Annotated in this window: 90 protein-coding genes and 1 tRNA gene; 53 read left to right on the top strand and 38 right to left on the bottom strand. The window is 71.8% G+C overall.

Annotation, left to right across the window (positions count from 1 at the left end):
• Positions 1-163: 163 nt before the first annotated feature.
• Entirely contained in the window at positions 164-820 is a 657-nt protein-coding gene (locus ACFYZS_RS37965) for a TetR/AcrR family transcriptional regulator (protein ID WP_389023362.1), read from the bottom strand.
• An 89-nt stretch (positions 821-909) separates the two neighbouring features.
• Here ACFYZS_RS37965 and ACFYZS_RS37960 point away from each other — a divergent pair, with 89 nt between their 5' ends.
• From ACFYZS_RS37960 to ACFYZS_RS37950, 3 genes are all read left to right on the top strand, one after another.
• Positions 910-2061, top strand: coding sequence for an acyl-CoA dehydrogenase family protein (locus ACFYZS_RS37960; RefSeq protein ID WP_389023359.1), 1152 nt, complete (start codon positions 910-912; stop codon positions 2059-2061).
• 93 nt (positions 2062-2154) lie between these two features.
• Positions 2155-2445 (top strand): YiaA/YiaB family inner membrane protein, encoded by a 291-nt coding sequence (locus ACFYZS_RS37955; RefSeq protein WP_030860375.1) that lies wholly within the window; start codon positions 2155-2157, stop codon positions 2443-2445.
• A gap of 91 nt (positions 2446-2536) precedes the next feature.
• Positions 2537-3184, top strand: a complete 648-nt coding sequence (locus ACFYZS_RS37950; RefSeq protein ID WP_389023356.1) for a TetR/AcrR family transcriptional regulator — start codon at positions 2537-2539, stop codon at positions 3182-3184.
• A gap of 1 nt (position 3185) precedes the next feature.
• Here ACFYZS_RS37950 and ACFYZS_RS37945 read toward each other — a convergent pair whose 3' ends face one another.
• Positions 3186-3647, bottom strand: coding sequence for a MaoC family dehydratase (locus tag ACFYZS_RS37945; RefSeq protein WP_389023353.1), 462 nt, complete (start codon positions 3645-3647; stop codon positions 3186-3188).
• Positions 3648-3781: 134 nt separating this feature from the next.
• On the opposite strand from ACFYZS_RS37945, the gene soxR reads away from it, so the two are divergent.
• Positions 3782-4225 (top strand): redox-sensitive transcriptional activator SoxR, encoded by a 444-nt coding sequence (gene soxR / locus ACFYZS_RS37940; RefSeq protein WP_389023350.1) that lies wholly within the window; start codon positions 3782-3784, stop codon positions 4223-4225.
• On the opposite strand, the gene ACFYZS_RS37935 is transcribed toward soxR, so the two are convergent.
• From ACFYZS_RS37935 to ACFYZS_RS37920, 4 genes are all read right to left on the bottom strand, one after another.
• Complete coding sequence (locus tag ACFYZS_RS37935) at positions 4206-4970, bottom strand: 3-keto-5-aminohexanoate cleavage protein (RefSeq protein ID WP_389023347.1); 765 nt, start codon at positions 4968-4970, stop codon at positions 4206-4208. The two genes, soxR and ACFYZS_RS37935, sit on opposite strands and share 20 nt — an antisense overlap.
• Before the next feature lie 70 nt (positions 4971-5040).
• Positions 5041-5667 carry a hypothetical protein gene (locus tag ACFYZS_RS37930; protein ID WP_389023344.1) on the bottom strand — a complete coding sequence of 209 codons (627 nt, stop codon included), beginning with the start codon at positions 5665-5667 and terminating at the stop codon, positions 5041-5043.
• 151 nt (positions 5668-5818) lie between these two features.
• Positions 5819-7210: a serine-threonine protein kinase gene (locus tag ACFYZS_RS37925; RefSeq protein ID WP_389023341.1), complete on the bottom strand. Its 1392-nt coding sequence runs from the start codon at positions 7208-7210 to the stop codon at positions 5819-5821.
• A 185-nt stretch (positions 7211-7395) separates the two neighbouring features.
• A complete protein-coding gene (locus tag ACFYZS_RS37920; protein WP_389023338.1) occupies positions 7396-8664 on the bottom strand; it encodes an exo-beta-N-acetylmuramidase NamZ domain-containing protein in 1269 nt (422 codons plus the stop codon).
• A 115-nt stretch (positions 8665-8779) separates the two neighbouring features.
• On the opposite strand from ACFYZS_RS37920, the gene ACFYZS_RS37915 reads away from it, so the two are divergent.
• From ACFYZS_RS37915 to ACFYZS_RS37905, 3 genes are all read left to right on the top strand, one after another.
• A complete protein-coding gene (locus ACFYZS_RS37915) occupies positions 8780-9559 on the top strand; it encodes an SDR family oxidoreductase (protein ID WP_389023371.1) in 780 nt (259 codons plus the stop codon).
• A complete protein-coding gene (locus tag ACFYZS_RS37910; RefSeq protein ID WP_389023335.1) occupies positions 9544-11283 on the top strand; it encodes a class I adenylate-forming enzyme family protein in 1740 nt (579 codons plus the stop codon). Before ACFYZS_RS37915 ends, ACFYZS_RS37910 begins: the two co-directional genes overlap by 16 nt.
• 77 nt (positions 11284-11360) lie before the next feature.
• A complete protein-coding gene (locus ACFYZS_RS37905; protein ID WP_389023332.1) occupies positions 11361-11966 on the top strand; it encodes a TetR/AcrR family transcriptional regulator in 606 nt (201 codons plus the stop codon).
• Between the two features lie 4 nt (positions 11967-11970).
• Here ACFYZS_RS37905 and ACFYZS_RS37900 read toward each other — a convergent pair whose 3' ends face one another.
• The 8 genes from ACFYZS_RS37900 to ACFYZS_RS37865 form a co-directional block, all read right to left on the bottom strand.
• Positions 11971-13170 carry a S8 family serine peptidase gene (locus ACFYZS_RS37900; protein WP_389023329.1) on the bottom strand — a complete coding sequence of 400 codons (1200 nt, stop codon included), beginning with the start codon at positions 13168-13170 and terminating at the stop codon, positions 11971-11973.
• 189 nt (positions 13171-13359) lie between these two features.
• Complete coding sequence (locus ACFYZS_RS37895) at positions 13360-14598, bottom strand: acyl-CoA dehydrogenase family protein (RefSeq protein WP_389023326.1); 1239 nt, start codon at positions 14596-14598, stop codon at positions 13360-13362.
• A 9-nt stretch (positions 14599-14607) separates the two neighbouring features.
• On the bottom strand, positions 14608-15678 hold the full coding sequence (locus ACFYZS_RS37890; protein ID WP_389023323.1) for a phosphotransferase family protein: 1071 nt from the start codon (positions 15676-15678) through the stop codon (positions 14608-14610).
• Between the two features lie 136 nt (positions 15679-15814).
• Positions 15815-16726: an MBL fold metallo-hydrolase gene (locus ACFYZS_RS37885; RefSeq protein ID WP_389023320.1), complete on the bottom strand. Its 912-nt coding sequence runs from the start codon at positions 16724-16726 to the stop codon at positions 15815-15817.
• 116 nt (positions 16727-16842) lie between these two features.
• Positions 16843-17139, bottom strand: a complete 297-nt coding sequence (locus tag ACFYZS_RS37880) for a hypothetical protein (RefSeq protein ID WP_389023318.1) — start codon at positions 17137-17139, stop codon at positions 16843-16845.
• An 83-nt stretch (positions 17140-17222) separates the two neighbouring features.
• Positions 17223-17543 (bottom strand): DUF202 domain-containing protein, encoded by a 321-nt coding sequence (locus ACFYZS_RS37875; protein ID WP_389023315.1) that lies wholly within the window; start codon positions 17541-17543, stop codon positions 17223-17225.
• Entirely contained in the window at positions 17540-17938 is a 399-nt protein-coding gene (locus tag ACFYZS_RS37870; RefSeq protein ID WP_389023312.1) for a YidH family protein, read from the bottom strand. Before ACFYZS_RS37870 ends, ACFYZS_RS37875 begins: the two co-directional genes overlap by 4 nt.
• A gap of 9 nt (positions 17939-17947) precedes the next feature.
• Positions 17948-18469, bottom strand: coding sequence for an NUDIX domain-containing protein (locus ACFYZS_RS37865; RefSeq protein ID WP_389023309.1), 522 nt, complete (start codon positions 18467-18469; stop codon positions 17948-17950).
• 85 nt (positions 18470-18554) lie between these two features.
• Between ACFYZS_RS37865 and ACFYZS_RS37860 the strand changes: the two genes are divergently transcribed.
• Positions 18555-20210, top strand: coding sequence for an FAD-binding dehydrogenase (locus ACFYZS_RS37860; protein WP_389023306.1), 1656 nt, complete (start codon positions 18555-18557; stop codon positions 20208-20210).
• Between the two features lie 179 nt (positions 20211-20389).
• On the opposite strand, the gene ACFYZS_RS37855 is transcribed toward ACFYZS_RS37860, so the two are convergent.
• A complete protein-coding gene (locus ACFYZS_RS37855; protein ID WP_389023303.1) occupies positions 20390-20824 on the bottom strand; it encodes an ASCH domain-containing protein in 435 nt (144 codons plus the stop codon).
• Between the two features lie 195 nt (positions 20825-21019).
• Here ACFYZS_RS37855 and ACFYZS_RS37850 point away from each other — a divergent pair, with 195 nt between their 5' ends.
• From ACFYZS_RS37850 to ACFYZS_RS37840, 3 genes are all read left to right on the top strand, one after another.
• The gene (locus tag ACFYZS_RS37850; protein WP_389023300.1) at positions 21020-21970 is read left to right on the top strand and encodes a hypothetical protein; all 951 of its coding nucleotides are present in this window, start codon (positions 21020-21022) and stop codon (positions 21968-21970) included.
• Between the two features lie 99 nt (positions 21971-22069).
• Positions 22070-23614, top strand: coding sequence for an APC family permease (locus tag ACFYZS_RS37845; protein WP_389023297.1), 1545 nt, complete (start codon positions 22070-22072; stop codon positions 23612-23614).
• A gap of 219 nt (positions 23615-23833) precedes the next feature.
• Positions 23834-25270, top strand: coding sequence for an amino acid permease (locus ACFYZS_RS37840; protein ID WP_389023294.1), 1437 nt, complete (start codon positions 23834-23836; stop codon positions 25268-25270).
• 78 nt (positions 25271-25348) lie between these two features.
• Here ACFYZS_RS37840 and ACFYZS_RS37835 read toward each other — a convergent pair whose 3' ends face one another.
• Together ACFYZS_RS37835 and ACFYZS_RS37830 are read right to left on the bottom strand one after the other, a co-directional pair.
• Positions 25349-25708 carry a zinc ribbon domain-containing protein YjdM gene (locus ACFYZS_RS37835; RefSeq protein WP_389023291.1) on the bottom strand — a complete coding sequence of 120 codons (360 nt, stop codon included), beginning with the start codon at positions 25706-25708 and terminating at the stop codon, positions 25349-25351.
• Between the two features lie 73 nt (positions 25709-25781).
• Positions 25782-25866 (bottom strand) — tRNA-Leu (locus ACFYZS_RS37830).
• A gap of 169 nt (positions 25867-26035) precedes the next feature.
• Between ACFYZS_RS37830 and ACFYZS_RS37825 the strand changes: the two genes are divergently transcribed.
• The 3 genes from ACFYZS_RS37825 (at position 26036) to ACFYZS_RS37815 (ending at position 28608) form a co-directional block, all read left to right on the top strand.
• Positions 26036-27361 (top strand): M20/M25/M40 family metallo-hydrolase, encoded by a 1326-nt coding sequence (locus tag ACFYZS_RS37825; protein WP_389023289.1) that lies wholly within the window; start codon positions 26036-26038, stop codon positions 27359-27361.
• Between the two features lie 129 nt (positions 27362-27490).
• Positions 27491-27724: a chaplin ChpH gene (gene chpH / locus ACFYZS_RS37820; protein ID WP_389023286.1), complete on the top strand. Its 234-nt coding sequence runs from the start codon at positions 27491-27493 to the stop codon at positions 27722-27724.
• A gap of 98 nt (positions 27725-27822) precedes the next feature.
• Positions 27823-28608, top strand: coding sequence for a chaplin family protein (locus tag ACFYZS_RS37815; protein WP_389023283.1), 786 nt, complete (start codon positions 27823-27825; stop codon positions 28606-28608).
• Positions 28609-28665: 57 nt separating this feature from the next.
• On the opposite strand, the gene ACFYZS_RS37810 is transcribed toward ACFYZS_RS37815, so the two are convergent.
• Complete coding sequence (locus ACFYZS_RS37810) at positions 28666-28854, bottom strand: DUF5703 family protein (protein ID WP_030860319.1); 189 nt, start codon at positions 28852-28854, stop codon at positions 28666-28668.
• 47 nt (positions 28855-28901) lie between these two features.
• Between ACFYZS_RS37810 and ACFYZS_RS37805 the strand changes: the two genes are divergently transcribed.
• The gene (locus ACFYZS_RS37805; RefSeq protein WP_389023280.1) at positions 28902-29573 is read left to right on the top strand and encodes a hypothetical protein; all 672 of its coding nucleotides are present in this window, start codon (positions 28902-28904) and stop codon (positions 29571-29573) included.
• 85 nt (positions 29574-29658) lie between these two features.
• Here ACFYZS_RS37805 and ACFYZS_RS37800 read toward each other — a convergent pair whose 3' ends face one another.
• Together ACFYZS_RS37800 and ACFYZS_RS37795 are read right to left on the bottom strand one after the other, a co-directional pair.
• On the bottom strand, positions 29659-31920 hold the full coding sequence (locus tag ACFYZS_RS37800; RefSeq protein ID WP_389023277.1) for an ATP-dependent RecD-like DNA helicase: 2262 nt from the start codon (positions 31918-31920) through the stop codon (positions 29659-29661).
• Positions 31917-32912 carry an aldo/keto reductase gene (locus tag ACFYZS_RS37795; RefSeq protein WP_389023274.1) on the bottom strand — a complete coding sequence of 332 codons (996 nt, stop codon included), beginning with the start codon at positions 32910-32912 and terminating at the stop codon, positions 31917-31919. The genes ACFYZS_RS37800 and ACFYZS_RS37795 overlap by 4 nt, the downstream gene beginning before the upstream one ends.
• Before the next feature lie 109 nt (positions 32913-33021).
• Between ACFYZS_RS37795 and ACFYZS_RS37790 the strand changes: the two genes are divergently transcribed.
• Complete coding sequence (locus tag ACFYZS_RS37790; RefSeq protein WP_389023271.1) at positions 33022-34071, top strand: LLM class F420-dependent oxidoreductase; 1050 nt, start codon at positions 33022-33024, stop codon at positions 34069-34071.
• Between the two features lie 185 nt (positions 34072-34256).
• Positions 34257-35045 (top strand): ferritin-like domain-containing protein, encoded by a 789-nt coding sequence (locus tag ACFYZS_RS37785; protein ID WP_389023268.1) that lies wholly within the window; start codon positions 34257-34259, stop codon positions 35043-35045.
• A 30-nt stretch (positions 35046-35075) separates the two neighbouring features.
• Here ACFYZS_RS37785 and ACFYZS_RS37780 read toward each other — a convergent pair whose 3' ends face one another.
• Positions 35076-36068, bottom strand: a complete 993-nt coding sequence (locus tag ACFYZS_RS37780) for a magnesium and cobalt transport protein CorA (protein WP_389023265.1) — start codon at positions 36066-36068, stop codon at positions 35076-35078.
• Positions 36069-36167: 99 nt separating this feature from the next.
• Here ACFYZS_RS37780 and ACFYZS_RS37775 point away from each other — a divergent pair, with 99 nt between their 5' ends.
• From ACFYZS_RS37775 to mshC, 4 genes are all read left to right on the top strand, one after another.
• A complete protein-coding gene (locus tag ACFYZS_RS37775; protein ID WP_389023262.1) occupies positions 36168-36914 on the top strand; it encodes a histidine phosphatase family protein in 747 nt (248 codons plus the stop codon).
• Between the two features lie 86 nt (positions 36915-37000).
• Positions 37001-37591 carry a DUF3090 domain-containing protein gene (locus ACFYZS_RS37770; protein WP_030157160.1) on the top strand — a complete coding sequence of 197 codons (591 nt, stop codon included), beginning with the start codon at positions 37001-37003 and terminating at the stop codon, positions 37589-37591.
• Entirely contained in the window at positions 37555-38469 is a 915-nt protein-coding gene (locus ACFYZS_RS37765) for an SCO1664 family protein (RefSeq protein WP_389023259.1), read from the top strand. The genes ACFYZS_RS37770 and ACFYZS_RS37765 overlap by 37 nt, the downstream gene beginning before the upstream one ends.
• Positions 38470-38590: 121 nt before the next feature.
• Positions 38591-39820, top strand: a complete 1230-nt coding sequence (gene mshC, locus ACFYZS_RS37760) for a cysteine--1-D-myo-inosityl 2-amino-2-deoxy-alpha-D-glucopyranoside ligase (protein ID WP_389023256.1) — start codon at positions 38591-38593, stop codon at positions 39818-39820.
• Positions 39821-39882: 62 nt separating this feature from the next.
• On the opposite strand, the gene ACFYZS_RS37755 is transcribed toward mshC, so the two are convergent.
• The 5 genes from ACFYZS_RS37755 to ACFYZS_RS37735 form a co-directional block, all read right to left on the bottom strand.
• Complete coding sequence (locus ACFYZS_RS37755; protein WP_389023253.1) at positions 39883-40863, bottom strand: PAC2 family protein; 981 nt, start codon at positions 40861-40863, stop codon at positions 39883-39885.
• A 127-nt stretch (positions 40864-40990) separates the two neighbouring features.
• Complete coding sequence (locus tag ACFYZS_RS37750) at positions 40991-42598, bottom strand: FAD-dependent oxidoreductase (RefSeq protein WP_389023250.1); 1608 nt, start codon at positions 42596-42598, stop codon at positions 40991-40993.
• Positions 42599-42635: 37 nt separating this feature from the next.
• Entirely contained in the window at positions 42636-44162 is a 1527-nt protein-coding gene (glpK, locus tag ACFYZS_RS37745) for a glycerol kinase GlpK (protein ID WP_389023246.1), read from the bottom strand.
• Positions 44163-44236: 74 nt separating this feature from the next.
• On the bottom strand, positions 44237-45019 hold the full coding sequence (locus ACFYZS_RS37740) for an MIP/aquaporin family protein (RefSeq protein WP_389023243.1): 783 nt from the start codon (positions 45017-45019) through the stop codon (positions 44237-44239).
• A 312-nt stretch (positions 45020-45331) separates the two neighbouring features.
• Positions 45332-46099: an IclR family transcriptional regulator gene (locus ACFYZS_RS37735; RefSeq protein WP_389023240.1), complete on the bottom strand. Its 768-nt coding sequence runs from the start codon at positions 46097-46099 to the stop codon at positions 45332-45334.
• Positions 46100-46351: 252 nt separating this feature from the next.
• Between ACFYZS_RS37735 and metH the strand changes: the two genes are divergently transcribed.
• From metH to ACFYZS_RS37715, 4 genes are all read left to right on the top strand, one after another.
• Positions 46352-49864: a methionine synthase gene (gene metH / locus ACFYZS_RS37730; protein ID WP_389023238.1), complete on the top strand. Its 3513-nt coding sequence runs from the start codon at positions 46352-46354 to the stop codon at positions 49862-49864.
• Positions 49865-49979: 115 nt separating this feature from the next.
• On the top strand, positions 49980-50681 hold the full coding sequence (locus tag ACFYZS_RS37725; RefSeq protein WP_389023235.1) for an HAD family hydrolase: 702 nt from the start codon (positions 49980-49982) through the stop codon (positions 50679-50681).
• 480 nt (positions 50682-51161) lie between these two features.
• Complete coding sequence (locus ACFYZS_RS37720; protein ID WP_389023233.1) at positions 51162-52766, top strand: ABC transporter substrate-binding protein; 1605 nt, start codon at positions 51162-51164, stop codon at positions 52764-52766.
• A gap of 86 nt (positions 52767-52852) precedes the next feature.
• Positions 52853-54439, top strand: coding sequence for an ABC transporter substrate-binding protein (locus ACFYZS_RS37715; RefSeq protein ID WP_389023231.1), 1587 nt, complete (start codon positions 52853-52855; stop codon positions 54437-54439).
• Between the two features lie 73 nt (positions 54440-54512).
• Here the strand turns inward: ACFYZS_RS37715 and ACFYZS_RS37710 are convergent, their stop codons facing one another.
• Together ACFYZS_RS37710 and ACFYZS_RS37705 are read right to left on the bottom strand one after the other, a co-directional pair.
• Complete coding sequence (locus ACFYZS_RS37710; RefSeq protein ID WP_030860282.1) at positions 54513-55187, bottom strand: response regulator transcription factor; 675 nt, start codon at positions 55185-55187, stop codon at positions 54513-54515.
• 65 nt (positions 55188-55252) lie between these two features.
• Positions 55253-56170 carry a RecB family exonuclease gene (locus ACFYZS_RS37705; protein WP_389023228.1) on the bottom strand — a complete coding sequence of 306 codons (918 nt, stop codon included), beginning with the start codon at positions 56168-56170 and terminating at the stop codon, positions 55253-55255.
• On the opposite strand from ACFYZS_RS37705, the gene ACFYZS_RS37700 reads away from it, so the two are divergent.
• The 3 genes from ACFYZS_RS37700 to ACFYZS_RS37690 all read left to right on the top strand — a co-directional run bounded on the left by ACFYZS_RS37700 (position 56067) and on the right by ACFYZS_RS37690 (position 59292).
• Positions 56067-57563: a site-2 protease family protein gene (locus tag ACFYZS_RS37700; RefSeq protein WP_389023225.1), complete on the top strand. Its 1497-nt coding sequence runs from the start codon at positions 56067-56069 to the stop codon at positions 57561-57563. The two genes, ACFYZS_RS37705 and ACFYZS_RS37700, sit on opposite strands and share 104 nt — an antisense overlap.
• An 18-nt stretch (positions 57564-57581) precedes the next feature.
• Entirely contained in the window at positions 57582-58478 is an 897-nt protein-coding gene (locus ACFYZS_RS37695; RefSeq protein WP_030860276.1) for a tRNA (adenine-N1)-methyltransferase, read from the top strand.
• 304 nt (positions 58479-58782) lie between these two features.
• Entirely contained in the window at positions 58783-59292 is a 510-nt protein-coding gene (locus ACFYZS_RS37690) for a hypothetical protein (protein WP_389023368.1), read from the top strand.
• Positions 59293-59296: 4 nt separating this feature from the next.
• On the opposite strand, the gene ACFYZS_RS37685 is transcribed toward ACFYZS_RS37690, so the two are convergent.
• A complete protein-coding gene (locus ACFYZS_RS37685; RefSeq protein WP_030860269.1) occupies positions 59297-59617 on the bottom strand; it encodes a ferredoxin in 321 nt (106 codons plus the stop codon).
• A 264-nt stretch (positions 59618-59881) separates the two neighbouring features.
• On the opposite strand from ACFYZS_RS37685, the gene arc reads away from it, so the two are divergent.
• The 6 genes from arc (at position 59882) to prcA (ending at position 65680) form a co-directional block, all read left to right on the top strand.
• Positions 59882-61648, top strand: a complete 1767-nt coding sequence (gene arc / locus ACFYZS_RS37680; RefSeq protein ID WP_099893640.1) for a proteasome ATPase — start codon at positions 59882-59884, stop codon at positions 61646-61648.
• Positions 61649-61896: 248 nt separating this feature from the next.
• Entirely contained in the window at positions 61897-63408 is a 1512-nt protein-coding gene (gene dop / locus ACFYZS_RS37675; protein ID WP_327131425.1) for a depupylase/deamidase Dop, read from the top strand.
• Between the two features lie 170 nt (positions 63409-63578).
• Positions 63579-63791, top strand: a complete 213-nt coding sequence (locus ACFYZS_RS37670) for a ubiquitin-like protein Pup (RefSeq protein ID WP_030016348.1) — start codon at positions 63579-63581, stop codon at positions 63789-63791.
• Positions 63792-63871: 80 nt separating this feature from the next.
• On the top strand, positions 63872-64054 hold the full coding sequence (locus ACFYZS_RS37665) for an endonuclease domain-containing protein (protein WP_389023220.1): 183 nt from the start codon (positions 63872-63874) through the stop codon (positions 64052-64054).
• Complete coding sequence (gene prcB, locus ACFYZS_RS37660) at positions 64035-64874, top strand: proteasome subunit beta (protein WP_030157189.1); 840 nt, start codon at positions 64035-64037, stop codon at positions 64872-64874. Before ACFYZS_RS37665 ends, prcB begins: the two co-directional genes overlap by 20 nt.
• A gap of 41 nt (positions 64875-64915) precedes the next feature.
• A complete protein-coding gene (prcA, locus tag ACFYZS_RS37655) occupies positions 64916-65680 on the top strand; it encodes a proteasome subunit alpha (RefSeq protein WP_030157191.1) in 765 nt (254 codons plus the stop codon).
• Between the two features lie 74 nt (positions 65681-65754).
• Here prcA and ACFYZS_RS37650 read toward each other — a convergent pair whose 3' ends face one another.
• Positions 65755-66750 carry a LacI family DNA-binding transcriptional regulator gene (locus tag ACFYZS_RS37650; protein WP_389023216.1) on the bottom strand — a complete coding sequence of 332 codons (996 nt, stop codon included), beginning with the start codon at positions 66748-66750 and terminating at the stop codon, positions 65755-65757.
• 147 nt (positions 66751-66897) lie between these two features.
• On the opposite strand from ACFYZS_RS37650, the gene ACFYZS_RS37645 reads away from it, so the two are divergent.
• From ACFYZS_RS37645 to ACFYZS_RS37590, 12 genes are all read left to right on the top strand, one after another.
• A complete protein-coding gene (locus ACFYZS_RS37645) occupies positions 66898-68184 on the top strand; it encodes an MFS transporter (protein WP_389023213.1) in 1287 nt (428 codons plus the stop codon).
• Positions 68185-68242: 58 nt separating this feature from the next.
• Entirely contained in the window at positions 68243-69604 is a 1362-nt protein-coding gene (pafA, locus tag ACFYZS_RS37640) for a Pup--protein ligase (protein ID WP_030157196.1), read from the top strand.
• A gap of 104 nt (positions 69605-69708) precedes the next feature.
• Positions 69709-70647: an FKBP-type peptidyl-prolyl cis-trans isomerase gene (locus ACFYZS_RS37635; protein ID WP_389023210.1), complete on the top strand. Its 939-nt coding sequence runs from the start codon at positions 69709-69711 to the stop codon at positions 70645-70647.
• Between the two features lie 42 nt (positions 70648-70689).
• Entirely contained in the window at positions 70690-71067 is a 378-nt protein-coding gene (locus tag ACFYZS_RS37630) for an FKBP-type peptidyl-prolyl cis-trans isomerase (protein ID WP_389023208.1), read from the top strand.
• Between the two features lie 182 nt (positions 71068-71249).
• A complete protein-coding gene (locus tag ACFYZS_RS37625; protein ID WP_389023205.1) occupies positions 71250-72206 on the top strand; it encodes a helix-turn-helix transcriptional regulator in 957 nt (318 codons plus the stop codon).
• A 127-nt stretch (positions 72207-72333) separates the two neighbouring features.
• The gene (locus ACFYZS_RS37620) at positions 72334-73302 is read left to right on the top strand and encodes a helix-turn-helix transcriptional regulator (RefSeq protein ID WP_389023202.1); all 969 of its coding nucleotides are present in this window, start codon (positions 72334-72336) and stop codon (positions 73300-73302) included.
• A 124-nt stretch (positions 73303-73426) separates the two neighbouring features.
• Positions 73427-73675, top strand: coding sequence for a hypothetical protein (locus tag ACFYZS_RS37615; protein WP_134074760.1), 249 nt, complete (start codon positions 73427-73429; stop codon positions 73673-73675).
• Positions 73676-73702: 27 nt separating this feature from the next.
• Entirely contained in the window at positions 73703-73903 is a 201-nt protein-coding gene (locus ACFYZS_RS37610; protein ID WP_389023199.1) for a hypothetical protein, read from the top strand.
• Between the two features lie 215 nt (positions 73904-74118).
• Positions 74119-74415, top strand: coding sequence for a Sec-independent protein translocase subunit TatA (gene tatA, locus ACFYZS_RS37605; protein WP_030860241.1), 297 nt, complete (start codon positions 74119-74121; stop codon positions 74413-74415).
• Between the two features lie 73 nt (positions 74416-74488).
• Positions 74489-75454 carry a twin-arginine translocase subunit TatC gene (gene tatC, locus ACFYZS_RS37600; RefSeq protein ID WP_389023196.1) on the top strand — a complete coding sequence of 322 codons (966 nt, stop codon included), beginning with the start codon at positions 74489-74491 and terminating at the stop codon, positions 75452-75454.
• Between the two features lie 16 nt (positions 75455-75470).
• Positions 75471-76385, top strand: a complete 915-nt coding sequence (locus ACFYZS_RS37595; RefSeq protein ID WP_389023193.1) for a diacylglycerol kinase — start codon at positions 75471-75473, stop codon at positions 76383-76385.
• Positions 76386-76465: 80 nt separating this feature from the next.
• A complete protein-coding gene (locus ACFYZS_RS37590; protein WP_389023190.1) occupies positions 76466-79306 on the top strand; it encodes a DEAD/DEAH box helicase in 2841 nt (946 codons plus the stop codon).
• On the opposite strand, the gene ACFYZS_RS37585 is transcribed toward ACFYZS_RS37590, so the two are convergent.
• The 4 genes from ACFYZS_RS37585 to ACFYZS_RS37570 form a co-directional block, all read right to left on the bottom strand.
• The gene (locus ACFYZS_RS37585; protein ID WP_389023186.1) at positions 79303-80268 is read right to left on the bottom strand and encodes a pseudouridine synthase; all 966 of its coding nucleotides are present in this window, start codon (positions 80266-80268) and stop codon (positions 79303-79305) included. The genes ACFYZS_RS37590 and ACFYZS_RS37585 overlap by 4 nt on opposite strands.
• Positions 80269-80286: 18 nt before the next feature.
• On the bottom strand, positions 80287-81831 hold the full coding sequence (locus ACFYZS_RS37580; RefSeq protein WP_389023183.1) for a serine hydrolase: 1545 nt from the start codon (positions 81829-81831) through the stop codon (positions 80287-80289).
• 99 nt (positions 81832-81930) lie between these two features.
• A complete protein-coding gene (locus ACFYZS_RS37575) occupies positions 81931-82764 on the bottom strand; it encodes a siderophore-interacting protein (RefSeq protein WP_389023180.1) in 834 nt (277 codons plus the stop codon).
• A gap of 49 nt (positions 82765-82813) precedes the next feature.
• Positions 82814-83719: a 5'-3' exonuclease H3TH domain-containing protein gene (locus ACFYZS_RS37570; RefSeq protein ID WP_389023365.1), complete on the bottom strand. Its 906-nt coding sequence runs from the start codon at positions 83717-83719 to the stop codon at positions 82814-82816.
• Between the two features lie 251 nt (positions 83720-83970).
• Here ACFYZS_RS37570 and ACFYZS_RS37565 point away from each other — a divergent pair, with 251 nt between their 5' ends.
• Positions 83971-84582 carry a helix-turn-helix domain-containing protein gene (locus ACFYZS_RS37565; protein ID WP_389023177.1) on the top strand — a complete coding sequence of 204 codons (612 nt, stop codon included), beginning with the start codon at positions 83971-83973 and terminating at the stop codon, positions 84580-84582.
• Positions 84579-85316, top strand: coding sequence for a helical backbone metal receptor (locus tag ACFYZS_RS37560; RefSeq protein ID WP_389023175.1), 738 nt, complete (start codon positions 84579-84581; stop codon positions 85314-85316). The genes ACFYZS_RS37565 and ACFYZS_RS37560 overlap by 4 nt, the downstream gene beginning before the upstream one ends.
• On the opposite strand, the gene ACFYZS_RS37555 is transcribed toward ACFYZS_RS37560, so the two are convergent.
• Complete coding sequence (locus ACFYZS_RS37555; protein WP_389023172.1) at positions 85313-86434, bottom strand: TDT family transporter; 1122 nt, start codon at positions 86432-86434, stop codon at positions 85313-85315. The two genes, ACFYZS_RS37560 and ACFYZS_RS37555, sit on opposite strands and share 4 nt — an antisense overlap.
• Positions 86435-86504: 70 nt before the next feature.
• Here ACFYZS_RS37555 and ACFYZS_RS37550 point away from each other — a divergent pair, with 70 nt between their 5' ends.
• Positions 86505-87428, top strand: coding sequence for a LysR family transcriptional regulator (locus ACFYZS_RS37550; protein WP_389023169.1), 924 nt, complete (start codon positions 86505-86507; stop codon positions 87426-87428).
• Positions 87429-87449: 21 nt separating this feature from the next.
• On the opposite strand, the gene ACFYZS_RS37545 is transcribed toward ACFYZS_RS37550, so the two are convergent.
• From ACFYZS_RS37545 to ACFYZS_RS37535, 3 genes are all read right to left on the bottom strand, one after another.
• Positions 87450-88154, bottom strand: coding sequence for a gamma-glutamyl-gamma-aminobutyrate hydrolase family protein (locus ACFYZS_RS37545; RefSeq protein ID WP_389023167.1), 705 nt, complete (start codon positions 88152-88154; stop codon positions 87450-87452).
• A 32-nt stretch (positions 88155-88186) separates the two neighbouring features.
• Positions 88187-89656 carry an ethanolamine permease gene (gene eat, locus ACFYZS_RS37540; protein WP_389023164.1) on the bottom strand — a complete coding sequence of 490 codons (1470 nt, stop codon included), beginning with the start codon at positions 89654-89656 and terminating at the stop codon, positions 88187-88189.
• Positions 89657-89792: 136 nt separating this feature from the next.
• A complete protein-coding gene (locus ACFYZS_RS37535) occupies positions 89793-90539 on the bottom strand; it encodes a FadR/GntR family transcriptional regulator (RefSeq protein WP_389023161.1) in 747 nt (248 codons plus the stop codon).
• Between the two features lie 77 nt (positions 90540-90616).
• Here ACFYZS_RS37535 and ACFYZS_RS37530 point away from each other — a divergent pair, with 77 nt between their 5' ends.
• The 4 genes from ACFYZS_RS37530 to ACFYZS_RS37515 all read left to right on the top strand — a co-directional run bounded on the left by ACFYZS_RS37530 (position 90617) and on the right by ACFYZS_RS37515 (position 95653).
• The gene (locus tag ACFYZS_RS37530; protein ID WP_389023158.1) at positions 90617-91981 is read left to right on the top strand and encodes a glutamine synthetase family protein; all 1365 of its coding nucleotides are present in this window, start codon (positions 90617-90619) and stop codon (positions 91979-91981) included.
• Between the two features lie 44 nt (positions 91982-92025).
• On the top strand, positions 92026-93405 hold the full coding sequence (locus ACFYZS_RS37525) for an aldehyde dehydrogenase family protein (protein WP_389023156.1): 1380 nt from the start codon (positions 92026-92028) through the stop codon (positions 93403-93405).
• Between the two features lie 7 nt (positions 93406-93412).
• Entirely contained in the window at positions 93413-94204 is a 792-nt protein-coding gene (locus ACFYZS_RS37520; protein WP_389023154.1) for a 3-oxoacyl-ACP reductase, read from the top strand.
• A 144-nt stretch (positions 94205-94348) separates the two neighbouring features.
• On the top strand, positions 94349-95653 hold the full coding sequence (locus ACFYZS_RS37515; RefSeq protein WP_389023151.1) for a haloacid dehalogenase-like hydrolase: 1305 nt from the start codon (positions 94349-94351) through the stop codon (positions 95651-95653).
• Positions 95654-95763 lie beyond the last annotated feature (110 nt).

The raw sequence follows: 95763 nt of genomic DNA, 5'->3' as shown, positions 1-95763 counted from the left end.
TCCTCCACACCTACAACCACCACCGCTGCCACACCGCACTCGGCGGACACCCACCCATCAGCCGAATCAACAACCCTGCGGGTCAATACACCTAGGGGGTGTCCGCGAAGTAGCGCCGTGCGCCCGGGGGGCAGGCGGGACTTTGCGGACACCCCCTAGCCCGCTAACCGCCCGTCGCCCGACCCGTCAACGCCTCGTGCTGGAGGGCCAGTCCGTCCAGCAGAGCGGCCAGGCCCGTCTCGAACGCGCCCTCGTCCACCTCGCGCCGGCGCTCCGCCAGCAGGTGGGCCTGGCCCAGGTGGGGGTAGTCCGACGGGTCGTACGCCGCTTCGTCGTCCACGAAACCCCCGGCGAAGGAGCCCACCGCCGAGCCCAGGATGAAGTACCGCATCAGCGCACCGATCCGGGTCGCCTGCGCCGGCGGCCATCCGGCCTCCGTCATCGCGCCGAACACCGCGTCCGCCACCCGCAGCCCCGCCGGACGCCGGCCCGGGCCGCGCGCCAGCACCGGCACGATGTTCGGATGGTCGGACAGTGCGTCCCGGTACGAGTGCGCCCAGTCGTGCAGGGCGCTCCGCCAGTCCCGCCCCGCCCCCGGCTCGAACATCGACAAGTCGACCCGCGCGCTCACCGCGTCCGCGACCGCGTCCAGGATCTCGTCCTTCGTGCGGAAGTGGTTGTAGAGCGAGGGCCCGCTGACCCCCAGCGCCGCTGCCAGCCGACGCGTCGACACCGCCCCCAGCCCCTCCGCGTCCACCAGCGCGCCCGCCGCCTCGACGATGAGGTCCCGGCTGAGGAGGGGCTTGCGCGGTCTGGCCATGCGCCACATAGTAGGGCCTGCCCGCCATAAACTACCGGTGCTAGTTAACCTGCTGGTCGACCCGGCACCGGACCGCCCGGAGGTGCCCGGTGAATCTGGAACTGAGCGAGGAGCAGGAAGCCGTACGCCGGCTCGCCCGCGAGTTCACCGAGCGCGAGATCGTGCCGTACGCGGCCGAGTGGGACCGCGCGGAGAGCGTGGACCGGGCCATCGTCAAGAAGCTCGGCGACCTCGGCTTCCTCGGCCTGACCGTCCCCGAGGAGTACGGCGGCTCCGGCGGCGACCACCTCGCCTACGTCCTGGTCACCGAGGAGCTCGGCCGCGGCGACTCCGCCGTGCGCGGCATCGTCTCCGTCTCCCTCGGCCTCGTCGCCAAGACCCTCGCCGCCTGGGGGACCGAGGAGCAGAAGCGCGCCTGGCTGCCGCGCCTGTGCTCCGGCGAGGCGCTCGGCTGCTTCGGCCTGACCGAGCCCGGCACCGGTTCCGACGCTGGCAGCCTCACCACCCGCGCCGTACGCGAGGGGGACGCGTACGTCATCAGCGGCAGCAAGGTGTTCATCACCAACGGCACCTGGGCGGACGTGGTCCTGCTCTTCGCCCGCACCGGCGACGAGCCCGGCCACCGCGGGATCTCCGCCTTCCTCGTCCCCGCCGACGCCCCCGGACTCACCCGCCGCGAGATCCACGGCAAGCTCGGCCTGCGCGGCCAGGCCACCGCCGAGCTCGCCCTCGACGCCGTCCGCGTCCCCGCCTCCGCGATGCTCGGCCCCGAGGGCAAGGGCTTCTCCGTGGCCATGTCGGCCCTCGCCAAGGGCCGGATGTCGGTCGCCGCCGGCTGCGTCGGCATCGCCCAGGCGGCCCTGGACGCGGCGGTCTCGTACGCCGCCCAGCGCGAGCAGTTCGGCAAGCCGATCGCCCACCACCAGCTGGTCCAGGAGCTGATCGCCGACATCTCGGTCGACGTGGACGCCGCCCGGCTGCTGACCTGGCGCGTCGCCGACCTCATCGACCGCGGGCAGCCCTTCGCCACCGAGTCCTCCACCGCCAAGCTCTTCGCCTCCGAGGCCGCCGTACGGGCCGCGAGCAACGCCCTCCAGGTGCACGGCGGGTACGGCTACATCGACGAGTACCCGGCCGGCAAACTGCTGCGCGACGCCCGCGTGATGACCCTGTACGAAGGCACCAGCCAGATCCAGAAGCTGTTGATCGGCCGCGCCCGCACCGGGGTGTCCGCCTTCTGAGTAGGCGTCCGTTCCACGTGCGCGTCCGTTCTGAGTACGGACCTGAGTACGCGCACGGAGGCGGCGGCCGCCGCGCCGCCCGATGCTGGGCCCATGAACGAGACACCGGTCAAGCAGCGCAATTCGGCGGCGTATTACGGTCAGGCCCTCGCCTCCTTCGCCGTCGCCATCTGTGCCGTCTCCGTGGGGATCTACCACCTCCAGGTGGACGGCTGGGTCCGCGCCTTCCTCGGCATCGCGGTCCTCTACCTCACCACCTCGGCCTTCACGCTCGCCAAGGTGATCCGGGACCGTCAGGAGCTCACCCAGATCGTCACCCGGGTCGACCAGGCCCGGATGGAGAAGATCATGGCCGACTACGACCCCTTCCAACCGAAGGTCTGAGCGGCGGCCGCCGTGTCCCGCAAGACTGCTAAGCGCTTGCTCACCCTCCGGTAAGGTGTTCCTTTCACGGGACGAAGAAGGTGAGCGAGCGATGGACAGCGTGGAGGAGACGACCGGCGGCTACCGGCCGTGGTCGGAGGTCACCCCCGACGCCGCGCGGCGGCTGCTCGTCGCCGCCGTCGAAGCGTTCGCGGAGCGCGGGTACCACGCCACCACCACGCGCGACATCGCGGGACGGGCCGGGATGAGTCCGGCCGCGCTCTACATCCACTACAAGACCAAGGAAGAGCTGCTCCACCGGATCAGCCGGATCGGCCACGACAAGGCCCTGGAGATCCTGGAGACCGCCGCTCACGGCCCGGGTTCGGCCGCCGAGCGGCTCGACGCCGCCGTACGGTCCTTCGTGCTGTGGCACGCCGCGCACCACACCACCGCGCGCGTGGTCCAGTACGAGCTCGACGCTCTCGCCCCGGAGCACCGCTCCGAGATCGTGGAACTGCGCCGGCGGAGCGACGCCGCCGTGCGCCGCATCCTCGCCGACGGGGTCGCGGCGGGGGAGTTCGACGTTCCGGACGTCCCCGGCACCACCCTCGCCGTCCTGTCCCTCTGCATCGACGTGGCCCGCTGGTTCAACGCCGCGGGCCGCCGCACGCCCGACGAGGTCGGCGCGCTCTACGCCGACCTCGTCCTGCGCATGGTCGGGGCCGCACCGGACGGCCCCGGCGCGCCCCGGAAGTAGTTCAGAAGTAGTAGCGGGACACCGACTCCGCGACGCACACCGGCTTGTCGCCGTCCTCGCGCTCGACCGTGACCGTCGCCGTGACCTGGACCCCGCCGCCCGCCTCCGCGACCTCCGTGACCACGGCGGTGGCGCGCAGTCGCGAGCCGACCGGGACCGGCGCCGGGAAACGCACCTTGTTCGTGCCGTAGTTGATGCCCATCTTCATGCCCTCGACCCGCATGATCTGCGGGACCAGGCTCGGCAGCAGCGACAGCGTCAGATAGCCGTGCGCGATGGTGGATCCGAAGGGTCCGCCCGCGGCCCGCTCCGGGTCCACGTGGATCCACTGGTGGTCACCGGTGGCATCGGCGAACAGGTCGATCCGCTTCTGGTCCACCTCCAGCCACCCGCTCGGACCGAGCGGTTCCCCGATCCCTGCGCGCAGTTCCTCGGCGGACGTGAAGATCCTCGGCTCGGCCATGCGTCTCCCTCTCCCTGGCGATGTCAGGCGAATAAGCGCTTGCTCAGCGCGCTGCTCAGCATGCTGGGGCCGCATGTATCTGTCAACGACAGGTCTGTCAACGAATGTCGGACCGGCCGACTACCCTCGGCCTCGTGCCGCAGATTCCTGAAAAAGTCCATGAGCTCACCGTCGGCCAGCTGTCCGCCCGCAGCGGCGCGGCCGTCTCCGCGCTGCACTTCTACGAGACCAAGGGCCTGATCAGCAGCCGCCGTACCACCGGCAACCAGCGCCGCTACAGCCGCGACGCACTGCGCCGGGTGGCCTTCGTACGAGCCGCCCAGCGCGTCGGGATCCCGCTCGCCGCCATCCGCGACGCGCTCGCCCAGCTCCCCGAGGAGCGCACCCCCAACCGCGAGGACTGGGCCCGGCTTTCGGAGGCCTGGCGCACCGAGCTCGATGAGCGGATCAGCCGGCTGGCCCGGCTGCGCGACCACCTTTCCGACTGCATCGGCTGCGGCTGCCTCTCGATGAAGAACTGCGCGCTGTCCAATCCGGACGACGTCTTCGGCGACCGGCTCACCGGCTCCCGGCTGTAGCCGAGGCGCCGAGGATCCCGCGGGCCGCCGCCACCAGCTCGGCGTTCGACCGCGCCGGGCGGCCGTCCGGCAGGTGCAGTACGTCGCCCACACCGATCCGCACGCCCGCACCGCACCGCGCGGCCAGCCGCAGCACCGGCCAGGCGGCCGCCTCCCGCCCGAACAGCAGCAGCGGGACCGGCGGCAGCCACCGCAGCCCCGCCACCAGCGCCGGATCGGCCGCGGCCAGCTCCACCGCGAGCCGGATCCGCGCCGCATCCCGTACCGGCCAGGCCAGGAACCGCGCCAGCGGCCCGGGCTCCGTACCCGGCGCTGCGCCCAGCTCCGCCGCAAGGCCGCCACCGGCCTCCCCGCCCAGCGGGACCACCGCGTCCACCGCCACGCCCCGCTCCAGCAGGGCCTGCGCCAACTCCTCGGCCCCCGGCTCCGCGAAGCGCACCACCGCCCGGTCCGGCAGCACCGTCCACGACCGGACCCGCTCCAGCCGCCCCGCCGGATCCGGCTCGGCCCCGATCCCCGCGGACACCGAAAGCGGTACGGAGACCCCCGCGCCCCGCATCGCCTCCAGCAGCGGCCCCACGATCCGGGGCGACAGGCTCTCCCGGCCGCACGGGGTCCTCGGATGGACCAGCACCTCCCCGGCCCCGGCGGCCACCGCCGCCAGCGCCGACTCCACCACGTCCGGCGGGGACAGGGGGACGGCGCGGCCCTCGGCGGCGCCGCGCGCCCCGTTCAGCGACACCACGACCGAAGCCGAAGCCGAAGCCGGATCGGGCCCCGCCCCCGTCACCCCGCCACCCCGAGCCCCCGCCGGCTCATGCCGCCCCCGCCGAGGCCGGGTCCGTCAGCGACACCGCGTCCGCCAGCGCCGGCCTCGGCACGACGATCCCGCAGCCCGCACACACCGGGCCGTCCCAGGCCCATGCACCCTCCCAGGCGCGATGCCCCGCACGGGGCCCCCGTCTCTGCCCCGGCCCGTGCGCGGGCCAGCGCAGCTCCTGCTCCCCGCAGACCGGGCATCCCGTCCCCGGCTCCGACTCCAGCGCCGCGACCAGCCGCCGCAGCACCTCGCCCAGCGTCCCGTCCGGCCGCACCCCCGGATCGGCGCAGCGCACCACCGCGTCCCCGCTGCCGCCCCACGCCCACTCCGGCCGGCGCAGCCCGTGGTGCTTCTCCCGCCGGCGCCGCTCCGCGAACTGCCGCTCGTACTCCAGCCAGACGGCCCGCGCCTCCTCCAACTCCTCCAGCGCCGCCACCAGCCGCAGCGGATCGGCCCCCCGGTCCTCGGGGGCGATGCCGTGCCGGTCGCACAGATGCCACCACGTCGCCCGGTGCCCGTACGGAGCGAACCGCTCCAGGCAGCGGCGCAGCGAATGGCGCCGCAGGGCACGGTCATTGCGTGCGTCCCGCACCTGGTACGCCAGACTTCGGAATCCCGCCATCACACCTTCACCTCCGTCGCGCCCACGCCCGCACCGGGGGGCGTCGTACTACGTCGAACGACGACGCACCGTGAGATGTGCCCAACATGCCCGGCCGACTGCGGGCGCATGCGGGGGCGGTCGAGGCGTACGGGTGGCACATGGCCGGAAGTCAGCGCCCCATGCGCCCCGCGGCAACCACGAGCCGGGCCAGCTCCTCGTGGCAGATGTCGCTGTGCGCCCCCGACGGCGGACCGCCGCGGCGCACCACGGACCCGGTGTCCACACTGACGCAACCGGCCTCCGGGACCCCCGCGCGCAGGGCCGCGTCGAGGGTGAGCCGCGGCGCGCCCGGCACCGCCTGCACCCCGTCGTGCCCGATCGCGCCCCACCGCTCGTCGAAGCCGAGGAGACCGGCCGAATCCCCTGCCATCCGCGAGGCCAGCGGATAGAAGACCTTCAGGGCCGAGTCGTAGGGGGAGTGGCAGGCGACCACCGGGCCGTCGACCCTGCGCTGCATCCCGCGCAGGGCCCCGCCGCTGCCCTTGTCGTGGGGGAGCCGGTCGGTGAAGGCGTAGTGGGAGAAGGCCCCCTGGAACAGGGTCGCGGATTTCACGTACCGGGCGCCGTCCGGCACCGCGCGCAGCGAGAAGGACACCACCCGGGCCCCGAAGCTGTGCCCGATCAGATGCACCCGCAGGGCCGGGCGGCGGCCCGCCAGTTCCGCCAGCACCGGGCCGAGGCCGCGCTCGCCGACGACTCCGGCCCGCTTCTTCATCTGGTAGTAGGTGGCCTGCCGCAGCAGCTCCTTGGCGCCGCTCCACAGCGCGCGCAGGCCGCCGCCCGGGGAGAAGGCGGGCCCGGCGGCGTCCCCGGCCGGCGCGCCCGCCTCGACCAGCCCCTCGGTGAAGGCGCGGCACACCTCCAGCACGTCCAGCGTGAAGATGGCGGGCACGTCCCGTACGGCCGGCCCGACGCCGGCACCGGCCGCGTCGGCCGGACCGACGGAAAGCACCGCGCCCACCGCGCCCACCGCGCTCGCCGCATCCGCCGCGTCCACCACATCGACCACGTCCACGCCCGCCAGCTCCCGTACCAGCGCCCCGAACTCGGTGAACGCCGCCGCCGACTCCGGCCGGTCCTCCAGCAGCTCGGCGATCCGGTCCAGCTCCGCCACCCGCCCCGGCCAGAACTCGCCGAGCGCCCGCAAGGTGGCGGGGTCCAGGGCCGTCCCGTGGCCCGGCTCGGCGAGCGCGCCGTGGGGGTCGAAGTCCGGTATCGGCTCGTCCGAGAACCGGATCGAGGGCCAGACGACTCCCACGTAACCCAGCCGCACCCCCGGCCCCACCAGCCCCGGGAAGGGCGCGTAGAAACGGTCGAAGAGCCGGGTCGAGGTGGAGCGGTCGCTGTTCCATCCGTGCGCGAACACCAGCAGGTCGGTGGCCTGGAGCGAGGCCACCGCGTCCCGGCTGCCCGGGTCCACGTCGCCATCGGCATCGAAGGTCAGCTCCGCGTACGGGCCGACCCCCACCCCGCCGCTCGCCGCCGCCGTTGCATCCGACATGAGGTCCCCCTCCGCGCCGTCTCTCCGGTGCCGTCCAGCATCCTGCCGACGCCCTTGCCCTGCCAGACCCGTGCAGCCCACAGATTCACGCGGATTCACGAGGACCCACGCGCACCCGCGCATACCCACGCGGGTCCACACGCATCCACGCGGGTCCACGCGGGTTCACACGCATCCACGCGGGTTCACGGATAGAGCAGGTACCGCCCCCGCACCGCCGCGAACCGCTCCAGCCCCGCGGCCCAGTCGTCCGCGATCTCCTCGACCCCCGCTCCCGCGTCCACCATCGTGCGGACCCGGTCCGAGCCGGTCAGCTGGTCGATCCAGTGGTCCGTGCGCCAGGCGAAGCCGCTCCAGGTCCGCTTCGCGGTCACCAGCAGCCCGATCCCCGCCCGGACCGGATCGAAGGCCGCCCGGTCGTGCACGATCAGCCGGACCCCGCCGCACACCTTCCCGGCGAACTTCGAGAAGGTCGGCGTGAAGTACGCCTCCCGGAACCACACGCCGGGCAGCCCCAGCGCCTGCGCCGCCTCCGCCCACCGCCGGTCCACGCCCTCCGCCCCGACCACCTCGAAGGGGGTGGTCGTCCCGCGCCCCTCGGACAGGTTGGTCCCCTCGAACAGGCAGGTGCCGGCGTACGCGAGCGCCGTGTCCGGCGTCGGCACGTTCGGACTCGGCGGCACCCAGGGCAGTCCGGTCGCCCCGAAGAAGGAGTCCCGCCGCCACCCGGTCATGCGGACGGTGCTCAGCCTGACCGGCTTCGCCGCCAGGAACTCCGCGTTGAACAGCAGGGCCAGCTCCGCCACCGTCATCCCGTGCGCGAGCGCGATCGGCTCCCGGCCCACGCCGCTCGCGTACGCGCTCTGCAGTACGGGCCCGGTGGCCCGCCGGCCGCCCACCGGGTTCGGCCGGTCCAGTACGACCACGGCCTTGCCGGCCAGCGCGGCCGCGCGCATGCAGTCGTACAGGGTCCAGATGTAGGTGTAGAAGCGCGCCCCGACGTCCTGGATGTCGAAGACGACCGTGTCGATCCCGGCCGCCGTGAACACGTCCGCGAGCTTCTGCCCGCTCTTGCCGTACGTGTCGTACACCGGCAGCCCCGTCGCCGGATCGCGTCCGGCCGCCTCGGAATCGCCCGCCTGCGCGGTGCCGCGGAATCCGTGCTCCGGCCCGAACACCGCCACCAGCTTCACCCGCGCGTCCGCGTGCAGTACGTCGACCAGGTGGCGGGCGTCGGCGGTGATCCCCGTGGGGTTGGTGACGACCCCCACCCGCTGGCCGGCGAGTGCCTCGTACCCGTCGGCGGCGAGCTGCTCGAAGCCGGTGCGGACCCGCTCGGCGGCCGCGTCCGCCCGGTCCGGGGCCCGGCCCGGGGCCGCGCCCACCGCCCCCAGGGTCCCCAAGGCCCCCGTCGTCCCCGCCAGTCCCAGCAGCCCCCGTCGCGACAGCGTCATCCGGCCACGCTAGGGGCCCGCCCTCTTCCACCCCGACATACCGACCGGTTAGTCTGCCCGGCATCCGGCCATCAACGCCATGAACGCCATCTATGCCATGAACGCCATGAACGCCATGAAGGGTGATCCCGTGAGCGCGTACCAGGACCAGCGAGTCGTCGTCACCGGCGCGGGCGGCGGCATCGGCGCCGCCCTCGCCCACCGCTTCGCCGCCGAGGGGGCCACGGTGGTCGTCAACGACCTCGACGCCGCCAAAGCCGCCGCCGTGGCGGGGGAGATCGGCGCCAAGGCGATCGCGGTCCCGGGCGACGCCTCGACCGTCGTCGCGCAGGCCCGCGAAGCACTCGGCGGCCGGGTGGACGTCTACTGCGCGAACGCCGGACTCGGCTCGGGCGGCGACGCGTTCGCCGACGAGGCCGTGTGGGAGGCGGCCTGGGACACCAACGTCATGGCGCACGTCCGCGCGGCCCGGCTGCTGCTGCCCGACTGGCTGGAGCGCGGGAGCGGGCGCTTCGTCTCCACCGTCTCGGCCGCAGGGCTGCTGACCATGATCGGGGCGGCGCCGTACAGTGTCACCAAGCACGGTGCGCTCGCCTTCGCGGAGTGGCTCTCGCTGACCTACCGCCACCGCGGCCTCCAGGTCCACGCCATCTGCCCGCAAGGGGTACGCACCGACATGCTGACGGCAGCGGGCTCGGCGGGCGCACTCGTCCTCGCGCCGACCGCGATCGAGCCGGAAGCGGTTGCGGACGCACTGTTCGACGGCATGGAGAAGGGCCGGTTCTTGATCCTCCCGCACCCCGAGGTCGCGGACTACTACGCCGCCCGCGCCACCGAACCGGACCGCTGGCTCACCGGCATGAGCCACATCCAGCAGAAGTGGGAGACCAGGTGACGCAGGCCGGCCCGCCCTCCCCGCCCTCCCGCTACGCCGCCAAGCCGTGGCTGGGCCTGCTCAGCCCGGCTCAGCGCGCCCCCGTCTCCCCGCCGCCGAGCCTGCTGCACGCCTTCCGCGAGGCCGTCGCCCGGGCCCCCGAACGCACCGCGCTGGCCTACTTCGACGGCCGCGTCGGCTACGCGGAGACCGACGCGCTCTCCGACTCCCTCGCCGGCCACCTCGCCGCGCAGGGCATCGGGCGCGGCGACCGGGTCGCCGTCATGCTCCAGAACACCCCGCACTTCGTGCTCGCCGTCCTGGCCGCCTGGAAGGCCGGGGCGGTGGTCGTTCCGCTCAACCCCATGTACAAAGCGGGCGAGATCGGGCACATCCTGCGCGACTCCGGGGCCGCCGCGCTGGTCTGCGACGGCCGCGCGTGGACGGCGTACGCGGCCGAGGCGCTCCGCGGTACGGCCGTGCGGGTCGCCCTCACCGCCTCGGACCGGGACTTCCAGACCCGCGACGACCCGCGCGTCTTCGCGGCGGCGGAGCCCGTCCCGGCGGAGCCCGTCCCGGCGGAGCCCGCGCCGGCGGAGGCGGACGCCACCGCCCCGGTCACCCCCGCCGACCTCACCGCCACGGCCCGCGGGGGCCACCCCGCCCCGCCGGACCCCGGCCTCACCGCCTCCGACACCGCGCTCATCAGCTACACCTCCGGCACCAGCGGCACCCCCAAGGGCGCCATGAACCCGCACGGAGCGCTCAGCCACAACGCCGTCCGGCAGGTCACCGGGCACCCCCTCCCCGAGGGCGCCACCTACTTCGCCCTCGCGCCCCTCTTCCACATCACCGGCATGGTCTGCGAGCTCGGCGCCTGCTTCGCCAACGCCGGCACCCTGGTCCTCGCCCACCGCTTCGACGCCGGCGTCGTCCTCGACGCCTTCCTGGCGCACCGCCCCGCCTACGCCGTCGGCCCGGCCACCGCCTTCATGGCCCTCGCCGCACACCCCGAGGCCACCGCGGACCACTTCTCCTCGTTCCAGGTGCTCTCCTCCGGCGGCGCCCCGCTCCCGCCCGCCCTCGTCGAACGCCTCCGCGCCGCCTACGGCTTCTACCTGCGCAACGGCTACGGCCTCACGGAGTGCACCGCCCCCTGCGCCTCCGTCCCCGTACACCTCGAAGCCCCGGTGGACCCCGCCTCCGGCACCCTCTCCGTGGGCCTGCCCGGCGCCGACACCCTCGTACGGATCCTGGACGAGCGCGGCGCCGAGGTGCCCTTCGGGGAGACCGGCGAGATCGCCGTCCGCGGCCCGCAGGTCGTCCCCGGCTACTGGGGGCTGCCGGCGGACACCGCCAAGGCCTTCCCGGACGGCGAACTGCGCACCGGCGACGTCGGTTTCATGGACGCGGACGGCTGGCTCTACGTCGTCGACCGCAAGAAGGACATGATCAACGCCTCCGGGTTCAAGGTCTGGCCGCGCGAGGTCGAGGACGTGCTCTACACCCACCCCGCCGTGCGCGAGGCGGCCGTGGTCGGCGTCCCGGACCCGTACCGCGGCGAGAGCGTGAAGGCGTACGTGAGCCTGCGTCCGGGCACCTCGGCGGAGCCGGAGGAGCTGTCCGCGTACTGCGCCGCCCGCATCGCCGCGTACAAGTACCCGCGCCAAGTGGAGATCCTGCCTGTCCTGCCGAAGACGACGAGTGGCAAGATCCTGCGACGGGAACTGCGCGACCGCGGCTGAAAACAGCCGTACGGTCGCACAGCGGCTCGCACAGCTGGTCGTACGGACCAGGGAACAGGGAAGGGAAGGTCAGCGCCATGGCTGCCAGGACCACGGAGCCCGAGGGCACGCACGAGACCCCGGTGCCGCAGCGGCTGCTGGCCGTCGCCACCCGGCTCTTCGCCGAGCGCGGCTACGACCGCACCTCCGTCCAGGAGATCGTCGAGGCGGCCGGTGTCACCAAGGGCGCGCTCTACCACTACTTCGGATCCAAGGACGACCTGCTGCACGAGGTGTACGCGCGGATGCTGCGCCTCCAGCAGCAGCGCCTCGACGCGGTGGCCGACTCCGGCGCCCCGGTCGAGGAGCGGCTGCGCGCCGCGGCCGCCGACGTGGTGGTCACCACCATCGAGAACCTCGACGACGCGGCGATCTTCTTCCGGTCGATGCACCAGCTCAGTCCGGAGAAGTTCAAGCAGGTGCGGGCGGAGCGCCGGCGCTACCACGAGCGGTTCCGGGCGCTGGTCGAGGAAGGCCAGCGTACCGGGGTGTTCTCCACCGCCACCCCCGCGGACCTGGTGGTGGACTACCACTTCGGCTCGGTCCACCACCTGTCCACCTGGTACCGGGCGGACGGTCCGCTCACGCCGCAGCAGGTCGCCGATCACCTCGCCGACCTGCTGCTGCGCGCCCTGCGCCCCTGATGCCCTACGGGGCGACCTTCAGGAGCTTGTTCGCCGTGCCCGCCGAGGGGTTGGTCACGGCTCCGCTCGTGGCCGCGGCCGTCAGCGCCGCGGCCGTCTGCGCCGGGGTCGCGGTCGGGTGCCCGGCCAGGTAGACCGCCGCGGCGCCCACCACGTGCGGGGTGGCCATCGAGGTGCCCGAGATGGTCTTCGTACCGGTGTCGCTGTCGTTCCAGTCGGACGTGATGTCCGAACCCGGCGCGTACAGGTCCACCACGGAGCCGAAGTTCGAGAACGAGGACTGCTCGTCGTCGATGGTGCTCGACGCCACGGTGATCGCCTCCGGGACCCGCGAGGGGGAGCCCTGCCCGGCGTCGGCCGACTCGTTGCCCGCCGCCACCGCGAAGGTGACGCCCGAGGCGATGGCCCGGCGCACCGCCTCGTCGAGCGCCTCGTCCGCGCCGCCGCCCAGGCTCATGTTGGCCACCGAGGGGCCCGAGTGGTGCTGGGTCACCCAGTCGATCCCCGCGACCACCTGCTCGGTGGTGCCGGAGCCGTTGTCGTCCAGCACCCGCACCGCGACCAGCTTCGCCTTCTTGGCGACGCCGTGCGCGGACCCGGCTATGGTGCCCGCGACGTGCGTGCCGTGGCCGTTGCCGTCGTCGGCCTTGTCGTCGTTGTCCACCGCGTCGAACCCGGACGTCGCACGGCCGCCGAAGTCCTTGTGGGTCGTCCGTATCCCGGTGTCGATGACGTACGCCGTCACGCCCTCGCCGGCGCTGTCGGGGTAGTTGTACTTCTTGTCGCCCGCCTTGGCCGTCTGGTCGATCCGGTCCAGGCCCCATGACGGCGGGTTGTCCTGGGTGGCCTTGATGGTGAACTTCTTGTTCTGCACGACCTTGCCGACGGCCGGGTCCGCGGCGAGCCGCTTGGCCTCCGTCTCGCTCAGGCCGGCGGCCGAGAAGCCGTTGACCCCGGAGCTGTAGGTGCGCTTCAGCTCGCCGCCGTACTTCTTGGCCAGCTCTTCCTTGTTCGCGGATGCGTCGAGGATGACGACGTAGCTACCGCTGATCGCACCGGGTGCGCCCAGCCCGTAGACCGTTCCCTCGGCCGGTGTCGCCGCCCCCGCTAAGGGGCTGGCGATCAGGGCCACGGCGGCCGCCGCGGCGGCTCCCGTGCCGACCGCCGCGTACCGGAAGGTGCGCGAGCGCTTGTGAGTTGCCATCTGGAGAGTTCTCCTCTTGCTGACGTGTGGGGCGTCAAACTTTCTGGAGAACCCTGTTCCGATTGACAGGCGCAAATCAAGAACGTACCGGCGGTTCGGGGTTGTTCAACAAGGTTTCTTAAAAGGCCCCCCGCACCGCCTTCACGTCGTACATGGGTTCACGCGAACTCCTGCACGATTCCCGCACGTTCAGGAGCGGCCCGCGTACTTCTTCAGCTCCCGGTGCGCCAGCGAGCGCTGGTGCACCTCGTCCGGCCCGTCCGCCAGCCGCAGCGTCCGCGCCGCCGCCCACAGTTCGGCCAGCGGGAAGTCCTGGCTCACCCCGCCCGCGCCGTGCAGCTGCACCGCGTCGTCCAGGATCCGCACCACCGCCCGCGGGGTCGCGATCTTGATGGCCTGGATCTCGGTGTGCGCACCCCGGTTGCCGACCGTGTCCATCAGCCAGGCCGTCTTAAGCACCAGCAGGCGCAGCTGCTCCACGGTGACCCGGGCGTCCGCGATCCAGTTCTGCACGACCCCCTGCGCGGCCAGCTCCTTGCCGAAGGCCGTACGGCCCACCGCGCGCCGGCACATCAGCTCGATGGCCCGCTCCGCCATGCCGATCAGCCGCATGCAGTGGTGGATCCGGCCCGGGCCGAGCCGGGCCTGGGCGATCGCGAAGCCGGAGCCCTCCTCGCCGATCAGGTTCGCGGCCGGCACCCGGGCCCCGTCGAAGACCACCTCGGCGTGGCCGCCGTGGTCGTGGTCCTCGTACCCGTACACGGTCATCGCGCGGCGCACCTCGACGCCCGGAGTGTCGCGGGGGACCAGGATCATCGACTGCTGGCGGCGCGGATCGGCGCCTTCCGGGTCGGTCTTGCCCATGACGATGAAGATCTTGCAGTCCGGGTTCATGGCCCCGGAGATGAACCACTTGCGTCCGGTGACCACGTACTCGTCGGCCCCGCCACCGCTCGCCGAACGCTCGATGCGGGTCTCGATGTTCGTCGCGTCCGAGGAGGCCACCTCCGGCTCGGTCATCGCGAAGGCGGACCGGATCTCCCCGGCCAGCAGCGGCTCCAGCCACTGCTTCTTCTGCTCCTCGCTGCCGAACTGCGCGAGCACCTCCATGTTCCCGGTGTCCGGGGCCGCGCAGTTGGTCGCCATCGGCGCCAGGTGCGGGCTGCGGCCGGTGATCTCGGCGAGCGGGGCGTACTGGAGGTTGGTCAGCCCGGCGCCGTGCTCGGCATCCGGCAGGAAGAGGTTCCACAGGCCCTGGCGGCGCGCTTCGGCCTTCAGTTCACCGAAGACGGCCGGGGTGTCCCAGGGCGAGGCCAGCCGCGCGCGCTGCTCGGCGGCGACGGGTTCCGCCGGGTACACGTACGCGTCCATGAACGCGAGGAGCCGCTCGCGGAGTTCCTCGGTCCGGGCGTCGAATGCGAAGTCCATGGGTGTGTCTCAGCCTTCCTGGCCGTTTTCGGAGGGGTGCAGGCCCTGGAGGGTGGCCAGGCCGTGCTCGATGAACACCGGGACCAGATCGCCGATCCGGTCGAAGCCCGCGCCCACCGTCTGCCCGAGCGTGTAGCGGTAGTGGATGCCTTCGAGGATCACGGCGAGCTTGAACCAGGCGAAGGCGGTGTACCAGGCGATCGCGCCGGTGTCCCGGCCGGAGCGGGCGGCGTACCGCTCGATCAGCTCGGCGGGCGAGGGATGCCCCGGAGCCCCGCTCGTCGTGCTGACGGGCGAGTCGGTCAGCCCCAGGTCCGAGCTGTACATCACCAGCAGCCCGAGGTCGGTCAGCGGATCCCCGAGCGTGGACATCTCCCAGTCGAGCACCGCCCGGATCGTGTCGTCGGGACCGCCGATCAGGACGTTGTCCAGCCGGAAGTCCCCGTGCACCACGGTCGGGGCGGGGGAGTCGGGCAGGGAGCGGCCGAGCGCGGCGTGCAGCTCGTCGATGCCCGCGAGCTCGCGGCCCCGGGAGGAGTCGAGCTGCTTGCCCCAGCGGCGCAGCTGCCGGTCGAGGAAGCCCTCGGGCCGGCCGAAGTCGCCCAGGCCCACCGCCTGCGGATCCACCGCGTGCAAGTCGACCAGGGTGTCCACCAGCCCCAGCACCGCCCGCCGGGTGCGCTCGGGCCCGAGCGCGGCGAGCTGCTCGGCGCTCCGGTACGGGACCCCGTCCACGTACTCCATCACGTAGAACGGGGCCCCGAGGACCGACTCGTCCTCGCACAGGAGCACCGGCTCGGGCACCGGCACCGCCGTGCCGTGCAGCGCCCGGATGACCCGGTGCTCGCGCTTCATGTCGTGCGCCGTGGCCAGGACGTGGCCGAGCGGGGGGCGGCGCACCACCCAGCGGCCGGCCCCGTCGGTGATCTCGTACGTGAGGTTCGACCGGCCCCCTTCGATCAGCCGGCCGCGCAGCGCCCCGGCCACGAGCCCGGGCCGCGCCCGGTCGAGATGGCCGCGCAGCCGCTCCAGGTCGAGGCCCCGGGGGCCGGCCGAAGCGGACTCTGACGCTGAGGTCATGGTGCGCACCTCCGTACGGAGTGAACGGGAAGGATCGGACGAGTGACATCATGCCGACCAGTCGGTATGTCGTCCAGTGCGCAGGACGAACGCGTGCGGGCCGGAGGGGGGATCCCCTCCGGCCCGCACCGCCGTCTCATGCGTGACAGAGGATCGGCTTCCCGCCGTTCATCACCGTCATGTCCTGGAGCACCGCCAGTATGTTCAGCGGCGCCCCCTCCGGCTCCCCGGCCAGCTCGGCGTAGGCCCGGTGCAGGTTCGCCACCAGCCGCTCGCTCTCGCGCCAGGCGGCGAACTCGCCGAGATCGGCCCCTTGCGCCGCCTCCAGCGGGGTCAGCCCCTTGGCCCGGCCCTCCCGGGCCAGCTCGGCGACGTGGCGCAGATAGCGCTCGGTGGCCTCGTACGCGGACGGGTCCGTCAGCGGCCCGTGGCCCGGTACGACCGTCTCCGCGCCCAGCGAGCGCAGCAGGTCCAGCGCCCGCAGCGAACCGGCGAGCGAGCCCATCGCCAGGAACGGCGTGCCCTCGGCGAAGACCAGGTCGCCGGTGAAGACGACGCCCTGGCGCGGCAGGAAGACGATCGAGTCCCCGGTGGTGTGCGCGACGCCCGGGTGGATGACCCGGACCTCCGTCTCGCCGAGGTGGAACGTGGCCCGGTCGCTGTAGGTGAGGTCCGGCGCGGTGATCTCGACCGAACCGAAGTCGGTGTCCGGCCAGATCAGCTCCAGCTGGTGCCCGGCCGCGATCTGCTCGGCGCGCGCGTTGTCGTGCCCGAGGATCAGCGCCCCGGGGGCGAAGACGGCGTTGCCGTACGTGTGGTCGCCGTGGTGGTGGGTGTTGACCACCGTGCGCGGCAGCGGCACCCCGGCCGCAACGACCGCCTCGCGCAGGGCCAGGGCCCGCCGCTCGGTGGCCGCGGTGTCGATGAGCAGGGTCCGGCCCCCGTCGCTCACGAAGCCGGCGTTGTTCAGGCACCAGCCGCCGTCCGGCTGGACGTAGGCGTACACCCCGGTCGCGGGCTGGACGAGGTACGGCTCTTCGGCGGTCATGCGTGCTCTCCCCGGGTCGCTCTGACAAGCGGTCAGCATCCTGCCAGTCGCGGCGGCGCCGGGGGAGGGCGGGGGTCGGCCGGCCGGGCGGCCGATCGGGGTGCTTCCGCGGGCGGTCAGTGGTCGTCGTAGTGGCCGTCGTGCTCGGCGTGCCGGTGCCCGTCGTGCACGTAGTCCACGTGGTCGCCGTGTTGCACGGCCTCGTGCCCGCAGGCCGGCCCGTGGGCGTGGTCGTGGCCCTCGTGGGCCGCGTGCCCCGCGGGCTCGCACTCGTCCCAGTGCCCCGCGTGCTCGCGGTGCAGGTGGCCGTCGTGGGCGTAGTCGACGTGGTCCCCGTGGGAGACCTCGGTGTGGCCGCAGTCGGGGCCGTGGGTGTGCGCGTGGGTGGCGTGTTCCTGGTGCATGGTCGTCATGGCGCCGAGGCTAATGCGGAACGCCCCTTATCGCCTGTTCTGTACCGAACGGCACGGATAAGCCTGATCATCCGATCGGCAGCTCAGAGGATGACCGCCACCGCGAACACCGACAGCGCCACCGTGCACCCCACCACCGCCAGAGCCGACCGCGGCGCGAGCCCCGGCGGCCGGGCCGCCGCCAACTGCCGCACCCGCCGGTGCGCGATCCCCAGGAACGCGAGCCAGATCAGCACGATCACCGCCGCCGCGAGCACCTCCACCCCGGAGCCCGATCCGCGCAGCGCCGTCCGCAGCGCCAGCACCGCCGTCACCGAGCACGCCAGCGTCGTACGCCGCCACGCGAGCCGGGTCCGCTCGGGCTGCAGCCCCGCGTCGCGGCCCGCCGTACGCGAGGCCGTCACGGCCGGCTCGTCCAGCCCATCAGCACCACCAGCACCATCGACACCGCGACCAGCCCCACCCCCAGGCTCAGCACCACCGGGAACCGGGAGATCGGCAGGTCCTCGCCCCGCCGCATCGCCCGCTCGCAGGTGACCCAGTGGTTCACCGCCCGCAGGGCGCAGGCGGCGCCCACCGCGAGCAGCGCGAGGGACATCCCGATCCGCACCCCCCAGCGCAGGTCCGGCAGGAACTGGTCCACCGCGAATCCGCCGCCCACCAGGGCGAGGGCGGTCCGGATCCAGGCCAGGAAGGTCCGCTCGTTGGCGAGCGAGAACCGGTAGTCGGGGGTCTCGCCCTCGTCCCTCACCCGCTGCGGCGCGAACCAGAGGCGCACGTCCTTGACGAAGTCGATCACCCGGCCAATCTACTGGTGGGACCCCCGGTGCGCGCGCAGCCGCCGGTACGCCTCCAGCCCGTCCGGCACCCACTCCCACGCCCCGTCCGCGACCCGCCCCGCCAGCTCCTCCTCGGAGAGCCACGCGTGCCAGGCCACCTCCGACTCCTGCGGCCGCACCGGCAGCTCGCAGCGCACCTCGTGCACGTACGACCACCAGGCCCCGCCCGGCCCCTCGTACAGGAACTTGAACAGCGGCACCGGCTGCGCCAGCCCCGCCACCCCCAGTTCCTCCTCGGCCTCCCGCAGCGCGGCCCCGGCGTAGCCCTCGCCGGCGCCCACCACTCCGCCCACGAACATGTCGTAGGCGGACGGGAAGACCAGCTTCGAAGCCGTCCGCCGGTGCACGAAGATCCGCCCCAGCGCGTCCCTGGCCTGGACGAACACGCACCGGTGGAGCAGCCCTCGCGCGTACACCTCGCCCCGCGGCGCCCGCCCCGTCACCCGGTCTTCCCGGTCCACCACGTCCAGCACTTCGTCAGCAGCACTCACGGGGCTCATCCAACCACCGCTGTTGACTGGTTACCGCTCCGTAGCAAAGGATCTGCCCCATCACCGACCGGAGGACGGGTTCGCCATGACGTACGACGCAGACGTGATCGTGATCGGGGCGGGGCTCGCCGGCCTCGCGGCCACCGCCGAGCTCGTCGACGCGGGCCGCAAGGTCATCCTGCTCGACCAGGAGCCCGAGCAGTCGATCGGCGGCCAGGCGCACTGGTCCTTCGGCGGGCTGTTCTTCGTCGACTCGCCCGAGCAGCGGCGGATGCGGATCAAGGACAGTCGCGAGCTCGCCCTCCAGGACTGGCGCGGCACCGCCGCCTTCGACCGCGAGGAGGACGCCTGGCCGCGCCGCTGGGCGGAGGCGTACGTGGACTTCGCGGCGGGCGAGAAGCGGCCCTGGCTGCACGCCCAGGGCGTCCGCTTCTTCCCGGTGGTCGGCTGGGCCGAACGCGGCGGCTACGACGCGAACGGCCACGGCAACTCCGTCCCCCGCTTCCACATCACCTGGGGCACCGGACCGGGCCTCGTCGCCCCGTTCGAGCGGCGGGTCCGCGCCGGGGTGGCCCGCGGCCTGGTGCAGCTCCGCTTCCGCCACCGGGTGACCGGGCTCGCCCGGACCGCCGGCGTCCTGGACACCGTGACGGGCGAGGTCCTGGAACCCTCGGACGCCGTACGGGGCACCGCGAGCGGCCGCGAGAGCACCGGGGCCTTCTCGCTCCGGGCCCAGGCGGTGATCGTCACCAGCGGCGGCATCGGCGGCAACCACGACCTCGTGCGCAAGCAGTGGCCGGCCCGGCTCGGCACCCCGCCGCAGCGGATGCTCTCCGGGGTACCGGCGCACGTGGACGGCCTGATGCTCGGCATCGCGGAGGAGGCCGGGGCCAGCCACATCAACAAGGACCGGATGTGGCACTACACCGAGGGCATCGAGAACTGGGACCCGATCTGGACCCGGCACGGCATCCGCATCCTGCCCGGCCCGTCCTCGCTCTGGCTGGACGCCACCGGCAAGCGGCTGCCCGTACCGCTCTTCCCCGGGTTCGACACCCTCGGCACGCTCGACCACATCATGAAGACCGGCCACGACCACACCTGGTTCGTGCTCAACCAGCGCATCATCGGCAAGGAGTTCGGCCTCTCCGGCTCCGAGCAGAACCCGGACCTGACCGGCAAGTCGGTCCGCGACGTCATCGACCGGGCGCGCCAGGCCGTACCGGGGCCCGTGAAGGCCTTCATGGACAAGGGCGCGGACTTCGTCGTCGAACGCGACCTCGCCTCGCTGGTGCGCGGCATGAACGCGGTCACCAAGGAGGACCTGCTCGACGAGGAGACCGTCCGCCGGGAGATCGTGGCCCGGGACCGCGAGATCGCCAACCCCTTCACCAAGGACCTCCAGGTGACGGCCATCCACGGCGCCCGCAAGTACCTCGGCGACAAGCTGATCCGCACCGCCGCCCCGCACCGGATCCTCGACCCGAAGGCGGGCCCGCTGATCGCCGTACGGCTCTCCATCCTGACCCGCAAGTCCCTGGGCGGGCTGGAGACCGACCTGTCGTCCCGGGTCCTCACCGGCTCCGGCGAGCCGCTGCCCGGCCTGTACGCGGCGGGCGAGGCGGCCGGCTTCGGCGGCGGCGGGGTCCACGGCTACCGCGCCCTGGAGGGCACCTTCCTGGGCGGCTGCATCTTCTCGGGCCGCGCGGCCGGCCGCGCGGCTGCCGAGGCGGTCGGCTGAGACCCTGGGGGTGTCCGCAAAGTCCCGCCTGCCCCGCGGCGCCCGGCACGCGCTCTCCGCGCACCGGGCGAAATCCCGAGTACGTCCAGTACACCGGCTTCCGCCCGGCACACCGAGAGCACGCACCGGACGCCGCGGGACTGCCCTTCGGGCGCACGGCGCTACTTTGCGGACACCCCCTAGGGGGTGTCCGGAAGGATCTCGACGACCCGGAAGCGCTCCGCGACGACCAGCGTGTCGTCGGACACGGCGAACTCCGGGTCGCCGAGCACCTCCCGGATCTCCGGCCCGTGCCAGTACCGCTCGTGGACGGCGCGCCATTCGGCCACGGACGTGAACCCCTCGCCCTCGTCCAGCGCGTGCGCGAGGTCCACCTCCGCGAGCGGCAGCACCCGTACGTCCGTCACCTCCAGGACGGCCACCGGACGCTCGGCGGAGTCCATGACCGCCATCCGCTCGCCCACCACCGGCAGCGGGTCGCCCACGGCCTCGTACTCGGTCAGCAACCCCGTCGTCGAGGTCTTCTCCCCGCTCAGCACCGCCGCCACCAGGGAGTCGCGCAGCGGGCCGGGGAAGGCGAACAGAGCGGGCGGGAGATCCTCGTACGTCGTCATGGACCCACCCTACGGTCGCCCCCGCGGCGGCCGCGAACGAGTTGAACCGCCCCAACTGTCCCCATGCCGGCACCAGTTGAAACACGCCACGCAGTGGACTGGACCTTGACTCGGAGCTGTGCGTACCGCTTTGCTGTGCGTGATCATCCAGCCAAACCGTCCGCCCGCGCCCGTGTTCTGGAGGGAATTCCGCGGATGTCCCCGCCTCCGCCGCCCCTCGGCCGCGCCCGCAAGCGGGACGCCCAGCTCTTCGACCCGGCCCTGTGCGATACCGAACTGGTCGACGTACGGGCCCAGTTCACCCAGGGCCGGTGGGTCAAGGCCCGCTCCCTACTCGTCGCCACCGGCGACGACTGGGACCGCCGCGGCCACCGCCTCGTCGTGCTCGCCGAGACCCCCGCCGCCACCGCCTGGGCCCGCGAATGGCTGCTCGCCGAACCCGAGAGCCCCGACGCCGCCACCCTCCTCGCCTGCGCCGCCGTCTTCACCGCCCTGCGCCGCAAGGGCACGCCCGAGGCCGCCGAGGAGGCCTGCCGCCGGGCCGCCGCGCTGCTCCCCGCCGACCCCACCCCCTGGCTCGGGCTGCTCATGCTCACCCGGGCCTTCGGCAGCGTGGAGGAGTTCAGCCGCCACTTCGACCAGGTCCGGGCCCGCCACCGCGAACACCACCACGCCCACCACCTGATGGTCGCCCGGCTGGCCGAACACACCCCCTCGTCCGGCCACGACCCCCTCCACGAGGTCTACGACTTCGCCGCCTGGGCCGCCGAGGAGTCCCCGGCCGACTCCCCGCTGGCCGTCCTCCCGGTCATCGCCCACGCCGAGCGCTACCGGGTGCTGGCCGGCAAGTACGGCTCCGACAGCAGCGCCGGAGCCGTGGCCCACTGGTCGAGCCGCCGCGCCCGCCAGGTGCTGCGCTCCGCCTTCGACTGGTGGCTGGAGTGGGAGCGCGAGGACCACCCCCGCAACCGGGTCGACCTCAACTTCCTGGCCCACGCCAAGCTCTGCGAGGGCCGTCCGGCCGAGGCTGCGGCCCTCTTCCACCGCATCGGCAGCCACGCCACGCCCGCCCCCTGGTCCTATCCGGACCTCGACCCGCACAAGGCCTTCCTCGCCGCCCGCAGCGCCGCGCTCGGCACGGCCTGAGCGGCGGGGCCGCACGGCACCCCGCACGACCGCACCCCGCACGACGCACCCCCGCTCCGCACGACCTCCCCCGGACCTTCCCCCGAAAGGACCCCCGCCATGGCGACGGGCAGATCCACCACGCTCAGCACCGCGCCCGAGATCCGCACCTACAAGGGCCAGGACCGCGCCCTGCGCGCCGACCGCCTCGGCACCGCCGGACTGCTGCTCTCCGTACTCGCCGCCAGCGCGCCCCTGATGGTGGTCGCCGGCGTGATGCCCACCACCTTCGGCGTCATGGGCATCGTCGGCCAGCCCCTGCTCTTCGTGATCCTCGGGGTCGTGCTCGCCCTCTTCGGCATCGGCTACGCCGAGATGAGCCGGCACGTCCACAACGCCGGCGCCTTCTACGCGTACATCGCCCGCGGCCTCGGCCCCACCGCGGGCGCCGGCGCCTCGCTCGTGGCCCTCGTCGCCTACAGCGCCATGCAGGTCGGCGTCTACGGCATCCTCGGCTTCGAGATGTCGGGCCTCTTCGCCACCTACCTCCGGATCGACGTGGCCTGGTGGATACCGGCCCTGGCGGCCGTCGCCCTCACCGGCGCGCTCGGCTGGCTCAAGATCGACCTCAACGCCAAGGTCCTCGGCGTCCTCCTCCTCATCGAGGTCGTCCTCGTCGTCGTCTTCGACATCGCGGCCCTCGGCAAGCCCGCCGCCGAAGGCCTCTCGCTGCAGGCCTTCAACCCCGCGACCCTGAGCGGACCCGGTCTCGGCACGGCCCTGTGCTTCTGCATCGCCGCCTTCGTCGGCTTCGAGCAGTCCCCGGTCTACGCCGAGGAGACCAGCAAGCCCCACATCGTCGTCTCCCGCGTGATGTTCCTGGCCGTCGGCTTCGTCGCCCTCTTCTTCGCCTTCAGCGCCTGGGCCCTCACCGTCGCCACCGGCCCCTCCGAGGTCGTCAAGACCTCCGCCGAAGCCGGCCCCGGCCTGCTCTTCCAGCTCACCGAGGCCCGCCTCGGCGCCGCCTTCACCGACGTCCTGCACGTCCTCTTCGTGACCGGCATGTTCGCCGCCATGCTCAGCTTCCACAACGTGGTGGCCCGCTACGCCTTCGCCATGGGCCGCGAGGGCCTGCTCCCGGCCGCCTTCGGGCGGACCAACGCCGGCACCGGCGCCCCCGCCACCGGCTCGCTCCTGCAGACCGTCGTCTCCGTCCTCGTCGTCCTGGCCTTCGCCGTCACCGACGACAAGCCGGCCGGGGACCCCACCACGCCGGTCCTGCACCTGTTCACCTGGATGGGCAACGTCGGCGCCCTCGGCGTGACGCTGCTCATGGCCGCCGCCTCCTTCGCCGTCATCGCCTTCTTCGTCCGCCGCGGCACCGCCGGGGCCCAGGTCTGGCGGCTCGTCGCGGCCGGCGCCGCCGGGATCGCCCTCCTCGCCATCGCCGTCTACACGGTGAAGGACTTCGACGTCCTGGTCGGCGCCGAGAAGGGCTCCGCGCTCAGCTGGATCCTGCCCGGGATCATCGGCGCCTCCGTCGTGGGCGGGCTGCTGTACGGGGCCGTCCTGCGCAGCCGCCGGCCCGAGGTGCACGCCCGCATCGGCCTCGGGAACGAGGCCTTCCGCCTCGACCAGGCCGCGGAGGCCGACCCCCGCGACTGAGCCCCGCCGCCTCGCTTTCGTGCTCGTACGAAGCCCCCGGCACCTGTTTCCATGGTCGCCGGGGGCTTCTGTGCGTGGAGGCCGGGTTTTGGCCATGGCCGGGGCTCATGGTCTCCTGGGGCGACAAAAACATCCGGACCCCCGCACAGGTGACACCACCCAGCTCCCCTGCGCGGCGGCACGGACCTGCCTGTCCCACCCACGAAGGCGAAGCCCTACATGAGTGACCGCACCTTGACCGAGGCCCCCGCCCCGGCGTCCTCCCGCCACGTCGACGCCGGTGACGAGGGCTACAGCAAGGACCTCAAGTCCCGCCACATCAACATGATCGCGATCGGCGGGGCGATAGGCACCGGCCTGTTCCTCGGCGCCGGCGGCCGGCTCGCCAACGCGGGCCCCTCCCTCGCGATCGCCTACGCGGTGTGCGGCATCTTCGCCTTCTTCGTCGTCCGGGCCCTCGGCGAGCTCGTGCTCTACCGGCCCTCCTCCGGCGCGTTCGTCTCCTACGCGCGCGAGTTCATGGGGGAGAAGGGCGCCTACACGGCCGGCTGGCTGTACTTCCTGAACTGGTCCACGACCACCGTGGCCGACATCACCGCGGCCGCGACCTACGCCCACTTCTGGTCCATGTTCACCAGCGTCCCGCAGTGGGTCCTCGCCCTGATCGCCCTCGCCGTGGTCCTCACCGCGAACCTGATCTCGGTGAAGTACTTCGGCGAGATGGAGTTCTGGTTCTCCCTGGTCAAGGTCGCCGCGCTGGGCATCTTCCTGCTCGTCGGCATCTACCTGGTCGCCACCAGCCACCCGATCGACGGCCACACCCCGGGCCTGTCCTCGATCACCGACAACGGCGGCATCTTCCCGTCCGGCATGCTCCCGATGCTCCTGCTGCTCCAGGGCGTGGTCTTCGCGTACGCCTCCGTCGAGCTGTGCGGAGTCGCCGCGGGCGAGACCGAGAACCCCGAGAAGATCATGCCGAAGGCGATCAACTCGATCATGTGGCGCGTGGGCCTCTTCTACGTCGGCTCGGTGATCCTGCTCGCGCTGCTGCTCCCGTACACCTCGTACTCCTCGGACCAGAGCCCCTTCGTCACCGTCTTCGACAAGCTGGGCGTCCCCGGCGCCGCCGGCATCATGAACCTCGTCGTCCTGACCGCGGCGCTCTCCAGCCTGAACTCCGGGCTCTACTCCACCGGCCGCATCCTGCGCTCGATGGCCATGTCCGGCTCCGCGCCGAAGTTCACCGCCCGCATGAACAAGGGCAAGGTCCCCTACGGCGGCGTGCTCTTCACCGCCGCCTTCGGCCTCGCCGGCGTCGGCCTGAACTACCTGATGCCGAAGGACGCCTTCGAGCTCGTCCTGAACTTCGCCTCGCTGGGCATCCTCGGCACCTGGGCCATGGTCATGATCTGCTCGCTCTTCTTCTGGCGGCGCGCGCAGCAGGGCGGCGTGCAGCGCCCGTCCTACCGCCTGCCCTGGGCCCCGTACACGCAGATCGTCACGCTGGTGTTCCTGGCCGCCGTGCTGGTCCTCATGTGGTGCGACGGCGGCGTCGGCCGCACCACGGTGATGTGCGTCCCCGTCATCGGGGCGGCCCTCGTCGGCGGCTGGTTCCTGGTCCGTGGCCGCGTGGCGGAGATCGCCGCGAACCGCTGACGGCCCCTGGCCGCGCACCGAACACAGAAGGACCCCGCCGCAGGGCGGGGTCCTTCTGCGTTGTCGTGAGGCGGTGGGTCAGGCCTTCTTGACCACGCCGGACTTCAGCTGCATGGCGCCGAAGCCGTCGATCCTGCAGTCGATGTCGTGGCCGTCCACGCCGTCGATCAGCCGGATGTTGCGCACCTTCGTGCCCGCCTTGATCCCGGACGGGCTGCCCTTGACCTTGAGCGCCTTGACCACGGTCACGCTGTCGCCGTCGCTGAGCACATTGCCCACGGCGTCCTTGACGACTTTCTCGCCGGAGCCCTGCCCGGCCTGCGCGCCGTCCTCGGCGGGAACCCATTCGTGGCCGCACTCCGGGCACACCACGAGGGCGTTCATCTCGTAGGTGTACTCACAGGAGCATGTCGGGCAGGGAGGAAGGTTCTCGATCACGTCTTCAGGGTAGCCGCAGCGAGAACGGGCCGGACAACGCGAAGAACCCCACCGAAGTGGGGTTCTCGCTCTGTGTCCGAGGGGGGACTTGAACCCCCACGCCCGATAAAGGGCACTAGCACCTCAAGCTAGCGCGTCTGCCATTCCGCCACCCGGACAAGGTGTCTGTCTCACGTCCCTCGCGGGCCGTTCCGACGTGGAAAACATTACCAAACATTCCGGGGTCCTCGATCACACCCCCCGGCGGCCGAGGATCGCCCTTGGGGAGAGCCGGGTGAAGCGGGAGGATGGGGAGGCAGTCGGTACCGATCAGTGGGAGGAAGCAGCGTGAGCGAGTCGAGCGCGGGCAGGACCGTCTCGGGCGAGGACGAGGTCGTCGACCTCTGTCGGGACCTCATCCGGATCGACACCAGCAACTACGGGGACCACTCCGGTCCCGGGGAGCGCAAGGCGGCCGAGTGGATCGCGGAGAAGCTCGCCGAGGTCGGGCTCGAGCCGCAGATCTTCGAGTCCCACAAGGGGCGCGCCTCGACCGTGGCACGCATCGAGGGGGAGGACCCGTCGCGCCCGGCGCTGCTGATCCACGGGCACACCGACGTGGTCCCGGCCAACGCCGCCGACTGGACGTACGACCCCTTCTCGGGCGAGATCGCCGACGGCTGCGTGTGGGGCCGCGGCGCCGTCGACATGAAGGACATGGACGCGATGACGCTGGCCGTCGTGCGCGACCGGCTGCGCAGCGGCCGCAAGCCCCCGCGGGACATCGTGCTGGCCTTCCTCGCCGACGAGGAGGCGGGTGGCGTGTTCGGCGCCCGGCACCTCGTGGACAAGCACCCCGGGCTCTTCGACGGGGTCACCGAGGCGATCGGCGAGGTCGGCGGCTTCTCCTTCACCGTCAACGAGAACCTGCGGCTGTACCTGGTGGAGACCGCCCAGAAGGGCATGCACTGGATGCGGCTCACGGTGGACGGCACCGCGGGCCACGGCTCGATGACGAACAACGACAACGCCATCACGGAGCTGTGCGAGGCCGTGGGCCGCCTCGGCCGCCACCAGTGGCCGGTGAGGGTCACCAAGACGGTACGGAGCTTCCTGGACGAGCTCTCGGACGCGCTGGGCACCCCGCTCGACCCGGACGACATGGACGCGACCCTGGCCAAGCTCGGCGGCATCGCCAAGATGGTCGGCGCGACCCTGCGCAACTCGGCCGCCCCGACCATGCTCGGCGCCGGCTACAAGGTGAACGTCATCCCCGGCCAGGCCACCGCCCACGTCGACGGGCGCTTCCTGCCCGGCTACGAGGACGAGTTCTTCGCCGACCTCGACCGGATCCTCGGGCCGCGCGTGAAGTACGAGGACGTGCACGGGGACCGGGCGCTGGAGACGGACTTCGACGGGAAGCTCGTCGACGCCATGCAGGGCGCCCTCAAGGCCGAGGACCCGATCGCGCGGGCGGTCCCGTACATGCTCTCCGGCGGTACGGACGCGAAGTCCTTCGACGACCTCGGCATCCGGTGCTTCGGCTTCGCCCCGCTGCAGCTGCCGCCGGAGCTGGACTTCGCCGGGATGTTCCACGGAGTGGACGAGCGGGTGCCGGTCGACGGGCTGAAGTTCGGCGTGCGCGTGCTCGACCGATTCATCGACAACTGCTGAGAATCGGGAAGGTGTGCGTTTCTCACTGGGAAGAGTGAATGCACTCATACGCTCGTAGCCCTGGTGATGCCTCCTCGTTACAGGTGGTGCGGTCCGCGGCTGGGACCGCATTGCCAACTAGGAGGAACAATGTTCAAGAAGGTTGTCGCCGCTGCGGCTGCCACCGGTGGTCTGGTTCTCGCGGGTGCGGGCCTGGCCCAGGCCGACGCGGGTGCCCAGGGTGCGGCCATCGGCTCCCCGGGCGTCCTGTCCGGCAACGTCGTCCAGGTCCCCGTCCACGTTCCCGTGAACGTCTGCGGTAACACGGTCAACGTGATCGGCCTGCTGAACCCGGCTTTCGGCAACACCTGCGTCAACGCCTGACGTTTCTGAAGTCTTGGGCCCCGGAGCGCATTCCAGCGCTCCGGGGCCGCCGGGCTTTGGAGGCCCGGCTGTTCTTACACCGCAGGGGGACAAACACGATGCGACGACAGGCAGCGGTCACCAGGAAGACCCTGATCACCATGGCGGCGGCGGGGGGTGTGCTCGCGCTGGGTGGGGGTTACGCACACGCGGACTCCGGCACGTCCGGCCATGCCGTGAACTCTCCGGGCGTGGCGTCCGGGAACTCCGACCACGTACCCGTGGACGCTCCGGTGAACCTGTGCGGCAACACCGTCTCGGTGGTGGGGCTGCTCAACCCGGCCTTCGGGAACCGGTGTTCCAACGACTCGGCCACGCCGAACCACCCCGGTCACCCGGGGCACCCGGGCAACCCCGGCCACCCGGCCGAGCCCGAGGAGCCGGACGAGCCGTGCGACGAGGACGAGCCGCACCACCCGGGCCACCCCGGGTACCCCGGAAACCCGGGCACTCCCGGTCACCCGGGCACCCCCGGAACGCCCGGCCACCCCGGTCACCCGGGCAACCCGGGTACTCCGGGTACGCCCGGCAACCCCGGCACTCCTGGCCAGCCCGGCACTCCGGGTACGCCCGGCACCCCCGGCCAGCCCGGCAACCCGGGGAACCCCGGCACTCCGGGCCAGCCCGGCAACCCCGGCACCCCCGGGCTTCCCGGCGGACCCGCCGGGCCCGGCGCGGGCGGGGTCACCCCCGTCACCCACCCCGGCCAGGGGATCGCGCCGGCCCAGCAGGCCGGGCTCGCCGCCACCGGCGCGGGAGACGTCCTCGGCGTGGGCCTTCCGCTGGCCGCGGGCACGCTGCTGGCCGGCGCCGTGCTCTACCGGCGCGCCCGCAGCGCTGCCTGACGGGCGTCGGCCGTAGGACGCGGGCCCCGGACCGGGGCCCGCGTCACCCGTCCCACCTCACCAGGTGGCGCGGACCTGACGGATGATCCTGCGGCGCAGCCGCACCCGACGGCTGCCGTCCCGGTACAGGGCCAGCCTGTCGATTTCCCAGTTCCCGTACTCGGCATGGTCGGTGAGCAGGCGGGTCGCCTCCTTGCGGGGCACGCCGCGGGGCACGTACACGTCGACAAATTCGTATTCCGGCATCGCATCTATTGTGCGGGCAGAGCCCTGCTACGGATAGCGTCTGCACTATGTCTGATGCCGCTCTGCCCAGTGTTGCCGAGGTACGCGCCGCCGCCGAGGCGGTCAAGGCCGCGCTCGACCGCCACCTCGCCGCGGTCGAGAGCAGGATCGGGGACGAGGACCCGGCCGTCTACGCCGCTTTCAACGAACTCGCCGCGGCCGCCGAGGAGTACGACGAGCTCCTCTACGACCGCTACGACGAGGTCACCCCGTTCGAGATCCCCACGCCCGAGGACGGTGTCCCGTACACCGGGCCCGCCGAGCCCGCCGCCTTCAGCGTGCTCATCCGCCGTGACTACGCCGTCGTCGAACCGCCGAGGCTGATCGCGCAGGCCGAGCGCGTGGCCGCGCACGACCGGGAGGCCGAGCTCGCCCTCGACGGCGGCACCGCCGGTGCGCTCGGCGTGCTCTTCGGGGAGTACGAGCCCGACGAGATCGCCTCCCGCTACAAGGAGTTCGGCCTGGAGGAGGGGGACTCCACGCTCTGGATCGCGGCCTCGGAGGAGGTGTCGGAACCGGGGGAGTGGCTGGGCTCGCCCTTCGGGCACACCGATCCGCAGGACGTACTGCACCGGTTCGACGTCAGCTCCGTCTTCGACGAGGAGAGCGACGAGTTCGACGAGGAAGAGGAAGAAGAGGCCGGCGGCCGGGCGGCCAGGCCCGGCCTGACCCCTGCCTGACCCCGGTCCGCACACGACACCGCGGCCCCCGTCCCGAAAGGGCGGGGGCCGCGGTGCGCACGGTCACTGCGGGGTCATCGCGGCGTCACTCCGGCTGCTCCTGCGCCGCCGCCACGAGGGCCCGCAGCAGCCCCGTCAGCCGGGTCGTGCGCGGCTTCGGCAGCACCTCGGCGACCGCCCGCGGCAGCGCCTGGTCGACGCCGTGCACCACCGACAGGTGCCGCTCCGCCCGCCCGAACGCCGTGTACACCCAGTCCCGGGAGAGGGCCTGCGCCGCGTCTCCGGGCAGCACGACGACCGCGGCCGGCCAGCGCGCGCCGACGGCCTGGTGCGCGGTCACCGCCCAGCCGTGCCGCACCTGCGCGTCCACCTGCTCCTTCGGTACGACGATCCGCTCGCCGGCGGCGTCCAGGTGCAGCCCCTGCGCGTCGGCGGACACCACCCGGGCCGGCACGGCCCGGCCGGGCGAGGGCACGTGCACGACGCGGTCGCCGGGGTCGAAACCGCCGAACCGGCCGGGGCCCGGGTTCAGCCGCTCCTTGAGGGCCGCGTTCAGCGCCCTCGTGCCCGCCGAGCCGCCGTGGCCGGGGGTGATGACCTGCACCGCGTCCGCCGGGATCCCGAAGGCGCGCGGTACGGACTCGGCCACCAGCTGCACGGCGCGGTGGACGGCCTCCCCGGCGTCGCGCACCGGGACGATGACGACCTCCTTGCCGGGGGCTTCGACCTGGTTCAGCTCGCCGATGCCGATGCCCGATACGAGTTCGCCGATCGGGCCGGGATCGGGGGTGCGGGAGACCAGCTGGGGGCAGGCGCGGGCGGCCAGGACATCGCCGAACACCCGGCCGGGCCCGGCGGACCCGAGTACCCCGGGGTCCCCGGAGAGCACCAGGCGGGCCCCGTCGGGGACGGACTCGACGAGCGCGGCGGCGGTCTCCACGTCCAGTTGCGGGGCGTCCAGGACCACGAGCAGGTCCACGGCGAACTGCCCGTCGGCGTCCCGGCCGGGCCCGGCGGCGCCGGAGAGCAGGTCGGCGACGGCGACGGCGCCGTGCGCCGGGGTGTGCGCGGCCAGGCAGACGCGCAGGCCCTGGTCGCGGGCGGCGGCCAGCAGGGCCAGCGGTTCGGCGCGGGCGGCCTCGCCGCCGGTGTGGGCGACCAGGCCGTGGCCGGAGACGGCGCGGATCAGCTCCGCGCCGGGGCCGGTGGCGGCCTTCTCCCAGTCCGCCGGGGCGTCGAAGGTGTTGGCCAGCCGGGCCAGGCCGTCGGCCAGGCTCTCCTCGGCCAGCGCGTGGCCCTCCAGGCCCACGAGCACGCGGACGGGCTGCTCCTCGCCTTCGGCGGCGGGCGGGCCGAGCGGCTCCTGGAAGACGAGGACGGTGCCCTCGCCGATGGCCTGTTCCAGGGACTCGGCCGGGTCCGGCACACCGTACTGGGCGAGGGCGGCTTCGAGGGTGGGGGCCTCCAGGGCGGTGTGCCCCTTGAGCGCGGCCTGCTCCAGCAGCCAGCCCAGGAGCGCGGCGGCCCGCCGCTCGTCGCCCGGACCGGCTTCGGGGCCGAGCAGGGCCCGGGCGAAGCCGTCGGCCTGGGTGGGGCGGACGCCGGTGACGGCGAGGAGCCGCCAGGGGTCGTGCGCGAGCCGCTCGGCGGCGTCCTCACCGAGGGCGGTGGCGGCCGGCAGGGCCAGCGCCTCGGGGGCGCCGCCGCGGGCGAGCACGGCGCGCACGCCCTCGACGCCGGCGGCGGTCGGGGCGGGGGCACCGGCCGCGGGCCGGGGGACACGGGGGGCGGCGGGAGCCTGCGGGGCCCGGCGGGGGGCGGTGGGCGCCTCGTCGAAGTACACGGGGGAGGGCTTCTCCCCGCTCTCCACGGCCCGTACGGCGGCCAGCAGATCGGCGGCCTTCCCACTGAGCTTGGCCCCGGCCTCCACGGGTGCCTGCCGCTCGGCCTTGCGGCGGGCGATGCGCTCGCGCTCCACCTTCTGCGCGGCCAGTTCGGCGGCGGCCTCGCTCAGCACCGGCTGCGCGGCCTCGTCGGAGCCGCCCGGGGCCTCCGGCCCGCCGGCTGCGCCCGCTTCGGCCTCGGCCTCGGCCTCGGCTTCGACCCCGACCTCGGGCTCGGCGGAGTCGGTGCCGTCCGCCACACCGGAGCCGTCCCCGCCCCCGTCCCCGGCCTCCGGCCCGCCGGAGTGGGCCGCGCCTTCGTCGGCCCCCGGCGCCGCCTGCGTGCCGGCGTCCTCCGGGCCGGCTTCGGCGGAGCCCTGCGGCTCCGCCGCTTCCGTGCCGGAGGGGGCCGCCTCGGGGGTGGCCGGGTCCTTCGGGGAATCGGCTTGGCGGTCCGTGCTCACAGCGTGCTCCAGTCGTGGTCGGGATAGCGGTGCACGGGCGCCGACACATCGTCCAGCGCCCGGCAGATCTCCTCCGGAAGGGTAAGCGGCTCCACCGACAACGCCTCGCTGAGCTGCGCCGACGTCCTGGCCCCCACGATCGGCGCGACCACTCCCGGCCGGTCCCGGATCCACGCCAGGGCCACCTGGAGCGGGGTCACCGCCAGCCCCTGGGCCGCCGTCGCCACCGCGTCCACGATGCCGCCCGCCGCCTCGTCCAGGTACGGGTCCACGAAGCCGGCCATGGTCGGGGACGCGCCCCGCGAGTCCGCCGGGGTCGTGCCGTCCCGGTACTTGCCCGTCAGGACGCCGCGGCCCAGCGGGGAGGAGGGGAGCAGCCCGACGCCCAGGTCCAGCGCCGCCGGCAGCACCTCGCGCTCCACGCCCCGCTGGAGCAGCGAGTACTCCAGCTGCGCCGACGCCAGCCGCGTCCGCAGCCCCGGAGCCGCCAGCTGCCACGTCGCCGCCTTCGCCAGCTGCCAGCCCGAGAAGCCGGCCACCCCCGCGTACCGGGCCCGGCCGCTGCTCACCGCCAGGTCCAGCGCCTGGAGGGTCTCCTCCAGCGGGGTCGCCGGGTCGAAGGCGTGGACCTGCCACAGGTCGACGTGGTCGGTGCCCAGGCGGGCCAGCGAATCGTCCAGCGCGGCGAGGAGGTGCCCGCGCGAGCCGTCGACCCGGCGGTCGGCGGCCCGGACCGAGCCCGACTTCGTCGCGATCACCAGGTCCCGGCGCGGGACCAGCCCGTCGATCAACTGCCCCAGCAGGTACTCCGCCTCACCGCCCCCGTACACGTCGGCGGTGTCGACGAGCGTGCCGCCCGCCTCCCAGAACGTCTTCAACTGCTCGGCAGCGCCCGACTCGTCCGGGCCCTCCGCGGAACGGCCCCAGGTCAGGGTGCCGAGGCCGATCCGGGACACGCGCAGTCCGGTGCGGCCGAGATGCCTCTGCTCCATGACCGCTGAGACTACTGGGGCACTGCCGCCGGACGCCCTGGCGCGCTACAGTCCCCCGCAGACGTACGTTACTGATCGGTAAACCGGCAACACCGTAAGGGGACGACACATGCGGCTCGGCATCAATCTCGGCTACTGGGGCGCTGGCATGGACGCCGACAACCTCGCCGTGGCCCAGGAGGCGGACCGCCTCGGCTACGACGTCTGCTGGGCGGCGGAGGCCTACGGCTCCGACGCCCCGACCGTGCTCGCCTGGGTCGCCGCCCAGACCGAGCGCATCGACGTCGGCTCCGCGATCCTCCAGATCCCGGCCCGCCAGCCCGCGATGACCGCCATGACCGCCGCCACCCTGGACTCCCTCACCAAGGGCCGCTTCCGGCTCGGCCTCGGCGTCTCCGGCCCCCAGGTCTCCGAGGGCTGGTACGGCGTCAAGTTCGACAAGCCGCTCGCGCGCACCCGCGAGTACGTGGAGATCGTCCGCAAGGCCATGAGCCGCGAGCGCCTCAGCTACGAGGGCGAGCACTGGACCCTGCCGCTGCCCGGCGGCCCCGGCAAGCCGATCAAGCTCACCGTGCACCCCGAGCGCGAGCACATCCCGCTCTACATCGCCGCCATCGGACCCAAGAACCTGGAGCAGACCGGCGAGATCGCCGACGGCGCCCTGCTCATCTTCCCGGCCGCCGAGCACCTGGAGGCGACCGCGCTCACCCACATCCGGGCGGGCCGCGAGAAGGCCGGACTGACCATGGAGGGCTTCGACGTCTGCCCGACGGTCCCGCTGGCCGTCGGCGAGGACGTGACCGGCCTCGCCGACATGTTCCGCCCGTACACGGCCCTGTACGTCGGCGGCATGGGCAGCCGGAAGCAGAACTTCTACAACCAGCTCGCCCAGCGCATGGGCTACGAGAAGGAAGCCGCCGAGATCCAGGACAAGTACCTGGCGGGCGACAAGACGGGCGCGGCCGCGGCCGTCCCGCACTCGCTGATCGACTCGACCACCCTGCTCGGCTCCGTCGAGCGGATCGCGGACGGGATGCGGGCCTACTCGGAAGCCGGGGTCACCACCCTCACGCTCGCCCCGGCCGGTTTCACCCTCGACGAGCGGATCACCGCCCTGCGGGCCGGCACGGAGGCCATGGAGCGCGCCGGCCTGGCATAGGCCCGGCCGAGGTCTCTGCGGCCGTGGTGGGGGCTCGGGGGTCTTCCCCGCCACGGCCGACACAGGCACAACGCGGGCGGCGCCCTCCGGGTTACGCCCGTGCCCGCGCCCGTTGCGTCGTTCATTCGGCCGAGCGGCGCCACCCCACGGTTGCCGGGCTCCCCGATCGGCCGTTGACTCGATGCATGCTCTCTGCCCGCAGCCTGTTCCAGGAGATCGTCGACAACGACGACTCGTTCCAGCTGTTCTGCTCCATCGCCGCCAGCGGGGAGTCCCAGGGCGGCTGGGAGAACGCCCGGATCGCGGCCCTGGTGCCCGACGGCATGCGCGCGCTCGCGCCGAAGATCGCCCGGCACGGCGCCGACGAGGACAAGCACGGCCGGATCTTCAACGCCCTGCTGCGCAAGCGCGGCCTGCCGCCCGTACCCGTGCCGCCGGAGGCCGACTACACCATGCTGCTGGAGCGGCGCGGCATCGGCCTCGCGCACGAGAAGCTGCGCCGCGAGGAGCCGCTGACCGAGGAGGACATCGTCGTCTACCTCGCCCACAGCCGGGTCACCGAGCAGCGCGCGGCCGACCAGATGGTCATGCTCGTCCGGCAGTTCGGTGACCACCCCGAGGTCGGCAAGGCCATCCGCATGATCAGCCACGACGAGGACAACCACCTCGCCTACTGCCACGAGGAACTGCTCCGCCTCGCGGGCAAGGGGCACGGCCGGACCATCCAGCGGGTGCTGCGCGACAGCGCCCTCGCCGAGATCTCCATCTACCGGGACGTGAGCCTCGCGGTCATGGACCACATGGGCCGGATCCTGCGCTGGCCCGCCCCCAAGGCGGCCGCGCTGGCCGCCGGGATCCGCGGGATGTACGCGTACGAGCGCTTCGCCGGCTGGCACCGGATGATCAGCCTGCGGCTGCCGGAGCGGCGCGACGCGCTGGGCGGCGCACCGCTGACCACGCCCGAGTACGCCTAGGGGGAGCCTCGGCCGTACCGGCCGCTGCCGTCACAGCCAGCCGCGGGTCTTGAACAGGCGGTGCAGGCCCAGACAGGCGCCCACCATCACCATGATCACGACCGGGTAGCCCCAGGACTGGCGCAGTTCCCACATGTGGTCGAAGTTCATCCCGTAGATGCCCGCCACCATCGTCGGGACGGCCGCCATCGCGGCCCAGGCCGAGATCTTGCGCATGTCGTCGTTCTGCCGGACGCCCATCTGCGCCAGGTGCGCGGCCAGCGCGTCCGACAGCAGCCGGTCCAGGCCCTCGATGTACTCGCTCGCCTTGGTCAGGTGGTCGGCGACGTCGCGGAAGAACGGCTGCGCGTGCTCGTGCACGAACGGCACGTTCCCGAAGGCCAGCCGGTCCATCGGCTGGAGGAGCGGGCTCGTCGCCCGGCGGAACTCCAGCACCTGCCGCTTGAAGCCGTAGATCCGGGCGGCGGTGTTCTTGGTGTCCGTCGCCTGCGGCGCGAAGACGTCGGCCTCCACCTCCTCCAGGTCGGCCTGCAGCTCGGCCGCGACCTCGATGTAGTGGTCGACCACCGCGTCGGACACCGCGTACAGCACCGCCGTCGGACCGTGCCGCAGGACCTCCGGCTCGTGCTCCAGCCGGTGGCGTACGGCGCTCAGAGCGGCCCCCTCGCCGTGCCGGACCGTGACCACGAAGGAGTCGCCGATGAAGAGCATCAGCTCGCCGGTGGTGACCGTGTCGGTGTCGTCGTCGTACATGACCGGCTTGAGGACGACGAACAGCGAGTCGTCGTACACCTCCAGCTTGGGGCGCTGGTGCGCGGTGAGCGCGTCCTCCACGGCCAGCTTGTGCAGCCGGAACTCCCTGCTGACGTGCTCGAACTCCTCCTCCGTCGGCTCGTACATGCCGACCCAGAGGAAGGCGTCACCGCCGGCCCGCGCCTCGTCGAGGGCGTCCGAGAGGTCCTCGGGCGCAGGAGAGCGGCGGCCGTCCCGGTACATGGCGCAGTCGACTATCACGGACGGCATTCTCCCCTGCCCGCACTCCGTCCGCACGCGACGGACACCGCTGAGGGGGTGTCCGGCCCTTCCGGCCCTGATCCGCCGGACACCCCCTACGCTTGCGCCATGGCCACGCTGATCCTCGTACGACACGGGCGGTCCACCGCCAACACCGCAGGTTTGCTCGCCGGATGGACGCCGGGAGTGGCCCTGGACGAGCGCGGCGCCGAGCAGGCGGCGGCGCTGCCCGGGCGGCTCGCCGCGGTCCCGCTCGCCGCCGTCGTGAGCAGTCCGCTCCAGCGCTGCGAGGAGACCCTCGCGCCGCTGCTCGCCGCGCGCCCGGAGCTGGCGCTGCACACCGACGAGCGGATCGGCGAATGCCACTACGGGGACTGGTCGAACCGCAAACTCTCGGAGCTCTCCGATGAACCCCTGATGAAGATCGTCCAGCAGCACCCCTCGGCCGCGGCCTTCCCCGGCGGGGAGTCGATGCGCGCCATGCAGGCGCGCGCCGTGGACGCCGTACGGGAGTGGAACGCGCGGATCGAGGAGGAGCACGGGAGCGACGCCGTCTTCCTCATGTGCTCGCACGGGGACATCATCAAGTCCCTGGTCGCGGACGCCCTGGGCATGCACCTGGACCTCTTCCAGCGCATCCACGTGGACCCCTGCTCGGTCACGGCCGTCCGCTACACGCCGACGCGGCCGTTCCTGCTCCGGCTCGGCGACACCGGGGACTTCGGCTCGCTCGCCCCGCGCCCGGCCCGGGCACCGGACGCGGCGGCGGCCGCCGCCGCGGACACCGAGACCTTCGAGAGCGCGACCGAGGACGGCGGGAACGCCGTCGTGGGGGGCGGTGCGGGCGCGGCGTGATCGACGGGCGCAGTAGGGTGGACTGGCCCAATTAATCGCCGCACCCGTGCAGCACCGCCCCCGCCACCGAGACTTGGAGACTGGACGTGCCCCGTCAGGTGTTCCTCTACGACCCGCCGGACCGCTTCGTGGCGGGCACGGTCGGCCTGCCGGGACGCCGTACGTTCTTCCTGCAGGCCTCCTCCGGCCCCCGCGTCACCAGCGTCTCCCTGGAGAAGACCCAGGTCGCGGCGCTGGCCGAGCGGATGGACGAGCTGCTGGACGAGGTCGTGCGGCGTACCGGGGGCAATGCCCCGGTCCCGGCCGTCGCCCCCGCCGAGGCCGCCGACACCGCCCCGCTGGACGTCCCGGTCGACGAGGAGTTCCGCGTCGGCACCATGGCCCTGGCCTGGGACGGCGAGGAGCAGCGGATGATCGTCGAGGCGCAGGCGCTGGTGGAGCTCGACGCCGACTCGGAGGAGGACCTCGCCGAGGCGGAGGAGCGGCTGCTCCAGGACGAGGAGAACGGCCCGCCGATGCTGCGGGTCCGCCTCACCGGCGCCCAGGCCCGGGCCTTCGCCAAGCGGGCCCTGGACGTGGTCAACGCCGGCCGGCCGCCGTGCCCGCTGTGCAGCCTGCCGCTGGACCCCGAGGGGCACGTGTGCCCGCGCCAGAACGGCTACCGGCGCCAGGCGTGAGCGCCACGGGGGAACTTGAGGAGCTGCTCGCCCGGGGCGAGCTCACCGTCGTCGGCCAAATCCGCGAGGCGTCCAACGCCGTGCTGCTGTGCACGGTGGCGTACGGCGGCGTGAGCGCCGACTGCGTGTACAAGCCGGTCAAGGGCGAGCGCCCGCTGTGGGACTTCCCCGACGGGAACCTGGCCCGGCGCGAGGTCGCCGCCTACCTGGTCTCCGAGGCCACGGGATGGGGCCTGGTGCCGCCGACCGTGCTGCGCGACGGACCGTACGGCGAGGGCATGGTCCAGCTGTGGATCGAGTCCGGGGCCGACGGGAACGGGGACGGCGACGGGGCCGCAGGGGATTCCGGGGATTCCGGGGCCGCCGGGTCCCCCGAAGAGGAGACCGGCGACGCCGGGGGCCTGCTGGCCCTCGTCGAGGGCGAGGAGGCGGGGGAGGGCTGGAAGCCGGTCGCCCTCGCCGACGTGGGGGAGGGCCGCACCGCGCTGCTCGTCCACGCCGACGACCCGCGGCTGCGCCGGCTCGCGGTCCTGGACGCCGTGATCAACAACGGCGACCGCAAGGGCGGCCACCTGCTGCCCGCACCCGACGGGCGGCTCTACGGCATCGACCACGGCGTGACCTTCCACCGCGAGGACAAGCTGCGCACCCTGCTGTGGGGCTGGGCGGGCGAACCGCTGACCGACGAGGCGCGCGCGGTGCTCACCGAGCTGGCCGCCCGGCTGGCCGACGGGGAGCCGCTCGCCACCCGGCTGGCCGAACTGATCACCCCGGTCGAGCTGGCCGCCGTACGGGCCCGCGTGGCCGATCTGCTGCGCACCGGAGTGCACCCGCAGCCGTCCGGGCAGTGGCCGGCCATCCCCTGGCCGCCGGTCTGAACAGGCCCGGCCCGGCGTAGCCCGGTCACGCACAGAACCAGCCGGACCGCAAGACCGCCGATCAAGCCAACAGTGCAGGTCCGGTTCGTTTTCGGAACACGCGTCCGGTTAGGCTCGACACATGCATGCCTGGCCCGCTTCTGAGGTCCCCGCCCTTCCTGGCAAGGGCCGCGACCTCCAGATCCACGACACCGCGACCCAGGGGACGATCACCCTCGCCCCCGGTCCCGTCGCCCGTATCTACGTCTGCGGCATCACCCCGTACGACGCGACCCACATCGGTCACGCGGCGACCTACAACGCGTTCGACCTCGTACAGCGCGTGTGGCTCGACACCAAGAGGCAGGTCCACTACGTCCAGAACGTGACGGACGTCGACGATCCGCTCCTCGAGCGGGCGCTGCGCGACGGCCAGGACTGGACCGAGCTCGCGGAGCGCGAGACGGCCCTCTTCCGCGAGGACATGACCGCCCTGCGGATGCTGCCACCGCAGCACTACATCGGCGCCGTCGAGGCCATACCGGGCATCGTGCCGCTGGTGGAGCGGCTGCGCGACGCCGGAGCCGCGTACGAGCTGGACGGCGACATCTACTTCTCGGTGGAGTCGGACGCCAACTTCGGCAGCGTCTCCCACCTCGACGCCGAGGCGATGCGGCTGCTGTCCGCGGAGCGCGGCGGCGACCCGGAGCGCCCGGGCAAGAAGAACCCGCTGGACCCGATGCTGTGGATGGCCGCCCGCCCGGGCGAGCCGAGCTGGGACGGCGGCTCGCTGGGCCGCGGCCGGCCCGGCTGGCACATCGAGTGCGTCGCCATCGCCCTGGACCACCTGGGCATGGGCTTCGACATCCAGGGCGGCGGATCCGACCTGGTGTTCCCGCACCACGAGATGGGCGCCTCGCACGCGCAGGCGCTGACGGGCGAGTTCCCGATGGCCAAGGCGTACGTGCACGCGGGCATGGTCGCGCTGCACGGCGAGAAGATGTCGAAGTCGAAGGGCAACCTGGTCTTCGTCTCCGCGCTGCGGCGCGCCGGGGTGGACCCGGCGGCGATCCGCCTCGCGCTGCTCTCGCACCACTACCGGGCCGACTGGGAGTGGACGGACGAGGTCCTGGAGCAGGCGGTGGCCCGCCTGGAGCGCTGGCGCGCGGCCGTGTCCCGCCCGGACGGCCTCCCGGCGGACGCCCTCGTCGAGGAGGTCCGCGAGGCCCTGGCGAACGACCTGGACGCCCCTGCCGCGCTGGCGGCCGTGGACCGCTGGGTGGACGCCCAGAACGCCTCCGACGGGGACGACGAGTCCGCGCCGGGCCTGGTCTCGCGCACGGTCGACGCCCTCCTGGGCGTCGCCCTGTAGGGCGCCGCGTCCGAAACCGCCGATGCCCCCGACCGGATGGTCGGGGGCATCGGCGTGTCCGGCTACGCGTCCGGGGTGTCGTCCTCGCCCGGCTCGGTGTCGGCCCCCGCCTCGGGGTCCGGCTTGCGCTTGGGCGGGCGGGTCAGGCCGCTCGACGTGTCGCGCAGGTACGAGCCGTCGCCCGGCTCGGCCGAGGGGGCCGCCGGGTCGCGGCGGCGCAGGTACCGCTCGAACTCCCGGGCGATGGCGTCACCCGAGGCCTCCGGCAGGTCCGCGGTGTCCCGAGCCTCCTCCAGCGTCTGGACGTACTCCGCCACCTCGCTGTCCTCCGCGGCCAGCTGGTCCACGCCGAGCTGCCACGCCCGCGCGTCCTCCGGGAGTTCGCCCAGCGGGATCCGGATGTCGATCAGGTCCTCCAGCCGGTTCAGCAGGGCCAGCGTCGCCTTCGGGTTCGGCGGCTGCGAGACGTAGTGCGGGACCGCCGCCCACAGCGAGACCGCCGGGACGCCCGCGTGGGTGCAGGCCTCCTGCAGGATGCCCACGATCCCCGTCGGGCCCTCGTACTTGGTCTCCTCCAGGTCCATCGTCCGTGCCAGGTCCGCGTCCGAGGTGACCCCGCTGACCGGCACCGGCCGGGTGTGCGGGGTGTCCCCGAGCAGCGCGCCCAGGATCACGACCATCTCCACGCCCAGTTCGTGCGCGAAGCCCAGGATCTCGTTGCAGAACGACCGCCACCGCATGGACGGTTCGATGCCCCGCACGAGCACGAGGTCCCGCGGCTTCGCGCCGCCGATCCGCACCACCGACAGCCTCGTCGTCGGCCACGTGATCTTCCGTACCCCGTTGTCCAGCCACACCGTCGGCCGGTTGACCTGGAAGTCGTAGTAGTCCTCGGCGTCCAGTGCCGCGAAGACCTCGCCCTTCCACTCCCGGTCCAGGTGCGCGACCGCACCGGAGGCCGCGTCACCCGCGTCGTTCCAGCCCTCGAACGCGGCCACCATGACCGGGTCGATCAGCTCGGGCACGCCCTCAAGCTCGATCACCCAGGTCTCCTTCCGAAGTTCCCTTGCGTACGTGGGCCAGCCTAAGCCTTGAGGGGACACCGGCCACAGCCCACGACAGAGGGGCGGTTCCCCTCGGAACCGCCCCTCTTCCCCACCTGCGTACGAGCTATGCCTTGCGGCCCAGCATCTCCTGGACCCGCGCGCGCACGGACTCGTCGTCGAGGCCGCGGACCGTCACCGTGGTGCGGCGGCGCAGCACGTCGTCGACCGTCTCGGCCCACTCGTTGTCGCGGGCGTAGGCGACCTGCGCCCAGATCTCCGGGCCGTCCGGGTGGATCCGCTCGGCCAGCGCCGGGTCCTCGTTCGCCAGGCGCGCGATGTCGAAGGCCAACGAGCCGTAGTGCGAGGCCAGGTGGCGGGCGGTGAGCGGGTCCATCCGGGTGCCGGGCTCACGGTCCACCAGGAGGCGGTGCGCGACGGCGTTCGGGTTGGCGACACCGGGCAGCGGCACGCGGCGCACGAGGGACTTCACCGGCTCCATGTCGTCGGTGAGCGGGCTGCCGGGCAGCTTGGCCAGCTTGTCCATGACCACGCGGCCGATGTGCCGGTACGTCGTCCACTTGCCGCCGGCCACCGACAGCATGCCGCCGGCGCCCTCGGAGACGACGGTCTCGCGCTTGGCCTTCTCGACGCCGCCGGGGCCGCCGGGCAGCACCCGCAGGCCGGCGAAGGCGTACGTCATCAGCGAGCGGTCCAGGTCGGCGTCCTTCACCGAGAAGGCCGCCTCGTCCAGGATCTGCTGGATGTCGGCCTCGGTGGCGCGCACGTCCGCCGGGTCGCCCTCGTACACCTCGTCGGTGGTGCCGAGCAGCAGCTGGTCCTCCCACGGGAGGGCGAAGGTGATGCGGTACTTGTCGATCGGGGTGGCCATGGCGGCCTTCCACGGCGACTTGCGCTTCATGACGATGTGCGCGCCCTTGGAGAGGCGGATCGACGGCATCGAGTGCTTGTCTTCCATGCGCCGCAGGTGGTCCACCCACGGGCCGGTGGCGTTGAGCACGACGCGCGCGTCGACGCCGAACTCGGTGCCGTCGAGGCGGTCCTTGAGTTCGGCACCGGTGACCCGGCCGCGCGTCATGCGCAGGCCGGTGACCTCGGCGTGGTTGAGGACGACGGCGCCCGACTCGACGGCCGCGCGGACCGTCATGACGGCGACGCGGGAGTCGTTCATCTGGTGGTCGTAGTAGACCGCGACGGCCTTGAGGTTGTCCGTCTTCAGACCCGGGTTGTCGGCGGCGGCACGGGCCGGGGATATGACCTTGCCCATGCCGTCGCCGAAGGCCGAGAGGGCGGAGTAGGCGAAGACGCCCGCGCCCAGCTTGGCCGCACCGACCGGTCCGCCCTTGTAGACCGGCAGGTAGAAGGTGAGCGGGTTGACCAGGTGCGGGGCCACGTCCTTGGCCAGCACCCGGCGCTCGTGGTGGTTCTCGGCGACCAGCTTGACCGCGCCGGTCTGCAGGTAGCGCAGACCGCCGTGGACGAGCTTGGAGGAGGCGGAGGAGGTGGCGCCGGCGAAGTCGCCGGCGTCCACCATGGCGACCCGCAGACCCGACTGCGCGGCGTGCCAGGCCACCGAGGTGCCCAGGATTCCACCGCCGATGACCAGCAGGTCGTACGTGGCCTTGGCCAGCTGCTCACGGGTCTCGGCGCGGCTCGCGTTCGAGCCGGCGGTCGGGTGCGTACCCAGGGTGGGGACGCTCTGCAGGGTGCTCATATCTCTTAGCTCCTCGTCGATTGACTCAGCTGGTGCGTCAGCTGGCGTCTTCGTCGTCGATCCAGCCCATGGACCGCTCGACGGCCTTGAGCCAGTTCTTGTACTCGCGGTCCCGCTGTTCGGCGGGCATCCGCGGGGTCCACTCCGCCGCGCGGCGCCAGTTGGCGCGCAGGGCGTCGGTGTCGGGCCAGAAGCCGACGGCCAGGCCGGCGGCGTAGGCGGCGCCGAGGCAGGTGGTCTCCGCGACCATCGGACGGACCACGGGGGCGTCCACGAAGTCGGAGAGGGTCTGCATCAGCAGGTTGTTGGAGGTCATGCCGCCGTCGACCTTGAGGGCCGCGAGCTCGACGCCCGAGTCCTTGGTCATGGCGTCGGTGATCTCGCGGGTCTGCCAGGCGGTGGCCTCCAGGACGGCACGGGCGATGTGCGCCTTGGTGACGTACCGGGTGAGGCCGGCGATCACACCGCGGGCGTCGGAGCGCCAGTACGGGGCGAACAGGCCGGAGAAGGCCGGCACGAAGTAGGCGCCGCCGTTGTCCTCGACGGAGAGCGCGAGGGTCTCGATCTCGGCCGCGGTCTTGATCATGCCCATCTGGTCGCGCATCCACTGGACGAGCGAGCCGGTGACGGCGATGGAGCCCTCCAGCGCGTAGACCGGCTTCTGGTCGCCGATCTTGTAGCCGACCGTGGTCAGCAGGCCGCTGTAGGAGTTGATGACCTTGTCGCCGGTGTTCATCAGCATGAACGTGCCGGTGCCGTAGGTGGACTTGGCCTCGCCCTCGGCGAAACAGGTCTGGCCGAAGAGCGCGGCCTGCTGGTCGCCGAGCGCCGAGGCGACCGGGACACCGGCGAGGACGCCGTCCTTGACGTGGCCGTAGACCTCGGCGGAGGACTTGATCTCGGGGAGGATGTCGAGCGGCACCTCCATGGACTCCGCGATCTTGGCGTCCCACTCCAGGGTGTGCAGGTTCATCAGCATGGTGCGCGAGGCGTTGGTGACGTCCGTGACGTGCACACCGCCCTGGGCGCCACCGGTGAGGTTCCAGATGACCCAGGAGTCCATGGTGCCGAAGAGGATGTCGCCGGCCTCGGCGCGCTCGCGCAGGCCCTCGACGTTGTCGAGCAGCCAGCGGGCCTTCGGACCGGCGAAATAGCTCGCCAGCGGCAGGCCGGTCTCGCGGCGGAAGCGGTCCTGGCCGACGTTGCGGCCGAGCTCCTTGCAGAGGGCGTCGGTGCGGGTGTCCTGCCAGACCAGCGCGTTGTGCACCGGCTCGCCGGTGTTCTTGTCCCACAGGACGGTGGTCTCGCGCTGGTTGGTGATGCCGATGGCCTTGACGTCCGCGGCGGTGATCTCGGCCTTGGCGATGGCCCCGGCGACGACCTCCTGGACGTTGGTCCAGATCTCGGAGGCGTCGTGCTCGACCCAGCCCGGCTTCGGGAAGATCTGCTCGTGCTCCTTCTGGTCGACGGCGACGATGCGGCCGTCGCGGTCGAAGACGATGCAGCGGGAGGAGGTGGTGCCCTGGTCGATCGCGGCGATGAAGGGGCCGGTGCTGCTGGTCATGTGGCTGCTCCTGGCAGGTCTAGGTAGGCGGAATCAGGTGGGCAGTGCGATCTTGCGATACGTGCCGGTGCTGATCAGGCGAACGCGATGTTGTACAGACCACCGGCGAGGGCGGCACCGACGAGCGGGCCGACCACCGGGATCCAGGAGTATCCCCAGTCGGAGCCGCCCTTGTTGGGAAGCGGCAGCAGGGCGTGGACGATGCGCGGACCGAGGTCGCGGACCGGGTTGATGGCGTAGCCGGTCGGGCCGCCGAGCGAGAGGCCGATGCCGACGACGACGAACGAGGTGATCAGGACGCCGATGACGCCGAGGCCCTTGCCGTCGGCCTGCAGGCCCTGGGTGAGGATCGCCAGGACCAGGACGGCCGTGCCGATGATCTCGGTCGCGAGGTTCTGGACGACGTTGCGGATCTCGGGGCCGGTGGAGAAGACACCGAGCACCGGGCCGGCCTGGTCGTGCGGGTGCGGGTCCTCCGGGCCGAGCTTGGCGTCACGGATGTGCTCCGGGTCCGAGAGGTGCACCCGGAACTGGCCGTAGTAGGTGATCCACATCAGGACCGCGCCGAGCATGGCGCCGAGGAGCTGTCCGGCGAAGTAGACCGGAACGTCGCTCCAGTCGCTGTTCTTGATGGCCAGACCGACGGTGACCGCCGGGTTGAGGTGCGCACCGGAGAGCGGGGCGGACACGTAGGCGGCGATCAGAACGGCGAAACCCCAGCCGAACGTGATCGCGAGCCAGCCTGCGTTCCTGGCCTTGGAGCTCTTGAGTGTCACGGCGGCGCAGACGCCACCGCCGAGCAGTGTGAGCAGGGCGGTACCGATGGTCTCGCCGATGAAGATGTCGGAGGTGGACACCCGCGACTCCTTTGCCTTGCAGGGGTGGGCGGACACCGGGTCCCGTCCGGTGGTCCGCGCACTCGGTGAGTGGTTCACCGGTCCTTGGCCTTGCCACACCCTAACGCGTATTGCCGGTAGGTGTTCGACAATGCCGACCGATGAACGGCAGTTTTCCGCTCAGGTGAAGAACGCGTCAAGGGTCGGCCAGGCCAAAGTGTCGGATCGTTACCACTAGGTACGATCAGCCAAACCCGGCCATCGGATGGCCGAGATATGGCGAAAAGAGGGCAGAAAGCAGCCAGGTGATGGCTGGAAGTCGCCTGAAGGGGCCTAGAACCGGCCCGCGCCGAGGTCGCGTGAAACAGCGCGCGCACAGTCCCGTACGGACGCCACGAGGCTCGCCCGGGGCTCCCCGGACTCCCCGCACACCCGTTCCACGGCCCCCGCGACCGCCACCGCGCCCACCGGCATCCGGCGCCGGTCGTGGATCGGGGCCGCCACCGAGGCGATGCCGTCCCAGGTCTCCTCGACGTCCGCGGCCCAGCCGCGCGCCCGGGTCAGGTCGAGGACCTCCTCGAAGCCCGTGCCGTCGGTGACCGTCCGGGGCGTGAACGCCTCGCGGTCCGCCTCCATCGCCTCCGTATGGGCGACCGGGTCGTACGCGGAGAGCACCTTGCCCAGAGCCGTGGAGTGCAGCGGCTGCATGGCCCCCACCTCCAACACCTGGCGGCTGTCGTCCGGGCGGAACACGTGGTGCATGATCAGCACTCCGCTCTTGTGGAGCACGCCCACGTACACGCTCTCGCCGCTCGCCCGGGCCAGATCATCCGTCCAGACCAGCGCGCGGGCGCGCAGCTCGTGCACGTCCAGGTAGCTGTTGCCCAGGCGCAGCAGCTCCGCGCCCAGCTGGTAGCGGCCCGAGGCGGGGTCCTGCTCCACGAAGCCCTCGGCCTGCAGCGTGCGCAGGATCCCGTGGGCGGTGCCCTTGGCCAGGCCCAGGGAACTGGCCACGTCCGAGAGGCCCAGCCGGCGCTCGCCGCCCGCCAGGAGTCGCAGCATCGCAGCGGCTCGTTCGAGCGACTGGATGTTCCGTGCCATCGCGCAGCCTCCTGCTGACGTAGTTCGACAATGCTGAACAGTATCGGTCGATGTCGACCTTGTGCATGGTTGGGCAACTGTTCAGGCCTCCGTCGACCAGGACACCCCTGGTAGACCCCCGCGCACAGAATGCAGTCCGCCACGTGGGACAGCCTCACCGGGGCGGGTGCCGCGCGGTTACCCTGACCGCGTGCACCCTTGACACAGCGAGGGTGCAAAGCCGACAGCCGTCGCATCCCAGGGAGCACAACCATGGCCTCGTTGCCGAACCCGCCCGCTGACACCCAGACCCGGGCCGATGCCCTCCGAGAGGCGCTCGCGACCCGCGTGGTCGTCGCCGACGGAGCCATGGGAACGATGCTCCAGGCGCAGGACCCCTCCATGGAGGACTTCCAGCAGCTCGAAGGCTGCAACGAGGTGCTGAACGTCACCCGCCCCGACATCGTGCGCTCCGTCCACGACGCGTACTTCGCGGTGGGCGTGGACTGCGTCGAGACCAACACCTTCGGCGCCAACTTCGCCGCGCTCGCCGAGTACGACATCCCCGAACGCAATTTCGAGCTGTCGGAGTCCGGCGCCCGCATCGCCCGCGAGGTCGCCGACGAGTACACCGCCGCCACCGGGCGGCAGCGCTGGGTCCTCGGCTCGATGGGCCCCGGCACCAAGCTGCCCACCCTGGGCCACATCGACTACGCGACGATCCGCGACGCCTACCAGGTCAACGCCGAGGGCCTGATCTCCGGCGGGGCCGACGCCCTGCTCGTCGAGACCACCCAGGACCTCCTGCAGACCAAGTCCTCCGTCATCGGCGCCCGCCGCGCCATGGAGGCGCTCGGCGTCTCCGTCCCGCTGATCTGCTCCGTCACCGTCGAGACCACCGGCACCATGCTGCTCGGCTCCGAGATCGGCGCCGCGCTCACCGCGCTGGAGCCGCTCGGCATCGACATGATCGGCCTGAACTGCGCCACCGGCCCCGCCGAGATGAGCGAGCACCTGCGCTACCTGGCCCGCAACGCGCGCATCCCGCTCTCCTGCATGCCCAACGCCGGCCTGCCCGTCCTCGGGAAGAACGGCGCGCACTACCCGCTGACCGCCCCCGAGCTCGCCGACGCCCAGGAGACCTTCGTCCGCGAGTACGGGCTCTCCCTCGTCGGCGGCTGCTGCGGTACGACGCCGGAGCACCTGCGCCAGGTCGTCGAGCGGGTCCGCGAGCTCAGCCCGGCCGTCCGCGAGCCCCGCCCGGAGCCGGGCGCGTCCTCGCTCTACCAGACCGTCCCCTTCCGCCAGGACACCGCGTACATGGCGATCGGCGAGCGGACGAACGCGAACGGCTCGAAGAAGTTCCGCGAGGCCATGCTCGAAGCCCGCTGGGACGACTGCGTCGAGATGGCCCGCGACCAGATCCGCGAGGGCGCGCACATGCTCGACCTCTGCGTGGACTACGTAGGCCGCGACGGCGTCGCCGACATGAAGGAGCTCGCCGGCCGCTTCGCCACGGCCTCGACGCTGCCGATCGTCCTGGACTCCACCGAGGTCCCCGTGATCCAGGCGGGGCTGGAGAAGCTGGGCGGCCGCGCCGTCATCAACTCGGTGAACTACGAGGACGGCGACGGCCCCGACTCCCGCTTCGCGAAGGTCACCCGGCTGGCCCGCGAGCACGGCGCCGCGCTGATCGCGCTGACGATCGACGAGGAGGGCCAGGCCCGCACGGTCGAGCACAAGGTCGCCATCGCCGAACGCCTGATCGAGGACCTGACCGGCAACTGGGGCATCAACGAGTCGGACATCCTCATCGACACGCTGACCTTCACCATCTGCACGGGCCAGGAGGAGTCCCGCAAGGACGGCATCGCGACGATCGAGTCGATCCGCGAGCTCAAGCGCCGCCACCCCGACGTCCAGACCACGCTCGGCCTGTCCAACATCTCCTTCGGCCTGAACCCGGCCGCCCGCGTGCTGCTGAACTCGGTCTTCCTCGACGAGTGCGTCAAGGCCGGCCTGGACTCGGCGATCGTCCACGCCTCCAAGATCCTGCCGATCGCACGCTTCGACGAGGAGCAGGTCACCACCGCCCTCGACCTGATCTACGACCGGCGCGCCGAGGACTACGACCCGCTCCAGAAGCTGATGGCCCTCTTCGAGGGCGTCAACACCAAGTCCCTCAAGGCCGGCCGCGCCGAGGAGCTCATGGCGCTCCCGCTCGACGAGCGGCTCCAGCGCCGCATCATCGACGGCGAGAAGAACGGCCTGGAGGCCGACCTCGACGAGGCCCTGCGGGACCGCGCCGCCCTCGACATCGTCAACGACACCCTCCTGGAGGGCATGAAGGTCGTCGGCGAGCTCTTCGGCTCCGGCCAGATGCAGCTGCCGTTCGTCCTCCAGTCCGCCGAGGTCATGAAGACCGCGGTCGCCTACCTCGAACCGCACATGGAGAAGACGGACGACGAGGGCAAGGGCACGATCGTGCTCGCCACCGTCCGCGGAGACGTCCACGACATCGGCAAGAACCTCGTCGACATCATCCTCACCAACAACGGCTACAACGTCGTGAACATCGGCATCAAGCAGCCGGTCTCCGCGATCCTCGAAGCCGCGCAGGAGCACAAGGCCGACGTCATCGGCATGTCCGGCCTCCTCGTGAAGTCGACCGTGATCATGAAGGAGAACCTGGAGGAGCTCAACCAGCGCAAGCTGGCGGCCGACTACCCGGTGATCCTCGGCGGCGCCGCCCTCACCCGCGCCTACGTCGAACAGGACCTCCACGAGATCTACGAGGGCGAGGTCCGCTACGCCCGCGACGCGTTCGAGGGCCTGCGCCTGATGGACGCCCTGATCGCCGTCAAGCGGGGCGTCCCCGGCGCCTCGCTGCCCGAGCTCAAGCAGCGCCGCGTCGCCAAGCGGGACACCCCCCTCCTGCAGGTGGAGGAGCCGGAGGAGAAGGGGGGCCGCTCCGACGTCGCCGTCGACAACCCGGTCCCCACCCCGCCGTTCTGGGGCACCCGCGTGGTCAAGGGCATCCCGCTGAAGGACTACGCCTCCTGGCTGGACGAGGGCGCGCTGTTCAAGGGCCAGTGGGGGCTCAAGCAGGCCCGCGCCGGCGGGGCCACGTACGAGGAGCTCGTGGAGAGCGAGGGCCGGCCGCGGCTGCGCGGCCTCCTGGACAAGCTGCACACCGAGAACCTGCTCGAGGCCGCGGTGGTCTACGGGTACTTCCCCTGCGTCTCCAAGGGCGAGGACCTGATCATCCTCGACGACGAGGGGAACGAGCGGACCCGCTTCACCTTCCCGCGCCAGCGGCGCGGCCGGCGCCTGTGCCTGGCCGACTTCTTCCGCCCGGAGGAGTCCGGCGAGACCGACGTGGTCGGCCTCCAGGTGGTCACCGTCGGGTCGAGGATCGGCGAGGCCACGGCCAAGCTGTTCGAGTCCGACTCGTACCGCGAGTACCTGGAGCTGCACGGCCTGTCGGTCCAGCTCGCCGAGGCCATGGCCGAGTACTGGCACGCCCGCGTCCGCGCCGAGCTCGGCTTCGGCGGCGAGGACCCGGCCGCGGTGGAGGACATGTTCGACCTGAAGTACCGCGGCGCCCGCTTCTCGCTCGGCTACGGGGCCTGCCCCGACCTGGAGGACCGAGCGAAGATCGCCGACCTCCTCCGGCCGGAGCGGATCGGCGTCCACCTCTCCGAGGAGTTCCAGCTCCACCCGGAGCAGTCCACCGACGCGATCGTCATCCACCACCCCGAAGCGAAGTATTTCAACGCACGCTGACGCGGACCGACGTACACTTGTCGGTCCCATACAGGCCGGTCGCCTGTTCCCCGGGGGAATGCCCATGGGGAAGAGGCGACCGGCCTTCTCGTCCCCTGAGAGAGGTGTGTGCCGGATGACCAGCACCGTTCCCGCGCCCGTCGCCCGTACGGCCGACGGGCATGCCCTGCAGGCGGTGCTGCTGGACATGGACGGCACCCTCGTCGACACCGAGGGTTTCTGGTGGGAGATCGAGGTCGACGTCTTCGGCGAGCTCGGCCACCGGCTCGAGGAGTCCTGGCGCGACGTCGTCGTCGGCGGGCCGATGACCCGCAGCGCCGCCTTCCTCATCGAGTCCACCGGCGCCGCCATCACCCTTTCGGAGCTGAGCGTCCTGCTGAACGAGCGCTTCGAGGCGCGGATCGCCGACCAGGTCCCGCTGATGCCCGGCGCCGAGCGGCTGCTGGCCGAGCTGGCCCGGCACAACGTGCCCACCGCCCTCGTCTCCGCCTCGCACCGCCGCGTCATCGACCGGGTGCTGCGCACCCTGGGCCCCGAGCGGTTCGCGCTGAGCGTGGCCGGCGACGAGGTGGCCCGTACGAAGCCGCACCCCGATCCGTACCTGCTCGCCGCCCGGACCCTCGGCGCACACCCCTCGCGCTGCGCGGTCATCGAGGACACCGCGACGGGCGTGGCCTCCGCCGAGGCCGCCGGCTGCCGGGTCGTGGCCGTGCCCTCCGTCGGCGTCATCGCGCCCGCGCCCGGCCGCACCGTCGTCCGCTCGCTGGAGGACGTCGACCTGCCGTTCCTGCGCTCCCTCATCACTCCGATGAACTGATCGCATACGCTCAGTGCCGAACGGAATCGTGGTGTGACCGAGGTCCCACGGAAGGATCTTCCGTTCCATGGCCTGGAGGCTGAAATTCCATCCTTTCCGTGGCAGTTCTAACGGGTGACCTTTGTCACCCGCCAAGCCCCCGACGGACCTGTCCGGGGGCTTGGAAACCTGCCCTTGTGTCCGGATTGATCAGCTCCTGACCGAATCTGCGGTGACCGGCACATAGACAGGCAGTCCGCACCCATCACCGTGCGATTACGCCCCAAGTCCTGCCAGTTCAAGCCATCCCCTCCCAGACCACTAATGTCGACGCGGGCACTACGCCGCACCTCTGCTGTCCCGGACGCACACCCATGTGCCGGAACCGCGTGGACCGATCGTCACAACACCGGCCCGATCGTTCCGCCCTGAACGGGCGACCGCCGCGAAGTGCCCTTTACGCCGCTTTGAGCAAGTGCCGGTCAAGGGAGTACTTCCAGCATGAACCGCAAGACCCTGGTGCTGACGGCCGCGGCCGGACTGCTCACCCCCACGCTCGCCGCCTGCGGCAGCACGAGCGGAGGCGGAGCGGGATCCGGAGTGATCGTCGTCGGAACCACCGACCGGTTCGAGGCGGCCGATTACGCTCCCGCACCGTTCGACCCGGCCTACGCCTACGACGCCGGCGCCTGGAACGTCCTGCGGCAGACCGTCCAGACGCTGATGCACACCCCCCGCGGCGGCGGCCAGCCCGTCCCCGAAGCGGCCTCCGACTGCCGCTTCACCGACACGGGCAACGAGAGCTACCGCTGCACCCTGCGCCCCGGCCTCAAGTTCGCGAGCGGCGAGCCCCTGACGGCCAAGGACGTCAAGTTCTCCATCGACCGCGTCCTCGCCATCAAGGACGAGAACGGCCCCTCCTCGCTGCTCTCCACCCTCGACACCGTCGAGGTGAAGTCCGCCGACACCGTCGTCCTCCACCTGAAGACCCCGGACGCGACCTTCCCGTACAAGCTCTCCACCCCGGCCACCGGCATCGTCAGCGAGAAGAACTACGACGCCAAGAAGCTCCGTGACGGCTTCGCCGTCGACGGCTCCGGGCCGTACACGATGAAGGCCGAGGTCAAGGACAACCACCTCGTCCGGGCGGTCTTCAGCAAGAACCCGAACTACAAGGGCGACTTGAAGCTGCAGAACGACAAGGTCGAGCTGCGCACCTTCGACGACTCCGCGGCCATGGGCAAGGCCCTCAACGCCGGGTCCGTCCACATGGTCTCGCGCACCCTGTCGCCCGCCCAGATCACCGAGTTCGCCGCCAAGCCGCCCAAGGGCGTCAAGCTGGTCCCGATGCCCGGCCTGGAGATCCGCTACATCGGCTTCAACACCGATGCCCCGGCCGTCAAGGACAAGGCCGTACGCCAGGCCCTCGCCGCCGCCGTCGACCGCAACGCGATCATCGACAAGGTCTACGGCAAGTCCGCGCAGCCGCTGTACTCGCTGGTCCCGAGCTCCGTGCCCGGCCACGTCAACTCCTTCTTCAACAAGTACGGCGAGGCCAACACCGCGAAGGCCGCCGACCTGCTGAAGGCCGCCGGGATCAAGACCCCGGTCAAGCTGACGCTGAACTACACCAAGGACCACTACGGCGACGGCACGGCCACCGAGTTCGAGACCCTCAAGAACCAGCTGAACTCCACCCAGCTGTTCGACGTCACCGTCCAGGGCTCCGACTGGTCCGACTTCCGGCCCGCGCAGAAGAAGGGCGACTACGCCGCCTACGGGCTCGGCTGGTTCCCCGACTACCCGGACGCCGACAACTTCCTCGCCCCCTTCCTGGAGCAGGACAACTTCCTGGGCACGCCGTACGCCAACGCCGCGGTGCGCACCAAGCTCATCCCCGAATCCCGGCGCGCCGTCGACCGCAACGTCGCCGTCCCCGCGATCACGGAGATGCAGGACATCGTCGCCGAGGACGTGCCCGTCCTGCCGCTGTGGCAGGGCAAGCAGTACGTCGCCGCACGCGACGGGATCACCGGAGTGGAGTGGTCGGTCAACGCCATCTCCGACCTCCAGCTGTGGGAGCTCGGCCGCGGCGTCAGCGGCTGAGACCAGCAGTACCGGCAGTACCGGCGGCGGGTGTCGCAGGCCGGCGCAACGAAACAGTTCGACTGACTGTGAAGGACGTTCGCGTGATGAGACGTAACCAGTGGCTTGCGGCCCCGCTCGGCGCGGCCACCGCCGCCGCACTGCTCAGCGGTTGCGGTTCGACCGGCAGCCCCACCGCCGACGGCGGCGGCAAGGGCGTGGTCATGGGCATATCCGACCGGGTACGGTCCACCGACCCCGCCTCCGGCTACGACGCAGGGTCCTGGCTGCTCTTCAACAACGTCTTCCAGTCCCTGCTGGCCTTCCCCAAGGGCGGCGGCACCACGCCGGAGCCCGACGCCGCGCAGAGCTGCAACTTCGAGGGCGCCGACAGCAAGCTCTACAAGTGCACCCTGCGCGCCGGCCTGAAGTTCAGCAACGGCCACCCGCTCACCTCCAAGGACGTCAAGTACTCCTTCGAGCGCACGCTGAAGATCAACGACGACAACGGCCCCGCCGTGATGCTCGCCTCGATCGCCGGCATCGACACCCCCGACGACAAGACCGTCGTCTTCCGCCTCAAGAACTCCGACGCGACCTTCCCCAGCAAGATCGCCTCGGGCGCGGGCTCGATCGTCGACCACAGCGAGTACCCGGCGGACAAGCTGCGCACCGACAACAAGGCCGTCGGCTCGGGCGTCTACAAGCTGGACTCGTTCAACGACAAGAGCGCCGGCTTCTCCGTCAACGAGAACTACAGCGGCAAGGCCAAGGCGAAGAACACCGGCGTCACGCTCAAGTTCTTCAACGGCGACCAGGCCGGCCTGAAGAAGGTCCTGGAGGGCGGCGACGTCGACTTCGCCTTCCGCGGCCTCGCCGCCAAGGACATCGCCGCCCTGTCCTCCACCAAGACCGGGGACAACAAGGTCGAGGTCGTCCAGGGCACCGGTGCCGAAGTCGAGCACCTCGTGTTCAACATGAACGACCCGGTCGCCGGCAAGCTCCCGATCCGCAAGGCCATCGCCTACCTCGTGGACCGCGAAGCGATCGTCAAGGAGGTCTACGACGGCACCACGACCTCCCTCTACTCGATCGTCCCGGCCGGCATCGCCTCCCACAACACCGCCTTCTTCGACCGCTACGGCGGCAGCCCGCAGCCGAAGAAGGCCGAGGCCGTCCTGCGCGCCGCCGGCATCAAGGACAAGGTGAAGATCACCCTGTACTCGACGACGACGCGCAACGGTCCCTCCACCGACCAGCAGTTCCAGCTCATCGCCAAGCAGCTCAACGAGAGCGGGCTCTTCGAGGCCGACGTGAAGTCCGTCGAGTTCACGCAGTACGAGAAGGACATCCAGGACGGCAAGTACGGCGTGTACGTCAAGGGCTGGGTCCCCGACTACCCCGACGCCGACAGCTTCACCCAGCCGTTCTTCGGCCCGGACAACGTCGTGCACAACAACTACGACAACAAGGAGATCAGCGGGACGATCATCCCGTCGACCGCCGCCAAGTCCGACCGCACCGCGGCCAACCCGGACTACAACCGGCTGCAGGACCTCGTCGCCGAGGAGATCCCGCTGCTCCCGCTCTGGCAGAGCAAGCAGTACGCCGTCACCCGCCAGAACGTGACCGGCCTGCAGTGGTCGCTGGACGCCTCGACCGTCTTCCGCTTCTGGGAGATCAGCAAGGGCTGACCCGACCCGGTACGGCGAAGGGGCCGGCGGCCGCGCGATGCGGCCGCCGGCCCCTTCGGCCGTTCCGGCGGGGTCAGGCCCCGGCGCCGGGCCGCACGAGACCGCTCTCGTACGCGTACACCGCCGCCTGCACCCGGTCGCGCAGGCCGAGCTTGGTCAGCACGTGCCCCACGTGCGTCTTCACCGTCGTCTCGCTGACGAACAGGTCCGCCGCGATCTCCGCGTTCGACAGGCCGCGCGCCACCAGCTTCAGCACCTCGACCTCCCGCTCGGTCAGCGTGCCCAGCGTGTCCGGCACGCTCTCCTCGCCCGACGGCAGATGGCCCGCGTACTTGTCCAGCAGCCGCCGCGTGATGCTCGGCGCCAGCATCGCCTCGCCGCCCGCCACCACCCGGATCGCCTGCACCAGCTCGACGGCCGGCGCGTCCTTCAACAGGAACCCGCTCGCCCCCGCCCGCAGCGCCTCCACCACGTACTCGTCCAGGTCGAAGGTGGTCAGCACGAGCACCTTCGCCGGGCCGTCCCGGCCCGGACCCGTGATCTGCCGGGTCGCCTCCACCCCGTCCATCCGCGGCATCCGGATGTCCATCAGCACCACGTCGGGCTGCAGCGCCCGCACCTGGTCCAGCGCCTGCAGACCGTCCCCGGCCTCGCCGACGACCGCCAGGTCCTGTTCGGCCTCCAGGATCATCCGGAAGCCGGTGCGCAGCAGCGGCTGGTCGTCGACCAGTAGGACGCGGATCGCCACGGTGGGGTACCTCGTATTCGTACGGCGGCTCGACGGACGCCGCCCATTCTGCCCTGATCGGCCCCTCAGGATTCCCCGGCCCCGGGCCCGGCCGCGGCTCCGGGCCCGGCCTCGGGCCGCGGGGCGATCACCAGCGGATAGACCGGGGGAGTCCCGCCGAACTCCGGACACACCGCCTGGTGGTCGCACCAGCCGCACAGCTTCGTCGGCCGCGGCCGCCAGTCACCCGTCTCCGTCGCCTCCTTGATCGCGTCCCACAGCGCCAGCAGCTTGCGCTCCACCCGCTCCAGGTCCGCGATCACCGGGTCGTACGTCAGCACGTCCCCGCTGCCCAGATAGACCAGCTGCAGCCGCCGCGGCACGACCTGCTTCAGCCGCCACACCACCAGCGCGTAGAACTTCATCTGGAACAGCGCGCCCTCGGCGTACTCGGGCCGCGGCGCCTTGCCCGTCTTGTAGTCGACGATCCGCACCTCACCCGACGGCGCCACGTCCACCCGGTCGATGATCCCGCGCAGCCGCAGCCCCGACTCCAGCTCCGTCTCCACGAAGAACTCCCGCTCCACCGGCTCCAGCCGCGTCGGGTCCTCCAGCGTGAACCACCGCTCCACCAGCGCCTCGGCCTCCGTCAGCCAGCGCGCCAGCCCCGCCCCCTCGTCCGCCTCCGGGAACAGCTCCACCAGCTCCGGCTTCGACTCCAGCAGCCGGTCCCACTGCCCCGGGATCAGCGCCTTCGCCCGCGGCGCCGTCCGCTCCACCGCCGGGTGGTCGAAGAGCCGCTCCAGCACCGCGTGCACCAGCGTGCCCCGCGTCGCGGCCGCACTCGGCTTCTCCGGCAGCTTGTCGATCACCCGGAACCGGTACAGCAGCGGGCACTGCATGAAATCGCTCGCCCGCGAAGGGGAGAGCGAAGAAGGCGCCACAGCGCGCGGCGCTGCGTCGGCATCGGCTGCGCCAGGAACCGGACCGGGGCTCGTCGTCATGGACAAAACCCTACGACCCGCCACCGACAGCGCGCGCATACCATCGACGCCGAGCACCCTCGCACTGCATGATCGGAGCATCACACCGCGCTACCAGGGACCCCGCCCCGCACCGAACGTGCACCTGCACCACACTGAAAGCACCGCCGGCCGCAACCCGCCGGACAGCACCGAACGAAGGACAGCCGTGGCAGACACCGACGAAACCGGCGAGCGCGCAGACAAGCGCTCCGGACCGGGCGGCGGCATCCTCATGGGCCGCCCCTTCGGCGTTCCCGTGTACGTCTCGCCCAGCTGGTTCCTCGTCGCCGCCCTCATCACCTGGGTCTTCGGCGACCAGCTCGACCGCGTCCTGCCCGACCTCGGCCCGGCCCGCTACCTCGTCTCTCTCTTCTTCGCCGTCGCCTTCTACGCCTCGGTCCTCGTCCACGAACTCGCCCACACCGTCGCCGCGCTGCGCTTCAAACTGCCCGTGCGCCGGATCCAGCTCCAGTTCTTCGGCGGCGTCTCCGAGATCGAGAAGGAGTCCGAGACCCCCGGCCGCGAATTCGTCCTCGCCTTCGTCGGCCCCCTCCTCTCCCTCCTCCTCGCCGGCGCCTTCTACCTCGGCATGGAGCTCGTCGACCCGGCCACCGTCCCCGGCGTCCTGCTCGCCGGCCTGATGATCTCCAACCTGCTCGTCGCCGCGTTCAACCTGCTCCCCGGCCTCCCGCTCGACGGGGGCCGCATGCTGCGCGCCGTCATCTGGGGCATCACCGGCAAGCCCATGACCGGCACGGTCGCCGCCGCCTGGGTCGGCCGCGCGCTGGCCGTCGCCGTCCTCATCGGACTCCCGATGGTCACGCACACCGGGATCCTGGGCACCGGTGCGGGTGCCATCGATGCGACCGGAATGAACACCGTCATGGACGCCCTGCTCGCCGCGATCCTCGCCGCCATCATCTGGACCGGCGCCGGCAACAGCCTGCGCATGGCCCGCCTGCGCGAGCACCTCCCCGAGCTGCGCGCCCGCGCCCTCACCCGGCGCGCGGTCCCCGTGGAGAACGCCACCCCGCTCTCCGAGGCCCTGCGGCGCGCCAACGCCCACGGCGCCCGCGCCATCGTCGTCGTCGACGGCCACGGCGACCCGCTGTCCATCGTCCGCGAGAGCGCCATCGCCTCCGTCCCCGAACACCGCCGCCCCTGGGTGGCCGTCAGCACCCTCGCCCAGGAGCTCACCGACGGGATGAGGGTCTCCGCCGAACTGTCCGGGGAGGAACTCCTCGACCACCTGCGGGCCACCCCCGCCAGCGAGTACCTCGTCCTCGAACCCTCCGGCGAGATCTACGGCGTCCTGTCCACCCTCGACGTCGAGAAGGCCTTCGTGAAGGCCATGGCGCGGCCCCAGTCCTGAAGCCAATACACTGGTCACATGTCCGAACCGACCGGTGCCGCCCGCCGACGCGGGCCCTTCGAGGTCGGGGACCAGGTTCAGCTCACCGACCCCAAGGGCCGCCACTACACGTTCACGCTCGAAGCAGGGAAGAATTTCCACACCCACAAGGGTTCCTTCCCGCACGACGAGCTGATCGGCTCCCCCGAAGGAAGCGTCGTCCGTACCACGGGCAACGTCGCCTATCTCGCGCTGCGTCCCCTGCTCCCCGACTATGTCCTGTCCATGCCCCGCGGCGCCGCCGTGGTCTACCCCAAGGACGCGGGCCAGATCCTGGCCTTCGCCGACATCTTCCCCGGCGCCCGCGTCGTGGAAGCGGGGGTGGGTTCCGGCTCCCTGAGCAGCTTCCTGCTGCGCGCCATCGGCGACCAGGGCATGCTCCACAGCTACGAGCGCCGCGCGGACTTCGCCGAGATCGCCACCGCGAACGTCGAGCGCTACTTCGGCGGCCCGCACCCCGCGTGGAAGCTGACCGTCGGCGACCTCCAGGACAACCTGGACGAGACCGACGTCGACCGCGTGATCCTCGACATGCTCGCCCCCTGGGAATGCCTGGACGCGGTCAAGAAGGCCCTCGTCCCCGGCGGCATCCTGTGCTGCTACGTGGCCACCACCACCCAGCTCTCCAAGACGGTCGAGTCCATCCGCGAGATCGGCTGCTTCGCCGAGCCGCAGCCCTGGGAATCGATGATCCGCAACTGGCACGTCGAGGGCCTCGCCGTCCGCCCGGACCACCGGATGATCGGCCACACCGGCTTCCTCGTCACCGCCCGCCGTCTCGCCGACGGGGTCGAGCCCCCCATGCGCCGGCGCCGCCCCGCCAAGGGCGCCTACGGCGAGGACTACGACGGACCGGGCAGCGACCGCTCCGCCTAGAGCGCGGCGAGGCCGCCCGGCCGACCCAACACCACGGCGCTGTGGCGCAGTTCCCCGGAGGATCCGGGAACTGCGCCACAGCGCCTTTTCGTTGTCCCACCAGTGGCCCCCCATACCGGTCCCAGCCGACACGGACCCGGCCGTTCCGCCCCGGTGTGAGGTGTGGCACGATGCTGGCTCCCCGTCACCCTTCGCACAGGAGACACCCCGCGTGCCGCACCGCCCCGCCGAGCTGACGCCGACACCGGAATTCCTGGCCCACAGCAGCGCCAGGCCCCTCCACTGGCTCGCCACGGCCACCGCCATGGCCGCCGTCATAGCCGCCGCGGGACTCATCCAGCCGGACGCGTCCGCCACCGGCCACGCCGGTCCCTCGGCGGCCCCGGCGAGCGGCCCGCAGGCCGCCGCCCCCGATGCGTCCGCGGTCACGTACCCGCTGGACTGCAAGGGCCTCCCGACGGCCGTCACGGCCACCGCCCAGGGCGACCTCGACGGCGACGGCCGCCCCGAGACCGTGGCGGCCGTCCGCTGCGACGCCGGATCCGGCACCCCGCCCCACGCGATCTACGTACTCGCCCAGGACAAGGCGCAGGGCTCGGCGCCCAGGGTCGTGGCGACCCTGCTGGAGGCGGGGAAGAAGCAGACCGCCACCGAGCTCACCGTGCGCGACGGGGTCGTCACCGCCAGCCTCCTCGGTTACTCCTCGCCCCAGGTGCCCCGCTACAGCCCGGATGTGAAGCAGCTCGCCAAGTGGCGCTGGAGCGGCGGAAAATTCCGCCAGGAGCTGACGAACTCAGACGCCAGGAGTGTTTGAATCGTCACTCCGCGTCGGGGCCGTAGACCTCGACCCTGTCCGAAACGCGCCTTACGTGGATGCAGTCGCCCGGGCATTCCTTCGCCGAGTCCACCACGTCCTGCAGGAGCGTGAGGGGAACCGGAGTCGTCGCCCCCGCGTCCACCAGGAGCTCGTCCTCAGGGCTCTTCACGTACGCCAGACCGTCGATGTCCAGCTCGAACACCTCCGGCGCGTACTGCACACAGATGCCGTCACCGGTGCACAGGTCCTGGTCGATCCAGACCTCGAGCGGCTCGCCGGCCTGCCCGGCACCACCCGTGGGAGCCTCCTGCTGCACGGTCATATCTCCTGCCGTTCCCTGCGCTCAGTGATCCGTTTCCGCCACGAGTCGCGGCAAGTCGCGCGAGCCCTGACGGGTGTTGAACACTTCGACCTTACAACCGGCCGCTTTCCGATGTTGATGGGTGGGTATTTCCTTGGCGTGAGGGAGTACGCAAGGGTGAAGATCGGACACACCTCTACCGTCTTTGTGATCTAGGGGTTTCAATCACCACCAGCCCAGGTAGGGTCAGGAAGCGTCCAGCTCCCCTTGGAGGAGGTGAGGACCGTGGCAGCCCACGACGACGACATCAACCGCGGCATCCGGCCGGGGCGAGGGTCTGAGGACCCCGCCGGCCAGGTTGCCTATCTCGAGCAGGAAATCGCCGTCCTGCGACGTAAGCTCGCCGACTCTCCGCGACACACGAGGATTCTCGAAGAGCGGATCGTCGAGCTCCAGACAAACCTGGCCGGCGTCTCCGCGCAAAACGAGCGACTGGCAAATACGCTCCGTGAGGCCCGCGACCAGATCGTCGCGCTCAAGGAGGAAGTCGACCGGCTCGCGCAGCCGCCGGCCGGCTTCGGTGTCTTCCTTCAGGCGAACGAAGACGGCACCGTCGACATCTTCACCGGCGGCCGAAAGCTCCGCGTGAACGTCAGCCCCAGCGTCGAACCGGAAGACCTCCGGCGCGGCCAGGAGGTCATGCTCAACGAGGCCCTCAACGTGGTCGAGGCCATGGAGTTCGAACGGGCCGGGGACATCGTCACCCTCAAGGAGATCCTCGAGGACGGCGAGCGCGCCCTGGTGGTCGGGCACACCGACGAGGAGAGGGTGGTGAGGCTCGCCGAGCCGCTCCTGGACATCACCATCCGCCCCGGCGACGCCCTCCTGCTCGAGCCCCGCTCCGGCTACGTCTACGAGGTCGTCCCCAAGAGCGAGGTCGAGGACCTGGTCCTCGAAGAGGTCCCGGACATCGACTACGACAAGATCGGCGGCCTGGGCGACCAGATCGAGCTGATCCGCGACGCGGTCGAGCTCCCGTACCTCTACCCCGACCTCTTCAAGGAACACGAACTGCGGCCCCCGAAGGGCATCCTGCTCTACGGCCCTCCCGGCTGCGGCAAGACGCTCATCGCCAAGGCAGTGGCCAACTCCCTTGCCAAGAAGGTCGCCGAGGTGACCGGACAGGCCCAGGGCAAGTCCTACTTCCTGAACATCAAGGGCCCCGAGCTCCTCAACAAGTACGTCGGCGAGACCGAGCGGCACATCCGCCTCGTCTTCCAGCGTGCCCGTGAGAAGGCCAGCGAGGGCACCCCCGTCATCGTCTTCTTCGACGAGATGGAATCCCTCTTCCGCACCCGCGGATCCGGAGTCAGCTCGGACGTGGAGAACACCATCGTCCCCCAGCTGCTCGCCGAGATCGACGGTGTGGAGGGCCTGGAGAACGTCATCGTGATCGGCGCCTCCAACCGCGAGGACATGATCGACCCGGCCATCCTGCGCCCCGGCCGGCTCGACGTGAAGATCAAGATCGAGCGCCCCGACGCCGAAGCCGCGAAGGACATCTTCGCCAAGTACCTCAAGGCCTCGCTGCCGCTCCACACCGACGACCTCACCGAGCACTCCGGCTCGCCCGAGGTCGCCGTCCACAGCATGATCCAGACGGTCGTCGAGCAGATGTACGCCGAAACCGAGGAAAACCGCTTCCTCGAGGTCACGTACGCCAACGGCGACAAGGAAGTCCTGTACTTCAAGGACTTCAACTCCGGCGCCATGATCCAGAACATCGTGGACCGGGCCAAGAAGATGGCCATCAAGGCCTTCCTCGAACACAACCAGAAGGGTCTGCGGGTCTCCCACCTCCTCCAGGCGTGCGTGGACGAGTTCAAGGAGAACGAGGACCTGCCGAACACCACCAACCCGGACGACTGGGCCCGGATCTCCGGCAAGAAGGGCGAGCGGATCGTATTCATCCGCACGCTCGTCACCGGAAAGCAGGGCGCGGACACCGGACGCTCCATCGACACGGTGGCGAACACCGGTCAGTACCTCTGATCGAACAGGGCGGCTGCGGATGCCCTACCCGGGCACCCGCAGCCGACTGCTTTACCGACTGCTCTTTTCAGCCGGTGACGGGGTGAAGTCAATGACTGAAATGATCTCCCCACCAGCGTGGAGTGGTTCTAGGCTCTTCCGTACCGCCGGTCGCGCAGTGCGGGGACGGGCACCGCACACGCACCGGAGCACCAGCGGTACTTGAGCGCCGCTCCCGAACGGGAGCGCCGCCGGGCAAGGAGGGCCGCATGACCGTACGGCGAGTAATGGGAATCGAGACGGAGTACGGGATCTCCGTCCCGGGGCACCCGAACGCCAATGCCATGCTCACCTCGTCCCAGATCGTCAACGCCTACGCGGCGGCGATGCACCGGGCGCGCCGCGCCCGCTGGGACTTCGAGGAGGAGAACCCGCTGCGGGACGCCCGCGGCTTCGACCTCGCCCGCGAGGCCGCCGACAACAGCCAGCTCACCGACGAGGACATCGGCCTCGCCAACGTCATCCTCACCAACGGCGCACGGCTCTACGTCGACCACGCGCACCCCGAGTACAGCTCCCCGGAGATCACCAACCCGCTCGACGCCGTCCTCTGGGACAAGGCCGGCGAGCGGATCATGGCGGAGGCCGCCGTCCGGGCCGCCCAGCTCCCCGGTGCCCAGCCCATCCACCTCTACAAGAACAACACCGACAACAAGGGCGCCTCCTACGGCACGCACGAGAACTACCTGATGAAGCGGGAGACCCCCTTCTCGGAGATCGTGCGCCACCTGACCCCCTTCTTCGTCTCCCGCCAGGTCGTGACCGGCGCGGGGCGGGTGGGGATCGGCCAGGACGGCCGCGAGCACGGCTTCCAGATCAGCCAGCGCGCTGACTACTTCGAGGTCGAGGTCGGCCTGGAGACGACGCTCAAGCGGCCGATCATCAACACGCGCGACGAGCCGCACTCGGACGCCGAGAAGTACCGCCGGCTGCACGTGATCATCGGCGACGCCAACCTCTCCGAGATCTCGACGTACCTCAAGCTCGGCACCACCGCACTCGTCCTCTCGATGATCGAGGACTCCTTCATCAACGTCGACCTGGCCGTGGACCAGCCCGTGCGGACCCTGCACCAGGTCTCCCACGACCCCGATCTGCAACACCTGATCACGCTGCGCAGCGGCCGCACGCTGACCGCCGTACAACTCCAGATGGAGTACTTCGAGCTGGCCAGGAAGTACGTGGACGAGCGTTTCGGCTCCGACGCGGACGAGCAGACCAAGGATGTGCTGGTCCGCTGGGAGGACGTGCTGGGCCGGCTGGAGAGCGACCCGATGAGCCTGTCGGGCGAGCTGGACTGGATCGCGAAGCGCGAGATCCTGGAGGGCTACCGCAGGCGCGACGGGCTCGGCTGGGACGCCGCCCGCCTCCACCTGGTGGACCTCCAGTACGCGGACGTGCGGCCCGAGAAGGGCCTCTACAACCGCCTGGTGGCCCGCGGCAAGATGAAGCGGCTGGTGGAGGAGCCGGCGGTGGAGCGCGCGCAGGGCAAGCCGCCGGAGGACACCCGGGCCTACTTCCGGGGCCGGTGCCTGGAGCAGTACGCGGACGACGTGGCCGCGGCCTCGTGGGACTCGGTGATCTTCGACCTCCCGGGCCGGGACTCGCTGCAGCGGGTGCCGACGCTGGAACCCCTGCGGGGTACCCGCAAGCACGTGAAGGAGCTCCTGGACCGCTGCCGCACGGCGGAGGACCTGGTGCGGGTGCTCAGCGGGAACTGAGGGCTGAAAAGTCACCGTTCCGGGAATCATGAAAGCAGCCGCACGTTATGAAAGTGCGGGGACGAATGCCGGACCCTCCTTGTAGGGTCCGACGTAGGGTCTGATCTTGAGAGATCCCGATCCCGGGGTCTCTCGACATGAGCGCGCGAACCGAGCGGGGTGAGGTAGACATGGCGACCAAGGACACCGGCGGCGGACAGCAGAAGGCGACTCGCTCGACCGAGGAGGTCGAGGAGGCGGCGGTCGAGGAATCGACCGACCTCAAGGAGCGCCAGGAGAAGCTCTCCGACGACGTCGACTCAGTTCTCGACGAGATCGACGACGTACTTGAGGAGAACGCCGAGGACTTCGTGCGGTCCTTCGTGCAAAAGGGTGGTCAGTAAGACCCCTTTACCTTCGATTCGAAGGTGATGGTGGAGGAAATGGCCAGGCTGGAGCAGAGCGAAGTCGCGCGCCCGGTGCGGTGAACAGAAGCCGCATCGGGCGTTCGCTCCCGCAGGTTGATCATCGCCGCGGGACGGGTAGGGTCCCTGGCGTACTTTGCTTCAACTGCAATTCAGGTCTTGGCGTGTTGAAAGGCAACCCCGACCGCATGCGTCGGGCCGCCGCACATTTGGAGGGAACGCGTGGAAGCCAACACTCGTAGCACGGGGCGGCTGCCGGCAGCCTTCCTGACGCCGGGGTCCTCGTCCTTCATGGACTTCCTGGGGGCGCACTCGCCCGAGATGCTGCCGGGGAACCGGAAGCTGCCCGAGGGCGTTGTCGAGGCGCCGCACGGGACGACCATCGTCGCCACCACCTTCCCCGGCGGGGTCGTGCTCGCCGGTGACCGGCGCGCGACCATGGGGAACATGATCGCGCAGCGGGACATCGAGAAGGTGTTCCCCGCCGACGAGTACTCCGCGGTGGGCATCGCCGGTACGGCCGGCCTGGCCGTGGAGATGGTGAAGCTGTTCCAGCTGGAGCTGGAGCACTTCGAGAAGGTGGAGGGGGCGACCCTGAGCCTCGAGGGCAAGGCCAACCGGCTCTCCACCATGATCCGGAGCAACCTGGGGATGGCCATGCAGGGGCTGGCCGTCGTGCCGCTGTTCGCGGGCTGGGACGAGGGCAAGGAGAAGGGCCGGATCTTCTCCTACGACGTGACCGGCGGCCGCTCCGAGGAGCACGGCTTCGCCGCCACCGGATCCGGCTCGATCTTCGCGCGCGGCTCGATGAAGAAGCTGTACCGCCCCGACCTGACGGAGGAGCAGGCCACCACCCTCGTCGTACAGGCCCTGTACGACGCCGCCGACGACGACTCGGCGACCGGTGGGCCGGACCTGTACCGCCACATCTACCCCATCGTCACCGTCATCACCGACGAGGGATTCCGCAGGCTGACGGACGAGGAGTCGCAGGAACTCGCCCGCAGCGTCACCAACCGGCGGCTCGAGCAGCCCGACGGGCCGCGCGCGGCCCTGCTCTGACCAGTCCTCCTCGTCGCCCAGAAGAAAGGGACGGATAACCGGTGTCGACTCCGTTCTACGTCTCACCCCAGCAGGCCATGGCCGACCGGGCGGAATACGCCCGGAAGGGCATCGCCCGCGGTCGCAGCCTCGTCGTGCTGCAGTACGCCGACGGCATCGTGTTCGTCGGCGAGAACCCGTCCCGCGCGCTGCACAAGTTCAGCGAGATCTACGACCGGATCGGCTTCGCGGCCGCCGGCAAGTACAACGAGTACGAGAACCTGCGGATCGGCGGCGTGCGCTACGCCGATCTACGCGGATACACCTACGACCGCGACGATGTGACGGCCCGTGGGCTGGCCAACGTCTACGCGCAGACGCTGGGCACCATCTTCTCCAGCGCCGGCGAGAAGCCGTACGAGGTGGAGCTGGTCGTGGCCGAGGTCGGTGCCACGGCCGCGGGCGACCAGATCTACCGGCTGCCGCACGACGGTTCGATCGTGGACGAGCACGGCTCGGTCGCGGTCGGCGGCAACGCCGAGCAGATCAGCACGTACCTGGACCAGCGCCACCAGGACGGGATGACCCTGTCCGAGGCGCTGAAGCTCGCGGTGCAGGCGCTGTCGAGCCAGGCGAACGGCGCGGACAAGACGATTCCGGCCGAGCGGCTGGAGGTCGCGGTGCTGGACCGGACGCGGGCCCAGCAGCGGAAGTTCAAGCGGATCCGGGGACGGCAGCTGTCGCGGCTGCTGGAGGCGGACGTCACGGCGGCCGTGCAGGCCGACGCCGTGTCGAACGACGAGGCTCCCGAGGACGACTCCGAGTAGAGCGCGTGCGCGGTGGCGCCCCCGGCCTTGCGGCCGGGGGCGCTTTCGGGTTTTCGGGGGTCGGTCGGGAGGGGTCAGGCGGGGGCCGGGCCCGTGGAGGCGCGGACGATCAGGTCGACCGGGAGGTCGGGGGCGGTCCAGGGGGTGCCGTCCAGGACGGCGAGGAGGGCGGTCATGCCCTGTTCGCCGACGCGTTCGGCGGGCAGGTGCACGGTGGTGAGCTCGGGTTCGACGGCGGTGGCCAGGGCGAGGTCGTCGATTCCGGTGACGGAGAGGTCCTCCGGGACGCGCAGGCCGAGGCGGCGGGCGGCCTTGCAGGCGCCGGCGGCCAGGACGTCGTCGTCGCAGACGACGGCGGTGGGCCGGTCCCCGGGGGCCGCGAGGACCGCCTCCATGGCCGTACGGGCGTCGGCGACGGTGAGCGGGGCCCGTACGGTGCGCAGCTCGGCGTGGGGGCGCAGCAGGGCGGCCAGGGCCTCGGCGCGGACGTCGAAGGTCCAGGAGTCCACGGCGGAGGCGAGGTGGAGGACGCGGCGGTGGCCGAGCGCGAGGAGGTGCTCGGTGATCTGGCGCATGCCGTCGGCCATGGCGAGGTTGACGTGGGCGGCGGCGCGCGTGGCGGTGGGGTCGCTGTCGAGCATGACGAGGGGGAGCTCGGCGTCGCCGATGGCGTCGAGGGCGTGGGCGGCCATGGAGGAGGCGATGACCCCGTCGAGGGCGGCGCGGGCGGAGGCGAAGGGGTCGCGGGCCGGGCCGGTGCCGTCGGGGGAGGGGTAGAGGACGACGCCGAAGCCGTGTTCGGCGGCGACGCGGGCGGCGCCGGTGTAGACGCGGGCGAAGAACTCGTTGGTGAGGGCGGGCACGACCAGGAGGGCGGTGCGGGTGGAGCCGAGACGGAGGTTGCGGGCGGCGAGGTTGGGCCGGTAGCCGAGGGTGGCGGCGGCTTCGCGGACCAGGCCGGCGGTGCGTTCGGAGACGCGGCCGCGCCATTTGTCGCCGAGGACGAGGGAGACGGTGGCCTGCGAGACCCCGGCGGCGGTGGCCACGTCCCGGCTGGTGGGTCTCGTCACACCGTGCTCCTGTTGTACGAGGTCGGCGGGGGTGGGGGTGAGGGTCGGGTTGGACCCCCGTGGTGTGGCCATGGTACGTATGACTTCCAACGTTATACGTATTACTAGATTCACTCCCGGCGGGACTCCGGGCAGAAGGGGGCGGACATGGCCGCGGGATACGCGGAGCTGCTCAGGACCCGGCATGCCGCGAGGCTGCTGGCGGGCACGCTCGTCGGCCGGCTGCCGAACGCCACCGCGGCGATCGCGATCGTGCTGTTCACGCGCGCGGAGGGCGGCAGCTACAGCCTCGCGGGCGCGCTCGCCGCGGTCTACGGAGTGGCGAACGCGGTGGGTCAGCCGCTGCTCGGGCGGGCCGTGGACCTCTTCGGGCAGCCGCGCGTGCAGCTGCCGGCCGCGGTGCTCTCGGCGCTGGGCATGGCGTGGCTCGCGTTCGCGGGCACGGGGTCGGCGGCGGCCGCGTACGGGGCCGTGGTCGTCGGCGGGTTCTTCGCGCCGCCGCTGGAGGGCGGGCTGCGGGCGCTGTGGCCCTCGGTGCTCGGCGGCAAGGAGGAGCGGGTGCACGCCGCGTACGCGATGGACGCGGTGGCGCAGGAGATCATGTACACGGTCGGGCCGCTGCTGGTGACGCTGTGCGTCTCGCTGTGGGATCCGGCCGGGGCGCTGCTGGTGATCCATGCGCTCGGTGTCGTGGGGGCGCTGTCCGTGGTGCTCAGCGAGCCCTCGCGGCGGTGGCGTTCGGAGCCGCGCGAGGCGCACTGGCTGGGCGCGCTGCGCTCGACGGGGCTGCGGGCACTGCTGGGCGCGTTCTTCTTCGTGGGCATGGCGCTGGGGTCGATCACGGTGGCGGGTGTGGCGTACGCCGATGACCACGGGGGCCAGTCGGTGTACGGCTGGCTGATGGCGGCGCTGGGTCTGGGCGCACTGGCCGGCGGGGTGCTCTACGGGGCGCGGCAGTGGGCGGGTGCGCCGGAGCGGCGGCTGCGCGTGATCGTGGCGCTGTTGGCGGTGTGCTACCTGCCGCTGGTACTGGTTCCGGGGCCGGTGGCGATGACGGCGCTGGCGGCGCTGGCGGGCGTGTTCCTGGCGCCGGCGCTGGCGTGCGCGTTCATCGTCGTGGACCGTCACGCTCCGGTGGGGACGGTGACGGAGGCGTTCTCGTGGCTGGTGACCTTCTTCGGTGTGGGCGCGGCGATCGGCACGGCCGCGGCGGGGCCGGCGGTGGAACTGGGCGGTTCGGCGAGCGGGTTCGGCGTGGCGTGTGTCGCGGGTGCGTCGGCGCTGCTGGTGCTGACGCTCACTCAGCGCGTCATGGCCGCTCCGGGCCGGACCCGTACGGTGGCGGGTTCGCCCGCGGTGGCCGCGGAAGGCGTCGGCGGGGGCGCCGCGGAGGGTCCGGCGGGCGGCCCGGCGGAGCGGCTCGTCGGGAACTGATCGAAACGGCGTTCACGAACCCGGTTTCAGAACAGTGCGGAAGGCGTAATGTTCAGTCATGGACCGCCGCATTTTCGGGCTGGAGAACGAGTACGGCGTCACGTGCACGTTCAGGGGACAGCGCCGACTGTCTCCTGACGAAGTGGCGCGCTACCTCTTCCGCCGTGTTGTGTCATGGGGCCGCAGCAGCAATGTCTTCCTGCGGAACGGCGCCCGCCTGTACCTCGACGTGGGTTCGCATCCGGAATATGCAACTCCCGAATGCGACAACGTGACGGAACTCGTCACGCACGACAAGGCAGGCGAGCGCATTCTCGAAGGTCTGCTCGTCGACGCCGAACGCCGCCTGCACGAGGAGGGAATCGCGGGCGACGTCTATCTCTTCAAGAACAACACCGACTCGGCGGGCAACTCGTACGGCTGCCACGAGAACTATCTGGTGGCCCGGCACGGGGAATTCTCCCGTCTGGCGGACATCCTCATTCCGTTCCTCGTCACGCGCCAGCTGATCTGCGGCGCGGGCAAGGTGCTGCAGACCCCCCGGGGCGCGGTCTACTGCGTGAGCCAGCGGGCCGAGCACATCTGGGAGGGCGTCAGCTCCGCCACGACCCGGTCACGTCCGATCATCAACACCCGCGACGAGCCGCACGCGGACGCCGAGCGCTACCGCCGCCTGCACGTGATCGTCGGGGACTCGAACATGTCCGAGACGACCATGCTGCTCAAGGTCGGCGCCACCGACCTGGTGCTGCGCATGATCGAGGCGGGCACGGTGATGCGCGACCTGACCCTGGAGAACCCGATCCGGGCGATCCGCGAGGTCAGCCACGACATCACGGGCCAGCGCAAGGTGCGCCTGGCGAGCGGCCGGGAGGCCTCGGCGCTGGAGATCCAGCGCGAGTACTACGACAAGGCCGTGGACTTCGCCGAGCGCCGGGGGATCCGTACCGGCACGGTGGACCAGGTGCTGGAGCTGTGGGGCCGCACCCTCGACGCGATCGACGCGGAGGACCTGGACCGGATCGGGACCGAGATCGACTGGGTCATGAAGTACCAGCTGATCGAGCGGTACCGGGCCAAGCACGGCATGACCATGTCGAACCCGCGCGTGGCCCAGATAGACCTCGCGTACCACGACATCCACCGCCGGCGCGGTCTGTACTACCTGCTGGAGCGCAAGGGGCAGGCGGCCCGGATCTGCAACGACCTCAAGATCTTCGAGGGCAAGTCGGTGCCCCCGCAGACCACGCGGGCGCGGCTGCGCGGCGACTTCATCCGCCGGGCGCAGGAGCAGAGGCGGGACTTCACGGTCGACTGGGTGCACCTCAAGCTCAACGACCAGGCGCAGCGGACCGTGCTGTGCAAGGACCCGTTCCGGTCGGTGGACGACCGGGTGGAGAAGCTGATCGCAGGGATGTGAGATCGCGCTGATCTCGTGCAGGGCCCCGTACGGATCTCGTACGGGGCCCTGCGCACGCCTTAGAGTGGCGTCGACCGCACCGCCGTCTGAGATCTGAGGAACACGTGCGCCGACTTGCCGGCCTGCTTGTCGTACCCCTTCTGCTGTTGTCGACAGCAGCCTGTGGCGACAGCGGCTCCGACTCCGCCGAGATGAAGAACGGGGCGCCCGCGATCACCAAGGGTGCCAAGTTCGGTGAGACCCCGACCCTGTCCAAGGGCAAGGGCGACCCGCCGAAGGAGCTGAAGGTGGTGACCGTCAGCGAGGGCAACGGCCCGGCGCTGAAGAAGGGCGACGTCGCCCAGGTCAACTACTACGGCCAGGTGTGGGACGGCAAGGAGCCGTTCGACCAGAGCTTCGGCAAGGGCAAGCCGTTCGAGGTGACCATCGGTGCCGGAATGGTCATCAAGGGCTGGGACCAGGGCCTCGAGGGCAAGAAGGTCGGCAGCCGCCTGGAGCTGGTGATCCCGCCGGACCTCGGTTACGGCGACAAGGGCTCCGGCGACAAGATCAAGCCGAACGCCACGCTGGTCTTCGTCGTGGACATCGTCAAGGGCACCTCGGTCCCGGCCTCGGCCAAGGGCAAGGAGGTCGCGCAGGACGACAAGGACCTGCCGAAGATCGGTACGAACACGGACGGCAAGGAAGTCTCCGTGACCGTGCCGAAGGACGTGAACCCGCCGGCGAAGCTGGTCTCGAACTACGTGCTGGAGGGTGACGGCGCGGCCGTCAAGGACACCGACAGCGTCGTCGTCAAGTTCAACGGCAAGACGTGGAAGGACGACAAGACCTTCGAAAGCACGTACGCCACGGACCAGACGGTCACCTGGCCGATGGACCAGCTGTCGGTCAAGGGCCTCAAGGACGGCCTGATCGGCAAGAAGGTCGGCAGCCGCATCCTGCTGGTCATCCCGCCGGACCAGGGCTTCGGCGACAAGGAGACGGGCACCATCCCGGCCAACTCGACGCTGGTCTTCAGCCTCGACATCCTCGCCGTGATGTAAGACTGTCCGAGTTGACCTGATTCAGTTTTGAGGAGCAGTACCGTGAGCAACCAGCTCGAGAAGCCCGAGATCGACTTCCCCGACTTCCCGGTCCCGGCCGACCTCGTCATCGAGGACGTCTGGGAGGGCGACGGCCCCGTGGCCACGGCCGGCAACAAGGTCTCCGTCCACTACGTGGGCGTGGCCTATTCCACCGGTGAGGAGTTCGACGCCTCCTGGGGCCGCGGCGCCCCGCTCCAGTTCATCCTGGGCATCGGCCAGGTCATCCCGGGCTGGGACAAGGGCATCGAGGGCATGAAGGTCGGCGGCCGCCGCAAGCTGGTCATCCCGGCGCACCTCGCGTACGGCGACCGCGGCGCCGGCGGCGCCATCAAGCCGGGCGAGACGCTGATCTTCGTCTGCGACCTGATGGGCGTCTGATCCGACGACCTGTGATCGGTAGAAGGGGCCCCCGCCGTCAGGCGGGGGCCCTCGCTTTTGCCGGGGCCCGCCGGGGCGGTACGGTCAACGGTCACGGACGTGTGCGCCGTGCGCGCTCGCGCGCGTCGCGCGTGCCGGACGAGTACTGCAACGTGTAAGCGGAGAAAGGCGGAAGGGCGTCGATGGCGATTGCCAAGGCCGAGCGGCTGATGAATCTGGCGCTGTGTCTGCTGGGGACCCGCCGGCCGCTCAGCAAGCGCGAACTGCGCGGTTCCATCGAGGCGTACATGGAAGCCGGCAACGACGAGTCGTTCAACCGCATGTTCGAGCGGGACAAGGACGACCTGCGCGAACTCGGCCTCGTCATCGAGACGGTGGAGAACCTCGACGGCGAGACCGGCTACCTCGCCCGCCGCGACAGCAACCGGCTGCCGCCCGTCTCCCTCGACGCCGAGGAGGCCGCGGCCCTCGGACTCGCGGCCAAGGTCTGGCAGCAGGCTCGTCTCGCCGGAGCGGCCAGCGGCGCCCTGCAGAAGCTGCGCGCGGGCGGGATGCCGGAGGCGGGGAACCCGTACGAGGGCCAGCACAGCGCCATCGAACCGCGCATCCCGGTCCACGAGGCGGCCTTCGAACCGCTGATGCTCGCCTGCCGCGACCGCCGTCCGGTGGTCTTCGACTACCGCAAGTCCACCGCCGCGCGGCCCGAGACCCGGCAGGTGGAGCCGTGGGCGCTGGAGTGCTGGCGCGGCCACTGGTACCTGGCCGGCTACGACCGCGACCGCGGCGCGGAGCGCGTCTTCCGGCTCTCCCGGATCACCGGCAAGGTCAAGTCCCGTGCGGCCAAGTACACCGCCGTGGTCCCGGACGTGGTCACCGTGCGGGAGACCGTGGCGAGCTGGGCCGGGGAGAGCGCGGACCGCTCCGCGCTGATCCGGCTGCGGGCCGGGGCCGGATACCCGCTGCGGGCCAAGGCCACCGCCGTGCGCGAGGGCGGGGACGGCTGGGACGAGCTGGAGATCCCGTACGGGCACGGACTCGACGCCTGGCTGGTCGAGTTCGGGCCGGACGTGGTGGTCGTGGACCCCGCCGACCTGCGCGCGGACGTCGTGGACCGGCTGCGCGCCGTGGCCGCGGGCTGAGGCCGCCCGGCGGACCGGACCGGGCGGAGCACACCTGCCCGGCCGCCCTGGCCGCCGCCCGATCCGCCGCACCGATCGCACCACCGCACCGTTCGCAAGACGTGCCCTGAGGGGGAGACGTACCAGCATGGCTGCCAACGCCATCGACCAGACCCGCCGGATGCTGTCCCTGGTGACCTACCTGCGCGAGCGCCCCGGGGCGCACGTCGCCGACGTCGCCCGCGCCTTCGGGATCACCGAGGACGAGCTGATCTCGGACCTCGACGTGCTGCCCATGTGCGGGACCAGCTTCCGCGGCGGGGACCTGCTCGACATCGACACCGACGGCGACCGCATCTGGTGGCACAACGCCGACGCCTCGGGGGAGTCCACCGCCGAGCCGCTGCGGCTGGCCGCCGACGAGGCGACCGCGCTGCTGGTCGCCGCCCGCGCGGTGGCCACGCTGCCGGGGCTGCGCGAGAGCGACCGGGACGCGCTGCTGCGGGCCACCGCGAAGCTGGAGGCCGCCGCGGGCGAGGCGGCGGGGGCCAGCTCCCGGCTGTCGGTGACCTTCGAGGCCGAGGGCGGGGTCTTCGCGGACGTCGACCGGGCCATCGCGGAGCGCCGGCGGCTGTGGCTGCGCTACTACTCGCCCGCCCGGGACGAGCTGACCGAGCGCAAGGTCGACCCGATCCGGCTCTTCGCCGTGGGCCACACGTACATGGAGGGCTGGTGCCACCTCTCCGAGGCCCGGCGCACCTTCCGCCTCGACCGGGTCGCCGAGATCCGACTGCTGGACGAGCGGGCCGAGCCGCCCGCCATCGAGCCGCGCGACTTGTCCGAGGGGCTCGTCCAGCCGGCCGCCGAGGACCCGGAGGTCGTGGTCGAGGTCGGGCCGGGCGGCCGCTGGGTCGCCGAGTACTACCCGCACGACAGCGCCGAGGAGCTCTCCGACGGCGGCCTGCGGATCACGCTGCGCAGCCCGGACCCGGCCTCGCTGCGCCGGCTCGCGCTGAGGCTGGGCCGCGAGGGCCGGATCGTGGCGCCCGCGGAGCTGGCCGACAGCGCGCGCCAGGCGGCCCGCGAGGCGCTCGCCGGGTACGGGGAACAGGGCTGAGCGACCGGTACGAGCAGGACCGGGCAAGGGGAAGCGGCAGGGCCGTGCGGTACGGGCCCTGCCGTACGGGAGCTGCGCCGTCCGCGAGCGGACGGCCTGAGGGGAGCGCCGAGCGATGTCGCCAATGTCCGGGCCACGGGGTGTGCAGGCCGCCGCAGGGCCGCCGGTCTCCTTCAAAGCGGCCTGTTCCGACTGCCGGGCCCGCTTCGAGCTGGACGCGGGAGCCCTGCGGCTGGTGATCGGCGGGAGCCGGCGCACCACGTTCTACTCCTTCACCTGTCCCGCGTGCGGGGCCTCCGTACGCAAACCGGCCGGTGAGCGCATCGTGGAGCTGCTGACCGGCGGCGGCGTGAGCACCCTGCGCAGCGTCTGAGCCGGCCGGTGGCCTAGGCTCGGACCCATGCTGTGGCCGATGCTCGCAATCGCCCTGGGTTTCCTCGGGCTCGCCGTCCTCGCCGTCCTCGCGGTGCGCGTCTTCGTGGAGGTGCGGCGGCTGTCCGGCCAGGTCGAGCTGGCCAGCCGGCGGATCGCAGACGCCTCGGGGGACCTGGAGCGCGCGGCGAACGACCTGGCGCGTGCGGGCGGCGCCGCCCGACCGTGAAACCGGTACAAACCGCAGGATCGTGTCCCGCTGGTCTCTGGAAAGTGCGGGTCGCGACCCGTACCGTCGGTCCCAGCCGCACGCAAGGCGGGATACCCCCGGGGATTGCCGGGCGTTAACCCCCGGGGGTTACGATCCTTGCCTGAGCGGTCACGGATCACCATCCGCGGCCGCCGACACCACAACCAGCCGTTTCGGTGAGAAGGAAGTCAGACATGATCGGCAATCTGAAGCCTCTTGAGATCCTCCTGATCATCGCCGTGATCTTCCTGCTGTTCGGTGCCAAGAAGCTTCCCGACATGGCGCGCTCCCTCGGCAAGTCGGCCCGCATCCTCAAGAGCGAGGCCAAGGCCATGAAGGCGGAGAGCGCGGCGGAGGACAACGCCACCGCCGCGACCGTGGCCGACCAGGCCCCGCAGCAGGCCGCCGCCCCGCGCACCATCAAGGCCGCTCCCGGCGACGTGACCAGCTCGCGTCCGGTCAACGAGCCGAACCACACCACCCAGGGCTGATCGCCCGGCCGCCGGGCCGCCGGTCCGCGGCCGTGATCACGCCGGTCATCTGCAACGAGACAAGGGACGTGGGTTGCTCAAGTCTGCCCGCAAGCAGGAGAAGCAGGACAAGAAGGCCAAGGACGCCGAAGGGCGGATGCCTCTTGTCGAGCACCTGCGTGAGCTGAGAAACCGCCTGTTGAAGTCGGTCCTGGCGATCCTGGTGATCACCGTCGTGGCGGCCTTCTACTACAAGAACCTGATCGACTTCATGCTGAAGCCGATGCTGGACTCCGTCGGCTGCACCAACGGGGTGGTCTCACAGCGCAACGGCCGGCCCTGCGCCGACATGACCGTGAACGGCCTCATCGCCCCGTTCTCGATCGCCCTCAAGGTCTCGCTCACCGCCGGTGTCGTGCTCTCGGCGCCGGTCTGGCTCTACCAGCTCTGGGCCTTCGTCGCCCCGGGCCTGCACAACCACGAGAAGCGCTACGCGGTCGGCTTCGTGGCCGTCGGCGCTCCGCTGTTCGCCGCCGGCGGGGTGCTCGCCTACAAGCTGCTGCCGCAGACCGCGACGATCCTCCTCGAGTTCACCCCCGACAACGCGCGCAACCTGCTCCCGGTCGACGACTACCTCGACCTGGTCACGCGCATGGTCATCGTCTTCGGTCTCGCCTTCGAGCTGCCGCTGCTGCTGATCCTCCTCAACTTCACCGGGGTCCTCACCGCGAAGCGGCTGGCGAGCTGGTGGCGGGCCATGGTGCTGGGCATCACGATCTTCGCCGCGTTCGCCACGCCCACCGGTGACCCGCTGACCATGATCTCGCTGGCCGCGCCGATCGTCGCCCTCTACTTCATCGCCCTCGGGATCTGCCTGGTCAACGACCGCAGGCGGCGCCGCGGCAACCCCGACGCGCTGCTCGACGACGACGAGGCGTCCGAGCTGGACCTCACGCCCGCGCCGATCGGTGAGATGGACCCCGTCCAGGCCGCGACCGCGCTGCCCGAGCAGGCCGACGGCGGCCGCAGGCAGATCAACGGTTACGACGACGCGACCTGACAGGTACATTCCGGGGGTGAGCGCTGAGATCACCCTCTTCGTCAATCCCACCGCGGGACGCGGCCGGGGCGCGCACGCCGCGCAGCCGGCCGCTTCCGCGCTCCGGGCCGCCGGGTTCTCCGTACGGACGGTCCTCGGCGCCGACGCCGAGGACGCGCTGGCCCGGCTGCGCACCGCCGTCCGGGAGGGCACGGGAGCGGTGATCGCCGTCGGCGGCGACGGCGTGGTCTCGCTGGCCCTGCAGGCGCTGGCCGGGACGCTGGTACCGCTCGGGGTGGTCGCCGTGGGCACCGGGAACGACTTCGCGCGGGCCATGGGGCTGCCCGTGGGGGAGCCGGCGCAGGCGGGGCGGCTGGCCGCCGGGGCGCTCAAGGAGGGCCGGATCCGCGAGATCGACCTCGGGCGGGTGTCCGGTGCCGGCGGGGCCGGGACCGGCGGCGGGACCTGGTACGGCACCGTGCTGTGCTCCGGCTTCGACTCGCGGGTCAACGACCGCGGCAACCGGATGCGGCTCCCGGCCGGCCGGTTCAAGTACGACCTGGCGATCCTCGCGGAGCTGGCCGCCTTCCGGCCGTTCCCGTACCGGATCACCCTCGACGACGGCCCCGTGATCGAGACCGAGGCCGCGCTGGTGGCCGTGGGCAACGGGTCCTCCTACGGCGGCGGCATGCGCATCTGCGCGGACGCCGTCCCGGACGACGGGCTCTTCGACGTCACCGTGGTCGGGGACTGCAGCCGGGCCACCCTCCTCCGGGTCTTTCCGCAGGTCTACAAGGGGACGCACCTCAGCCACCCGAAGGTGACCGTCCACCGGGCCGCGAAGATCACACTGGAGGCCGCCGGGATCACCGCGTACGCGGACGGCGAGCCGCTGGGGGCGCTGCCGGTGACCGCCGATTGCGTGCCGGGGGCCCTGAGGCTGCTGTCGTAGCGCGGCCGCGGCGAAGCCCGGGCGGTCCGTATAAATGATCGCGACTGTTGTCAGGGGCGGCGGGTAGGCTCGACAGCAAGATGACCGAAGAACTCTCACCCGCCGAGCGGTACGCCGCTGCCCGGATCCGCGCCGCCGAAGAGGCCTCCGCCCTGGCCCCCTTCCGCGAGATGTACGAATTCGACCTGGACGCGTACCAGGTCGAAGCCTGCAAGGCACTGGAGGCCGGCAAGGGCGTCCTCGTCGCCGCCCCGACCGGCTCGGGCAAGACGATCGTCGGCGAGTTCGCCGTGCACCTCGCCCTCGGCCAGGGCCGCAAGTGCTTCTACACGACGCCCATCAAGGCCCTGTCGAACCAGAAGTACGCCGACCTCGTCAAGCGCTACGGCGCCGACAAGGTCGGCCTGCTGACCGGTGACAACAGCGTCAACTCCGAGGCGCCCGTGGTCGTGATGACCACCGAGGTGCTCCGCAACATGCTCTACGCGGGCTCGCAGTCGCTGCGCGGCCTCGGCTACGTCGTGATGGACGAGGTGCACTACCTCTCCGACCGGTTCCGCGGAGCCGTCTGGGAGGAAGTGATCATCCACCTCCCCGAGTCGGTCACGCTGGTGTCCCTGTCGGCCACCGTGTCCAACGCCGAGGAGTTCGGCGACTGGCTGGACACCGTGCGCGGCGACACCGAGGTGATCGTCTCCGAGGAGCGGCCCGTCCCGCTGTGGCAGCACGTCATGGCCGGCCGCAAGATCTACGACCTCTTCGAGGAGGAGTCCGACCACGGGGGCCGCGGCTCCGCGCGCCGCGAGGTCAACCCCGACCTGCTGCGCATGGCGCGCGAGGAGAACACCCGTACGTACAGTCCGAAGGACCGGCGGCGCGGCAAGATGGTCCGCGAGGCCGACCGCGAGCGCGAGCGGCGCTCCCGAGGCCGGATCTGGACCCCGAGCCGCCCCGAGGTCATCGCCCGCCTCGACGGCGACGGGCTGCTGCCCGCCATCAACTTCATCTTCAGCCGGGCCGGCTGCGAGGCCGCCGTCCAGCAGTGCCTCTTCGCCGGCCTGAGGCTCAACGACGACACCGCCCGCCTGAGGGTGCGTGAGATCGTCGAGGAGCGGACCGCCTCCATCCCCGCCGAGGACCTGCACGTCCTCGGGTACTACGAGTGGCTCGAAGGCCTGGAGCGGGGCATCGCCGCGCACCACGCCGGCATGCTGCCCACCTTCAAGGAGGTCGTGGAGGAGCTGTTCGTCCGCGGCCTGGTCAAGGCCGTCTTCGCCACCGAGACCCTGGCGCTGGGCATCAACATGCCCGCGCGCACGGTGATCCTGGAGAAGCTGGTCAAGTGGAACGGCGAGCAGCACGCGGACATCACCCCCGGCGAGTACACGCAGCTCACCGGCCGGGCCGGGCGCCGCGGCATCGACGTCGAGGGCCACGCCGTGGTGCTGTGGCAGCGGGGCATGGACCCGGCGGGACTCGCCGGGCTCGCCGGCACCCGTACGTATCCGTTGCGCTCCAGCTTCAAGCCCTCCTACAACATGGCCGTGAACCTGGTCAGCCAGTTCGGGCGGCACCGCTCGCGCGAGCTCCTGGAGACCTCGTTCGCGCAGTTCCAGGCCGACCGCTCGGTCGTCGGGATCTCCCGGCAGGTGCAGCGCAACGAGGAGGGCCTGGACGGCTACCGGGAGGGCATGACCTGCCACCTCGGGAACTTCGAGGAGTACGCGCAGCTGCGCCGCGACCTGAAGGACCGCGAGACGGACCTGGCCAAGCAAGGCGCGGCTCAGCGCCGGGTGCAGGCGGCCAGTTCGCTGGAGAAGCTCAAGCCGGGCGACATCATCCACGTGCCGACCGGCAAGTTCGCCGGGCTCGCGCTGGTCCTGGACCCGGGGGTGCCGGCCGGGCGGGTCAACGGGCACCGCGGGTACGAGTACGCCGAGGGCCCGCGGCCGCTGGTGCTGACCGCGGAGCGGCAGGTCAAGCGGCTCGCCGCGATCGACTTCCCGGTCCCGGTCGAGGCCATCGAGCGGATGCGGATCCCCAAGACCTTCAACGCGCGCTCGCCGCAGTCCCGTCGTGACCTGGCCTCCCAACTGCGGGCCAAGGCCGGGCACATCGCGCCGGAGCGGCGCGGGCGCGGCCGGGCCGCGGCCGCCGACGACCGCGAGATCGCGCGGCTGCGCGCGGCGCTGCGGGCGCACCCCTGCCACGGCTGCGACGAGCGCGAGGACCACGCCCGCTGGGCGGAGCGCTACCACCGGCTCAAGCGGGACACCCAGCAGCTGGAGCGGCGCATCGAGGGCCGGACGAACACGATCGCCCGCACCTTCGACCGGATCCACGCGCTGCTCACCGAGCTGGACTACCTGCGCGAGGACGAGGTCACCGTGCACGGCAAGCGGCTGGCCCGGCTGTACGGGGAGCTCGACCTGCTGGCGTCGGAGTGCCTGCGCGAAGGCGTCTGGGAGGGGCTGTCCCCGGCGGAACTGGCCGCCTGCGTCTCGGCGCTGGTCTTCGAGGCGCGGCAGTCCGACGACGCGGTGGCACCGAAGGTGCCGGGCGGCGCGGCCAAGGCGGCGCTCGGCGAGATGGTCCGGATCTGGGGCCGGCTCGACGCGCTGGAGGAGGAGCACCGCATCAACCAGGCGGAGGGCGTGGGCCAGCGCGAGCCGGACCTCGGCTTCGCGTGGGCGGCGTACCAGTGGGCCTCCGACAAGAGCCTGGACGAGGTGCTGCGGGAGGCGGAGATGCCGGCCGGCGACTTCGTGCGCTGGTGCAAGCAGGTCATCGACGTGCTGGGGCAGATCGCGGCCGCGGCTCCCTCGGCCTCCGGCGACAGCGGGAGCACCGTGGCCCGCAACGCCCGCAAGGCCGTGGACGCGCTGCTGCGCGGCGTGGTGGCCTACAGCTCGGTCGGCTAGGGGCCCTCGGGACCTCGCCATCCGGCGAGGTCCTCCCAGGCCGCGAGGGTCAGGCCGCTCTCGAAGCGGTGCGGGGTACCGGTGACCGGGTCGGTGAACGACACCGTACGGGCCAGGAGTTGGAGCGGTCTGCGGTAGTCGTCCGGGGCCGGGTCGGTGACCTCCGGGTACACCGGGTCGCCGAGGATCGGCAGGCCGAGGCCGTTCATGTGCACCCGCAGCTGGTGGGTGCGCCCGGTGTGCGGGGTCAGCCGGTAGCGGCCCAGTTCCCCCTTGGTGTCGAGGAGTTCGACCAGGCTCTCGGCGTTCGGGGGTGCGCCCGGGACCTCGGTGGCCGCCATGACCCCGCGGGTCTTCTCGATGTGGCTGCGGACGGTGCGCGGGAGCGTGAGCGCCGGGTCGTGGCGCGCCAGCGCCTCGTACCGCTTGAGGACCCGGCGCTCCTGGAACAGCAGCTGGTACGCGCCGCGGTCCTCGGGGCGGATGCTGAACATCACCAGTCCGGCGGTCAGCCGGTCCAGCCGGTGCGCCGGGCTGAGCTCGGGCAGGCCGAGCTCGGTGCGCAGCCGCGCCAGGGCGGTCTGCGTGACGTGGCTGCCGCGCGGGGTGGTCGCCAGGAAGTGCGGCTTGTCCACGACCAGCAGGTGCCCGTCCCGGTGGACGACGCGGATCGGGAACGGCACCACCGGCTCCGGCTCCATGTCCCGGTGGAACCAGAGGTAGGCGCCCGGCTCGTACGGGTCCCGCTGACTCAGGACCCGCCCGCCCGGGCCGAGGACCCGCCCCGCGCGCAGCAGGTGCGCGATGGACTCGGCGCCGCGGGTGCCGGCGTACCGCTCGGCGAGGTAGCCGCCGAGGTCGGGCCAGCGCCCGTCGGGATCGGCGGGCAGCCGCAGCCGGACCGGGTCGATGCCGGCGACCTGGGGGAGGGGCGAGGGGGGTGCCTGGGCTCTGCGTCTCATCGGGTCCAGGCTATGCCGCTACTGCTTGGTGAAGGTGCCCAGGTGGGTGGCGTCCAGGTACTCGATGCGGACGGTGCCGTCCTTGAAGACCACTCCGGTGCGGCCGACGGCGTTCTCGCCGGTGGTCACGTAGCTGAAGGTGTCGCCGTCGTAGTGGGTGAGGGGGAAGCGCATCGGCTTCGGGCCGAGGGCGAGCGTGAGACCGCCGCCGGCTTTCGCCGTCACGGTCAGTTTCCCGTAGTACGGGCTGACGTAGGTCCCGGTGTACGCGCTGTCGGCGCGGGCCGGCTTCGCACCCGCGGGCGGGTGCGCGTAGTCGGTGGCGGAGGGGCCGGGGCCGAGCTGCTGGGCGTAGAGCTCGGCGAAGAGGGGGAGCCAGTCGGTGGTCGGGCCGCCGTGCTCGGCGGTGTCGAAGAAGTCCATCGCGATGGCGTCGGCGACGCCGACCGGGGCGCCGTTGGTGAGGACGACGATGCCGAGCTTCTCCAGCGGGAGCATCGTGACGTTGGTGTTGGCGCCGAGTTCGAAGGCGCCGCTGTGGCTCAGGCGCAGCCGTCCGGCGTCGTCGTACGAGACGTTCCAGCCGAGCCCGTAGAAGCCGGTGTGGTCCAGGGGCGGGGTCGGGGGCTGCGACAGGATGTGCGGCAGGTGTGTGGCGGCGAGGGTGTCGGCGGGGATGATCCGCTTCCCGTCGAGGGTGCCGCCGGCGAGCTGGAGGCGCAGCCAGCGGGCCATGTCGGTGGCGGTGGAGCTCACGCCGCCGGCCGGTGCCTGGGCGTCGGGGTCGCGCACGTAGCGCGGGGACCAGGTCCCGTCCGGGTTCTTGACGTGGGTGGCCGCGTGGTCGGGGGCGTTCGCGAAGGACGAGAACTCGGTGCTGGTGTGCGTCATCCCGGCGGGCTTGAACAGGACGTCCTGGTTGAGCTTCTCCCAGGTGGTGCCCTTCTGCCGGGCGACGGCCTCGGCGGCCGCCGTGAGGCCGAAGTTGGTGTAGTTGTAGCTCGCGCGGAAGGGGGAGAGGGGTTCCAGGCGCAGGTGGTCGAGGATGTACGCCTGGTCGTAGCCGAGGTCTTCGAGGAGGTCCCCGGCGTGGTCGGGGAGGCCGCTGCGGTGGGAGAAGAGGTCGGCGGTGGTGACGTGGCCGGTGACCCAGGGGTCTTTCAGCGCGAAGCCGGGGAGTTCGGTGCGGTCGTTCCAGTCGGCGGCGTCCTTGAGGGTCCCGGCCACCACCGTGGAGGAGACCGGCTTGGAGAGGGAGGCGATCTGGAAGACGGTGTCGGGGCCGATGGCGCCGGGCGCGTCGGTGCGCCGGACGCCGAAGCCCTTGAGGTAGGCGACCTTGTCGTCGTGGACGACGGCCACGGCGATCCCGGGGACCCCGGTGGTGCGCATGGCGTCGGTGACGAACCCGGGCAGGCGCCGCAGCGCGGCGTCCACTTCCGCGTCGGTGATCTGTGGCTTCGGCGCGGGTGGCGGGCTGGGCGCGGCGGCGGCGCCGGCCGCTGCCGTCACCGCGAGGGCGGTGGCGGCTCCGGCTGCGCCGATCATGCGGAGCGTACGCATGCGGACATTGTCACGCCGAACGGGTGACCCCGCCGCTCGGAGCGGCGGGAGCGCACGCCGCGCGGGCGGGGACCGCGCCGGGAGCGGCCCGCGGTGCGGTCAGGCCGCGGATTCCTGTTCGGCCAGGACCCGCTCGTTCCAGTCGCGCTTGATAGCCCGCCAGCCCTCGTCGGTCTCGCCCAGGCGCCAGTAGCCGGAGATCGACAGGCGCTCCTTGGGGACGCCCCGCTCCAGGCGCAGGTGGCTGCGGAGGTCCTTCACGAAGCCCGCCTCGCCGTGGACGAAGGCGTGGACGTCGCGGGAGGGGAACTCCAGGGCCCTGACCGCCTCGACGAGCGCCTGGCCGACCGGGCCGGAGCCGCGGTGCAGCCAGACGGGGACGACGCCGTCCGGGGTGGCGACCTTCTGCTCGTCCTCCGGGCCCTCGACCTCCACGAACGCGTGCACCCGCGCGCCCGCCGGCATCCGCTCCATCGCGGCCGCGATCGCGGGCAGCGCGCTCTCGTCGCCCACCAGGAGGTGCCAGTCGGCCGCCGGGTCCGGCGCGTACGCGCCGCCGGGGCCGAGGAAGCGGACCAGCTCACCCGGCTGGACGCGGGCGGCCCAGGGGCCGGCCAGCCCCTCGTCGCCGTGGACGACGAAGTCGAGCGTCAGCTCCAGGTGCGCCGGGTCCCACGCGCGGACCGTGTACGCCCGCTGGCGCGGCCAGGCGTCCCGCGCGTACTCGGCGCGGATCCGGTCCAGGTCCCACGGCGAGGGGTACGTGACGCCTTCGGGGGCGAACAGGAGCTTGATGTAATGGTCCGTGAACTCGCCCGCACTGAATCGGACCAGTCCGGCACCGCCCAGCACCACGCGCACCATGTGCGGCGTCAGCCGCTCTGTGCGCACGACGACTGCGGTGCCGATCTTGCGGGCGCGTCCTTCTGCCACGGCGTCTCCCCTTGCTCCCCTGAAACTTAGGATTACCTAAGTTAGCACCTCAAGGGCGCAGCGCGCTGCTCAGACGCGACACCGCTCCGCCCAGACCCCACCGGCGCGCCAGCGCGTCGACGAGTTCCGGCTGCGCGGGCACCGCGGGCAGGGCCGGGTCGAACTCCGGAAGAGGGACGTCCGAGGCCACCCGGACCACCTTCGGAGCCACCGCCAGATACGGCCGGGATTCGTCCAGCCGCCTGCGCTGCGTGGGCGTCAGCTTCGACTTCGGGTCGTCGATCGCCGCGATGATCCCGGCCAGCGAGCCATATGCGTCCAGCAGCTTCGCCGCCGTCTTCTCGCCGATCCCCGGGACCCCCGGCAGCCCGTCGCTCGGGTCCCCGCGCAGCAGCGCCAGGTCCGCGTAGCCCGCGCCGTCCACCCCGTACTTCTCGCGCAGCCAGGCCTCGTCGGTCATCTGGAGCGTGCCGACCCCCTTCAGCGGGTACAGCACGCGCCGCTGCCGGGCGTCGTCGACCAGCTGGTAGAGGTCCCGGTCGCCGGTGACGATGTCCACCGGGCCCGTGGCGCGCGCCGTGAGCGTGCCGATCACGTCGTCGGCCTCGTACCCCGCGACGCCCACCCGGGCGATCCCGAACGCGTCCAGCGCCGCCTCGATGATCGGGACCTGCGGGGACAGGGTGTCGGGGGTCTCCTCCACGTCCGGACCGCTCTCGGTCTCCTCGGCGACCCGGTGCGCCTTGTACGAGGGGATCAGCTCCACCCGCCAGGCCGGGCGCCAGTCGGCGTCCATGCACGCCACCAGGTCGTCGGGGCGGTGGTCCTGCACGAGGCGCCCGATGAAGTCGAGCAGCCCGCGCACCGCGTTGACCGGGGTGCCGTCCGGGGCCTTCACGGAGTCCGGCACGCCGAAGTACGCGCGGAAGTAGAGGGAGGCGGTGTCCAGCAGCATCAGGCGTCGAGTCGTCGTCACGGTGACGATGATGCCGCACCCCGCCCACGGCCGAGGGTTACGCCCGGGGGCACGGAAAGTGGCCGCAAGAGCGCTCGAAAATGGCACGGGAGTTTCACCCGGGGCGTACCCTCGTCGGCTCTTGCACGCGAAACCGGGGGCGGTTGCTGCGTAAGGTGCTTACAGCACACCGATGTGAGACGGACGCCGACGTACGCCGACGGACCAGACAAGGGGAGGGCAGCCCCGCCATGGACGACAGGGACGGCTCGGACGACAAGGAACGGGACAAGGACGCCAAGGAACCGCTCCGGGTGGGCGTGGCCGTGCGCAAGCGGCGCCGGGCACTGCACCTCACCCTCGCCGCCGTATCGGCGCGCAGCGGCCTGTCGGTGCCCTTCCTCAGCCAGATAGAGAACGAGCGGGCCCGGCCCAGCATGCGCTCCCTGGAACGGGTCGCGGACGCGCTGGAGACCACGGCCGTCGAGCTGCTGGCCGCCTCCGACACCGCGCGCACGGTCGACCTCGTACGGGCCGGGGACGACTCCGGGCTCACGCCGATGCCGGGCGTGCGACCCCTGGTACGCGGACACCACCAGCTGCACGCGCTGGAGTTCAGCGGGGACCAGGACGCGGGCCGCGAGTACCAGCACCGCAACGACGAGCTGATGTACGTGGTCTCGGGCGCCTGCCAGGTGGAGGCCGAGGGGCGGGCGTACCGGCTGGAGAGCGGGGACGCGCTGTTCCTGTCCGGAGGCGTACGGCACCGCTGGCGGGCCGTCTCCGAGGACACCCGGCTCCTGGTGGTGGCGGTCGGCGAGCACATCCACGCGACCTCCGAGCCGCCCTCCCCCGGGCAGTGAGCGGCGCCCGCGCGCGGGTCGTCTCGCTCGTGCCCTCGCTGACCGAGGCGGTGGCGGTCAGCGCCCCCGGGCTGCTCGTCGGGGTGACCGACTGGTGCACGCACCCCGCGGACCTCGACGGGCGGGGCGCGGTGCGCATCGGGGGTACGAAGAACCCCGACGTGGAGCGGATCGCGGCGCTGCGCCCGGACCTGGTGATCGCCAACGAGGAGGAGAACCGGGCCCCGGACCTGGCGGCGCTGCGCGCGGCCGGGGTGGAGGTCCTGGTCACCGAGGTACGGGAGCTGCCGCAGGCGCTGACCGAGCTGGACCGGGTGCTGGTCGGCGCCCTGGGGCTGACGCGGCCGCGGTGGCTGGACGAGGCCGAGGCCGCCTGGGCCGGGGTGGAGCCGGCCGGTGCGCTGCGGGCCTTCGTGCCGATCTGGCGGCGGCCCTGGATGGTGCTCGGCAGGGACACCTTCGCGGGTGACCTGCTCGCCCGGCTGGGCGTGCACAACATCTACGCCGGCCACGCCGAGCGCTATCCGCGGGTGCCGGTGGAGGAGCTGGCCGCAGCCGGCTGCGATCTGGTGGTGCTCCCCGACGAGCCGTACCGCTTCACGCGCGAGGACGGTCCGGAAGCCTTCCCGGACCGTCCTTCCGCGCTGGTCAGCGGCCGCCACCTCACCTGGTACGGGCCCTCGCTGGCCGAGGCCCCGGCGGTACTGGCGGCGGCGCTGCGGGCCGCCGGCTAGCGGGGCAGCAGCGTCCCGGCGAACAGGCCGCGCAGGGTGTGGGCCGCGGCCAGCAGCCAGGCGGTCAGCAGGCCCAGGAACAGGGCGGTGGCGAGCCAGGCGAAGGCGGTCAGGCCGGTGTGCCGGGCCAGGCCGGCGGCGCCGGTGACGCAGGTGCCGACGGGGAAGGTCAGCGCCCACCAGGTCATCGCGAACCCCATGCCGCCCCGGGCCGCCCGCACCAGCATCGCGGCCGCGAGGGCCAGCCACAGCAGGGCGAAGCCCATCACGGGCACTCCGTAGACGACCGCGAAGGCGCCGAGCGCGCCGGCATAGGGGGCGCCGATCGCATCGGGGGCCACGTCGGCGAGCTGGTTGACGGCGGTGGTGGACTGGCCGAGGGGGCCCAGGACCAGGAACAGGGTGGGGGTCAGCAGCAGAGGCAGGGGCCCGCCCACGATGAGCCGGCCGAAGACCAGGGGCAGCATGAGCAGGGTGGCGAGCAGGCTGATGCCGAACATGGCGTAGCAGGCCAGCAGCAGCGCCTCGCGGGGCTGTCCGGCGGGCAGGTGGGGCACCAGCAGGGGGCCCAGGGCGGCGGAGACCATCGGGGCGACCAGGGGCAGCAGCCACACGGGGGTGGCCTGCGCGGCCTCGACCTTGTGCCGGACCACCATCAGGTACGGCACCACCACGGCCATGAGCAGGCCGATCGCGGTGCCGGCGGTGAAGAGCACGGCGTCGACGGCGACGGCGGCGGGTACGCCGATCAGGTCCTTGCCGACGATCAGGGTGCCGCCGCCGACGGCCAGCAGGGCCATCGCGAGACACCCGTAGAAGGGGGCCACGGCGGGGTCGAGGAGATGGGCGCGGGCCTGGTCGCGGTGGTGGAGCCAGTGGCCGGCGCGGGCGGTGAGCAGAAGGGCGAGGGCCGCCGCGGACAGCGCCCAGACGATCTGGCAGGCCACGCGCTGGCCGGGCACCTGGTAGGGGAGGGTCGCGCCGGCGTTGGCGACGATCGCCGTTCCCATGACGGAGGCGTACCAGTTGGGGCCGAGGTGGCGGAGCGACGCGAAGGCCTTGTGGGCCTCGGGGTTCCGGGAGGTGTGGGCGCGGGGTCGCGCGAGGGTGGTGGCCATGGATCCAGCCTCGTGGCGGGGCCCGGCGGACGGCAGAGACCATCTCTCTATAAGGCCATAAACTGACTTTATGGGTAACGAGGAGTGGGTTCCGCTGGCACACCGGGTACCGGACCTGGGGGCGCTGGAGCTGCTGCTCGAGGTCGCCCGGATCGGCAGCCTGAGCGGCGCGGCCAAGCGCATGGGCATCACCCAGCCCGCCGCGAGCAGCCGGATCCGGGCGATGGAGACGCGGCTGGGCGTGGCGCTGGTGGACCGTTCGCCGCGGGGTTCGACCCTGACGGCCGAGGGGGCGCTGGTCACGGACTGGGCCCGGCGGGTGGTGGAGGCGGCGGAGGCCTTCGACGCCGGCGCGCAGGCGCTGCGCGGACGGCGGGACTCCAGGCTCCGGGTGGCCGCCAGCATGACCATCGCGGAGTACCTGCTGCCGGGGTGGCTGATCGCGCTGCGCGGGCAGCGGCCGGGGACGGCCGTGTCGCTGCACGCGGGGAACTCGGCCGTGGTCGCGGAGCGGGTGCTGGCCCACGAGGCGGACCTGGGGTTCGTGGAGGGGCTCTCGGTGCCGGAGGGGCTGGACTCGGCGGTGATCGCGCAGGACCGGCTGGTGGTGGCGGTGGCTCCGGGGCACGCCTGGGCCCGGCGCTCGAAGGGGGTGGCGGCGGCGGAGCTGGCGGCCACGCCGCTGATCCTGCGCGAGTGGGGTTCGGGGACCCGGCAGGTGCTGGACGCCGCGCTGGCGCAGAGCGGGGGGCTGGCGGCTCCGCTGCTGGAGCTGGCGTCGACGACGGCGGTGAAGGCGGCGGCGCTGAGCGGGGCGGGGCCGTGCGTGCTCTCGGAGCTGGCGCTGGGGGAGGAGCTGGGGGCGCGGCGCCTCGTCGAGGTCCCGGTGACGGGGGCGGCGCTGGGGCGGGCCCTGCGGGCGGTGTGGCCGGTGGGGAACAGGCCGGCGGGCCCGGCCCGCGACCTGCTGTCACTGACCCGGGCCCGCCCCTGACGCGCCGTACCGCCGGATCCGTCAGGCCGGGACCGCGGCGGTGAGGGAGGCCGCTTCGACCAGCGCCGACATCACGCGGGTGTCCTTGTCGCGCTCCGGGTGCCACTGGACGCCCAGCACCCAGTGCGCCGGGTCGGGGAGTTCGATGGCCTCCACGGTGCCGTCGACCGCGTGCGCCGAGGCGATCAGGCCCTCGCCCAGCCGGTCGACGGCCTGGTGGTGGTAGGTCGGCACCTCCGCCTCCTCCGGGACCAGCGCCGCGTACCGGGTGCCCTCGACCGGGCGGACCGGGTGCCAGGACATGACGCCCGGGGCCACCGCGTGGCCGTCGATGTGCTGGATCAGCGTGCCGCCCAGGGCCACGTTCAGCGCCTGCATGCCCCGGCAGATGCCCAGCACCGGCAGCCCCGCCGCCAGGGCCGCCTCGATCAGGGAGAGTTCCCACTCGTCGCGCCGGGTCGCGGGAGCGCCCGTACGCGGGTCCCGGTCGGCCCCGTAGCGGACCGGGTCCACATCGGGGCCGCCCGCGACGACGAGGCCGTCCAGCCGGCTCAGCACCTCCGCCGCCGACCCGGGTTCGTCCGGCGGGAGCAGCACGGCCGCGCCGCCCGCCGCCTGGACGAGTTCGTGGTACCCGGTGGGTACGAGGGACGTCGGGACGTCCCACACCCCGTAGCGGGTGGATTCCTCCACGTAGGTCGTGATGCCGATGAGCGGCCTGGGCACGGTTGACACCTCCAGGGGATGGGGAACGGCGGTCAGTCTCGGGTGAGTTCGGCCTCGGCCTCGGCCAGCGCCGCGAACTCCTCCTCCGGCGCGGAGGCCACGAGGTGGTGCCGACTGTAGAACGCGAAGTAGGCGAGGGCGACCGCGTACACACCCAGTGCGATGAACGCCGCGTCCTTGTCCACCAGGAAGGTGGCCACCAGCGCCGACAGGGCCAGGGCGAAGGCCACCGAGGAGGTGGCGATGCCGCCGGGCGTGCGGTACGGGCGCTCCAGGCCCGGCTCCCGCCTGCGGAGCACGATGTGGGAGAGGGCCATCAGCGCGTACGAGATCGTCGCGCCGAACACCGCGATGTTGAGCATGCGCGGGCCGTTCCCGGTGGCCGCGGCGAGCGCGAAGCCGATCGCGCCGGGGATGAGCAGGCCGAGGTACGGGGCCTTGCGCTTCGAGGTGAGGGAGAGGAAGCGCGGCAGGTAGCCGGCCCGGGAGAGGGCGAAGAGCTGGCGGGAGCCGGCGTAGATGAGGGAGAAGAAGGAGGCGACGAGGCCCGCGAGGCCGGCGTAGTTGACGAAGGTCTTCAGCCAGGAGAGGCCGGGGTTGCCTTCGAGGGCGACGACCAGCGGGTTCCCGGCGTCCTTGATGGCGTCGGCGCCGCGAGCGCCGGTCGAGGCCAGGAAGGTGAGCAGGGCGAGCAGGACGAGGATGCCCATCGAGATCGACAGGGCCCGGGGCATGGAGCGCACCGGGTCCTTGGCCTCCTCGGCGGCCAGCGGTACGCCCTCGACGCCGAGGAAGAACCACATCCCGAAGGGGAAGGCGGCCCAGATGCCGAGGACGCCCAGCGGCAGCCAGGAGCTCGATCCGGCGGCGCCGGTGTCCACGGCGATGTTGTCGAGGTTCGAGGGGTCGAACTCGGTGAAGGCGCCCAGCGCGAAGACGATCAGCGCGAGGACCGCGACCGCGGTGACGACGAGGGAGAAGCGCAGGGCCTCGCCGACGCCCCACAGGTGGATGCCGATGAAGATCGCGAAGCAGGCGAGGTAGACCGGCCAGCCGGAGGTGAGGCCGAAGAGGTTCAGGGATTCGACGTAGTCGCCGATGAAGATGGAGATCGCGGCCGGGGCCAGGATGTACTCGATCAGGATCGCGGTGCCGGTGAGGAAGCCGCCCCAGGTGCCGAGCGCCCGGCGGGCGAAGCCGTAGCCGCCGCCCGCCGTGGGCAGGATCGCGGAGAGTTCCGCGAGGGAGAAGACGAGGCAGGCGTACATCGCGCCCATGAGGACGGTGGCGATGGCGAGCCCGCCGAAGCCGCCCTGGGCGAGGCCGATGTTCCAGCCGGAGAAGTCGCCGGAGACGACGTACGCGACGCCGAGGCCGGTCAGCAGCAGCCAGCCCGCGCTGCCGCGGCGCAGCGTACGACGCTCCAGATAGCCGTCGCCGCCGTCGGGGGACGTGGTGGGTTCGGGTACGGCTGCGAGCCGTGCCTCGGTGTCGTCGGCCATGTGCGCTCCTGCCTAGGGCAATGGTTGTGGGGCGTACCTTTGCCGTAGCGGAGTGGAGTGCGCAAGACCCCTGCGTTAAACAGGGGTTACGAAAACCTCTCGGGCCGCTCCCGCCGCGTCCGTCGCCGGGCCGGTTCTAGGCCAGAAATCCGCGCAGCAGGGCGGCCGTTCCGCAGCAGTGCTCGCGCATCACCTCGCGCGCCGCGTCGGCGTGGTGCTCCAGCACCGCCTCCACGAGGGCGCTGTGCTGCTGCTGGGAGTGCTCCAGGTTCCGCACCAGCAGCGGGATGCAGTCCAGCAGGTCGTTCACGGTGGCCCGGACGGCGGCGTACTGGGCGGTGAGGGTGGCCGACCCGGCGAGCTCGCACAGGGTGAGGTGGAAGAGCGTGTCCTGGCGGCGGTAGTCGGCCAGCGGCGCGTCATGGGTGGCCGCCAGCGCGGCGAGCAGCCGCTCGGAGCCCTCTTCGGTCAGCCCCTGGGAGGCGCACAGTCCGGCCGCGCCCACCTCCAGGACCTCGCGGAAGCGCAGCACGTCCTCGATGTCCACGCCCACCACGCGCCGGCGCAGCTCGTCCTCGGTGCCGCCGACGGGGGTGTCGGGGCGGGGGAGCACGAACGTTCCGCCGTACCGCCCGCGCCGGGCCTCCACCAGGCCCTGGTCCTGGAGCACCTTCAGCACCTCGCGCAGGGTGACCCGGCTGATCCCCATCCGCTCCGCCAGCTCCCGCTCGGGCGGCAGCCGTTCGCCGCCCGGCACCAGTCCCAGCCGGACCACCTGGAGGATCTGCTCCAGGGCCTCCTCGAAACCGTTGCCCGCCCGCACCTGCCGCAGTACCGGATTCAGCCGCGCGATCGCGCCGCCTTCACCCGCCGTGTCGGTCATCTCGGCTCCTCCCCTTCCCAAGCAATGGTTCTATTCAATACCTTAGGCGTTCTCGGCTCACCGAAGGAGAGATTCCAGTGGTAGACCGCAAGCCGCCGCTCGCGCCCGAGGAGCTTCGCGCTCTCGTGGCGAGCGGCGAGATCGACACCGTGGTCCTGGCCTTCCCCGACATGCAGGGGCGGCTCCAGGGCAAGCGGTTCGCCGCACAGTTCTTCCTCGACGAGGTCCTCGCCCACGGCACCGAGGGCTGCAACTACCTCCTCGCCGTCGACACGGACATGAACACCGTCGACGGATACGAGATGTCCTCCTGGGACCGGGGCTACGGCGACTTCGCCATGCACCCCGACCTCGCGACCCTGCGCCGGATCCCCTGGAACCCGGGCAGCGCCTTCCTCCTGGCCGACCTCGCCTGGAACGACGGCTCGCCCGTGGTCGCCGCGCCCCGGCAGATCCTGCGCCGCCAGCTGGAGCGCCTCGCCGGGCACGGGTACACGGCCATGGTCGGCACCGAGCTGGAGTTCATGGTCTTCCAGGACACCTACGAGCAGGCCTGGAACTCGGGCTACCGCGGGCTGACCCCCGCCAACCAGTACAACATCGACTACTCCGTCCTCGGGACCGGCCGCATCGAGCCCCTGCTGCGCCGGATCCGCAACGAGATGCAGGCCGCGGGCCTGACCGTCGAGTCCGCGAAGGGCGAGTGCAACCTCGGCCAGCACGAGATCGCCTTCCGCTACGACGAGGCGCTGACCACCTGCGACCAGCACGCCGTCTACAAGACGGGCGCCAAGGAGATCGCCTCCCAGGAGGGCGTCTCGCTCACCTTCATGGCCAAGTTCGACGAGCGCGAGGGCAACTCCTGTCATATCCACCTCTCGCTCGCCGACACCGAAGGGCACAACGCGATGGCCGGCGACGGCCCGGGCGGAATGTCACCGGTGATGCGACACTTCCTGGCCGGCCAGCTGGCCGCACTGCGCGACTTCTCCCTTCTCTACGCCCCGAACATCAACTCGTACAAGCGTTTCCGGCCGGGTTCCTTCGCGCCGACCGCCGTCGCTTGGGGAGTGGACAACCGGACCTGTGCGCTCCGAGTCGTCGGCCACGGCCGCTCCATGCGCTTCGAGAACCGCCTCCCGGGCGGGGACGTGAACCCGTACCTGGCCGTCGCCGGCCTGGTCGCGGCAGGGCTCTACGGCGTCGAGAACCGCCTCGAACTGCCCGAGGCCTGCGCGGGCAACGCGTACACGGCCGACTTCGCGCACGTTCCCACCACCCTGCGCGAGGCCGCCGAGCTGTGGGAGAACAGCGAGATCGCCAAGGCCGCCTTCGGGCCCGAAGTGGTCGCCCACTACCGCAACATGGCCCGCGTGGAACTGGACGCCTACGACTCGGCCGTCACCGACTGGGAACTGCGCCGCTCCTTCGAACGCCTGTAGCCACCACCCGTAGCCACCCTCACCGAACGTCTGAGAGGCACCACGTGTCCGATGCGCTGGCCCCCGACCAACTGGAAGTTCTGAATCCGGCCACCGAGGAAATCGTCGCCATCGTCCCGGCCGCCACACGGGACGATGTCGACGCCGCCGTCGGGCGGGCCGCCGCGGCCCAGCGCGGCTGGGCGGCGGCCGCCCCCGCCGACCGGGCCCGGCTGCTGCGCCGCTTCGCCGCGGTCGTCGACGGGCACATCGAGGAGCTGGCCCAGCTGGAGGTCCGCGAGGCCGGGCACACCATCGGCAACGCCCGCTGGGAAGCCGGCAACGTCCGCGACCTGCTCGAATTCGCCGCCGGGGGAGTGGAGCGGCTCTCCGGCCGGCAGATCCCCGTCGCCGGCGGCATCGACGTCACCTTCCTCGAACCACTCGGCGTCATCGGCGTGATCGCCCCGTGGAACTTCCCCATGCCGATCGCGGCGTGGGGCCTGGCCCCCGCCCTGGCCGCCGGCAACGCCGTCCTCCTCAAGCCCGCCGAGACCACCCCGCTCACGGCCCTGCGCCTCGCCGAACTCGCCCTCGAAGCCGGGATCCCCGAGCACCTCTTCCAGGTGCTCCCCGGCCGCGGGACCGTGGCCGGCGACGCGCTCGTCGAGCACCCGGGCGTCGCCAAGATCGTCTTCACCGGATCCACCCCGGTCGGCAAGCAGATCATGGCCAAGTGCGCCGACCGGGTGAAGCGGGTCACCCTCGAACTCGGCGGCAAGAGCCCCAACATCGTCTTCGCCGACGCGGATCTGGAGGCGGCCGCCGCGGCCGCGCCGATGGCCTTCCTCGACAACACCGGCCAGGACTGCTGCGCCCGTACCCGGATCCTCGTCCAGCGCTCCGCCTACGACCGGTTCCTGGAGCTGCTCGCCCCCGGCATCGAGGGCGTCGTCGTCGGCGACCCCGCCGACGAGAAGACCCAGATGGGGCCGCTGATCTCCCGCGTGCAACTGGACCGCGTCCGGTCGTACGTCACCGACGACCTCACCGCGGTCCGCGGCACCGCCCCCCAGGGCCCCGGCTTCTGGTACCCGCCCACCCTCGTCACGGACGTCGCCCCCACCGCGCCCGTGGCGGCCGAGGAGGTCTTCGGCCCGGTCGCCGTCGTCCTCCCCTTCGAGGACGAGGAGGACGCCGTACGCCTGGCCAACGCGACCGAGTACGGGCTCTCCGGCTCCCTCTGGACCCGCGACATCGGCCGCGCGCTGCGCGTCTCGCGCGCCGTCGCCGCCGGCAACCTGTCCGTCAACTCCCACAGCAGCGTCCGCTACTGGACACCCTTCGGCGGCTACAAGCAGTCCGGGCTCGGCCGCGAGCTCGGACCCGACGCCCTCACCGCATTCACCGAGACCAAGAACGTCTTCATCAGCACGGAGGCCTGAGCCCATCATGACCATTTCCGACACCGAGACCGTCTGCCGCCGCCTGGTCGGCCGTACCGCCGTCATCACCGGAGCCGGCAGCGGCATCGGCCTCGCCACGGCCCGCCGCCTGGCCTCCGAGGGCGCCAACGTGGTCTGCGCCGACATCGACGAGAGCGCCGGCAAGGCCGCCGCCGAGGAGGTCGGCGGCCTGTTCGTGAAGGTCGACGTCACCAGCCCGGAGGAGGTCGAGGCCCTCTTCAAGACCGCCTTCGACACCTACGGCTCCGTCGACATCGCCTTCAACAACGCGGGCATCTCTCCCCCGGACGACGACTCGATCCTCACCACCGGCCTGGAGGCCTGGAAGCGGGTCCAGGACGTCAACCTCACCTCCGTCTACCTGTGCTGCAAGGCCGCCCTGCCGTACATGCAGCGCCAGGGCCGGGGCTCCATCATCAACACCGCCTCCTTCGTGGCCATCATGGGCGCCGCCACCTCGCAGATCTCGTACACCGCCTCCAAGGGCGGCGTGCTCGCGATGTCGCGCGAGCTCGGCGTGCAGTTCGCCCGCGAGGGCATCCGCGTCAACGCCCTGTGCCCGGGGCCGGTCAACACCCCGCTGCTGCAGGAGCTGTTCGCCAAGGACCCCGAGCGGGCGGCCCGCCGCCTCGTGCACATCCCGCTCGGCCGGTTCGCCGAGCCCACCGAGATCGCGGCCGCCGTCGCCTTCCTGGCGAGCGACGACTCCTCGTTCATCAACGCCACCGACTTCCTGGTCGACGGCGGCATCTCGGGCGCGTACGTCACCCCCCTGTAGGCCGGATCCGCCGAAGGGCCCCGCGGGCCCCGAGCGTTCACCCACAGGCCTTCCCCCCGACAGCCGGGCGTCGCACGACGCCCGGCTGTCGTGTTCTACCGTCCGAAATGATCTTCGTACGAACGTCAGGGAGTGTTCACCTCAGTGACCCCACGTAGCACCGCACACCGGCTCCAGGCCATCGGCGCCGCCGCGGCGATCGCCGCCGGCACCCTCGTCGCCACCGCGCCCGCCGCCCAGGCGGCCCACTGCACCACCCCGCGGCTCGCGGCCGGCTGGTACGGGGACAACCAGGCCCGGCTCCAGCAGCTGATCGACCAGTACGGGAAGTGCAACCCGTACCGGCCGAACCGCGCCAAGCCCGTCGCGGTCTTCGACTGGGACAACACCGTCGTCAAGAACGACGTCGGCGACGCCCAGATGTACTGGCTGCTGCGCAACGGCAAGATCCGCCAGCCCGCCGGCCGGGACTGGACCGCCACCAGCCGCCACCTCACCCCCGCCGCCGCCCGGGCCCTCGCCGACGCCTGCGGCGCCCTCGCCCGCCCCGGCGCCCCGCTGCCCACCGGCACCCCCGAGGGCGCGGGCTGCGCCGACGAGATCGCCGCCGTCTACGGCACCGCCGCGACCCGCTCCGGCGCCGCCGCCTTCGCCGGCTGGGACCACCGCACCACCGAGCCCGCGTACGCCTGGCTGCCGCAGCTGATGCAGGGCTGGACCGCCCGGGAGGTCCGCGGCTTCGCGGCCGCCGCGCGGGCCGAGAACCTGGCCGCGCCCGTCGGCGCCAAGCAGCAGGTCGGCACCGGTACCGCCACCGGCTGGGTCCGCTACTACGACCAGCAGAAGGACCTCATCGCCGGCCTGCAGAAGGCGGGCTTCGACGTCTGGATCAGCTCGGCCTCGCCGCAGCCGGTCGTCGAGGTGTGGGCCAAGGGCGTGGGCGTCGACGCGGACCACGTCATCGGCATCCGCAACACGACCGCGTCCGGCGGGAAGCTCACCGCGCACCTGCAGGGCTGCGGCTCGGTGAAGGACGGCGCAGACACGATGATCACGTACATCGACGGCAAGCGCTGCTGGATCAACAAGGAGGTCTTCGGCGTCCGCGGCGCGGCCGCCGAGAAGGTGCAGCCGGCCGCCCGCCGCCAGGTGTTCGCCGCGGGCGACTCCGACACCGACATCTCGTTCCTGCGGGACGCGACCGCGCTGCGCCTCGTCGTGAACCGGAACAAGACCGAGCTGATGTGCCGTGCCTACGACGACAGCGACGGCAAGTGGATCGTGAACCCGATGTTCATCGAGCCGAAGAAGCAGAAGACCACCCCGTACCCCTGCTCCACCACGGGCTACGTCGACCACGACGGCACGCCGGGACCCGTCCGCCGGGGCGACACCAGTGTCATCCCGGACCAGACGGACTCCGTCTTCCAGGGGGTGTCGTCGAAGTAGCTTCGTCCGCCCGTGAGGGCGGGGCCGGCGGGGTCTGGCGCGTGCGATCGCAAGGCGGAGGAGAGAGGCGACGCTCGCGTCGTCGACCGACGACAACGCCGCGAGCGCGC

The organism is Streptomyces sp. NPDC001903, from assembly GCF_042891345.1.
GTDB lineage: Bacteria > Actinomycetota > Actinomycetes > Streptomycetales > Streptomycetaceae > Streptomyces.
Note: the sequence above shows the minus strand (reverse complement) of the source record. Positions and strands in the feature narration are given on the sequence as shown.

Coding starts and splice junctions, on each gene's coding strand:
- ACFYZS_RS37965 (WP_389023362.1), bottom strand. CDS start 820: ATGGCCAGACCGCGCAAGCCCCTCCTCAGCCGGGACCTCATCGTCGAG.
- ACFYZS_RS37955 (WP_030860375.1), top strand. CDS start 2,155: ATGAACGAGACACCGGTCAAGCAGCGCAATTCGGCGGCGTATTACGGT.
- ACFYZS_RS37950 (WP_389023356.1), top strand. CDS start 2,537: ATGGACAGCGTGGAGGAGACGACCGGCGGCTACCGGCCGTGGTCGGAG.
- ACFYZS_RS37945 (WP_389023353.1), bottom strand. CDS start 3,647: ATGGCCGAGCCGAGGATCTTCACGTCCGCCGAGGAACTGCGCGCAGGG.
- ACFYZS_RS37930 (WP_389023344.1), bottom strand. CDS start 5,667: ATGGCGGGATTCCGAAGTCTGGCGTACCAGGTGCGGGACGCACGCAAT.
- ACFYZS_RS37925 (WP_389023341.1), bottom strand. CDS start 7,210: ATGTCGGATGCAACGGCGGCGGCGAGCGGCGGGGTGGGGGTCGGCCCG.
- ACFYZS_RS37920 (WP_389023338.1), bottom strand. CDS start 8,664: ATGACGCTGTCGCGACGGGGGCTGCTGGGACTGGCGGGGACGACGGGG.
- ACFYZS_RS37915 (WP_389023371.1), top strand. CDS start 8,780: ATGAAGGGTGATCCCGTGAGCGCGTACCAGGACCAGCGAGTCGTCGTC.
- ACFYZS_RS37905 (WP_389023332.1), top strand. CDS start 11,361: ATGGCTGCCAGGACCACGGAGCCCGAGGGCACGCACGAGACCCCGGTG.
- ACFYZS_RS37900 (WP_389023329.1), bottom strand. CDS start 13,170: ATGGCAACTCACAAGCGCTCGCGCACCTTCCGGTACGCGGCGGTCGGC.
- ACFYZS_RS37895 (WP_389023326.1), bottom strand. CDS start 14,598: ATGGACTTCGCATTCGACGCCCGGACCGAGGAACTCCGCGAGCGGCTC.
- ACFYZS_RS37890 (WP_389023323.1), bottom strand. CDS start 15,678: ATGACCTCAGCGTCAGAGTCCGCTTCGGCCGGCCCCCGGGGCCTCGAC.
- ACFYZS_RS37885 (WP_389023320.1), bottom strand. CDS start 16,726: ATGACCGCCGAAGAGCCGTACCTCGTCCAGCCCGCGACCGGGGTGTAC.
- ACFYZS_RS37880 (WP_389023318.1), bottom strand. CDS start 17,139: ATGACGACCATGCACCAGGAACACGCCACCCACGCGCACACCCACGGC.
- ACFYZS_RS37860 (WP_389023306.1), top strand. CDS start 18,555: ATGACGTACGACGCAGACGTGATCGTGATCGGGGCGGGGCTCGCCGGC.
- ACFYZS_RS37855 (WP_389023303.1), bottom strand. CDS start 20,824: ATGACGACGTACGAGGATCTCCCGCCCGCTCTGTTCGCCTTCCCCGGC.
- ACFYZS_RS37850 (WP_389023300.1), top strand. CDS start 21,020: ATGTCCCCGCCTCCGCCGCCCCTCGGCCGCGCCCGCAAGCGGGACGCC.
- ACFYZS_RS37845 (WP_389023297.1), top strand. CDS start 22,070: ATGGCGACGGGCAGATCCACCACGCTCAGCACCGCGCCCGAGATCCGC.
- ACFYZS_RS37840 (WP_389023294.1), top strand. CDS start 23,834: ATGAGTGACCGCACCTTGACCGAGGCCCCCGCCCCGGCGTCCTCCCGC.
- chpH (WP_389023286.1), top strand. CDS start 27,491: ATGTTCAAGAAGGTTGTCGCCGCTGCGGCTGCCACCGGTGGTCTGGTT.
- ACFYZS_RS37815 (WP_389023283.1), top strand. CDS start 27,823: ATGCGACGACAGGCAGCGGTCACCAGGAAGACCCTGATCACCATGGCG.
- ACFYZS_RS37810 (WP_030860319.1), bottom strand. CDS start 28,854: ATGCCGGAATACGAATTTGTCGACGTGTACGTGCCCCGCGGCGTGCCC.
- ACFYZS_RS37805 (WP_389023280.1), top strand. CDS start 28,902: ATGTCTGATGCCGCTCTGCCCAGTGTTGCCGAGGTACGCGCCGCCGCC.
- ACFYZS_RS37795 (WP_389023274.1), bottom strand. CDS start 32,912: ATGGAGCAGAGGCATCTCGGCCGCACCGGACTGCGCGTGTCCCGGATC.
- ACFYZS_RS37790 (WP_389023271.1), top strand. CDS start 33,022: ATGCGGCTCGGCATCAATCTCGGCTACTGGGGCGCTGGCATGGACGCC.
- ACFYZS_RS37785 (WP_389023268.1), top strand. CDS start 34,257: ATGCTCTCTGCCCGCAGCCTGTTCCAGGAGATCGTCGACAACGACGAC.
- ACFYZS_RS37780 (WP_389023265.1), bottom strand. CDS start 36,068: ATGCCGTCCGTGATAGTCGACTGCGCCATGTACCGGGACGGCCGCCGC.
- ACFYZS_RS37775 (WP_389023262.1), top strand. CDS start 36,168: ATGGCCACGCTGATCCTCGTACGACACGGGCGGTCCACCGCCAACACC.
- mshC (WP_389023256.1), top strand. CDS start 38,591: ATGCATGCCTGGCCCGCTTCTGAGGTCCCCGCCCTTCCTGGCAAGGGC.
- ACFYZS_RS37750 (WP_389023250.1), bottom strand. CDS start 42,598: ATGAGCACCCTGCAGAGCGTCCCCACCCTGGGTACGCACCCGACCGCC.
- glpK (WP_389023246.1), bottom strand. CDS start 44,162: ATGACCAGCAGCACCGGCCCCTTCATCGCCGCGATCGACCAGGGCACC.
- ACFYZS_RS37735 (WP_389023240.1), bottom strand. CDS start 46,099: ATGGCACGGAACATCCAGTCGCTCGAACGAGCCGCTGCGATGCTGCGA.
- metH (WP_389023238.1), top strand. CDS start 46,352: ATGGCCTCGTTGCCGAACCCGCCCGCTGACACCCAGACCCGGGCCGAT.
- ACFYZS_RS37725 (WP_389023235.1), top strand. CDS start 49,980: ATGACCAGCACCGTTCCCGCGCCCGTCGCCCGTACGGCCGACGGGCAT.
- ACFYZS_RS37720 (WP_389023233.1), top strand. CDS start 51,162: ATGAACCGCAAGACCCTGGTGCTGACGGCCGCGGCCGGACTGCTCACC.
- ACFYZS_RS37715 (WP_389023231.1), top strand. CDS start 52,853: ATGAGACGTAACCAGTGGCTTGCGGCCCCGCTCGGCGCGGCCACCGCC.
- ACFYZS_RS37700 (WP_389023225.1), top strand. CDS start 56,067: ATGAAATCGCTCGCCCGCGAAGGGGAGAGCGAAGAAGGCGCCACAGCG.
- ACFYZS_RS37705 (WP_389023228.1), bottom strand. CDS start 56,170: ATGACGACGAGCCCCGGTCCGGTTCCTGGCGCAGCCGATGCCGACGCA.
- ACFYZS_RS37695 (WP_030860276.1), top strand. CDS start 57,582: ATGTCCGAACCGACCGGTGCCGCCCGCCGACGCGGGCCCTTCGAGGTC.
- ACFYZS_RS37690 (WP_389023368.1), top strand. CDS start 58,783: ATGGCCGCCGTCATAGCCGCCGCGGGACTCATCCAGCCGGACGCGTCC.
- ACFYZS_RS37685 (WP_030860269.1), bottom strand. CDS start 59,617: ATGACCGTGCAGCAGGAGGCTCCCACGGGTGGTGCCGGGCAGGCCGGC.
- dop (WP_327131425.1), top strand. CDS start 61,897: ATGACCGTACGGCGAGTAATGGGAATCGAGACGGAGTACGGGATCTCC.
- ACFYZS_RS37670 (WP_030016348.1), top strand. CDS start 63,579: ATGGCGACCAAGGACACCGGCGGCGGACAGCAGAAGGCGACTCGCTCG.
- ACFYZS_RS37645 (WP_389023213.1), top strand. CDS start 66,898: ATGGCCGCGGGATACGCGGAGCTGCTCAGGACCCGGCATGCCGCGAGG.
- pafA (WP_030157196.1), top strand. CDS start 68,243: ATGGACCGCCGCATTTTCGGGCTGGAGAACGAGTACGGCGTCACGTGC.
- ACFYZS_RS37625 (WP_389023205.1), top strand. CDS start 71,250: ATGGCGATTGCCAAGGCCGAGCGGCTGATGAATCTGGCGCTGTGTCTG.
- ACFYZS_RS37620 (WP_389023202.1), top strand. CDS start 72,334: ATGGCTGCCAACGCCATCGACCAGACCCGCCGGATGCTGTCCCTGGTG.
- ACFYZS_RS37615 (WP_134074760.1), top strand. CDS start 73,427: ATGTCCGGGCCACGGGGTGTGCAGGCCGCCGCAGGGCCGCCGGTCTCC.
- ACFYZS_RS37610 (WP_389023199.1), top strand. CDS start 73,703: ATGCTGTGGCCGATGCTCGCAATCGCCCTGGGTTTCCTCGGGCTCGCC.
- tatA (WP_030860241.1), top strand. CDS start 74,119: ATGATCGGCAATCTGAAGCCTCTTGAGATCCTCCTGATCATCGCCGTG.
- ACFYZS_RS37590 (WP_389023190.1), top strand. CDS start 76,466: ATGACCGAAGAACTCTCACCCGCCGAGCGGTACGCCGCTGCCCGGATC.
- ACFYZS_RS37585 (WP_389023186.1), bottom strand. CDS start 80,268: ATGAGACGCAGAGCCCAGGCACCCCCCTCGCCCCTCCCCCAGGTCGCC.
- ACFYZS_RS37580 (WP_389023183.1), bottom strand. CDS start 81,831: ATGCGTACGCTCCGCATGATCGGCGCAGCCGGAGCCGCCACCGCCCTC.
- ACFYZS_RS37570 (WP_389023365.1), bottom strand. CDS start 83,719: ATGCTGCTGGACACCGCCTCCCTCTACTTCCGCGCGTACTTCGGCGTG.
- ACFYZS_RS37565 (WP_389023177.1), top strand. CDS start 83,971: ATGGACGACAGGGACGGCTCGGACGACAAGGAACGGGACAAGGACGCC.
- ACFYZS_RS37555 (WP_389023172.1), bottom strand. CDS start 86,434: ATGGCCACCACCCTCGCGCGACCCCGCGCCCACACCTCCCGGAACCCC.
- ACFYZS_RS37550 (WP_389023169.1), top strand. CDS start 86,505: ATGGGTAACGAGGAGTGGGTTCCGCTGGCACACCGGGTACCGGACCTG.
- eat (WP_389023164.1), bottom strand. CDS start 89,656: ATGGCCGACGACACCGAGGCACGGCTCGCAGCCGTACCCGAACCCACC.
- ACFYZS_RS37535 (WP_389023161.1), bottom strand. CDS start 90,539: ATGACCGACACGGCGGGTGAAGGCGGCGCGATCGCGCGGCTGAATCCG.
- ACFYZS_RS37520 (WP_389023154.1), top strand. CDS start 93,413: ATGACCATTTCCGACACCGAGACCGTCTGCCGCCGCCTGGTCGGCCGT.